Raw genomic sequence first — 115343 nt, forward strand, 5'->3', positions numbered from 1 at the left:
ATTGTCTGTTTCCGGGTTTGTCATGTCCTTAAATTCACTTATTTAGAAACATTATACTTCTAATAAAACCGCTTTACTGTAGAACCTCTTCAGGCCTTACCAAGCTTGTTTTATTTACGGTTGCGTTTAAAGGTTCTGGAAAACAGCACACCCAGAAAGGCTCCGTAGAGGGTGCTGTTCAATGGTTTCGAGCTGATGAGGCAAGTACCATCGCATCCGTAGAAATAATAAAACAAATAGCCTAGTGTACCTCCTGCCACAGCGGCAGTTGCCAGTTTGGAAACTGCCCTGAGATTGTCCTTTGTTAATCGCATTGGCCTTTCTTATAAAGTCAGTACTGCAGTGCGCAGCATGATTATCAAAGTTACAAGTTTGGGCAGACTTAAACTGTGACGTAAGTCACAAAGGTACATTCCCCAGTTAAAGTGCTTATCTATCAAAGTGTTAATAAGTGAATAAAAAGGAGGCATGATAGGGTGCGGCAGGTACTGATGAAAAACATACTATTCCTCTTAACCCTGCGTCCTGCCTGCACGCCTTTGAGAAGTGATACTTTAGTAAATACCAAGGGTAGGGTAAAACCACTTACCTCAGGGCAAAGATCGGTTCACATAAAGTATACTTTGGATCAGAGCAAACTAACTCTTCACACCTAATTTCTTCAGAATATCCTCCAGCAAACACCACTGCGTTAGGGAAGACTGCAGCAGGTTGGCCCCCACAAAGGCGGTAAACCACAACCAGTTAATGTTCACGTAAATAGCCAGAACTAGGCTTACAAGTATAAATGTTCCGGCAAAGGCGCGTATCATTCTGTTTCTCATGTTTCTATAGTTTATTGGTTAGATATGTCTTTCGATGTCCACTACCACCACCCTTATCGGGTTGTTGGTTTCTAACTTGTTGTTAAACTCCTTCACCAGCTCAAAAAAGCTGTCTATTTTCTCGGGTTCGGTGAACGAGAAAAACATTAGGGATTCGTTACCACCTTTCTCACCCGGAAACCAGCTGAGGGTGGCGATAACGGAACTGGCATTCTTAAAGCCATCGATTTCTGTTCTGCTGAAAACTTCAATATTGGCTTTTTTAAATAGGGTCAGGATTTCCTTCTGGAACTCCGAAACCGATGTGACGATGAGTAATTTCATGTTTTTGGAAGTATGCCCGGAAGACTTTCACCTTCCGGGCATTTGTTAGTTATGGTTTTTCTTTTCGATCATGTAATACACCAGTGGCACTACCAGCAGGGTGAGTACCGTAGAGGCGATGGTACCGCCCATCAGGGAGATGGCAAGGCCCTGGAAGATAGGGTCAAACAGGATCACGAAAGCTCCGATCACCACCGTTCCGGCGGTTAGTAGGATAGGAGTGGTCCGAACGGCACCGGCCTCAATCACGGCCTGTTTCAGTGGTATGCCTTCCTCCAGGCGCAGGTCCACAAAATCTATCAGCAGCACCGAGTTGCGCACCATGATACCGGCCAGCGCGATCATACCTATAAAGGATGTGGCGGTGAAGAAGGCCCCCATGATCCAGTGCCCCAGGATGATGCCCACCATGGAAAGCGGAATGGCCACCATCATCACAATAGGCGTTTTATAGTTCTGAAACCAGCCCACGATCAGGATGTAGATGATGAAGATGACCCCGGCAAAGGCAATACCCAGATCCCGGAACACGTCCAGTGTGATTTGCCATTCGCCGTCCCACTTCACGGTAAAGTCGTCTTCGTAGGCAGGCTGCTGGCTGTAGAGCTCGTTTATACTATAGCCGCGCGGAAGGTCTATTGCTTTCAGCTTTTCCTCCATACCCAGGATGGCGTACACCGGGCTCTCCAGTTCTTCGGCCATGTCGGCCATCACGTATACCACCCGCTTCTGGTTTTTCCGGAAAATGCTCTTGTCCCTTGTTTCCTCCTTCACCTGCACCAGGTCGCCTATACTTACCATGTGGCCGGTCTGGGAAGCGATCTTTAATTGGGAAATGTCGCTGAGAGATGACTTATCCTGCTCGTTCATGGCCAGCACAATGCCCGCACGCTGCGTAGCATCTTCGTTGTACAGGTAGCTGATAGCCCGTTCGCCCATGGCCGAGTTCATACTATACACGATCTGCTGGGGGGCGATGCCATAGCGCATGGCTTTCTCCTTGTCAATCTCAAATTTGTACTCTGTCTGGTCTGCCTCCACCATCCAGTCTACATCTACTACATCGCTGGTGCTGTTGAGGATTTTCTGCAGGCTGTCTGCTATGGCGATCTGCGTCTGGTAATCGGGGCCGTATACTTCCGCCACTATAGTTGAAAGCACGGGCGGGCCTGGCGGCACCTCTACAATTTTGACGTTTGCGTTATACTTGCCTGCGATGTTCTGTATTTCAGGGCGCAGCAGTTTGGCAATGGCATGGCTGGCCTCGCTTCGTTCGGCTTTGTCCTTTAAATTTACCTGGATATCGGCTGTGTTGCTGGAGCCGCGCAGGTCATAGTGCCGCACCAGTCCGTTAAAGGTGATGGGGGCGGAAGTGCCCACATAGCTTTGGTAGCTTACCACCTCAGGCCGCTGAGACAGGTACTGGCCGATTTCCCTTGATACCACGGCGGTGCGCTCCAGCGTCGTTCCTTCCGGCATGTCGATCACCACCTGAAACTCGTTCTTGTTATCAAAAGGAAGCATTTTTACCGCTACAGATTTGGTGAAGAACAAACCCAGAGACGCGATTAAAAGCAGGGTGGTAGTGCCCAGAAAAGCCCAGCGAATTTTGGCATTCTCAATCAGCGGTGTCTCAAACTTGTTGTATAGTTTGTAGATCAGCGAGTCTTCTACCCGAACTTCTTTCTCCTCAGCCTTTTTCCCGTTTTTCTTTTCTTTCTCCTGCAGGAAGATCATCCCCAGGTATGGTGTAATGGTTAAAGCCACAAACAGCGACAGGATCATGGCGATAGAGGCACCGATTGGCATGGGACTCATGTAAGGACCCATCAGGCCGCTTACAAAAGCCATGGGCAACACAGAGGCGATCACCGTGAAGGTAGCAAGTATGGTAGGGTTGCCCACTTCATTGATGGCATACAAGGCTGCTTGCTTAAAAGGCAGGCGCTTCATCTTAAAGTGCCGGTGCATGTTCTCGGCGATGATGATGGAATCGTCTACCACGATACCTGTTACAAAAACAAGGGCAAACAGCGTGATGCGGTTAAGCGTGTAGTCTAGCAGGTAGTAGCTGAGCAGCGTAAGGGCAAATGTGATGGGCACTGACAGGAACACCACCAGGCCGCCGCGCCAGCCCATCGCCAGCATCACCACAAAAGTTACAGCCACAATAGCGCCTATCAGGTGCAGCAGCAGTTCCGATACTTTGTGCGATGCCGTCTCGCCATAGTTACGGGTAACCTCAACGTGTACACCATCCGGTATCAGGCTCATTTTCAGGTGTTCTACTTTAGTCAGGATCACATCGGCCAGTTTCATGGCATCTGCACCCTTTATTTTGGCTACCGAGATGGTTACCGCCGGGTACTCAGAAGTATAACCGTTTGGTGATTCGGTGCCTTTGCCGTAGCCAAAGGTTACATACTCTTTCGGGATCTCGGGGCCATCCTGCACCTGCGCAATTTGCCTTAAGTATACTGGCTGTCCGTGCTGCGTTCCAACGATAAGGTTCTCCACATCATCAGCAGACTCCAAAAAGCTGCCTGTGTTCACCACAAACTCCACGTCGTTTCGGTTAAAGTTTCCGGACGAAAGCTGCTGGTTGCTTGCCTGTATCTTCTGGGTTACGCCCAGGAAATCAACACCGCTGGCAGCCATTTTGTCTTTGTCCAGCACAACGCGCAGCTGGCGGCTTCGGCCCCCGATCTTTTTGGTGATGGACACGTCCGGTACTTTTTCTATCTCGTGGGTAAGCTCATTGGCTATCTGCCGTAACTGGTAATCGTCGTAGCGTTCGCTCCACAGCGTTAGGCCAAGCACCGGCACATCGTCAATAGCGCGTGTTTTTACCAAAGGCATGGTTACACCTTCCGGCATCTGGTCCATGTGTTTCATCAGCTCGTTGTAAAGCTTAACATAAGAGCGCTCAATGTCTTCGCCCACCAGAAACTGCACCGTTACCATACCCTGCTCCTTCATGGAGGTAGCATATACATACTCCACACCCGGAATATTGGAAACCATCTTCTCCAGCGGTTTTATAACGCGCGATTCCAATTCAGTGGGGCTTGCACCGGGGTACCCGACAAAGATATCGGCCATCGGTACATCTATCTGCGGCTCTTCCTCTCTCGGGATCAGAAACGAACTATACACCCCGATCACCATGAACACGATCATGAGGAGTACCGTCAGTTTTGAATCCAGGAAGCCCTTGGCAATTTTGCCAGCTAATCCTTCTTTCATCTCAAGTATATTTTGAAGCCTTTGAAAAGGGGGTTATTTAATGGTGATGTGGGCGCCGTTGTATAGTTTGCCATCTGCCCGGGCTATGTACTTTTCATTTGCACCCAGGCCCGAAAGCACCTCCACCTCATTTCCGAAGCTTCGGCCCACGCGCACCCATCTGAGTATGGCCGTGTTTTGCTCGCTGGGCGTATAAATGCCCGTTAAATCGCCCAGCGCTACAATAGCATCAGCCGGAACCAACACGTTGTTAGGAACATTACTGTTGCTGGTCGGGAACTGCACACTGGCATACATCCCCGAAAGTACCCTGGCGTCCGTGTCATCAAGCGCTATTTTCACCAAGTATTGTCCACCCGAATGGATAGCAGAGGTGCTTATTTCGGTAACCTTGCCACTAAGGGTTTTGTCTATAGATTTTACCAGAACCTTTACAGCAGCACCTGTTTGTATAGCTGAGATTTCAGACTCTGGAACGCTGGCGGTTACCTGGTATTTGCCGGGGGCTTCTATGGAAAGGAGCGGCGCGCCGGGGTTGGCCATATCTCCTACCTCCACAAATTTGCCTGTTACCACCCCGTCAAAAGGGGCCGTTATGTTGGCATAAGCAAACTGTGCGTTGATCTCGTTTTTCATCTGCCTGGCCCCATCCAGCCTGGCTTTGGCCATTTCATAGTTAGCCGTCATATCGTCCAGTTCCTTCTGTGTGGCGCTGTTGTCGGCGAACAAAGCCTTAAACCGTTGATAGTCTTTGGCTGCATTTTCGTATGCCACAGTGGCCTCGGTTATGCCGGCATTTACCTGGGCGCGTTTGGCCTGCAGGTCTGTGTTATTAATTGAAATGAGCAGCTGCCCCTTCCTGACTTCATCTCCGATCTTAACTTTGATCCGGTTGATGTAACCCATGTTACGGGTGCTGAGCGTGGCGCTGTTTACAGCCTCCACTTTGCCGCTTGCTGTAACAAAAGTATGGTTGGTGCCGGAAGGCGATACCACCGAAACTTCCACAGCAGATTGGGCATCTGGTTTAGAAACGTGTTCTGAGCCACCGCAGCTTGATAGGAAGGTAACAGCCCCAAGTATACTCAGTATGTATAGTTTTGATTTCATGTTGATTTTATTCTATGGTTAAAAATTTCAGGTATACTTGTGCGAAGTTGTATTCAAATACTGCCTGGTAGTATTCCATTTGCTTCTGAGAAAGCTGGGTCTCCGATAGCAGCAGCTCAGTCGTTTTTTCCAGTCCCTGTTCAAACCGCTTGCTCCTGATTCTGAGTGATTCCTTCGCCTGTTCCTGGGCTAATCTGGTCAGGTTCAGCTTATTCTCAGAATCTTTGAGGGCGCGGAGGGCTCTACTGATCTCCAGTTCGTTCTGCGAAACATACTGCTCATACTCCAGCTTTGCCTTTTCGTATGCAGCCTTGCTTTTCTGTACCTGGCCGAAGCGCTTTGCCCCATCAAACACATTCCAACTGAGTTGCATGCCCACCAGGTAGCCGTTGGCATCCCCTGTAAAAAGGGCATTATCGTACAGCTCGTAGCTTCCAAAGGCGTTCAGGCGGGGCAGAAACGTCATTTTATCCGCCTGAAGCATGTCCTCGTGTGCTTCTGTGGCCAACTCCATGGCACGTATGTCTGCCCTTTGAGCTGGCACCTCCGCTGAAAACTGCTGCGGATGAGACGACAGCTGTAAAGAATCGGTAGGTCTTAGAACCACATTATCCGGCTCATCCATCAAAAAGGCGATGTAATCCGACACGTTGCTGATATTGCTTCGGGCATACTGTAGCTGGTTGTTGATCTCAGACACGCGTATTTCTACAGCCAGTACATCCGACCGTTGCAGGTAGCCCTGCTTGAAGCTGTTCTCAGCCATTTTTTTATTCGCAAGGGCCGTTTCCCGGGCTTTTTCCAGCACATCAACTGCCTTGTAGGCCAGCTGCAACTCCATGTAGGCTTTTTCTACCTCCAGCAGCATGTAGTCAATGGTTCGCGCTGCCTGTAGCTCGGTTGCTTTTACTTTGGTTTTTGCTGCCCTGCGCTGGTAAACGCCATCCAGGTTCAGCAAAGGCTGCTCCACCGCCACTTTGGTGGCGAAATTGGTGACCCGCTCAGGGTTGTTTAAGGAGTTTGGGTCAAAATCGCGTTGGGAGATGATCTCCTGATTTAATTTTGAGCCAAATGCCATCAAAGGGTTTGTGGTAGTATAGCCTGTGTGGGAAAGGGTGATGTTTGGCAGAAAAACAGAGTTGGTCTGCCTGTAGTCGGCAAGGGATTCCAAGAACTCTTGTTGCGAGATCTTGATCCCACGGTTGTGTTCCACTACTTTCTCCAGCACCTCTTCCTTGGCGACAGGTTTAATTTCCTGTGCCTGTACCAGCTTGCCCGGCAATAAAAGCAGTACAACGAAATAGAGTATCTTCTTTCTCATCTTAGTCAGTTGTTTGCGCTTTAGAAGTTTTTGAAAAACCAGTATTTCTCGGACCACCATTTAGACCAGTGGCTTAAGTGCTCCGGCGTTTTCATTTTTACTTCGGGGGTGGGGGAGGTGTAGAAGTTGCCTTCTGTGGCGCTGGCCTTACCTTTGCCATACTCAATAAAGAACTGGCCTTCGCCGTTAAAGCTTTTGTCTGGGTCCTTTCCGGCTATCTTTCTTCCGATGTTGTGGGCTACCACGGCGCCTTGCTGCTTCGCGAAAAAGCCTATTTTAGGTAACGACACGCCTATTTCCAGCGGAACGTCTGTAATGTCTCCAATGGCGTACACATCCGGGAAAGCTGTCTCCATGGTGTTCCTGTCAACATTTACCCAACCTGACTCACCAGCTAATGCGCTGTTCTGTATGGCAACCGGACTCTGTTGTTTTGGAGTATAAGCCAGCAAGTCAAATTCATACTTTTCCCCGTTGCTGAACACAAGTGTGTTTTCTGAAACGGAGATGAACTGGTGATTCGGGTAGTACTTGATCCCTTTTTGCTCCAGCAGTCCCTTCAGCTCATCAGACAGCTCTTTACCTGCAAATTCCATGGGCCCACCTTCCGGCGTGAACAGACTGATCTCAGTTTTGCTGCTCAGGCCACTCCTGGCAATAAAGTCATCTATCAGCATGGCTGCCTCATAAGGAGCTGCCGGGCTCTTGAAGGGGAGAGAGGAAATCAAAATAGCAATTTTACCGCCATCAAACTTCTCCAGGTTTTCGTTGAATTTGGTAGCCCCTTTAACTGTGAAAAAGTTGTGGCCATATGCGGCTAGCGGCTGCTCGTAAACTTGTTCAACCCCCAGCGAGACCACCATATAGTCGCCTTTGTATACCTCGCCATTAACGGTAACCGATATGTTCTCAGGGTCTATCTTTTCAATTTCTCCCTTAATGACCTTTAGCCCCGGTGCATCTAATTTCCTGATGTTTTCATAGATCTGGTTAGGTTTTCTGCTGCCCACCATAAGCCATGGCAAAGAAGGGGAGTAAAGGCTCTTTTCCTCTTTTTCGAATACAATGATTTCCAAAAGGTTGATGCCTTCCTCATTGCCGCTGTTCTTGCTGAGTTCTCTGGCTGTTACTACACCGCCTGTTCCGGCACCCAAGACTAATATCCTTTTCATGATCTAATTGATTTATAGTGTTACACATTCCCGCACAAGCCCCCTGCAAATTCATTGTTATACTTAAGAGACGCCCTTCACCAGGTGGGGAGGCTTGGCCAGTTTTTATGATGACAAAGGAAGAGGGTAAGGGAGCGGATGTTTGTAACTATAGTCACACTCAAAAATGACATTCGTCATGTTTGAAGCATTTGGGAGGGTGGTAGAGCTTCCCCTTCCGCTGTAGCTCGGGCGCTGGAGAGGTATAACATGATTCTGCTCAAACGCTACCGCAGGAAAATGGCCTTTAAGCGCTATATGCCAAAGACATTCTTCGGGTGAGGGTTCAGATGGATGTTTGCAAGATTGACACCGGCATTTATCAGTACATGGCTATTGCTGACTTCAGCCGCTCCTCGGGCCTGCTTCTGAGCGAGCTAGGCCGGGTGCTGCTCTCCCCAGGCAAGGCCCCGGCGTGCACTGAGAGGCTGTCCAATCTTTCGAGGAGCAAGGAGTGGCCTTCGGAGATAATTGCCGACCACCTCACGGATGGGGCCCAAAAGTTTGTGGAGGGGCGACAAGGCCTCCTCGCGGCTCTCGCTGCTGCTCTGGGCAGGTGGAGCAGGCCTTCCGCTTCAACAAGGCCGAGATGGGCATGGAGTCCTGCAGGCTCTGGTTCTGAGGCAACAGGGTGAGGCTGCTGCAGGTAGTGCCCCTGGTCTACGCCTTCCTGCTCTCCCTACTGTGGGAAGCGGTCTCCATACTGCTTAGACAGGGGTGCCATAAAACAGGAAAGCGGTGCAGGAACACGCCCACACCGCTTTACCGCATCCGGTTGGCCCTGGCCAACTGCTGGAATTTACTCTTTTTAGCCCAGAGTCAAACTCTGGCATGACTCATGTTTTTGTTTAATATCGGATTGTGTTGTTTTAAGGACTTATTTGCCGATGCAGAATTTGCAAATAGGTTAGTAATGAATTTGTTATGTGTTTAAAGTAACAAGAGGGTAACAAAAGTTCTTTCAATCTAAAGCTTGACATCCTAAATACATCTAATCATTGTGAGTAATTTAATTCATTATTAATGGTCTAAAAAGACAAAACAGGCGCTGAGGCAAGTCGATAGGGAGTTTTTCAAGTGTTTTATTAATCTTGGGTTCCTATAAGGTTTTTAAACTATTATTCTATAGTCATTGAAGCTAATTATGATCAGGTTGGTCCTTCAGCAGAAATATGGTTATATTGGTAAAAAGACCAGTTCTGTATACTAATAATTAGTACGATGACTAATAAATTAAAAATGGTTAAAGGGTTGTGGCTGTTTGGCCTTCATGAAACCTTTTGCCCCAACGGTTAAAACACCAATGCGTGAGCTATTTACCAACTTCAAGTAACGTTTTAGTTAAATCTAAAATTTATATCTATTGTGACTGCAAAGCTTGACAAAATCATTTACAACATTTTGAATGGATTTGAAGACCTTAACTTAACTAAGATTTTAATTAATACTTAATTTCTTTACCTTTACCCTTATACGCCGTTCACATCTCGCGCCTAACTGCGGGCACACATATATCTGCAGTGTTTTTTAACATTTTAGGTGTTCTAATAATGTAAGAAGCAGGTTGGTGATGAGAGAATGGCGTATTTTTTTTAACTCTTCCTATAGATGCTTTCCAAAATCAACGAATGCTGGATTTGCTTATTCAGTAGCCAATTCGTTTCCCAGTCCTTAGGGTAAATAATTGTCTCTTTAAATCTTACAGTTACCACAGCTGACCTCATATCATCAAAATCAACATTTTTATATACAAAAGATACTTTTCTTTTAATTACTTCAAAATGCTCATTAGGGGCTTGTTTTTTGTCGTCAGTTGATTCTGTGGTTTCAATATAATGAGGTATGTGCTTAAGAAAGGTAGGTACATGAGGCAGCAGTGTCAGACTATCTTTTATATGAGTTTTGTTCTTACTAGCCCTTGTTAGATGCTTTAGAACATAGTTTGATATTTCAACATTAACAAAATCAGTTTTATGAACCCCTTTTATTTTTTTTAATTTTTTCTTAGCATGTTTCCTGGCGTCCGATACAAGTGATACCTTTTTTAAATTAATGATTGGCATTTTTTTTCTCTGTTTGTAAGCGAGAAATGACAATCGGTCAATTTCGAATATAGCTTCTGGCCTTAACTTATGATTTTTTGATAGTCTTAAATATGTACTAGGTGTGTCAGCCTTGATAAACTTCCAGTAAACCTCGGGCTTATTCAGAGGATTTACCCACACCAATAAGGCAGGCAAGTTCATGTTCTGCCATTTCTTTATATGTGTATCCTTGATATTTTGCATTACCCATTCAGACCTAGTTTTATGCCACCTAGCATAACTCTTACCAGTCTTAACCTGGAATGCTAGTTTCCTTGTGGTTTGGGTGCCAAAAGGTGTTGGATAGCTTAAATCTAAATCCATAGCTGCAGTTCCTTCGCCTCTTAAAGTTAACTTCTGAACTTCGCCATTAAAGATTATTGATAACAAGTTTCCTACTAGTGCTTCACCTAAAGCTCCTTTGTCATATTTGATAAAGTGCATAATGGGTTTCTTATTTTTTCTATTGGGTATACATCTATTACGTTATTGCTATATATGAACTTATAGCTAACCTTACCAATAATTATTTCTAAATTTAGAATAAGCTCGTACAGAGAGTAGAGTTTAATTTGAAATAAACCTATAAAAAACATATGTGCGGCAGATACTCCGTTATTCCCAAATCCATCAAGTTAACTCTAAGGTGGCAAAGCTCTTTGAAAATCACCTGAAGGAAGCACACTATAACGCGGCTCCTAGATCAGGCTGGCTTGCTTATGATTGAGTAGCATTAGAGGTGCTGGTTCATTAAAGAATGCAGCTGTAATACATTAAATAATATATTTTAATATTTATATCTATATTTAGCAAATTAGGGCTTCAAACGCTAAGTATTCTTTAATTACAATAGCCTACACATTAGTATATATTGTCGCCGCAAAAGCCTGAAATCAATACAGTAAATAAGCTTTATACAAGAATATGCAACTTGAGTCCACTACAATAAAACTCTATGCTGCTACAGCAAAGACAGATATTTCGGTTTTACCTTCAATCGCTCAGGCGGAAGAGTACTTAAAGGAATCCTACGAGGGCCGCTACTTATTTGAACTTCTGCAAAATGCTGTTGATGCAAGTAGAGTTGCTGGCGAAAAAGGAGGAAAGGTTAAAATTGAGTTGCTAGACAGAGTATTGAGAGTTTACAACACAGGGAAAGCTTTTGATGAGAATGGGGTGACTAGCGTGTGCCGGATTGGGCAAAGCGAGAAGCAAGGGCAAGACTATATTGGTCATAAGGGTATTGGATTCAAAGCAGTTAGGGAAGTAACAAACAACCCAGTAATAAGAACAGAATTTGGTTCGGTTGTTTTTAATAAATCACATACTCTAAGGGATGAAAATTTTGCTTATTTAGAAGAGGAAAACATTCCATTGTTTTTCTTTCCACATTATAGTCCAGAGAAGATTGAAGCTAGTCCTGAAGGTTATGTTACACTTATAGAACTGCCATTAAAGGAAGAAGTGGATACCACGAAGCCCGACGAAGATTTCGAAGAGATAGACGAGGAACAAATAGTGCTTCTCGGAAACTTAGCAAATTTAACATATTCATCAGAGGAGTGCGAAGCGTTTTATTTTATCAAAAAGCGTAAGGGAGGGATAATTGAGGTGCATAGCCATGATGGGAGTACCTACTTTACGGACTTGTCTCCGAGTCGTAAAGTAAAAATCCCTCAAAGTGTGCTTGAAAAACTGGACAAGCGGGAACGGAAGACATTTGAGAACGACCCTACTGTAGAAATTAAGTTAATTCTAAAGCTGGGTGAAAAGAAGCAATTTAAACCGGTAGAAAATGCTAACTTTTATCTATTCTATCCTCTTGAGAAAGAGTCTGGATTTACTTTTCTCATCCACAGCTATTTCACAGTTACACCCGACAGAAAAGGCTTCAGAGATACTGCTCTCAATGATTTTCTGTTAGGGGAAATAGCAAAATACATATCTGTGGGCCTTGTAGAAAAACTAAAGAGAGACTTTTCCCAAGATGTGCTTAAGATATTATGCTACCATAGGGTAGCAGACAAGAAATTAGAGTCCTTTTATAACATAATTAAGGAAAACTTACGCAAGAGCCAATTTTTATACGACAGAATAACGGGTTTATTTTATCAGCCTAAAGAGGTTATTATAGCTGATGAATGTGATGAGGAACTTTTCCCAGATGGCACATTTATAAATAGGCGGCTTATTTTCGTAGACAACAAGGAGGTTCGTAATTGGCTAAAAGACGAGCTCAATATCGAATATCTTAGCCTAGACTTCATAAAGGAGCATATTGAACAGGAATGCAAGCTGCGAAAAGGCGACATTGAATTCTTTAAAAACCTCTATCGGTACATCTCTGAGCAAAATTTAAATCTTACAGGGAAGAAGATTATCCTTGCTGACGGGCATCATCTGTACACTAGTAATGATGAAGTATTTTATGAAGGGAACAAAAAGGATTTAGTTCTTTCGTCTTCTATTAAAAGAAAGATACGCTTCCTCCATCGCTCCATTATAATCGATAACTCTAAAGTTGCTAGGGAGCGAATAGGGCTAATACAGTACAGCCAACGGGAGTTGTTGAGCAAACTTTGTAGTCTTTTCAGTGACAGGAGTATTGCTAACAGAGACATCGTAGAGGCTATTTTCCAGTTAAGGATAGAGCGAAGTGATATAGATGAACATAGGGATGAGATCTTGCTTCCTTATTACGATAATGAGGGTATTCTAAAATGGGCTAATCCGCTTTATTCCCCTATCTACATTGAGTCACAGAAGCTAAACGTACTCTACCCCAGTGGAAAGTATGTTGCAATTGACTTATTTGCCAGTAGTCACGACGAGCAAACCGCATGGGCTGAATTCTTTCTGAAACTAGGCGCATGGGACAGGCCAGCTATTTACATAATGAACAAAGTGTATTCTTTGTCCAGACAGGATGAACGAAATGAGGCATTTGTCTCTCTGACAGGTCGATACACACGCCCATTTCAAATCCAGTTTGATTATACCTTAGACTTCCCTGAAGTTTTAAACAGAGATTTTTCGGAATATATTCAGAGGAACTGGAAGCATTATGTTGACTTCTTTTCTAATCAGTTCCATCCTCGGACTAAATGCAGATCAAAGCAATCAACAGACTGGCGCAGGTTAAATGTGTCGGAGAGGTTTCAAAACTCTTCATTCCTAAAAATTTTAAAAGAGAACGCTTGGATTTTAATACCTAACGCAGATCAACCGCTTCCTCCGTCAGATGTGATAGGTATTGAAACGTCAGACTATCGCAAAAACAGTGCTAGTGTACTGCGGCAGTATTTTAACTTATTGCCTAGGAGTTTCCATGAGCAGAAGGATTTCTTTTCTAGTTTAGGAATTCTACACCTGAATGACTTAATACTTTCCAATTATTCAAAAATACTGCAGCACTTATCAAAAAAGTATGTGGAGCCTGTGAATGACAAAGACTTTGAGAGTGCTTGCCACAGGGTTTTTAACCTTTTGTTTGAGGTATATGCCTACCATAGTGACAAGAAAGACGATAGACTTAATGTATTTAAGGATATTGCTTTTTTAGCGTTCGAAGTGACAACGAACCGCTATGTATGGAAACAAGCGAAGGATATCATCTATATAGACAACAAATTCTTGTTTGGACGACTGCCTGCTTCGATAAAAGCCAGTATTTCACCTGTTTTTACGCTCAGAGACAAGAATACATTTGGACAGATAGCTAGCAAAATTGGGGTTGTGCTGTCGAAGTCATTATCAAAATCAACTGTACGTACTGCGCCTCTTAGGGAGTCGGTTATCAAGAACGAGTTCAGGTTTATACCGGAGCTACTCGCTTTTGTAGAGGATATAATTGAAAGGCCATTAACTGAGGATGAGGTCAAGAAGGTTGCTGAAGCAAAGGTCTGTGAACAAAAGGAAGTAATAGTAAAATACCAGTTAAATCTTCCCAGCACTGTTGAGGGTTTTGAGTCTACTGAGATGTATTCTGTAGAGGCTGAAAACAAAGACTATGCTTTACTATATGCCGGACAGGCTATTTATAACCTTAGGGAATTAGCCGGCATGCTTGCAGAACTGATAGAGGCTGTTATAGATAAAGAGGTAAAAAGATTGGGACAGCAAATACATGTTTTCCTCGAAAAAAACTCTAAAGACGAACTCTCATCTTATCTTGAGGATAATGATATTACAAGAGAGAGAATAGCAAGCATAAGTCAGATTACATACGACCATGTACTTGATCCCAAGGCTGCGTTTTGGATTTCAGTTGCTTCTGCCTTAAGTGTTCATAAACAGCATGTGGATCAAGAGTTTGATTTAGAAAGTTTTTTAAAGCAATTTGATAGTACAAAGTATGAAAACCTGTCAGAGATAGCAGCAGGAATAAGCTACGATGATCTCTTAGATCCTCATAATATTCCTTATATGAAAAGCCTCCTGCAGCTACTACAAATAACGCTGCATGAATACAATCAAAGTGCGATCCAACAGATATCCTTTAAAAGGTACTATGTAGATAAATTAAATACACTGAAGACCAGTTGTTTAAACGGGTTCAAAAAAGTGCTTTGGAATTATATGCAAGGTAAATCCGGTAACGAAAAGGAACAGTATGTTGATTTAGTAAATGCCTACAAAGGAATGACTTTTCTAATAGAACAGGACTTTTTAGAAAGTGAAACGAAGTTTTTTCTCCAGGCAACGGAAGAAAGTTTCCCTTACTTACAAGGTTTAGAGTCAATAATCACTCCAACAGATGGCTCTGAGTTAATTGAGGAAAAGTATTACTTGCATAAGGAGGGGTTAAAAAATAAGCTAAAGGACAAGGAGCTAGGGGATTTTAACCTTGATACATTTTTACGAAACAGTAGTAAAAACAGAAGCTTGCTGTACTTTAATGAAATTGATGAGCTGCTAAAAAGAATATATAAGGAATCCATGGCCTCGACCTTTACAGCAAGCACTTCTCATGTATCAGAGAAAGATAATGCTTTGGAAGGAGATGATTTTGACATAGAGGAATACATAGTAAACTTGGCCCAAACTCAAGGTAAAAAGGAGTCAAGTAAGAACACAAGTGGGGGGCATAACGGTAAAAATTTTGACGGTGCATATAAAAATCCAAAGTTAGAAGAAGCAGGCTATCAAGGGGAACTACTAGTTTATAAGAAGCTTAAGGCAAAGGGGCTGTCTGTGAGTTGGGTTTCAAGAAATGCATACCGTGCTAAAGTTAACCCTGAAGGCTCTGACCACTACGGTTATGATTTGGAGTATATAAATCCTGCTACAGGAAGAACTAAATATGTCGAGGTCAAAGCTTCTAGCTACGCAAACAAAACCTTCACGATTACAAGATCAGAGTTACAAAGGGCCTTAGAGAAAGGTGAAGACTATTCAATTGTTTACGTGGAGAATGTATTTGATAAAAGTAAGAGAAGGTATTACGATTTGGGAAACATATTTAGACTAAATCCCGGAGAGGATTTTATGAACAACTCAAGGTTCAGGACAGTTAATGAAACTTTTAACATTACTCTTTTTTAGGTTTTAAAAAATTGTTGGCATACAGCTGTAGTGGATGATTAATTCGAAAATGCAGAAATGGATTTTACAAAATGCGAAACTTGATTATGCTAAATATTAAGGGAATATAGGTTTTATTATAGAAACAGAAGTGAAAAAAGCTGTAAAAAGTATAAACAGAAGGTAGCGTACTGAATATCTAGAGCTTTACTAGCTAAAGCAGGAGCATCATCAGAGTGAACAAAGCCGTTTTAAACAAAGGGGAGTGTAATTTAAACTATGTCATTTCTACATTTCTATTTACTGGTCCTGTTGGTGTACTGGTGTGAATTCTTACAGAAACAGGACCAAACATTTGAAGTGTATCTCACCTGGAGTCCAGCTGTCTCCATCCCCGATTCTGAGTGAGAGCTGCTGGCCATTTAGCTCTCCAATTAGAGGCTTCATGACACAACTTTTGTTAATATTCTGGTGAGACAGGTAAATCAACTTCAGCAGGTCCATCTCCGAGTCCAGTTCAGCTTTTAGTAAGTACTTTAGCTAATGACAGAAGGCAAGCCTGTCGCTCAAAGATCCTTCAAGGAACTACGGCTCAGCCTTTTCAATATTGACTGTTAAGGTCACATTGCGACTCCATTGACACAAATTTAATTTAAAGCCTAATTTGCAAATATGCCTATGATAAATGGTTCGGACTCAGATTCGATCCATTATTTTTACTGTATTCTACTGTTAGTAACCATAATAATTTGAACTCTTTTTCAATATGAGAGTCTCTTTATCAACGCCGTCTAGAAGTTCGTCTTGTCGCTTTACCGTCGGGTCGTACCAGTCTGCCTTCTCATTTGCCCAATCAACCCAATGGTTCACTTCTTCCGTTAAAGTATCCGAAGAAATGGCTTGTTGCTTTACACCACTAATGTAATCCCGCAGCATTTGGGCATCGCGCCACTGCTTTGCTAGCTGCAACAGCTTTTTAAAGCGTATGAGTTCTTTTTCCTGACGTTGCTCTAATTCATACTGAATACGCTGCCGAATTCTGCGTTCTTCAGCTGCCTTTTCGCTTGCAATTCTCTGCTCTTTCCTTTCTTTCGCCTTCAGTTCCAGACTTGCTAAGATGAGAGATAGCCTTTGCTCAACAGGAAGCTTCCCGTCTTTCCACTCCTTTGCGCTATAGCCATTTCCCATCTTAAATATCAAAATTCCACTAGGAGTATCTTCTGCACTGCTTCCATACTTACTCGGCACCATTTTTCTATTAAGCTTTTCCCGTACAAGAACTTCAATTTTCTCTTCTCGGATCACCACGTAGGTTGTATGACTTTGTACTTGCACGAAATGGCCTCTGGCACGCAACGCCTTAATGAACGTATTCATAAAGCGTAATGCTCTGGGAAGCACATTTATGGAAACGTTTATGTCCAAGAAGCCGGATGAATTTGAAACAATGTTCTCGTAGTTATACTTCCTGTTGTTGCTTTCGATGTTCTCTCTTGCTGCTGTAATTAGCGTATCAGGATTAGTGAGCTTAGCAGGTACATGAATCAATGATTTTAATTCATTTTCTATTTCAAGTTGTAACAATACGATGGGAGAGTCCGCCACTTGGTTAGTTCCTCTTCCGGTTGAGTATTTAGCTAAGTCTACTTCTGATTCCCCATTATATTCGCTGGGTAACGGGATAACCGTTACTTTTTTACCTGTCCTAACCTTTTGCCAATGACCAGACCTTGGGGTAGGTATTGCTAAGCTTTGGCAAACCTTCCTTAATTCAATATCCGACAGCTGGTATCTTTTTGCCAGATGTACCATAGGCTCAGTCCATACTAACTTATATAGATCTTGTCTTGTTAACAGAACTTTATCCATAGAATGAATATCAAAAAACCTTTCAATTTTAGTTAGGTTATTTTAAATAGTAAGGACTAGAATGCCTATAATTTTTTAAACTGTTGATATTATGCGTTAACTTCTAAAACTTAAAGTTTGCATAATCATCTTTAAAGTAATAACCTTAAATGATTTATAGTATCAAAAACAGTTATAAAGTTTAACTTAATATACTAGGGTAAATAAGTCTTGGTAATAAATATAACTCAATTGTTTCTTTTCAATAAATCCAATCGGATTTAAAACCAATATTATTTGCCATTTGCATAAGTGGTCGTATCGACTCACCTAATTTTATTTCAAACATTTCCTTGGTAATTGTAGTCAAGCCTGAGAAGTCTTGTCCAAACAGGATTAAGTAATCTTCTAATAGGCTGTCTTTCTTAGGAATATTGTTCTCTAAGAGAAAGGAGAAAGCACTGTATTGCCGGGAACTCAAAGCAGGAAAATAGTTTGAGATTGACGGTAGGGAGTTTCCCTTAGAGGAGTTCACATGTTTCGGTATTGGCAGTAAATTCCACAATAAGTCATGGGTAACATAACTCCATGGAACAAAATGATCGATAGAAAATTTAGAAGGCGCTACTATCGCAGATGAGTAAGGGCAAGTATAAGTTGGGTTTTGGTGCAAATACAATTTCCAGAATGAAGTTGCCTGGCTAAGATTTCTGCTTTGAGGGCGGAATAGCTTTTCAGATAGTCCAGGTACATGGGGATTATGCTTTTGCAAGAACCGCACAAGTTCAAAGTAGGTGAAACCTCTAAGGGTATGGAGGTGCCGCTGTAAATAAGAAACCCAAAGTGGGTGTAGCTCAACGCTCGCATCCTGATCATGATAGCGATACATCACCCTGCCATGGGTAGTGCTGAACAGGTGATCTGCTATTCCAGGGGTAGCCCGGTCCCCTTGGTGGTCGCTAAGACCTTTTAAGACTTCCGAGATAAAAGGCTTTTGAAAACGGTAGGGAACATACCTTACCAGTGTCTTTACTTGCTTCGTAATTATCGTAAGTTTTTCCCCTGAAACACTTTTCTTTATTTGACGGTAGAGGTTTGAGGCACCGGCTGAAGTATTAAATTGTATTTCCTTTGACAAAGTCTCGGCGATAGGCTTGAAACTATCCAGCTTCCCGAAGGATAGCTTATAGAAATCAAGCGGATACCATACCAAGGATAACATCCGCAAGGCTAAATCATCCACCTTCATGACAGCTTGGTCTGGATTCTCCTCCAACGAATCCAGGATAGCTAAAAACCAATAATATTTGTACGAGTTGGTGACGTGCCGGTATACGCCAGCCAATCGCTCAACCGGTAAAAAATTCTCTGAGGGTAATACTTGCATGGTCGTATGGCACGAAAGATACTTAAAGGCGTTCACCAAGTAAGTTACTAATAGCTAAGCTACTTGTACATAATACTTGTCCTTAACTAAAATAAGGCGCCAAAATATAAATATTTCTGCTAATTATTATGATATAGATATGGCTAAATTTATATATACCGCTTTAAACAGGTACTAATCTTAATTGTTATTTACAACATTTGTTAGATACTATATTACAGAATGAAAGATCTGACAGATGAGGAAAAAGAGCTTCTTTCAAAGCTCGGGCAACGAATAAAGGAACTTCGCATCAAGAAAGGCTACACAAACTACGAACACTTTGCTTACGAGCATGGGATATCCAGAACACAGTACGGTAGTTACGAAACAGGAGAAAATTTGAAGTTTCTAACCCTAGTAAAGGTGCTGAAAGGATTGGATGTGTCACTTTCCGAGTTTTTTTCAGAAAACTTTTAACCTATTTTTTGCTATGAACAAACATCCATTAGTGTATGAGCTGCAAAAGCTGAAAGATTCCTCTAAAGAAGCCGTAGCGCATAGTGATCTCTCTACCGATGATGCCTTTAAGCGGTATTTACACATTGAGCGGTATGTTGAAACAGTATTAAGGGATATTGTACAGAAGGCGTCTCAGGTTCCGCACCCAGTGTTGCTTTTGATATGCGGTAATGTGGGGGACGGCAAATCCCACTTGCTCTCCTGCTTAAACAATGATGTGGAGCTAAGAACGTGTTATCAGTCTTTTAGTGTTCACAATGATGCCACTGAAAGCTTTAGTCCTGACGAGAATTGCATTCAGACCCTAACCCATATCTTGGAGCCTTTCGCAGATGATAACATTGACAAAGGGCACTGCTGTAAACAAATCCTAGCTATCAACTTAGGCACGCTGAGTAATTTTCTGGAGGAGCGTAAGGACCGTTTTTCAAAGTTAAAGCACTTTGTAGAAAACCAAGGGATCCTGGAACTAGCTCAGATAAAGGAAGATACCTACCGCGAGGGTAGCATCTTTCAATACATTAACTTCACTAACTACCATTTTTTTGAATTAACAGAGGAGGGCATCAAGCCAACGATCTTCCAAAAATTGCTGGACCGTTTAGCGCTTCAGGAAGACTCCAATCCGGTATTCGCGGCTTACCAAAGATTACTTGCTTATGAGTGGAGCGACAGGTGCCCGGTGAGGTACAACTATGAGTTTTTATTTGATCCGAATCATCGTGCGGTGCTGGCGGATTTACTTGTTAAAGCGATCATCAAAGAAAAGCAGATTATTTCCTTTCGGCATCTGCTGAACTTTGTGCACGACATGCTTGTCCCGCACCAGTTCTCTTATGAGGATTTAGAGCAATACGGAAATAAGATTAAAAGCTTTAAATTTAAGACGAGGGTGCGATATTATACGCCTTATTACCTTTTCGAGCACCCCACGCTGTCCAAGCTATTTGCAACTCTCACAAAGCTCGATCCCTGCGCAGACAGGGATGAACGATTAGATGAGCTTGCCATACAGCTCTTCACCAGTACCAGTCCCATTGAAGTCTTTAAACAGCATGTGCAGCATATTACTTTCTATTTGCGCAAGATAGTAGAGGCGTTGAACAGTGACCAAGACGCGTTGTTTAAGCTTTTTATTCGTTTGGCTTTTTTCCAGTCCCGTGGAGAGCTGTTTACAGATCCCTATTTCCAAGCCTTCACCAAGGCGCTCTATGCCTTCAACAGAAAAGATGCCCTAGGTTTGCGAAGTACCAATGAAATTGTAAAGGCAGCGGTTGAGAAATGGAACGGTAGCACCCATGGCAAAAACAATGTGATGCTTCCAAGTGCATCCAAAAGGTACAAATACAGGGTATTCAAAAACATTAGCCTGCAGTCTGTTTTGCCTACTCCAGATCAAAAAGCGAATATAGCCGTACTGCACCAGTTTTTCCCTCAGCTTCGATTTGAGTTTAGATCTCCAGTAGGACAGGACACACAACAAATAGATGTTGACTATGCACTCTATGTGCTTTTGTGTAAGATTAACCAAGGGTACAGGCCCAATAAATTAGATAGGAATAACTACATAATCTTCGTTCGATTTGTAGACCTGTTGATCAATACCGGCAACAGTGGCAGTACTGAATCAATGCTGTATGTGGACGAAATAAATCTGGGTGGGCCTCTAGATTATAGCTTTTCCCAAAATGAGTATGGAGAGTATGTCTTTGAAAAACTTTAACTGAGCGATGGAAACTTACATTAATGTGGAGGAGGATTTAAAAGGATATTTTGTCCTGGACCAAGACGGTACTATCAAGGAGTTCAAGCATAGGCCACCCACGAAGATTTTATTGTTTCCATATAATACGAAGATGGAGCCAAACTTAGGCAAGGTTCTGAAGCAGGACCTGAAGAACTTCGACGGGTATGTGGGCAAATGCTATAGGATGGTCTTGCAAAAAGACTTTTCAAATGAATTGAAAAGCGCCAAAAATTATGGTGAGCATCTAAAGCAGACTGTTCTAGAGAACATAGTCGCACAGACAAAGACAGAACCGTTGCTTGAAGATAAATTGCGGGCAATCGTTGACTCCCTTTACTTTGATGAATTAAACTTAGTAAAGTACGGTCCTCAGGCGCAGCGTTATCTCAATTGGGCTACTCCTAATAATACTCTTGATAAAACAGCAGCATTCATAAAGGATGTGTTCATTGACGAGGAGTTAGAGAAGCTGTTTGCAGCGCACGACATTCACGAGGAGCATATGCTCAACCAATTGGTTAATAGTTCTTTGCCAGCTTTAAAAGACTATGATTACACGTTGTCGAGCTACCATGTGTTGGATCAGGATGTAGTACGTCTTTTCAAAAGGGATATGCTATACCTTGCATCCAATAAGAAGTCTTTCCTGAATGATGTTGAGAAGCTTTTTAAGTTTTATTACTTTTTCTATGTATCCAGGGCGGTCTTCAGACTTAATGATTTCTTCTCACCAAAGGATCACCCGTTGTATTTTACGCTGGAGGAAGAGACTTTCTCAGAATCCAGAAGAGCTTATGATGCCGGTTGGAGGCAACTTGAATCCAGAATAGGCAATTTGTTTTCCCATGCAATCGGCTTGGATCTGCTTAACCATTTAAATCTTCCAGGCAGTAACAAGACCTATGATTACATGGCGCTGAAACAACACTACGAAGGTCTTGACGACAGCGCCAAGGAAATCCTGATCCTTGCCGTTAAAGGTATCTCTGAAGTTTACCAACGCTATGTTCCCGATGTTGAAGGTGATTGGCAGGACTTCGATGATCAATTCGTTAGCTCCTTGAATAAAAGGAAAATCACCGATGCTTTTGAAGTAGCAGTCTACAAGCTTTGGTTTATGATTGAGTACCAATTTGAGCATTCAGGAAGAAGGAAACCAAAGGGGAACTATGCGAACTGGTTTGTTTTCTTTTGCCGTGAAAATTTCCTTAAGAACAGGGGAAGAAACGGATTCTCGCTCAGCCTTAATCACAGCATGCTTTTGTTTCTTACCAAGCTGTGCATAGGCAATCACCATAAAATCCGCTTAAAAGACCTCTGGCTTGAATACAAAGCTAGAGGAATCTCCTTTGATGATGCTAGCCAGCAGGCCATTATTTCGCTGTTTGAAAAGATAAATTTATTAGAGAAGAAAAGTGATAGTGGAGACGCACAGTATGTTAAAGCAATTCTATAATTACCTGGCAGATAGTTTATTTCATTTCTTTGAGGCATCAGCCTTGCTGAAAGCTGGTGACCGCTATTCCCTTCACCTGGAAAAAGAGGAAAATGTATGCGCCTTTTATGAAAGCCTGATCAGTTACAGGCCAGAAGCCACATCAGATTTTCACTACAGGCATACGGTGGAAGCGAAAGAGTTTGTATCCCATAAGGTAAATATCAATGGTATTGATCTTATACTGGCTACCAGTGAACAAGCTACGGAGCATTACTTGACGACCTTGCGTAATCAGGTGGCCGGGCAATTAGGGGCTTTTCAGGAAACAGCTATTGTTATACTGTACAGTGGTAAACTGGACAGTTTACTGGGGGGGAGCGGGGACTTGTCTAAAGCGGGGATGCCGCTTAACTTCTCTGATTTCTCTGACAATCTGATGAAGCGCATAGCTGACTCCTCTTTCAGCGCAGTAAAGAAAGTTATTCTGCAAGAAGCCGTCTCTAGGAAGCTAAAAGAGCTTCATACGGATAGCGCCACTATTTTTGATCTGGCAAATGTGGTTGGGTTGTACCAAAAAGGCACTATCGAACAAGGGGACTATGCTGCGCTGGGGCTCTTTCCGCATGAGGAGTTAGAGTCATTTACTGATACCGACACGGTTCGTAAAGCGCTGGAAGAAAACCAAAAGTGGTTTTCCAACATTGAGTATGTTGTAAGGCATGGAGAAATCAGCAGGGACCTTGACAGGAAGTTAACGCCAAAGGGCATCAAAAGCCTAGAGGAAAGGCTTGTGGATGATCGTTGGAAGGAATTCGACTTTTCATCAATAAGCAAATGGGCTAAAGTAAAAGACAAAACCAAACCTGCGCTTTACCTGGATACAAACCCAGTGGCACATTCGGAGGGGGTGTTTGTCTGGGACAGGCCCCAGGCGGAAACTATAGCCAAAAGGAGGGAACGCAACATTCTTGTGTTCAATCCACTTGCTGAATATCCTATTACGGTCACGCTCGGGTTTGACGATACCTTAAAGGGCAAGTTGAAAACGGAAGGTACTGCTCGAGCGAAGGGAGAAGTTAGCGTGGAAGGTAAGAACATAAAAGTGAAGCTAGTTGCACCGGCAGTTAACAGTGACTTTCTGTACTTTGAGTTCCACGATGAAAAAGCCAAGACGAATAAATATAAGTTCAAAGTTTGGTCTTTACCTTTCTCACCCGCATTGTTTGAAGGGGTTGAGGCCTGCTACACGATTGGTAAGCAGGGGCATCTCATCCTAAGTACAGATGGAGAATTGACCCTAAACCGTTCCAGCAAGCTGAAGGAGTATGCGACCGTATTAGCTACCGGTGATCAGTTTGAGTTAAAAGAAGACCAGAAATTGACGCTGCGTGTGGACCCGGAGGCAGAGGAGGAGATCATACCTTTCACGACAAGTTTCCAAGGAATTCAGATGCAGATGTGTGTCAAGCAAGCTGTTGAGTTACCAAAGAGTATCAAGGGGTGGGAGGTATGGCAGGATAAACGTATTTATTCGGAGAGCTATAGACATGTCTATAACAGCGACTTAAGCACATTAAAGCTTTACTTCCGAAACCAGGAATTCACAGTCCGGGATGAATTCAGAAAGACGCTTCTGCTTGAAATAAAGCTTTTTGAAAGTGATGGACTTTGCTGGCATGAATACGAGAATGGGGAGTTAGAGGGGAGAGACCTACGCCTTTCACAAGCTATGAAGCAGGCTTTTACCGACTTTGTGCAATTCTATAGAGACCGGGATCAGTTACCAAGCCTGACCTATATGGGCGAGGCACTGAATGATAAAGCACAACGCTATGTAGAGGTTTTCCTGGACGAAGTAAACATGATCAAGGAAGATAGTGTGCTGGACGAAAATGAGGAGGCTGACTTGTTTTTGCTTGGTACTGTTATAGAAAGTTTTGGGCGTCGTGTTGTCAAAATTTCGCCTGTACATCCACTAGTGGTTGCTTACCAGCTAGAACTAAACAGTCAGGTGGGCGGATTAAAACTGTATGAGGCAGTACTCAAAAAACTAACGCCTCTTAACCTGTTGCCGCTGATCCATTGGGAAAATCCACGGAAGCTAAACGATCCTGTCCTGTACGCCAGCAAAGAGAACAGCCACTCTCCCGAATGGATTTACTTTAGCAATGATCTGCACTTCAAACAGTTCGCTGGCAGGGAATTTATAAGGAGCTTGGTAATGACAAAGTTGAAGGACTTCTCAAGTAATTTTAATTACCTCTTTTTCTACGACAGGAGAACTCCCTTGAAAATAAATGTTGTCAATATGGGAGACTGCCTGCAGGTGTTGCAGGGAATATTTGACTACTACAAGAAGCTTGTATATGATGGAGCCAGTCCGCATGAGCTGCGACCAATAGATTTATTTATTTACGGTTCAGACAGGTATGTAACTGCTTTTGAGAAAATGGCGCACCTGTCTGAGAAGGAAGATATTGAGGAGGCTTTTGACATTAGTGTTAATTCAGCCAACCATGACCTAGATGATTTAATCAATGCCCTCCGAGACAAGATTCACTTTTACACACGTGACCTCAAAAAAGAGTGTGAGTATGCACATCTCACCTTTTACCAGTTCGATAGTGCAGATGTAACGAAGGCTTATTCCATGATGGACAATGTGCCCTCTGGTTTGTCACTGGATGGACTGATTTCGGATGTACCGTCATATTACGATAACCAAGCGTACATTACAGGTTTTGGGACAAAGTACCATGGCAGGGATAACTTGCTTTTAGAGACAACGAAGGCCTACAATGCCTTGGCTAGGGTTTCCTTCACAAAAAACCCCTTTGAGAAAAACAAAAGCCTAAGCACAAACATTGACACGAACATTAAGCACAAGCTTGACGAGCTGTACATGCATTCTCAATGGGTTACTTTTGTAGACCCACATTTTGACCTTTCATTTTTCAAAGACAAGAATGACCTGATAATTATTCACTACAGTGACCAATACAGCAATGCGAGCGGCTTTGATGCTATAACAGTCACCCGCAAAACCGAGCAATACCAATTTATGCTCCAAGAGGTCTTAAGGCAGAAAAACGTCTCCTATGCGGATTACAATATTCGTCGGTTGATTGACCTCTACAATGCCATCAACGGGGAGTGGCTTTTAAGACTGATTGGCAGTAAAGATGAGAACCTGCGGAGAGAGAAATTAAGTATACTTTCGGCTGTTAAGAGCTTCTTAGCCTACTATGATCATCCCGATATCATTTGGGTACCCGTTTCACTTGAAGAGATTTTAAGGATTTCGGGCGGAGCAGGATTAAAGCAGAAAGAAGGATTGTTTTCTGGGAAGAACCTTGGGGCAACTGAATACCATTGTGATGATCTGTTGATGATTGGCTTGTTTGAAGTGAATGGAACCCTGCATGTCCAGTTCTATCCAGTAGAGGTAAAGATCGGTAAAAACAACCCGGATGTACTCAAGAAGGCTAGATTACAAGCGTTAAAAACAAAGCAGCTTATCTATGAACATTTAACAGATGAGGAAAATCCTTTCCTAGCGAAATTGTACAGGAGCTTTTTTGCCAAAATTGCAGTGATGAATGCCAGTAAAATGCAGCTTTACGGGGTATGGCCTAACAAAAGGTGGGATAAGATCACCGAATTATATCGGAGCCGCTTGCTGAATGACGATTTTGTAGTCTCTAATTTACTCTCCGGGGAGATACGGGAGTATGCCGTTTTTGCCTTCACACAGGATGCGCTTTCAAGAGAGTATACTTTGGACGAAGACAACCGGGGTATATCCGTTACTTTCTTGGAAGAAGATGGCTATAACTATCTTGTCAAAAGTATTGACGAATTGAAAGTGTGGTTGTTCCATACAAAGAACAGCATTGAAACCCAAAGATTACTGGCCTCTTTAACGCCTTTAGATTCTGATCCTGTTGTTGGTTACGTGGAGGAAGTGAATGGAGCAGATACGGACATCGAAGGATATGCTGAGGAAAGCTCATTAATTGAGGAGGAAGAACAGGATATAGGTTTGCTTGGTGAAATGGAAAGGCCCATGCGCATTGTTTTCGGAGAAGAAATCAATGACAGAGAACAGGTCTACTGGTATCCTACGACCACAAGTAAGGTCATGCACACTAACACGGGGATTATCGGGACAATGGGTACGGGTAAGACACAGTTTACCAAGTCGTTGATCACGCAACTGCACTTGGAAGGGAAGCACAACGTTGGAGGAACCTCCGTTGGGATTCTTATTTTTGACTACAAGGGCGACTACATCAAGCATGATTTTGTACAGGCGACGAATGCGAAGGTTTATAACCTGTACCACTTGCCGTATAATCCCCTAGCAATAGATATAAGCTCAAATGCCATGCCGCTCTTGCCCTTGCATATTGCCGCCACGTTACAGGAAACCATTGCGACAGCTTTCAATCTCGGTATTAGGCAAAAAGCTACTTTAAGGGACGTGATCCTGCAGGCCTATGAAGAAAAAGGAATACACAAAGTAAATCAAGCTACATGGGCGAACACAGCGCCAACCATTGCCGATATCTGTGAAATCTATCTTTCGGATGAGACAAACTCAAAAGATAGTCTTCATGCAGCTTTGACACAGCTGTTTGAGTATGAGATTTTTCAACCCGACGGCACCAAGACCAGTTCGCTGTACGATTTACTTGATGGCGTTACTGTCATTAACCTATCAGGGTACAGTGAGGCCATCCAAAATCTCGTAGTGGCCATTACCTTAGATGCCTTTTACTCCCAGATGCAAAAGCATGGGCATAGCCGTATAGCAGGCGACTATAGGCAGCTGACTAAGATGATTTTAGTGGATGAGGCGGATAATTTCCTTAGCAAGAATTTCATTTCCTTGCGGAAGTTATTAAAAGAAGGCAGGGAGTTTGGCGTGGGTACTATTCTGTCTACGCAGTTTGTCGATCATTTCTCAACAAGTGATAATGACTATTCTCAGTATATACTTACCTGGATTGTTCACAGGGTGAATGAGGTGAAAGGAAGAGAAGTAGAAGCTTTATTCTCGGTATCAGATAAGGATCAGAAGGAGAATCTAATTCAACGCATCAAAAAGCTTGAAAAGCACCATAGCCTGGTAAACCTGGCAGGTTCGCCCCCTATTATCATGGAGGATAGGGCCTTCTGGAAATTATTGGCAGAAATAGTGACATAAGTCTGAGAAGAGGCTCTGCCATTTGTGAAAGAGCGGTAGGTGAGCACATGTAAATATGCTGTCAGCTACCGCTCTTTTGCTTAAATTAGTGGCTGATTATTGGTTCAGATAGAGATGGAAAGTATCACCGAAGATATTATATACTTGGATTATGCAGCCACAACACCCACAGACCCTAGGGTTGTGGAGGCAATGCTTCCTTTTTTCACTCAAAAGTTTGGTAACGCGGCAAGCCGTACCCATGCCTATGGATGGGAAGCGGAGGAAGCGGTAAAAGTGGCCCGTACGCAAGTAGCTGATTTGATTGGGGCAAAGCCAGAAGAAATCATCTTTACCTCTGGCGCCACAGAGGCTATCAATTTAGCCTTGAAGGGTGTTTATGAAAATTACCAGGCTAAGGGTAACCATATCATCACAGTTGCCACTGAGCATAAAGCGGTGCTGGATACCTGTTATTATTTAGAGTCGCAGGGGGCAGATGTCACCTACTTACCCGTCGACCAAAATGGTTTGATAAGCTTGGAAGATTTACAAAAAGCTTTTACAGAAAGGACAATTCTGGTTTCTGTAATGTATGCAAATAATGAAACCGGAGTAATTCAGCCAATTGCTGAGATAGCTGATATGGCCCGAAAACATAATGCGCTGTTCATGACAGATGCTACCCAGGCTGTTGGTAAGATACCCGTAGATGTTTTGAAGGATGAGATAGATATTTTAGCCTGTTCAGCGCATAAGCTTTACGGACCCAATGGGGTAGGGGCACTTTTTGTGAAAAGTCGATTTCCTAGAATAAAGCTGATCCCCCATATGCATGGGGGAGGTCATGAAAGAGGTTTTCGTTCAGGAACGCTCAATACTCCTGCAATCGTAGGTTTTGGCAAAGCCTGTGAGTTAGCTAAACTTGAACTGAAGAACGAGTCCGAGAGACTTTTAGCTTTACGGATGGAGATCGAGGAGGGGCTAAAAACTATAGAAAAGTGTCGTATACATGCACAGCAAGCTAACCGACTCCCTACTATCACTAATGTCTATTTTGAGGGTATTGATGCGGAAGCTTTGATTATTCAGCTAAGGGATAAACTAGCTGTAGCAAGTGGCTCTGCTTGTACCTCTGCTGAAGTGACGCCATCTCATGTACTGATGGAAATGTATAGTGATGAGGATATAGCTTATAGCTCTGTTAGGCTAAGTTTTGGGCATAACACTACACACGAGAATATAAAATCAATTGTGACCTCATTTGAAGAAGCTCTGTCAAATATTACCTATAACTTTTAAGGCTAAATGGAGGGACCCACTAATCAAACAGATATATACCTTTTTAGAGCGGTAATTATAATATTATGATTTTCTAATATTTGTGAATTGTTTAATCAAATTCAAGTTTTAACATGATTAATAATTCACAAAGTCCTAGTGCCCATCTGATGAGGGTTGAACCTGTACATGCATCAGTTGGTAGTTTCTTTGGGCATAAACCAATGTACAGAGTTCCGAAATACCAAAGGGGATACGCATGGGATGATACGGAAATAGATGATTTTTTACAGGACTTAGAATTGTGTTTTAAAAAAAGGAAGGCTGGTAATCCCATCAACCATTTTTTTGGTGGTATAGTTAGTGTTATAAATAGTGTTCCTGGCGTTGTTAATCAAAGTGAGTTCGAGTTAGTAGATGGCCAACAGCGTATGGCTACTTTTGTTCTACTTATGGCCTCCGTTATTAATGTATATAAAGAACTCCTTCTAGAAGCTATAAGTATCAATGATGAAAAGAATAAAAAGATAATTAATAATAGAATAGCAGAATTATCTTTAAGATATATAGAGTTTGAGCAAGAGACAAATAGAGATATTAATACTGTTGAGGTATTTATATTATCAAAAGCTGATCAACAATTTTTTAGAGATATTATTAGGCTTGCAAACCCAACCCAGTCCCGAGACTCTCACAGAAAAATAGAGTCTGCTTATAATAAAATAACAGATAGGATTAGGGTTTTGACAGGTACTAATGATTTGGTTTCAAAAATAGATAATCTAGAGGTTTTTAATGATATTATTGATGGAGACTTTTCTCTAATTCATATCAAGACTTTCAATAAAAAAGAAGCTTATACCTTATTTAGAGTACTTAATGACAGAGGAAAGAGCCTGACAGATGGTGATTTATTAAGAGCTAGGATTTTAGAGCTGTTGGAGCCACATTCTAGTCAACAAGCTTCTGTTGAATCTTTATGGGATGAAATACTCTCTGACTCTCCAAGAGTAACAGAAGAATACTTAAGGTGGATTTATGCTTCATATGCTGGTGTTAGAGCTGGAGCTAATACTCTTTTTGATGATTTTCTTTCTCAATTTTATCCCCAAAATAGTAATGCAGCGATAAGTACTATTAATGCAAATGAAATATTAACAACAACAAGAAATGTTCATAAAGATATTCTGAATTGCAGAAAAATTACAAACGGTATATGGCCTTATCAACTTACTAGTCCTATTACTTTATGGGATGCTAACAGACTCACCTTATTGATAAAGGACCTAAGATTGACACTTGCCATGCCACTTTTATTAGCGGCCTGTAATTTAGATCAAAGACAATTTTCTACTATTGTTCAGATGTTTGAACGGTTTATGTTCCGATTTAAAGTTATTGGTAATCAGCATGTCACACCAGTGGTTAACATCATACATAATCAGTCGACTCAAATAAGAACAAATCTTGCAACGTATAGCACAAATACTTTAGAATCAGCTTTAAATGCTCTACAGATGGACAAAGTTCCTGATACTTTGTTTAGGAGCTTGCTTGAAAATCTAAATTACAAGGAAGGTGGAAGTAATCAACCTATTAAGTATTTCTTAATTACAGTAGAGCATTATCTGCGATGGTATGAAGCTGGAGCTGCCGGAAATCCTGTATGTATGGATAAGACAAGGATTTATGATTTTTCTAGCACTACTATAGAACACGTTTATCCAAGAAATGCACCTCTCACAAATCGTGATGCAATGTTAGAGCCTTTGAAAAATTCATTAGGTAATCTTACAATCATGGGGCCAAGTGATAATGTGCTAGGCTCCAACGATAATTTCATTATCAAAAAGCCAATCTTTGAAGACTCTTCTGTAAAGATGAATCAAATAATTGGTCGGAATATTCATTGGTCTGAAACAGAGGTAGTTACTAGGGCTAATCAGTTAAAAGATGTGGCTTGTGCGGTTTTCAATATTTAATTAAAATTTAAAAATCTATATAGAAACAGCCTGAACGTCTAATTCAGGCTGTTTCTATATAGATTTTTAAACTGTGGCTATATTAAAGTAAGCTTAACTGCTCTTCCACACCATTTTCAATTGCTTTCATCAGAAAGTCAATTCCGTCACTATTACTATAATGGATGATTTCCTGAAGACCATGGTCAAGGTGTAACTTTATGTACTTGGGTACATCCTTATCTGTTTTATGAAGCTGGTAGTGCTGACAAACCATTGCCATATAGACTTCAAGGTGGTTACCAAAAAGAATCTTAGCAGGATATGTTTTCCCTTTGGCGTCTTGTAAATCCTTTAATTCAAGCTTTACATCTTGTGCTAGAGAGTAAGATATTGCAAGTCGGGCGATGATATTTTCTGCTCCTAAAGCAAACTTATTCGTTAATTCAGTTACTACCGCTCTATTTGCCTCCGAGGTTGTTATGGAGTTAAACATGAACTTCCTCCTTCCTGTCTAGCTCTGCAGCTGTTGTGAACAATTCATTATTGCTTACTTGCATGAACGTTGAGGCGTCTTCATCTAAATTTTTTATCAGGTAACAGCCTTTCACATTAGTCCTAAACAGCTCAAACTCCTCCTGTGTCATCTCCTTGTTTAAAAGAGGCAACACAACAACTTGTTTTGATACCTTAGGATAAAAATCAGTAATGATGTTCTTCGCATGTGCTGCATCAAGCTTTTGCATTGGGCTATCGATGAAGATCGGGAATTCAATGTGCGATTCCTCCACCAGTGCCTGCAGTATGGCTGTCGCATACAATTGCTTTTCACCCATAGAAAGGTCTTCCTTATGTATGAGTTCGTTTCTTTCATTGTACAGGTTGATATCAATTAAATCACCTTCTACATCTACAGAAACCCGTTGCACAAAATCTTTCTTGTGCATTAAGTTGTTAAGGCCCTTGCGTATCCTTGCCTCTAGGGTGGCTTTCTTCTCCTTCTGTATTCTAAGAATAAAATCTTCCAGCTTGTTAATTAGCCTTTCCGCAGTTATATCTTTATCCTTTAGGTCTTCTTTGACAGATAATCTTTTTCTTAACTCCTGAAGTACCTTTCTCCTGTTATTTAATTCATTAGAGAAAGAACCTATCTCACGTTGTAAGCTTAAAATTTTCTCTTTGATTACAGCGATTTCCTTGTCTACCGTAGCCTTCTCTTGCCGGTGCTTTTGTATTAAAATGTCACCTTCTTTAGACTCAGCTCTTATAAGTTGCTTGTTAATCTCATTTAGTTCGTAGCGGGTCCGTTTAATATCACGGCTAAGGAGTTTGAACTGTTCTTTATAAGTAGTTCTAAGATTATCAGCAATGGCGCGAAAGCCTCTGAAAAGGGTGTCATCAAAATCGTGTAGAATTTGCACCTTTGGACTTGATGAAGAATTCGGTTGATCATCTGTTAGATGCTCATCGAGCAGGCGGTTCACCTGGCTTTCAATTTCTGCTTTGGTTAAATGACCAGGCAATGCTGCAAGCGTAGCTTTGATGTTACGCACAGCCTCTTTTAACTCAGTTAGGGAGAGACCTTTTTGGTTGTTATACTGTTGTTCCTGGTTTAGCTGCTTTTCTGTTTCAAAGAACAATCTCCCAGCTATAGCAAAAGGAGCAAAGTCCAGCATGCTGGTGAAGCGCTCCTTATAATCTTTGGCTAACTCAGCGAGCCTGCTTTTCTCCTTTTTCAGGGAGCCTAATTTTTCTAAAGAAATATTGCTCCCTTCACGTATTAATTTCTCCTGTAGCTCTGCAGACCGCTTCGTTTTTTCTTCAAGATCTTCGTTATATTCAAGGGTGAGTTGTTCTCTTTGGATTATTTCATGCTCCAGCTTTGCTACCCAAAGCTCATCTGCCTTTAGCTTTTCCAGCTCTTCGGGACTAGCAGACTCCCTGCGATATTTAAGTCTTAAGTCAGCAAGGTTATTTTTTAAGTCTACATACTTTTTTATACCTAAAACCTCTGAATAAGCTTTACCGAGCTGCCTTTTCTGCTCCAGCGTTTGTACTTCCGCAATGGTGGTGATTTTTTCAGCATCAAAGAAAAAGAACTTAGCTATTTCTTTAGGCAATAGGAAGTCCTGGATGAAAATGTCGTTTCCTACATCCTCAACTAACTCATTGCGAAAGCCGTCAATTTTTATTTCAAGCTGGTCTTGCTTGGCGCCTAGTGAATAGGAGCGTTTTATTTCAACTTCCTGTGCTGTTATGCCAGGAATCTGCAGCCTGGAAACAGTAAGTGTTACAGCGTATTCGGTAATATTCTTGTTTCTTGCAGCTCTATTCAAACAGGCATCGAGGTAACCGGAATATCCTCCTGCTTCCTGTATTTTCTTCTTGAAGATATCATCTACATCCTGCATGTGCCGCCCATATAGACACCAAACAAGAGAAGTCAGAAACGTGGTCTTGCCATATCCATTGTAGCCGGCTAGTATATAGATGTTGCGCTGTGCGTCTTCTTCGAAGGAAATCTTGTTCTCTCCCTTGTAGATTCTAAAGTTGCTAAGAACTATATCTTTTATGAACATATTAATAGTCTTCTAGCTTCGTAAATGTTGGCCTTACGTGTTCCTGAAGTATGTTTTCCAGATCGTTTTGCAAACCGTGCTTTCTCAATAGAAGCACCTTATTCTTTTGGGCATTCAGTAGCTGGTTGATTAGGTTAAAGTCTTCAGGCTTATCTTGGCATACGTCCTTTAACAGTTTTTTCTCTTGCGAAACACTCGTGCCTTTTTGTTCAAAATCAATAACTTTCCCATAAACCTCGTTGTATAGATCCGAAACACTGTACTCATAGATATGGTCTCGATTCCATACGACTTGAATGGCTGCTAATTCCTGCAGCGTTATTAGTTGATTTTGAGGGTCTTCTTCCTGGGCAATTTTCTGAGCCTCTAAAATCATTTTCAATATATGATACCTCCATTTCGGCCAGTAGGGACCAAGGCCTTCGGCTTTGTTTCGCCTAATGGGCATACGGTACTTATCTGGGTCATAATCGGGAGCATCCCTGTCAATTGTCCCATAGAGAAAGTCACGGATTTCAACCAGAGGCTGCATCCAATCTTCACCATTATCGATCAAGGCCTCCATAGATCTGTCTCTTTTTACAACCGTACAAACCCAGCAACCAAAGCGGCTATTGCCACATGAGGGGGTTTTAACGTCCATTATCAGCGGACAGTCTCCACCGCTTCCATTTCTGTACAATGTAATGAGATCTCGATTCTTTCTGCCAGTCCATGGGCTGTTTGTACTCTGTAAATAGGTCCATACTTCATCTGTTGTCATGTCCTTGATAGGAGCATAGGCCATTGCGTTAGGCAATGGGTGCTTTCGCAGTCTTTGGCCTTTTATTTCGTGACGTTTGATGGAAGCAGCTCGATTGGAACTCTCATCTGATCTGGTTCCGAGTAGAATGATAACTTCTCCATGCTCAGAAATTTTTTCCTTGATATAATGTGTAGTAGGGGATATCTTGAGACGCTCCGTACACCACCTGAACATATTGTTTGGTGCCGGGTAGCCTCTACCCACAAGATTTACCCAAAAGCTATCGTCGAGCCGAGGGGTTGTGTGATCTACTATAATTGGCAGCCCTTGCTCAACGGCCTTTTCTCTTAATACTTCTAACTGCTTGTTTACAAAGGTTAAAACTTGGGGGTTTTCAACTAATGTATTATTACAAATAATATATACTGTCCTTGTTTTTCTCTCTACTTCTGTAAGTTCCAGCATTGCTTCCCATACAAGCATAAGTAGTGTTGTAGAATCTTTCCCCCCACTAAATGCTACAATCCACGGTCTGCCTTCATCTTCCTCAAGGTATTGCTCCTTAATTTCAGCTACGAGTTCTCTTTTATTAAATGCCATATTCTCTAAATCTACATACGAAAGTAATAAATTTGAATCAGCTTTCCTTTGACAATATTGATAAACAATAATAAAGAAATATTACTTAGCCTACCTGTTACTAGAGGCATGGAAAAAGCCAAATAAGGGATAAGGTGAGTTTAGTGCTTTGAGTGGTTCTAGCTAGTCAATAGTACATCTATTTAGGAAAAACCAGAAATAATTAAAGGTGCGGCAGGGCTAGTGTAGAGCTTTGCCGCACCTTTTTTAATTATATTAAATAGTTATTGCATGTATAGATTTTAGGTTATAGTAAAATTCTCTTCTTACAGAGAGAAAATTGGATGACTAAACTTGCAAATGCCTGAGATAATATAGAACTTACTTAATATTATCTTACCCTTGTAAAAATGATTCAATTTAAAGAAAACCTGCCTATAGGCTCTGTAATCGAAGCCAGAGTGACAAAAAAGCTAGAAGACATAAAGTTATTAATCCTCACTTTTCAAGGTGCTATCAATGGGCGTCTTCATATAAGCCAAATTTCCAATAACAGAGAAAAGTCTACTCAGCTATTCAATATGATCAAGCCAGGTGATTACCTGGATGTATGCATTATTGATTATGATGAAGAGAAGAAGTGTGTTCACTACAGCTTAAAGGTTTTCGAGAACCAAAGAAAGAACATTGACAACTATAAAGAGGCAAAGGCGGAGATACATCAAATTTATCAGAGAGAAATTAGCCTTGATAAAGCAGTTATAGCCCGAACACGTGGTACATTAGATTATTTACGCGGAGACTTAAATCAAAGTGCAGAAACTGCAGCATTTGAGTTGATCCAAAATGCAGATGATTATCCAAATCCTGAATTTAATAACCAAGTACATCTGATCTTTGAAGTTAAGGATGACTTCTTACTCGTAAAGCACAATGGACTACCATTCACTAAGAGTAATGTACACGCTATTACTAACCTTCTGACGGGTGATGCTGATAAGCGGGAAAGTATGGAGAAAACCGGCTACAAAGGAATTGGCTTTAAGTCTGTTTTCAAGTATTCTAATTGGGTTTACGTACGCTCAGGGAATTACTCTTTTTCATTTGACAAAAACAAAATTGGTGAAAAGCTACAATGGGAAATAATACCAAATTGGGTAGATGACCAGCAAGCATTCGAGTTAGTAAAAGATGTTGAGTTTTTTAATAAACCTGTCGGTTTCGCTATAAGAGCCAATAACAAAGAAGCAGTAGAAAAAATAAAGGGGTTTTTAGTAAACGTCTTTAATGATAGCAAAACAATGCTATTCTTAAAGCACATCAATCAACTTAAGTATAGGGAGGGAGATAATTTACAGATTGTTAAAAGAAAGCAGATTAGTGAAAGCCCTAAAATCATAGTATTAGATAATAGCACTTCACATACGAGCTGGATGATGTTCGAGAAGGAATATACAATCTCGGATGAAAAGGTTATAAATGATTTAGCTGATCCTAACAACTCTAGCATACCACCTAAATTTAGGCACTTCCGACAGCCTAAAATAAAATTTGCCTTACCAATAGATAACAAAGGTAATATCGCTTCGCATGGGAGTAGTTATGATATTTTTGCCTACTTACCTTGCCGAGATGAAAACTTTGGCTTCCCGTTTCTTCTTAATTCTGATTTTATACCAGATTTATCCCGAAACAGGATCAATAAAAACTTAGAGCTAAACAAAGATATTCTTAAGAGGGCTGGTAGCTACTGGGCAGAAATAGTTGCTGACTTAGCTAAAGATGTGACTAAATTAAGCAAATTACACCTGCTCTTTCCAAAGCTTGATACTGAAAATGAATTGCAGGCGATTTTTGTAGAGGAATTTATTTCTAATATTCAAACACTACCACTAATACCAGATAAAAATCTAGTGTTGCGAAAACTGGATGAGCTGGTATTTGAAATCATCGGTATTAGTGGAATAGTAGACGAAGTAACACTAGCCAGCTTGATCCCTGATGACAAGTTTCTGGTGCACACAAGTATAAATACTCATAGACTCCTGCCCAAATTAAAACAATACGAGATTGAAACTGAAATTGTAGATGAAGAAAGACTGAAGGAGGCATTAGGATCAAATACACTAGATACATTCCTTAAGATACCAATCAATAATTATAAATTCTTAAAATTTATAGTTGATAAGGGGCTGCTTGAGAAGTACAAGGAGCACAAAATCGTTTTGAATAATGAGGGTAATCTAGTAAAAGTAACTCAGGTATACTATACTCTAGGAGAGTCTAAATGGTACTTAGAATTTCTGAACCTACAGTACTTATCAGAAGCAGTTAAGGCTATTATCGATAACTCTATTGCTATTGATAAACAAAAGCTTGAAAATGTATTTGAACAGTTCAATCCGTCAGATTTTATAAAAAATCATAAAGAATGGATCGATGAAAATGCGAAAATCAAACTTAAAGATCCAACCAATAACAAATCTTGGTTCAGGTTCATTTTCTCTTATAGGGGGCAATTAACGGATAATATAAAAGCTGAGCTTCGGGCATATCCAGTTCTTGATCACCAAGAAAGGATGATTAATAGCTTAGCTGAAGATATATACTTTTATGATGAGCAGCTTGAATACATTCTTAATACAGTTCTGCCAGGTAATGCTGCTAGAATCATATCTAACTCATACTGTCTATCTACATCAGAAAATGAGGACTGGGAAGCTTTTTGGAGGAACAGCTTTGGTATTAAGAAATACACTTTTGTAGATTTTCTTAAGGCGAGTGTGCTGGATGATATTGCAGCTCTCAATAAGCAAATCATTAGTAATCAAAATACCGCCTTGCATTTCTGGTGGGCTATCTATGCCAAGAGTTCTGAACTACTGGAGCAGAAAGAAATCCTTAATGCATTGGGAGGCATTTATGTAAAAACCAAAGAAGGTAAATTAACTCGCGTCAATGAGCTTTACCTGACAGAGGAGTATGATTCATCAAGTAATCTCGAAGAGGTTGTAGACCTGCTTAAAATTGGTGGTATAGAATTCATATCTTCCGAATACCTATCAGAGAAAACAACAGCAAGTAAGTGGAAGAGTCTGCTTTCTCAGATAGGTGCTAAATCTGAGTTGAAAGAACTAATCATCACAGATGTACTGCCAAGGATTAATTCTTTTTCAGATGAAGATCTTAACATTATCATTCCATTCTTATTTAACAACATTGATGTAATTGAGGAGCAAAGGAAATGGAATGAACTCCTAAAATTAAGACTAAAAACAATAAGCGGTGATTACCGAAGTGCTAATGAGGTAATAATTTCATCTCACTACACTGGCAATCATAATTGGGATTCGCTCTTGCCTTCCATCTTTATCCCCAATTTAATTTCTTCTGAGTACTCTGATACGAATCTCTTACAGTGGAAGAACTTTTTTGTAAAACTTGGAACAAAGCAAATAGAAGATGATAAAGAAGTTATAGCGTTAAAAATCAAACACTTTAATGAAACACAAGATTCTTTTAATTCTCAAGAAAATGCAAAAGTAAAGCACCTTAAGCTGTTTTCTGAGTTAGTAGAATTGTATAAGCTTGAGAAATTGGAAAAAGTGCATTTGCAGGAGTTGATAGGTATTAATCTTCTTAGTAAAACTAACGTATTCAAATCTCCGTTTTCACTCCATTTTTCATCTGCTTATAATCCTCAAGTTGATCTTGAAAACCTAGTAAGTAAGCCAGAAACTTTAAATGTTCTGGCTGAAGATTATATTAGTTTCAATCTAAAAGATGTTTTTCCTCTACTGAAGAAAATAGGAGTCTCAGAAGGATTCGAACCTAAAGTTTATCCTACTTTATCTAGAGCTACCTTAAAGTCCCACTCCATTTATAGTGATTATTTAAATCAGATAGAGAAGGAACAACCCTACATTCCTCAGAATGCAATTGAGTATGGTAAACAACATTACATCTCAGAGTTTTACACTTTTAGAAATCTTCAGTTTATCGATGACTTAAATGTTTCTAAAGCTTTTTGGCAATATGTATTAGAAGGGAAAGTGAAAATTCCTTTTGGAAAAACATCAACATATAAAACAGCATTCAACCAATTTACTGTAAAGAATTTCGCACAGTTTTTTATATCAAGAAATGCTGTTGTGCCAACTCTTGCTGGAGGGCTACAACTCGCAAAAAATCTTACATCATACAACTTTAAAGATCTGGTATCAAACGAGCAATTGTGTTTATTTGATTTTAGAGCATTGGAAATTGATGATAATTTCAATTTGGAGCAGTGGCTTGGGATTAAACAGAAAGTGGATGTCGAAGACCTTTTGAATTACATTAAGTCAAATAAACCCAGTAAGGAAAAGTTTAAGGGGTTGATAAATTCATTGCTTAATGACTACAAGTTAGATGATCAAGCTTCTACTTTGAAGATCAAAAATTACTGCAAGGAGGGCTTTTTACTAAATACTGAAGGAGCTTGGAAACCAGTCAAGCAACTTTTTGTATTGGATGACTCAATCAAAGCTAGTATCAAAAGAAATGAATGGATCATTGATTCACTATTTAAAGAAAAGGAATTAAGAGATAAATACTTTACAACATTTGGAGTACGCAGCTTAACTCTTAATGAATTCAAGCCCGATGTATTAAATCAGCGAGTTGATAATTCTTTTGATCAGATAGTTCTTCAGCGGCTAGCTTTTCTAGCTTTTGCTATAAATAATGAAGAGTGGAAGTCACTTGATAATAAGTATACAGAGGCATTTAAGATTTGGAAATTTTATAAATGTGACAAAATCACACTTCAGTTTAGTGAGGGGGTAGTTGATATTTTTAAAGACGATGAACGTGTATTACTCCAAAAAGAGTCACATACAGTTTCTTTTGTAGGTAATTGGCGTGACCAGAGAAACTATAAACTCATTGAGTACTTGCTTGAAAGTTTAAATATTCCGAAGAGCAAGCTTCAGGTAGTTCAGAATATTCTGCTTGATGATATTGAGCAGGTGATAGAACATTTTGAATCAGGCCAGTTCGGATTACCAGAGGAAATTAAGCGGAGATTTATAAGTGAGCATTTTGAAAATTCAAGTGCACCTATCCTTTCAGAAAGCACAAAATATACCCAAACTGAAGGTTCACCTAACAGCTCAATGGCGCAAGAGGTTAGAGAAGAAACATCTACGAATACAGTTTATGTAGACGACGAATACAAAGCTCTCTTTGAATCAATTATAAAGGGAAGAGTTGATTTAGATGTGCTTCAACAGCAGGGAGCTAATCGGGAAGCTGTAATAAAAGGAGTAGTTTACTTAGAATCAAAAGGCTATTCGTTTGAGCATACGGATATTCTTACTGGTGGGGGAACAATTGATAATGTTGAGTATGAAGGCAAGAAGTATACTCTTATTATCAGATCGGGCAAAAAAGGAATGCTCTATTTAAACCAGGAAAGTTGGTTTAAACTAAAACTTGATAATTATAAACTTATAGTTTTGGTTGGCAACGGTGTTGCTTCTAGCGATTTCTTATTATTCAACACTCAGGAGGAACTGCTTCAATCAAAATATAATGAGTTCACTCTTATAAGAAAGCCAAATACACAAGTTCCAGAAGTAGTTGATAATATGCTACGAGACCTTAAAAATAAGGATAAATCACACCTGCTCTTTGTAACAAGTGCATCAATGTATAATGCTATGATGGATAAAGTCTTCTCCAGTGGAGACAATTTCCCTGGTAATCCTAACAATGCAATAGGTGACAATTCTATTTTAGACTTCGATTAAATGGCAGTTATTCCAAGACCAATACACGCTGAGTTTCTTAAGAGAGAAATTGAAGAGCTAAAGGATGAAATCAGGCAATATTTCCTGTCTGGTATAAATGATCTTTATAAAGCTGATAAGCTTCACGTAGGTCTTTTTCAAGGGGTAAGTGAGAAAAATGGTAGTATTATCATTAAATTTAAAAAGGGTAAGGCTCCCAGAATTAAACAACCTTACTTTGCTTTTACCTTACCCACAGAAATTTCTAACCCCAAAACGTGGAATAATAGGGCATATGTTGAAGTCAGAGAAAAGGCACAAATAGGGTCTGACGTTCTTCCAATTTACTTCTTCAAAAATGACTCGCCAGATTATACCCTTGTTGGTCTTGCCGATGCTGATATATCGTTTGTAAACACATTAGCTAAGGATACAATCATAATTCTAGGTGCAAAGGAGCCACCTCTTCAATATTTGTACAATCTACAGCAAATTGTTGAAGAGACTAATTTACCAGCTAGAGTGTCCTCAGTGCTTGATATGGACTTTACAAAGCATAGCTGGAGTCCACGGGTAATGAGGGAGCAAGATAATATTCTTGGCTTCATTCTAGATCACTTATCAGTTGAGGATGAGCTAATTCTTCAAGGACCACCTGGAACTGGGAAAACCTATTTGATGGCTCAGTTCTGTGCTAGTTTACTTTCAACTGGTTCATCGGTGTTGGTAACTTCCTTGACAAATAGGGCTTTAGTTGAATTAGCTGAAAAACCAGCACTTGAGGCATTGAGGACTGAGAGTAAGATTGCCAAAACAAACTTATCAAGTGATGAAAAGAGAAAATTGAAAGGTGTTATGTCAGCTGAAGAGATAATGCCTGTTAAAGGTCATCTTACTTTAGCTACTTACTATAAGATGAGTGGCAAGGCTGTTGATGTAGATAATGAATCCATTTTTGATTATGTGATAGTTGAAGAGGCTAGTCAGTCTTTCTTAGCCACTATAGCGGCCGCAAAACTCTTAGGAAGAAAAGTATTGTTAGTTGGCGATCCTCAACAGCTCCCACCTATTGTTAAGCAGAAAGGTCTGGATAAACTTCACCCGAATATTGTTTCTGTAGTCAAAGGGTTAGAAGCCTATGCTTATAATTCAACTGCAAAAGCTATTAGAAAAGTGGAGTCATACAGACTTCCACAACGAGCTGTAGATTATACTGGCACTTTCTATGAAGGAACCTTAGAATCAGTATCAAGCAGCTCGTTACCTATTAGTTTAAAAAGCTCATACCAGCAACTTTTCAATCCAGATGGAGGGCCATCTGTTCACTTTATGAATATTGCTCCAGGCGGAAATACTCCCTATGAAGCTATTAATTTGATACAGCAGATTATATTGGAGTTGCATGAAAATGAGCCTCAGCTAGAGATTGCAGTATTGAGTCCTTTTGTGACTACAGCAAAAAAACTACAGGAAAGCATTTACAATAAAATTGAGGATTCTAGTAAGATAACTATAGAAACGATAGACCGAATACAAGGGCTGACTTCAGATGTAACGCTTTATCTTATACCCTACAATAACTTTGACTTCTGTTTTAATTTAAATCGTTTTAACGTAGCTACGTCTAGGGCTAGGCTATGTACACTTATTGTTACTGACTTGAATTTCAAGAGAATGAATCCTGCTTCGGGATTAGTGGGGGAGTATTGGAATAGATTGGTTACTGGTTAATTTATTTAAAGATTAGTATTCTGAAAATAGTTAGTATAGATTAGTTTGTCACTTTAATACTTTCACTTATACCTAAAAGTGAAACTAAATTTACTGAGGGTTGATAGTCAGTTACTTATAACTAATGCTTCATAAAATGCTTTTCTATAGCTACACTTTTATCATCTTCAGATTAAAAGTGAAACCTTCTCCATGCCTCTGCCTCCGTTTTACCGCTTCACGGATTCAGGTTATTTTAGCAAGAACCAACAAGAAAGAATCATGAGCTTGAAAGGAAGCATGACCACCTGTAGCGGCCTGGAATGGAACGATATGCTGGGGCTGTTGCATCATCTGAAGCGGGACCAGAAACTGAAGGAGTATCTAGTAATCGCCACAGGCTGTTACCTTGGCCTAAGGGCAAAGGATTTGCTCTCGCTCAAATGGGAGGATCTGCTTGACAAGGAGAGTCTGACCATCACGGAGAGTAAGACCCAAAAGAAGCGCCATCTCACCATCAACCAAAACCTGACAGAGATCTTACTCTACGTAAAGAGTAGGCTTGAGGAAATAGGTCGCTTCAACAGGGAGGATTACCTATTTAGAAACAGGAGAGGAGGGAGGTACACGATCCAGCACTTGAATGGCCTGCTGAAAGATACTTTCAGCCATTACCGCGTGAAAGTGCAGAACAGCAGCTCACACACGTTGCGCAAGACGTTCGGGAAACGCGTGTGGGAGATGGATGGCAAGTCGGAGCGAAGCCTTATCTACCTGTCCGAAATCTTCTCCCACTCCAGTATCGCTATAACCAAGCGCTACATCGGCATCGTGCAGCAAGACATCCAGAACATTTACCTGAATCTTTAACATAAGTTATGGATAAGAGGCTTGACAGAATCAGGTGGACTCCTGCTGATATGGGCATAAAGCCGGTGCAAAGTGGTAAAGTCAATCTCTTTGAACTAGGGGATAATGTGCTGAAAGAGTTCTTAAGAATCAACTCGAATGAGCTCGATTTACTTTTAAAGCAAGTGACAGAGGCTGACATTGCGCTCTTATCCAAGGCTAATTTCTCGTTTAATGAGCTTCGGCAGGTGATAGCTTTGCGTAACACCTACCTAGCGATGCGCCCTATAGGATAGGAGTCAGCTTTTGATGGTCATGAATTTATTTACCTCTATGGCGCACCAAACGTAAAGAGCTTCCTTTTTTAGCACCCACACAAGAACATTGGTTAAAAATGGGAGTATTGAGCTGATTCAACAGCTTAGTACGGGGTATGCGCACGGGCCCGCAGGCATTGTATCTTTTTTACTTTGATATACTACAAAGCAGCCCTTTTAAGAGTCTTCACAGGGCTGTGCGTACACTTCAACCTGACTGCACCACCAGCACAATAGCTGTGCAGAAAAATGCAAAAAGAGGCAAAAAATGACCTTAAAATGATTTAAAATGAAGCCGAAAGGCATCAGCGGAACCCATAACGCAGCTCTAATTACAACCTAAACTGCATTTGGCTACAGCAGGCAATCGTTTTAGTGTAAAATTAAAAAAGATAGTATCTGCACTTATGAGTTTATTTTCGAACGACTCACTCCGTCTTAGTTGAGACTGACATGATAAGCTTCCCTTCTTCTAGTTTTACTGTTACCGTATCCCCGCTTTTGAACCCCGCCTCCTGGAGCCATCTTCCGCCGAATCTAATTTGGGGGTAGACCACTCTTCCATAAGCGCGTGTGAAATATTTGGGCGTAATTTTAAGCTTCTTGGCAACTGTTACAGATGCCTTCTTTGTTTTCTCCAACATAATATTTTGTTTTGTAAAAATATAACAAAAACAAGATATTAGAAACTTAATTCCACAAAAATAAAGAATTTGTGATTGTGCCTGATGTGAGTGTTGTCTCCTGCTCAAGTGCTCGCAAGAGGTGATGAATCCATCATAATCCAGGTTTGTGAATCTACAAAAAGCAGAAAACCAAGTTGAAGGTTAGTTCCTTCTTCTTGGCTTTCACGGCATGGCAGTCAATTAAAACAGCTTGGTGCTTTTAGGTGGTTCTTCTTTTTTGGGGATACCCGCTTCATATGCTTTCTTAGCTTCCCAATAAGAGGGGAAAGACTTGTAGATAGCTCCTGAATAACCCTTTACTTGGGCCTCACAATCAAACCAGTTATCGTATATACCTGGAGTGCGGCCTATCCAGACCACATAATAAAAGTTCTTCTTTTTACTCATGGCTGATAAGCTTTGTAACTTTTTGTAGCCGATTAAATCTGTTATCACCTTGACTAACAAATAAGTTGATTCTAAAAAGATGATAGACAGAAAGATTATCTAAATCACTACTTTTCTTAATAGCATTATTAACATCAAGAAGGCAATTGTTTAATTTGCCCATTTTAAGATAAATATTAGCTCTAAAAAATAGTATATGACTATTACTTAACCCTAAGGTCATTGCTCTATTTATATCTTTCAATGCTTTCTCTAGATCACATCCTGCCATATGAATTGCAGCTCTTACACAATAGGCCCATGAATAATCATTATTTATCTTTAGCGCTTTATTTACTTCAACTAATGCTCTCTTTCGTATATTGTACCAGTCCCAACCCCACAAATCAATTACTCTGTCCGTTAATAGGTTAAAGGAGTAAAGAGCATCATATGCTGGCGTACCATAGCGTGGTTCTTGTAATTTTTGTTTCCAAAATGAACCTAGAAAAATAGTGTTGTGCCCATCATCTAAATAGCCATCAAAAATAAATTCTGGATGCAAGACCGCGTCTACTTTAGGTTCTATAGAAGAACCTAGGTTTAAGCACCAACTAAAAATTTTAATGGGATTGTGTTGAAAATAGTCCATATCATTTTTATCAAATGACATGTAATCATTTAGTGTTTGAATGATAGAAAAATACTCTTTGTTTTTTCTTCTAATTCTTTTTATTGCACGTTTAGCTTTATCAAGTTTGAGCAGTTTTATGTCTATTATGCACTCAGTTATATGAGCTAATACATTATCTAGACCTAATGCAAGTGCTTTCATAATATATGCCTCTGCATCATACTCTCTCCTCTCAATTAGCAGAGCAATAGCCTTAACCATCAATGCAAAGGGGTAATTATGAATTTCATTGCCTAACTTATCTAATTCATGGTGCACTTTAGGCAAGGCTAGACTATTAAACTCATACTTATATTCTCTATTTAAATATTCTGTTTCTAAACACTTGAATAAAGAGCTGATACCCATAATATATAAATCGTCGCTTCTTTCATATGAACCAACATAAGCTTTGCAACCTTCAAAAGCTTCATACATGAGCTTTATTCTTTCGCATTCAGATAAATGGTATAGCTTAGAACTAAAGCGTGGATGTTTCATATTGATGTTTTTAATAATTCAGAGGTTTCTTTTACCTTAAGATCTAATTCATTTACTGCAGTTGAAATCTCAGTGTAACTATCAGTTTGGGATAGAGCTTTCAGTTGGTCTTTTAAACGCTTCTTAACGCTTGAATTAGGAATGTATCCTAATTGTACACCCTGTGTTATTAGAGATTCAACCGTAGCTTCACCACCCAACTCTTTTATTCCACGTGACATTAACATTGCTTTAAAACCTTGTAAAGTTGATACTGAAGGCTGGGTAGGCTTAACTATTCGGTATTTATGGATACTATAGTAGTTTTCAGACCAAGCATCTACCAATTTATGGTAAATCTTTCTGCATAAAAGTTTATGTACTTTCACCTCATCGAGCTTAAGTTGCTTCTCTAGATTGCGTTTAAATCGGACTTCAATTCTTAACAAATTATTGTATTTTGGATTTTCAGATATTCTAGTACTTTTACTAGCTTTCATCTGAGCATCTTTATCATAGATCAATAATTCTTTTTGGGTGCCTTTATAAAACAATCCATTAGGCTGTTCTAACCTAGCAAGTTTTCCGCAGATACCTAAATGCTTGAAGTAGTATGAAGGGTTGTGATTCATCTCCATATTTTCAGCAATATCAATTCTAGTAGCGGTAAACTGAGAAATATCCAGATGCATTTCATCAGCCAACTTCTCGAAAGCGAGTTGAGTCTGAACTGGAGTAAGGGTTTTAACATTTGTGTCTAAGAAATACCTTGATAGGCTACCTTGAATACTTATGCTTGTAGGTGAAACTTTAACTTTTAGTGTACTTAAGTTTCCATATAAAATAACAGTATTATCAATTTGCACCCATTTAGGCTCATCTAAGAATTGTTCTAAATAAGTTTGAAGGTTAATAGAAGTAAAAGAACTTAGGTCTCTTAACCATAAGTGACATGTATCAATCATTAAAAAATACTTATAGAATTACATTTACAGTAATGAAGTTTAGCTTTATATAGCATACTAACTATGTGTTATTTTTCCTTTCTCAGTTTAGAATTCGAAGTATATGCTGAAGCAGCTTTATCTAGTTGTTTCACTGTTTTGTCGGGATGACTAAAAAGCCATCTTTCAAGTTCATCTCGTCTGAAGAATAACCTCTTGCCACTTAGGTGATGTGGAATCTGCTTTCGAGATGTTTTGTGATATAAAGCATATTTTGAAATGCCTAAGAAGTAACATGCTTCTGTTGCATTAAAATTTTGTTTCTCCTGAATAGACTGTGCATTTAATGCTATTTCGAGCCAGTTTAGTTTTTCAGGTGCTTTCTCTTCTAGTAATGGTATTCTAAATCCCATGGCTTTTAAGTTGTTGATCTATTGAAATCTTTAAGGATGTGTGCTTCTCTTTTTTATACTACCTTCTAATAAAGCACACTTAATATCACTTTCTTTTATTATTCTTTGCTTCGTTCCTACTTACATAAACTTCTGCCGCATCTTCAATGTCATCGGCTGTTTTCACTTGGTGTTTCTGAATCCACCTGTCCAGCTCTGATCTGATAAACCTTAATGAGCGTCCATGTTTGGCATAGGGGATTTGGTTGCGGGAGGTCATGTGGTACAAGGCCCACTTCGTGATACCCAAATAGGCACAAGCCTCACTGGCGTTCAGAACCTTTTTTTCTTGCACAGATAGAGAGCCTATAATAATCTCTAAAACTGCGAGCTTTTCTAAGATTTCGTTCTTCTTCATGTATTTGTTTGTTGATGCAGCAAAGGTATGGGCGACTAAAAAGTGTCTAAATGACGGCAGCGTAAACAACGCTGAATACGCTGATTTTTTTTGTGAAGCCCCTTGATTATGGATGTAAGTAGTTGATAATCATTTTTATATGCCAATAAGCATAGGCCGTAAACTTAGCGCCTCGATCTTAATCTGGTTAGGCTATGAACTATGAACAAAGAATCATGATTTTCAACGTTACTCAGTTGGTGATTTTTTGATCAATAAAAAAGGAGCCCAAGAGGGGCTCCATATCTTACCTTATTTGATCTCTTAAGGGAGTTGTTAAGGGGTAATAAAATATTGTGGCTTCTTAAGACTCCTATATTACAGTTACCTTAACTTCCTATAGAGCATTAGCCTATAAAACCACCGCTTTTGGCTTGAGCTTAAGCGTTTTGAACAGCTTCTATCATAGACTCTATAGAATCTCTATCTACAGGCGGCTCTACATATCTTTTATTAGTGATTGGGTCTCTCTTATCAATCCTTGATTTTACTAAGTACGCAAGTGGTTTTCCTTTAAAATTTACAAAAACCTTCTCTATACGAGCTGCATAGGCGTCTCTAGAAGCTTTGGCTTCTCCAAAAAGGACATCTTTTTTGACAACTAAACCCACTTCTCCGAGCCTATGCAGAAGGTAAAGCAGAGAGGCCTTGGAAGTATGCCCCCCATTTGGGGTTTCTTTTATATACCTAATGTTTAGAGGAGAGCTAAGCATTGAGCCATTGAAGGCCTTCTTAAAATCTTCAAGAAGCGTTTCTTCTCCAATGTACCCATTATCGATTAGTTCCTGATGGAAACGCGAGACTTGTTTGTCAAAGTGAGATAAGTCTAGCCAGGTAAATGAAGCAATGCCTCTCTCATTTACTGTGGAGTTTGTGAATCTAGATATATTTTCTTCAAAGATTTTAAGACCCGGGGTTATATACGCATCCTCAGAAAAGGTACTGTCTTCCAGAAATGCTTCTATTACGTCAACCACCTCTTCAGATGAGCATCCACCTAGTACTTCGTGTAGATAAGTCATCATGACATAAAGCTCTGAGCTAGGCTGTGCGTTTCTAAACGTAAGGAGTTTTGCAGCGTTATCACTGATTATTTGATTAAACCTTATATCGCGTTCAAGTAACTGCATCTTTTCCTTAGGCACGCTTTGTGATAAACGTAGGCCCTCCATTTCTAAATCCATTTGTTTAGCAGCGCAAAAAGATCCTCTGGAATGAAGTGTTGTTAAATCACTCAAACTGCTTTTCTTAAGTTGATTCCACTCATCATAATAAAACAAGGGGTTACTAATATTGGGATAATCTAAACAGCCACCGGAAAAACTAAACTGAGTGCTAGGATTCTCCTCGATCCAAAAAATAAAATATGGCAGCTTGGCCCATCTATCTTTAAGATGGGCGGCAAAAGTATATAATATAAGTCCGAATTCTGGGTGAAAAGCCGCAAAATGATCACGGTATAAGTAAGGTTCAATAAGGAGCATGCTTTCTTTTAGTTTTGCATCTAGTTTCATAATATCAGAGGAATTTGGTTAACAGCTTGCACTTTCGTTGCGTCTACGACCTTTGCATAGATTTGAGTTGTCTTTATATTCTTATGACCGAGTAACTTCGACACAGTGTATATGTCAGTGCCGTTGTTGAGCAGGAGAGTGGCATGGGTATGGCGGGCGCAGTGGAAAGTGATGTGCTTCACTACACCGGCTGCCAGCACCCATTGAGCGAGCCCGACATTAATATAGGCGCTATACTTCAACCCTCTAAAGATTTTGTCTTCCGGATCGCCCGCATTGCCTAGTAACTGCATGGCTTGGTCTGAGATAGGCAGATACTCTACCTGCTTGGTCTTTTGCTGTCTGAAGTGCAGTCGCTGATCTTGGATATCCTTCCACTTAAGTTTTTGGATGTCTGACCATCGCAGGCCAGTGAGGACACTGAAGAGGAATGCCTTTTTGAGAATGGGGTACCGGCAAGGTGTCTTGACCAGTTTCTGTACTTCCTCGGCCGTGAGATACTCGCGCTGTGTCTCCTCTGGCTTGGGTGAAGTCACGTTGAAAGCCGGGTCTGAGGAGATGAGCTTGTCCCGGAATGCTTGGTGCACGGCTGCCTTGACCTTGTTGAAGTACGTGTGGGCGCTGTTGGCGCTTACTTTCTTCTCGATATAAGTCCTGAATTCCACAAGCCACTTCTCATTTACCCTTTCAACCGGCAGCGGTTTGCCTTTCACGTACTTCTCCAAGTGGCGGAGCACGCTCAGCCACGTGTCATAGTTGATGCCCGTCTTTTTCCTTGCTGCTGTCAGCTCCTCAAAATACGTGACAAAGTCCGTCTGCTTCCTGTGCTGGGGGACATGCCCGTACTCACCCGTCTGTAGCTCCACCAGCCGTTTAGCGGCAATACTCTCCGCTAGCAGGAGCGTTTCCTTGTTTCGCTGGCGGTCACTTACCGTCTTCGGCTCAACCAGGTAAAGCTTCAGGAATTCATAATTCCGTTCTTGCCTGTAGTACACATCCAGGTACAGGCTCCTCGTGCCGTCATTCATCTTCTTTTTCCGCAGTGCTACCTTCATATTCTATCCTAGAATTTGAAATAAAAGTAACCAAACGGGCAGACACGGTAAAATAATTATCTGTGAATCAGGTATTTAACTGCCTGTGGTTGCCTTGGTTTGCCTGTAGAAGTAAGCAGGATTAAGTGTGTTCGGGTAACAAAACCTTTTGATTTAATGTCGTATTTCCAAGTATAATTGAGAGGTTTTGTTACTCGGAAGGATACTCAGGGCTTGCCTGAAAAGCACTCTCAGATAGCGCTGGCAGTATTTTTGATGGATGGGAGAGGGGCTTGTGGGATATTTTTGTTACCCAGTTGTTACTCAGACTTCGGGTAACAACTGGGTAACAAAAAGTTGGGAATCATAGGCCAATAACGGCAATTTATGGCAATAGTGCTATATTGTAAGTGATTGATTTACTTGCTTTTGTGTGCCTAGGGTTGCCTTGGCTTGCCAATCCTATTTACCGATGCAAAACTTCGTAAAGATGTTATCCAATAAATCATCCGTTGTGATCTCTCCTGTGATTTCTCCAAGGCTATACAGAGCCCTGCGAATATCAGCCGCTACCAAGTCGCCGCTCATTCCCAGGCCAATTCCATTAAGCACGTCATCTAGGGCCTCGTAGGTCTTGTTCAGGCTATTAACGTGGCGAAGGTTGGTTACGATGGTCTGGCTCTGCGTGTTGAGCTTGCCAAGGTTTACCTTAGTTACAAGCGCCTGCTTCAGGTCATCCAGGTTGGCACCCTCGGCGGCGGAGATCTGCACCAGGTTTTCTATACTTGCAAAGGCTGCCAATTTCTCTGGAGATGCCTGGTCTATTTTGTTGGCTACGGCTACTATAGGCAGCTTCTTTGGGTTTAGCCTGTCCAGTTCGGCCTGTACTTCTTCGGCGGTTACTTCCGTGATGTCGAACAGGTAGATGATCAGTGAGGACTGGCTGAGTTTCTGCATGGTGCGCTCCACGCCAATGGCCTCTACCTTGTCCGTGGTTTCGCGCAGGCCTGCTGTATCGATGAAGCGGAAGGTAATGCCCTCGATGTTGATCTCATCTTCAATAAAGTCGCGGGTAGTGCCCGGTACATCCGAAACAATGGCTTTCTCCTCGTTCAGCAGCTTGTTGAGCAAAGTAGACTTGCCTGCATTAGGCTTGCCCACGATTACGGTAGGAACACCATTCTTGATCACGTTGCCGAGCTCGAAAGACTTCAGTAGTTCACGAATTATACTTTGGATGTTAAGTATGAGCGAGCGCAGTTGGTCGCGGTCGGCAAACTCTACGTCTTCCTCGCCAAAATCTAGTTCCAACTCAATCATAGAGGCAAAATGTACCAGCTCGGCCCGCAGGCGCTTGATTTCCTGGGAGAAACCACCCCGCATCTGCTTCATGGCCACCTCGTGGGAGAGGGCAGAGTCAGAGGAAATCAGGTCGGCCACAGCCTCTGCCTGGGCCAGGTCGAATTGACCGTTCAGGAAGGCACGCTTGGTGAACTCACCGGCGTTTGCAAGGCGAGCCCCTTTTTTCAGGAGCAGCTTTACAATCTGCTGCACAATAAAGTCGGAACCGTGGCAAGAGATTTCCACCACATTCTCCTTGGTATAGGAGTGAGGGGCAACAAATAAAGACGCCAGCACCTCGTCCAGCACCTTGCCTTCATCCCGGATAGTGCCGAAGTGAATCGTATGGCTGGCCTGCTTCGTCAGGTCTTTGCCCTTGAAAACAGAGTTTGTTATAGCGATAGCCTCCGGCCCGGATAAGCGTATCACGGCGATGGCGCCTGTACCCGGTGCGGTAGCTACGGCTACAATAGTATCGGTATTGTTATGGCTGATCAAATCAAGTATAAATTATGCTTTGTGCAAATTTACGGATTAATTGTCGGAATGTGGATTATCAGGATCAGAGGGAGCCCAGAATCGCACGGTATTCAGCATTACAACGTCTTCTCGTACTCCTGGAAGTTCATCGACTTATGGTGATTTTCCCCGAAGTACCGTAAGATTCTGGCAAAGTTCTCAGCATCAAGGTAGCCCGGCACCGGGGCTAGTACGTTCATGTCCTCGTCCAGGTATACGGTGGTGGGGTAACTCATCTGCCCCTGCAGCAGTGCCACGGCCAGCTCATGCGCCCTATACTCCGGCTTATAGTTAAATGTCCGGCCTTTAAGTATAATCGGTTTTTCTCCCTCGGCATCCAGCTTAACAGCATAAAAGTGCTCGTTTACCAGTTCGGCCACCTGCGGATCGGTAAAGGTTGATTTGTCCATCTTCTTGCACCAGCCACACCAGTCAGTGTACACATCCACCACAATCTTCCGGGGCGCAGTCTTCATACGTTCGGCTGCTTGCTCTATGGTGAGCCACTGAATCTTTTCTGGTTTCTTGGTAGCGGGGGCTGGTACAGCATCCGCTTCAGGTATTGCCGCCGCACTGGCTGTAGCTTCTGTAGTTGTGTTGGCAGTGAAAGTAGGGGGTGAGCTGTTTTTACAACCTGTAACAAGGGCCAGGGCAAGCATAGGAAGAATCATTAGTTTCTTTAGCATACTTTGTTGGGTATGGTAGTATAAACTTTAAACTGTTGCCTTAACAGGAGCGGCATAGTATAAATTCCGGCTTAGTGCTGCGTGGGCTTTAGTTGCTTTCTTTTGAGCAAAATCCCTCTGGAAGGGGAGAACAAGAAAGCCAGCATAAACTCTATACCGGTTACTGTGGCAATAGCTCCGGCAATAGATCCGTCTATCCAAACAGCCAGGTAATAACCAGCTGCCGAAGCAAGTATGCCAGCCATAACCGAAAGTAGGAGCATCTTCTTGAAATTATCTGTCAGCAGGTAAGCGGTGGCAGGCGGGGCAACCAGCAACGCCACCACAAGTATGGCTCCCACAGACTCGAAAGAGGCAACAGTGGTAAGCGATACCGCGGTCATGAGGGAATAGTACCAAACGGATGTAGAAATGCCGATGGCCGCAGCATAGGCCGGATCGAAGGTGGTCAGGAAAAGCTCTTTGTAGCCCAGCACGATAAAAAGTATGATCAAAACGGTAACGATTCCTATGGTCCAGAGAGTGCGGGGGCCGAGACTTAAACCACCCTCCGTAATCCAGAGGTCGAGCGGCACGTAGGCTATTTCCCCGTAAAGAACACAATCCTGGTCCAGGTCTACCTGGCCTGCGAATACGGATATAAGTATGATGCCGATGGCAAAGAGCCAGGTGAAGGTAACGCCAATGGAAGCATCGGCCTGTACGCGGGCGTAACGGTGGAAGAACTCGATCAGAAAAGTGGTGAAGACCCCAAGTAAGCCCGCCCCGATCAGCATCGGAACTGATTCCCGCGACCCGGTAAACAGGAAAGCGATGACAATGCCGGGCAACACGGCATGTGAGATGGCATCGCCAACCATGGCCATGCGGCGCAGGATCAAGTAACAGCCCAGCAGGCTACAGCAGGTAGCAACCAACGATCCGGTAAGTATGATCCAAAAAGCGTTCACAGGCTTTGATTGTTAAAATGGTTAATCTTTTAGTTGTGGATAGCTGCCGAGTACTTGGTGAGTGAGATTTATACTCAAAACGCGCTAACTATCCTCAAGGAATCCTGGCGCTGTGCGGGTCCAGCACCGGGAAGCCCAGTTCCTCCATCAGCTTTTGCTCTAGTTCCGGGGTAATGATATGCTCAATTGTTTCGGCACCCTCATGCACGTGGTCGGAAGCCAGGTGGAGGTACTGCGTCAGGTATAACTCCCAGAGACGGTGCAATCTGACCACACGTTCACCCCGGCGCTGGCCCTGGCCCGTGAGGAGCCAACCTGCCGTTGTTTTCTCAACATATCCTTGACTACTGAGTCTTCTTAAACCAGTATTGGCTTGCTTCCGTGGAATGGCCCTTTTTTGAAGGATCTCTTGTAGTGGGTGAGGCGTATGCAGTTCTTGTTTCTGCTCTCCCAGCTGGTACAGAAGCTTTAGCAGGTTCTCCTCAAGTATAAGTATCTTGTTGCGGCGCTTACGCAACAGGCGGGAAACCCAACCTTTGTTGGGTGCAAAAGCGAAAGAAACTATGGCGATCATCGACACAATCAGCACGATCCAGGGGCCTGTAGGCATAGCGGGAGCCGTGTAGGAAACAAAGGCCCCGGCCACACCCGAAAAAGCGCCGATGATGGCCGCCAGCACCAGCATCAGTCCAAGTCTATCTGTCCAGAAGCGTGCAGCCGCAGCAGGCGTGATCAGCATGGCGGCCATCAGTACCACCCCCACCGCCTGAATGCCTACCACTACGGCAAACACTGTTAAGGTAGTGAGTAACAGCTCCAGCGCCCGCACCGGAAAGCCAATGGTTGCCGCATAGGCCTGGTCGAAGCAAAGCAAGGTAAGCTCTTTGTAAAACAAGAGGGTGGTAATGAGCAGCAGCACAGCCACCACGCCAAAGGCAATCAGGTCTTCGCCCACCAGCGAGGCTGCTTTACCGAATAAAAACTTGTCCAGGCCGCTCTGTGCGGCATTTCCGGAGTGCTGTATGGCGGTAAGTAGAAGTATACCTATGCCGAAAAACACAGACAGCACAAGGCCAATGGCAGTATCCTCTTTAATGCGGGAGCGGGAGGTGATAAAATCGATCGTAACAAGGGAGATCCAGCCGGTAATAAAGGCACCCAGCAGCAGCACAAACGGGTTTTTTGTGCCCGAAAGTATAAAAGCAAGGCACACACCCGGCAGGACGGCATGTGCCACGGCATCGCCCACCAAGGCTCTTTTACGCAGCAACGTAAAGCAGCCTACCACGGCAGAGCTACTTGCCAGCAGGACAGATCCCAGTGTAACATACCTTATGTTGGCATCTGTAAAAGAGAAGAACTCGAAAAACTCCTGCATGCTCGTGATTATCGGTTGTTAATCTTTGTCTGATAAGTGAAGTTCTTACTTTTAACTCTCTATCTGACTAACTCCTAAACTCGCTAACTTATTTAGCTCTCTCTGGACGGAAACTCCTGTTTCTTGAGCAATTCGCCTACTTTGGTAAGCACCGTTAGTTTGCCCCCGTATGTTTGCTCTAGAAGATCCTGCGTTAGCACCTGCTCTGTAGGGCCGGACGCAACCAGGCGCATATTGAGCAGTACCACCCAATCGAAATACTCGGTGGCCGACTGCAGGTCATGGTGCACCACGATGACGGTTTTGCCTTGCTCGCGCATGATGCGCAGTAGTTCTATAATGGCTGACTCTGTGGCGATATCCACCCCGGCAAAGGGTTCATCCATAAAATAAATATCAGCGTTCTGCGCCAGGGCCCTGGCTAGGAACACCCGCTGCTGCTGCCCCCCCGATAGCTGCGATATCTGGCGGTTTGCAAAACTTTGCATCCCAACTTTCTGCAGGGCATCCATGGCTGCGTCTTTGTCTGCTTTGCGTGGCCTTCTGAACAGGCCAAGCTTCCCATAGCTGCCCATCAGCACTACATCAAAAACCGAAGCAGGAAAATCCCAGTCTACCGACTCGCGTTGCGGCACATAGCTGATGCGGGTGCGCACCTCGTCTATAGGCTTGTCAAAGATCCGAACGTAGCCACTGCCCACCGGCAGCAAGTCCATCATGGCTTTGATCAATGTAGACTTGCCGGCGCCGTTCGGCCCGATCACCCCCACAAGCGCACCGGCTGGTAAAGTCAGGTCGATGCCCCACAGCACGGGTTTGCGGTCATAACTTACCGTAAGGTCGTGCACTTCTACTACCGGGTTCTCTACTTGCAGTATCATGAGTTTACCTAGTTATTTTAAAGAGGATACAATGGTGTTCACGTTGTGCTTTACCATACCTGTGTAAGTGCCTTCGGCAGTGCCGTCCTCGCCCAGTGCATCGGAGTACAGCGTGCCGCCCACTTTTACATCATGGCCTTTATCACGGCTACCGATCACCACAGCCTCAATGGCTTTAGGCGAAACGGAAGACTCCACAAAAACGGCTTTTATCCTGTTGTCTGAGATATAGTTTACCAGGGCAGATACATCCTGTAGCCCGAATTCCGATACAGTGGAAATGCCCTGCAGCCCGCGTACTTTTATACTATAGGCATCCCCAAAGTATCCAAAGGCATCATGTGCCGTGATCAGGATGCGTTGTTGCTCCGGTATGGTTTTGATCTGTTGCGCAACCCACTGGTGCAGCTCGTTGAGCTCCTGCAGGTAGGCCTGTGTGTTTTGCTGGTATACCTGGGCATTGGCAGGGTCTTTCTGCTGTAGCTCCTGGCTCAGGTGCTTCACCACCTCCTGCCACAGCTGCACATCAAACCAAACGTGTGGGTCATGGCTGTCCTGGAACTGTGGTGAGCTGCGTAGTTTCTCCTGCGGTATGCCTGCTGTGCCCGCTACCACGGTTTTCTGGCGGCCCAGCTTTTCCATTACCTCGCCCATTTTGCCCTCTAAGTGCAAGCCATTGTAAACGATTACATCTGCACCCATCAGTTTATCCAGGTCGCCCTGCGTGGCCTTGTACAGGTGCGGGTCCACGCCGCTGCCCATAATAGCCTCCACATCGGCTGCATCGCCTATAATGTTTGCGACAGCATCTTTCAGTATGCTGGTGGTGGTCACGACTTTCATTCGTTCCCCAGGCGCTATGGTGCCTTTGTTCTCTGTTTGGGTGCAGGAGCCGGTAAGCAGGGTGAGGCAGAGTGCAAGCAGGAGGTAAGTGATTCTCATAGTTTGTGTTGGCTCATTTTAAGCGGATAAGAAAATATTTTTGGATACCTCGCTGGAGATGAGCAGTTTTTTGTTGTCCTCCAGGTTTATCTCCAGAGAGTTGTCGTACGGGATCTTGTCAATAATTTTGATCTTTGAGCCCAGGGCGATACCCATTTTGTCGAGGTACTGCAGGAAAAGTGGTTGCGAATCGTTTACGCCTACCACTACGCCGGCATCGTTTACCTCCATATCAGAGAGAAGGCGTTGTTTGATCTGCTTCATCTCGCCTGTCTCGGAAGGTATAGGGTCCCCGTGCGGATCAAATTTCGGGAAGCCCAGGAACTCGTCGAGGCGGTTGGTGAGCAGGGTAGAGGAGATGTGCTCCATTTCGTCTGCCACCTCGTGTACCTCATCCCAGTTAAACTTGAGTTTCTCTACCAGGAATGTTTCCCACAACCTGTGCTTGCGGATGATCTGCAGGGCTACACGCTCCCCTTGTTCGGTTAGCGAAACGCCTTTATACTTCACGTAGTTGACGATATCCTTGGCGCTCAGCTTCCGGAGCATGTCTGTAACAGAGGCGGCCTTGGTTTCCAATACCTCCGCAATGGCGTTGGTGTTCACCTCCTGCGTGCCGTTGGCCGACAGCTTATAGATGGCCTTGATGTAGTTCTCCTCGGTGTAACTATGGGACATAGTAGTAATGGGTGAATGAGCGATGGTGTGAATTCTGAACGAGTGAATGTACAATCCTAGGAATGCACTCATCCACTCACTCAGAATTCATACTTTATACTTACCAACGGATAAGTGCAGAAGCCCACGTAAAGCCGCTACCAAAGGCAGCCAGGCAAACCAGGTCGCCTTCTTTAATGCGTCCCTCCTCGTAAGCCTCACTCAGTGCGATTGGCACAGAGGCGGCAGTGGTGTTGCCATACTTCTGGATGTTACTCATCACCTTCTCAGCCGGCAAGCCCATTTTCTGCTGAATGTAGGAGGTAATGCGTAGGTTAGCCTGGTGCGGTACCAGCAGGTCGATGTCCTCAGGCTTGTAGCCGTTTTTGTTCAGAGCCTCTTCAATTACCTCCGGGAAACGGGTTACCGCGTGCTTAAATACCATGTTTCCGTTCATGTAGGGGTAGATGCTGCCGTCGTCAATCATCTCGTGTGTCAGGCGCTCTTTCTTGTTGCTGTTCGGGGCGGTTACCGCCAACTCCTCGGCAAACTCGCCATCAGCGTGCAGGTGCGTGGATAAGATGCCACGGTCTTCGCTCTCGGAAGGGACAAGCACCACAGCGCCCGCGCCATCACCGAAGATCACGGACACACCGCGCCCGCGCGTAGAGAAGTCGAGGCCGGTGGAGTGGATCTCAGAACCAACCACAAGCACGTTGTTATACATACCTGTTTTGATAAACTGGTCAGCTACCGATAGCGCGTAGATGAAGCCAGAGCACTGGTTCCGTACATCCAGTGCCGGGATTTCCTTCAGGCCTAGTTCGCGCTGCAACAAAACACCTGACCCAGGGAAGAGGTAATCAGGGCTCAAGGTGGCAAACACGATCATGTCTATGTCTTTAGGCTCCAATCCAGCCATCTGTATAGCTTTACGGGATGCGGCAGCACCCATATTGGCTGTTGTATCCACGCCCTCCTGGAAATAACGACGCTCCACAATGCCTGTCCGTTCACGGATCCACTCGTCTGAGGTATCCATTATCTTTTCCAGATCCTTGTTCGTTACTACGTTTTCGGGTACGTAGTGGCCAACGCCTGCAATTTTCGAATTACGCATACTATAGTTTCGTTTAGTTACAAATATACTCTTTTACAGTGAATTTAGATTCACCTAAAAATAAAATTCTATAATTTGCTGAAGCGTGTTAAGGCTTCTTTAACTATTGCAATCAGCTTTATCTCCTCGCTTTTCCAGAAAATGTCAGGGGAGATTCCAGAGGTATAAAAAAGCTCTTGACGTATACGCTTGAGTACTTCCTGTGGGCATACACCGTTAAAATCTATGGAAATACCCGCCTGGTTTACCTCGGTTATACTTTGCCACAGCGGGTTTTGCTGCACCAGCACAGGCAGTGCATACGCCATGTATTCGTAAAGTTTGGTAGGGATGCAGCGCTCCGTACTGGGGTGTGGTTTATAGGGAAGTAGTCCTACATTGCTCTCTTTTATACTTTGCAGGATCTGCTGGTGCGGCACCAACCTATCGCCGCCAATAAGCCGGATAAAACTTTTACCTTTTATACACTGTTGCAATTGCCGCAAGGTATGGCTGCGGGAGCTGTAACCGACAATGGTGAGGGTCGTGGAGGGCTCCAGGCAGTGCAAGGCCTCGGCTAAACTCACTGCTTCAAAAATACCGTAAACTTCGGCAATGGTGCCAGAGTACAGTAGCCGCAGAGGCTGCTTATCAAGCCGAACAGGTGTGGCAGGCAGGGTATAGCCTGTTGCCGGTTTATACTTATTAGCAACTACCGAATACTTTCCTGCAGCCAAGAAAGGCAGCTCTTGTGCATAACTATGCTCGGCTAACAAAAAATGCGCTATGTCTGGGGCGGCCTTCTGCTCGGCTTTGCCTACACGGTAAGCAAGCAGTTGCCGGAGCAGGGGAGGGTAATTTCGCTGCGAGGTCAGGTTCAAAGTATAGTTCTCCTGCACGTCATACATCAGCTGGGCACCATACTTTCGGCAATAGGCCTGGCTGGCCAGAAGTAACTCGTGCGTACAGGCGATAATGAGGTCTGGCTTTAGTTGGAAGAGCAACTTTTCATACTTCTGTTGCGCCTTTAAACGTGCAATGCTTAATCGCTTGAAGTCGAATATTGGGTGAAAGTGTACGTTGGCAGGCGCTTTTTGGGGTACGTGCGCCCTGAAACCTGCGATGTTGATTTGAGTATCAGAAATACAGCTCAATGACAAGCCGATTTTTTCAAACATCCGGGTGTCGTTAATTGGCTTTAGCAGCGAAGCAATCAAGATTCTCTTTTCAGACATCCATCAAAAATACTTACTTTTACGCAATATTGAGTAATAAGCAATTTGAATATGGAGCTAAGACAAATAATAGAGCAGGCCTGGGATAACCGTGAGCTGCTGAAAGACTCTGCCACTGTGGAAGCCATCCGTTCTGTGATAGATGACCTGGACAGAGGTATACTTCGTGTGGCTGAGCCGAAGGGAGAAGAATGGACTGTAAACGAGTGGGTGAAAAAGGCGGTGCTGCTATACTTCCCGATCCAGCACATGAAGACGATAGAAGTTGGCCCGTTTGAGTTTCACGACAAGATCTCGCTGAAGCGAAACTATGAGCAGCTTGGCGTACGCGTGGTGCCGCATGCGGTGGCCCGTTATGGTTCTTTCCTGGCGAGAGGTGTGGTGATGATGCCGTCTTATGTAAACATTGGTGCCTACGTGGATTCCGGAACTATGGTGGATACTTGGGCTACGGTGGGTAGCTGCGCACAGGTAGGCAAAAACGTGCACCTGAGCGGTGGCGTGGGCCTTGGCGGGGTGCTGGAGCCGGTGCAGGCTGCTCCGGTTATCATAGAGGACGGTGCCTTTATCGGGTCCAGGAGCATATTGGTAGAAGGTTGCCGCATCGGTAAAGAGGCGGTGATCGGTGCCGGCGTTACCATAACAGGTAGCTCCAAGATATTCGACGTAACCGGTTCTGAGGAGAAGATTTACAAAGGGTATGTGCCGCCTCGCTCCGTGGTAATTCCGGGCTCTTACACGAAGAAGTTCCCGGCAGGGGAGTTTCAGGTACCATGCGCCCTCATCATTGGCCAGCGCAAGGAAAGTACTGACCTGAAGACATCCCTGAACGACGTGCTCCGCGACCACGCGGTGGCGGTGTAGTTCTGTTGTATGTGATGAAAAAGTCCCTGCGGATATGTTCGGCAGGGACTTTTTTAGTTTTTGAAATGGAGGAGGTTGTAAAAGATACTACTGTTTTCTCTTTCTCCTTATACTTGTTACCTTATCGATGCACTACTTCCTAAACCTCTCCGCCACTATTAACTCTTTCGTACCGTGCGTCCAGGAGTAGAAGCCCTGGCCAGACTTAACACCTTTGTGGCCAGCCTGCACCATGTTCACCAGGAGTGGGCATGGTGCGTATTTCGGGTTACCAAAGCCATCGTGCAGCACGTTAAGAATAGAGAGGCATACATCTAGACCAATGAAGTCGGCTAGTTGCAGCGGACCCATAGGGTGTGCCATACCTAACTTCATGATCGTGTCAATCTCTTCAACGCCGGCCACACCTTCGTACAAGCTATAGATGGCTTCATTGATCATCGGCATCAGAATACGGTTTGCCACAAAGCCAGGGTAGTCGTTACACTCCGTAGGAACTTTGCCTAACTGTAAAGACATATCCATGATCTGTTGCGTAACTTCATCAGACGTAGAGTAACCGCGAATGATTTCTACGAGCTTCATTACCGGCACCGGGTTCATGAAGTGCATACCAATCACTTTTTCCGGGCGACCCGTAACAGAGGCGATCTTGGTAATAGAGATAGAAGAGGTGTTGGAGGCAAGTATGGCCTCCGGTTTAGTAAAACTGTCGAGGTCACGGAAGATCTTTAGTTTAAGATCCACGTTCTCGGTGGCAGCCTCAACCACTAGATCCGCATCTTTTACACCATCCTGCATACTTGTGTAGGTGGTGATATTGTTCAGAGTCTGCTGCTTTTGTGCTTCTGTCAGGTTACCCTTGGCTACAATGCGGTCCAGGTTCTTAGAGATGGTGCCCATCGCTTTCTGAAGCGCCTCTTCCGAGATATCTACCAGTGATACAGGGAATCCGTTCTGTGCGAAGACATGAGCAATGCCATTGCCCATTGTGCCAGAACCTATTACTGCTACTTTCTTCATAGGTATATAGTATGTGTATGTCAGTATTATTATCTATACAAAGCTAATAAGTTATGCTGATACTTCTGTTCGGGAGAAGGTAATCTTTAAATACTTATAATTTATATATCTTAAGTAGCCTTGGTTTGTTCTGTATTGTAGTAAGAATTTTATACTTTGATCGTTGATCGCTTCTTAAGTATAATACTTTTTAAAGCTGTAATAGCCTGGGTTCTTGTAGGTTTTGGAAAGGGGTAGGAGGAAGTATATAGAATAAATTACCTATTGTAATAGAAAATTATTGCATAATATAAATCCTTTGCTATGAAGCACCGTAAAAGCTAAAAATTAAAAACACAAAACGCATGGTGGCGTGATACCCTTACCTGCCATGTATGGACAAAGACAAATATAAAACTATGGGAAATTTACTTTACATCATCGCCGTAGTGCTGGTGATCTTTTGGCTGATCGGCTTCCTGGGATTCCCGGATGCTGTTGGCGGAATAATTCATGTGCTGTTGGTGCTAGCCGTTGTTGCGGTGCTGTTGCGCCTAATCAGGAGTGCTTAACCCTCAGCGTGTATTTACGTTAAAAGAAAAAAATCAACTCAAACACTATAAATAGACAAAACTATGGGAAATTTATTGTATATAATAGCTGTGGTACTCGTGATCATCTGGCTGATCGGTTTCCTAGGATTCCCTGATGCAGTTGGTGGTCTGATTCACATTCTGCTAGTGATCGCAATTATTGTAGTGCTGCTTCGCCTCATACGGGGTTGATAAAAGCCTTACTTTAAAATAAAATGGGCTGCCATTAGATTGGCAGCCCATTTTTTATGCTCACTCGTACACTATCTTCTTGTAAAAGGAACGTTAAACCCTACCCGTATCACCGGGTTACTATAGGGGTTTATAGGGTCATCGTTCCCATTATACAGCAGCAGCATATCAAAATACCCGTTATTGGAGAAACGCTGGCGGTAGCCAATTCCAATCATAGGTATGGTTAAGGCTGTGCGGTCAATATGCCGTCTTCCGGTCACGTCATAGTAAGGTACTGCTACACTTAACACCTCTGCCTCAGCATGAGCTAGTACTGCACCATCTCCAATATTGAACATCTCAAGTTGCGCAAGCCCGCGACCCCCATAGTGGTGCAGGTTAAAGCCCTCGCCGCTCTCGTAGTGGTACACACCGCCCACACCCGCATACAGCTTCGGTGTAAGGGCATAGCTTATGGTTGGCAATAACGAGATGCTGGTGTAAGTGCCAAATTGCAGGCCAAAGCTTCCGCCAAAGTATAACCTGTCGATAAAACGCAGCTGCTCCTCGGGTTGCGCTTCCCTTTCCTGCTGTTGCACTACCTCCGGTTCCGGCTCCGGCTGTTCTCTTACCCGTGGCTGCGGTCGTGGCCTTGGCTGCTCCACAGGGGCAGGAGGCCCGGTAGGCAGTTCCGGTTTGCGGTAGGTGGTGTCAGGCACCTGTGCAGCGGCCCCTGTGCTTGCAAACAGTACAAACAAAAGCGGCAACAAAAGAGGAGTAAGGTGGCGCGAAGGCGTCAGCATAGTTCTGCAGGTATAGTTTTTAACTTGTCCTTTATACTACGGCCGTGGCATACATTTTTTTGCGCAGTTCCTTTATCGCTTCATCCGACAGGTACTCCTCATAGGTCATGCGCTTATCAATAATGCCATTCGGCGTAAGCTCTATTATACGGTTAGCAATGGTATCCACAAACTGTAAGTCGTGCGACGAGAACAGGATAGTGCCGTCAAAATCGCGCAGCGAGTTGTTCAGAGCCTGGATCGACTCCAGGTCCAGGTGGTTTGTCGGCTCATCGAACACCAGCACGTTGCCAGACTGAAGCATCATTCTGGAGAACATGCAGCGTACTTTCTCGCCACCCGACAGTACGTTAGCCTTCTTGAGAGACTCCTCTCCGGAGAACAACATACGGCCCAGGAAGCCGCGGATAAAGCTCTCGTCTTTCTCCGTAGAATACTGGCGTAACCAGTCCACCAGGTTCAGGTCAGTATCGAAGAACTCCTGGTTATCTTTCGGGAAGAAAGAAGATGTAATGGTCGTGCCCCACTTAAACTCTCCACTGTCAGGCTTCTCTTCATCAAAAAGAATCTTAAAGAAAGTAGAAGCGGCGATATCGTTACGGCCGATAACGGCAATCTTATCACCTTTGTCAACCATAAAGCTGATGTCCGTAAAGATCGGCTGCCCTTCTACATACTTACTCAGGTTCTCTACGTTCAGGATCTGGTTACCTGCCTCGCGCTCTGGTTTAAAAGCGATGTACGGGTATTTACGTGATGAAGGTTGGATATCCTCAACGGTAAGCTTCTCCAACAACTTGGCACGGGAGGTAGCCTGCTTGGATTTGGAGGCGTTGGCGCTGAATCGGCGGATGAATTCCTCCAGTTCCTTACGTTTGTCCTCTGTCTTCTTGTTTGCGTCGGAGCGTTGTTTCAGGGCTAATTGGCTAGACTCATACCAGAAGCTGTAGTTACCGGCATACATCTTAATCTTGCCAAAATCGATGTCGGCTACGTGCGTACACACGGCATCCAGGAAGTGGCGGTCGTGCGACACCACGATTACAGTGTTCTGGAAGTTGTCCAGGAAGTTCTCCAGCCACATGATTGACTCTGCGTCCAGGTGGTTGGTAGGCTCGTCCAGCAGCAGGATATCCGGGTTACCAAACAGGGCTTGAGCCAAAAGCACGCGTACTTTCTCACTACCGCTCAGGTCCTTCATCAGGGAGTGGTGCAGGTCTTCGGTGATGCCAAGTCCGCTCAGTAGCTCGGCCGCCTCGTACTCGGCGTTCCAGCCCTCCAGGTCGGCAAACTCACCCTCCAACTCAGCGGCACGGAGGCCGTCCTCCTCGTTAAAATCAGGCTTGGCGTAAATGGCATCTTTCTCCTCCATTATGCTCCACAGGCGCTTGTGGCCCATGATCACAGTCTGCAGGGCAGGGTACTCGTCGTACTCAAAATGGTTCTGCTTCAGTACCGCCAGGCGGGCGTTGGCAGGGATTTCAACAGTGCCGGTGTTTGGATCGATATCACCAGCTAATATTTTCAGGAAAGTTGATTTACCGGCACCGTTAGCCCCAATCAGGCCATAGCAGTTACCAGGAACAAACTTGATGGTTACATCTTCAAATAATGTGCGCTTGCCATAAGACAGGCTGACATTGTTCGTACTAATCATAAAGGCTTAAGTATAAGTATGATGTTAGATTTGGCTGCAAAGCTACGAAATAAAAACGTGGTTTTAGGTGCTCCTTACGGTTAGGCATGCCACAAAGTATAAGTATCGCCTGAAGCGCATGTGTTTAAAAACCAACTGCTTTTGCTGTTGTTGGCTAAAAAAACATGGCTAAACCACAACGCCACCCTGCAATCTATAGTATATAATTTCAATAATATTAAGGAGCCCACTGCAAGCTACTGCAATTATGGTGCCGCAGGGAGGTCTATAAATAACCAAATGAACAGCTAATCTGTTCATTTTTAGAAGGATTGATTAGAAACATTAAAATTATACACCATGGCTTCTGCTAAAGTCTCTTTTCAGAACATTGCTATTAAGTATGGTTTACTGGTAGGTGTGGCACACATAGTATATTTTCTGGTGATGCGCGTACTAGGCCTAACCGACATTGTTGAGCTCTCTTACCTGAGCGGTATATTCCTTATCATCGGAATTGTAATTGCCATCTCTAAGTTCAAACGGCTGAACAATGGCCTCATTAAGTACTTTGATGGGCTGGGGATAGGCTTGATCACCGCCTTTACATCATCGCTTATAATTGCGTTGTTCCTGGTGCTGTACGTAACGGTGCTGGATAAGACGTATCTTGAGGCGCTGAGCGCAAGCTCTCTTTTCCCGGAGGGGCTTTCTGTGCTCTCTATGTTCTGGATAGCTGTAGCTCATGGCACATGGCCGGGGTTCATCATCGGCTTTATTGCCATGCAGTGGTTCAAGAGCCCGGAACATACCATGCCTAACCAAGTATAAAGCTGCGTACTGCTAAGAACGATTACCGAAACACCCTTAACTAAATACTACTATGGAAAAGATTGGCCTCAAATATGGCCTGCTTACAGCTGCGGCACTGATTATATATTTTTTTCTGATGAAGCTGCTGGGGCTGGTGCACGTCATTGAGCTGCGTTTCCTGAACGGCCTGATTATGGCCGTGGGCGTAGTTCTCGCCATTCGGGCATATAGACTGGTAATGGATGGCCAGATTTCATACTTCAAAGGGCTTGGCACCGGAATTATAACTGCTGTGGTGGGCACCGTTATTTTTGCCGCTTTTATGGTGGTGTATGTAAAAACAGGTGGGGAGTCGCTGATTGAAATGCTGTCGGCGGAGCGATATTTTGGCGAGAGGGTAGAGGCGACGCCGGGCGTGGTCATCTTCTCGGTGCTGTTCCTGGAGGGCATCATTTCCGGTGTGATGATCTCCTTTATAGCCATGCAGTGGTTTAAGCAACGCCAACACAAGGTGCCCGGGGCTCCTTAATAGCATAGTATATATAATATATAGGATTTACTTAGCACAAACAGAAGGGCCGGTCATGAATTCATGACCGGCCCTTCTGTTTGTGCTGTATGTTCTTTACTTAACTATACTGTCTGGCCGTTGAATAATCTGTATCACAACTTCATGCAGGTCACCTTCTTTGTCCTCCAGCTTAAAGATAACCATCGGGTTGTCAGCATCATGGATAGATTTTGTATCTATTACCCGCTCACCTTCGTCCAATTTTGTTTCTAGTTGATCCGTCAGGTCTTTCACGGCTCTTGCGAAAGTTACCTCTAGTTTACTCGGGTTGTAAAACCTTGTCCTCATATCGTTTTTATTAAATCGAAACCTTATTAATTAAGGTGTTTCGCGGTTATACTTGCAAAAAATCCTATTAAAGAATTCATATATAAGGTATACCTGAAACAAGGGCTATGGTTACGAAAGTGACGGGTTATTTAGTGAATACTTGTAGGCTATAGCTTTAATAAATAATATTTTGTGCGACAATGTAAAAAAGTTAAAAAAAATACATAAAAAATATAATATTCAGATATTTTTCCTAACTTGCGCAAGCATTGTACGTTTAAGACAGCTAAAGGATCATTTAACTACTAACACGTATTATACTTTCAAAATGAAAAAATCTTTACTAATACTTGTACTGGTGTTGATAGGAGCAACTAGCTATGCCCAGCGTTTACACCCAACTGACGACGCGCTGGATATGGTTGTGTTATCGATGGAGGTAGACGGGCCGACCATGGCAAGTATGGAAATGAAAGAGGAACTGAGCCTGACGGAGCAGCAGTTCAACAAGGTAACTCAGCTAAACAACAGCCGTTACCAGCAGCTGCAGCAGGCAGAGGCAAGTTTCTCCACCGACCCGCAATCGCGCTCTAAGGAGCTAAGAAATATTCAGCTGAAAAACGACAGGAATCTGATTGGCGTACTGACACAGAAGCAGCTGCGCGAGTACCAGAAACTGGAAGGAAGGCTGGATTCGCAGCTGATTACCGAGAACGAAGAATAAGATAGTATTGAAAACCATAAAAACAGCAAAGCCCGGGTTTTACTCGGGCTTTGCTGTTTCTGTTACTGGCTTATAGTAGGTTATTTCAGATACTTTGCCGAGGGAGTTTATGCGCACCTGCACGCGGTTTGCCTCCGACATTCGTGTGCGCCGGTCCTGACACTGGGCACCGGGCTCTATGTAATAGAAGTAGATGCGCTGGCTGCGCTCCATCAGTTCCTCGCTATCGGGCTTGCCCAGTACGTTGCGCACCACATACTCTTTCTTGCCATACATCTCTTTCCGGATCAACTCAAAGTCATCCACCAGTTCGGCTCGCTGGTTGTCGCACCCAAAGCGGTCGTTTTTCCAGGTGGTGCTGTCAAAGTCTTTCAGGCTATCTGGTGTGGTGCAGGCTGCCAGCAGCAGGAGGCCTATACTTTGCGCTATAATAGATCGTTTTGCCATAGTCTTAATTTACTGCCATAAAGTTGCAGCAAGATCTTTTGCCACACAAGGCAAAGCCAAAATAATCGGTAAATTGTATTTATACTATATATTGTTAGATAGTAGTGGTAATTTGCGGCCTTAGCAGCTATAGCTATTGCATTTTATATAAAAACGTCTTAGTTTAAGTCTATAGATGCTATATAGAATTTACAGCCATGGAACAATTTGCACGGTTTTCCATGTTGCTTTAGCCGAACTCATATAACAGAAAGCTTAATCTAAACTTATGGTAAGAGTGTTTTTAACTGCAATCACCCTCGGTCTTCTTTCCTTTACTTCTGCTGCCCCTGATCATGCAGTTGCCACACCGGCTGCTACTTTGGCGGATACAAAAGAGGTAATCGCAAATAACGCTGGTGGTGCTGCGGCTGCAAAAGAGGCGGCTTTTGACAATCATGTGCAGGAGCTTTACAATGCGGCAGGTTTAAAACAGAAAGGCCTGTCTTACGAGGTCTTTGAGAAGGCTGTGGTAGGGTTTCAGAACTTCAAGCGCCTGCAGGTGGTGGCCCCGAAGAAATCCATAATTTCAGTAGTCGATTTTACAAAGCCCAGCTCACAGAAGCGCCTCTGGATTATAGACCTGAACGCCAAAAAAGTACTTTTTAATACACTGGTGGCACATGGCCGCAATACCGGCCAGGATAAAGCCACCCAGTTCTCCAACACTTCCGGTTCTTATATGAGCAGTCTCGGCTTTTACCTGACCGACGCCACTTACTTTGGTAAGCATGGCCTCTCACTGCGCCTGCAGGGGATGGATGAGGGGTATAACTCCAATGCCATGGAAAGAGCCATTGTGGTACACGGAGCCGATTACGTTAGCGAGAATTTTGTAAAGCAGTATGGCCGTCTGGGCCGCAGCCTGGGGTGCCCATCCGTACCGAAGGAGATCTCCAAAGATGTGATTGAGACGATCAAAGACAAATCAGTGCTGTACATCCACGGCAACGACAGCAAGTATACTTCCCGCTTCTTGGATGACAGCAAGGCAGTGGAATACTATGCCGCCAAGGCCGCCACTGATGTGATGAGCATCTAAGTCGGTCTCTCTGAAAATATAAAAGCCACCTGCTATACTTTTAGCAGGTGGCTTTTTTTTGTACGTATCCGTTAGATGGTTATGCTTCGTCTTTCGTGGTTTTAACCAGATTTATTCCTGCGAAGAAGAAAATCAGGCCAACCACAAACGGAACGGCGGAAGTATACTTGCCTACCACGCCGCCATCACCCCCCATCAGGAAGGCGTAGGCACCCCATATGATACCCACAATACCCAATACTGTGAGAATGGTGCCGAATGTTCGTTTCTGGTTCATGGTTCTGTTTATTTGTTTCACTTAAGTGCAGCCTAATGCTGCAAGCATGTCTTATTACGAGAACCGCGGCATAAAGTATACAATACTGCTATATATCTGCCTGCTGTTGCCCCGCACCTGCCCCCAAAGAATTCGAAGTATGACTTCTTCTAAAGAACACAACCAGCGCCCACGGCTACACGTTTTCTTTGTACCATTTGCATGTTTGGCAGTGGTTGTTAACGGATACTATAATCATGAGAGGAGCAATAAAATTTATAATCGCACTGCTGGTGGCTGCTGTGTCGTTAGTTACCTATTGGTGCAGTTCAGAGCAGAATGAGTTCACCGGCGAGGAACAGCGCGTGGACATGACCGTGGAGCAGGAGATAGCGCTGGGCCTGCAGGCGGCCCCGCAGATGGCGGAGCAGTACGGCGGCCTGCACCCCGACCAGCAGGCAGCCCAAGAGGTGAAAGCCATCGGGCAACGGCTGGTGCAGAGCACACGGGTAAAGGAAACACCTTATGAGTTTGATTTTCATTTGCTTGCCGATGAACAGACGGTAAATGCCTTTGCTTTGCCTGGTGGCCAGATATTTATCACGGCTGGTTTGCTGAGGCGCCTGGAGTCTGAGGGGCAGCTTGCCGGGGTGCTAGGCCATGAGATTGGGCATGTGGTGGCGCGGCACTCGGCGCAGCAGCTGGCCAAGGCAAAGCTAACACAAGGTCTTACCGGCGCAGCCGCCATCGCTACGTATGATCCGGACAACCCTGCCAGCCGATCCGGAGCTGCAGTGGCCGCCATGATCGGGCAACTGGTAAACATGAGCTATGGCCGTGAAGATGAACTGGAGTCGGATGTGCTGGCGGTGGAGCTTACCGGAAATGCAGGGTATGATCCCCGTTCCATGGTGCGGGTGATGCAGATACTGGAGGAGGCGAGCGGTGGGGCAGGTGGTGGACCTGAGTTCATGCAGACGCACCCTAACCCAGGCAATCGTGTGGCAAAGATCGAGGCCGCCATACAGGAGCAGTATCCGAATGGTCTGCCTGAGGGCTTAACCGAATAATCAGCAAGCAAACACGTTTACCGTACCACCCAACGAGTTGTTCTGCGTATGGAGAACAACAGAAAAGACACAAAACAGAATGGAGCTACATAAGCACAGAAACCTACTCTTCGTGCTGAACCCGATTGCCGGCGATATCGAGAAAGAAGATCTGAAAGAAGACATCGCGGCAATTTGCCAGGAACACGAAATAAAGTATGAAATTTACACCACCACCGGAGAAAACGATAAGGAGGAACTGAAGAAAAAGCTGGACGGCAACACCTTTGAAGGCGTATACGCGGTTGGAGGCGATGGCACCGTAAGTATGGTAGGCGACCTGCTGATTGGCACCGGCACGCCCCTGGGTATTATACCCTTGGGTTCCGGCAACGGTCTTGCAAAAGACCTGGACATACCACAGGATACCGAGGAGGCGCTGGAGCTCATCCATAAACATGTTGTCCGTAACATCGATACCATCACGCTAAACGGCATGCCCTCCATCCACCTCAGCGACCTTGGTTTTAATGCGCTGGTGGTACAGCGTTTTTGCGAGGGAGACACACGGGGACCGGGCGCTTACGCCTGGATTGCGCTGCAGGAGTACCTGAGCTATGAGCCGAAACACTACAGGATAGAGACAGACTCGGATAGCTTTGAAGGAAAAGCCTTTATGGTGACGGTTGCCAATGCCAATGCCTGGGGCTCTAATGCCAGCATTAATCCGGATGGAATCCTGAACGACGGTATGTTTGAGATCTGCCTGATAGAGCCTTTCCCAAAGGCTGCCAGCATCGGTATACTTTATAAGCTTTACACAGATAGTATAGACACCAGCGTGTACACGCGCATCCTGAAGTGCAGGCGCGCCACTATCTATAACCTGGACCACGAGGTGATGCATATTGACGGAGAACCGGTTGATACGACGGAGAAAATAGAGGTGGAAATGCACGCCAAAAGCCTGAAGGTTATACTTCCAAAAGGGGGTTAGATCCTTTTCCGGAACATCAGAAGGCCATTTTCCTGAGACTCAGAAACGGTGCGGCACTCTATCCATACTTGCCCGTTGCTGTAGCAGTTTAGCACAAAGAAGCCCAGGTCCTCCAGCGCAAATGTTGCTTTGCCTCCTTTCTTCACAAAGGCTGTCTTACTACCCGATCCGCTCACGATGTAGTGGTTGCCCTGCACCTCAAAATACTGCAGGTTATGGTCGTGGCCGCCCACATAAATCAGGTTGTCGTACCGATGGAAGATACGGACCAGGCGTTTGCGCATCTTTTTATACTTGCCATGCGACATATCCTCATAAGCCCCGAACATCTTGCGGTAAAACGGGTACAGCGACCCAAACACCGGCAGCGGAATAAGAAAGCGCTTGTGGAGGGCTGTGAGCGGAAAAATGTGCTGCTTAATGGTAAACTTGCCACCGTGCATGGCGTTGCTGTAGAGCGGGTGGTGCGCGGTAATAAGTATGCGTTGGTGGCTGTTGCGCTTCAGTAGTTTGTTCAGGCGCACAAAAAACTCTTCGATGTCAGAATAAGGGCAACCATACTTGCTGCCCATAGGTTTAAAGCCACGCTGCACAAACCACTGCGTGTTTATGACCACCAGCAGCAGGTTATCCGCCAGCTGCAGACAGCTTGGGCCAGGGCAGCCTTTGGGGGGCAGGTAACTGTCAGGCTGCTGCAGGTGCTCCTCCACGTACTGCTCTTGCCGCAGCTGCTGCTCATAGCCACCCTCGCGTCCCTTTAGCCAATCGTGGTTGCCGCCCAGAAATATTCCCCGCCCCGGGTAATTTTTTATACTTTCGATAAGGGTGTTGAGCCTAGCCTCGGCCAGGTCGCGGTGACGGTTACCTGCTTCCGGCAAACCGATGGGGTACAGGTTATCACCCAGAAAAACCATGGTACCTTTTTCACCGACCTGGTGCTGCCACTGCTGAGCCAGTTGCAGCACCAGGTCGGTGCCGTCGGTGGCAATGGCGCCCACATCACCGAGCAGCGCCACAGAGTGCAGAAGATCAGTATCGGGGGGCGGTGCGTGGCGCTGCCAACCCACATCCGATAGCTTGTAAAAAGGCTTGCGCCTATACTTGCGTTCCTGCCAGTAGCTAAAGGCGAAGAATGCGAGCACGAGTACCGGAACAATGATGAGGAAGTATACCAGCATATAGTATAAACAGCGCGGGGCTTAAAAGTTCGGAGGGGTGAGGTGTTTAAAGTGCCCGTTTAGGCGAATGCGCTCCTTCAGCTTCTCTGTTTCCAGCAGCAAGGGCAGTAACTGCTGCAGGTGAAGCAGTATAACCTCCTGCCGTTCTGTCTCGCTCAGGAGCTGTAGCAGGGCGTATTCCTGCTCGGTGTTCAGGCCCAGTTGGTGCGCAATGTCATAGCTTTTAAAGTCCTCCGGTAGCTCCATGTATAAATTCCCAAGCCCGAGTGTTTCATAGAGCTTTTCCAGCAGCTCCCTTATTTTCATCTTCGTGATGATGTCCTCCTCATACTTGTTCTCCACCATCTCCACCTCGCCGCCTGCATAAAGCCTGTCCGGAGCCATTTTATCAAACTGCTGTATCTTGAATATTTGTAGCCCCCTGGTGCGGATGTCCATCTCCCCATTATCATACTTCTTCTCGATGCTCAGTATCTCCACCTCGGTGCCGAACAGCCCTACGCCGTTCCGTATAAAGGTGGGTATGCCAAAGGTCTTTCCGGACTCCACACAGTCGAGCACCAGTTGCTTGTAACGCGGCTCAAGAATATGCAGGTTCAGTTTCTCCTCCGGGAATACCACAATGTTCAGCGGGAACAGCGGCAGGTATTTAGTTTCAGGCATAGTGTCTTGTTTGCTTATACTTTCAGGGGATTTCCGCAAAGTATAAGTATACCTCGCATCCCTGATTTACCCTACGCTTGCGGCAGGGCTTACGTTCGGGGCTGGCTTTGCCGTGTTAGGAAAATACTCCAAACTCCTTACCTTTGCGGCCGAATGACAGTGCATCAGAATGGCTAAAAAAAGACTGGGGTTAAGGCAAATAAAGCTGCTTTTCGTGAAGCTGGTACTCAGCCTTTTCCTGATAAGTGTGGCGTGGGTGCTGGTATACCGATGGGTAGCGCCACCGGCTACGCTGCACATGCTTAAGCGCAGAGCCGAGGCAGGTGCCACCGGCAAAGAAAACCCGGGCATCAAGTATAAATTCGTATCGTTGGAGGAGATGTCGGACCAGCTGCCTTTGGCCGTTGTGGCCTCAGAGGACCAGAAGTTTCTGCAACACAGCGGGTTCGATTTTGACGCCATATCAGACGCCTTTCAGCGGAACCAGAAGGGAGGGAATATGAGAGGCGGCAGCACCATTAGCCAGCAGGTAGCCAAGAACGTTTTTCTATGGCACGGGCGCAGTTACCTTCGTAAGGCGGTAGAGGCGTATTTCACCGTGCTGATAGAGGTGCTGTGGGGAAAGCAGCGCATCCTGGAAGTATACCTGAACATTGCCGAGATGGGCGATGGCGTTTTCGGGGTGGAGGCCGCATCCCGGCAGTACTTTAAAAAACCAGCAAGTGAAGTGGGGCGGTGGCAAGCCTCGTTGCTGGCGGCAGTACTGCCAAACCCGATCAGGTATTCCGCTAACCGCCCATCAGGTTACATTCTTGGCCGGAGGGTGCGCATAGCCAGGGCAATGGGCCGCTTAGGGGGCGCCACGTACATTAAAGAGATTTTACCGGAGAAAGATGAGAAATAGACTTTACATCCTGCTGGCGCTTTGCCTCTTAAGTATGAGTGCCTGTGTGAGCAGCCAAAAACAACCTGCTGTTACCGATGCGAGGGCCGAAGTACGACAGGTACTGGAGGAGCAGGCGCAATGCTGGAGCACAGGCGACTTGGAGTGTTATATGCAGGGCTACTGGAAGTCAGACTCTCTTTTGTTTATCGGTTCGCGCGGGCTTACCTACGGCTGGCAGCAAACCCTGGATAACTATAAAAAAAGCTACCCCGATGTATCAGCCATGGGCAAGCTTAATTTCGACTTGAAAGAGTTTCGTATGCTCTCCCCGGAAACGATGCTGGTGGTTGGCAAATGGCACCTGCTGCGCGATGCCGACAAAGGGGACCTGCAAGGCCATTTCTCCGTCATCTTCAGGAAATTTCCGGAAGGGTGGAAGATCATTGCCGATCACTCTAGCTAGAAGCGGAAGCATTGTCTGAATGTCGAACTTGCAGTGGACTAAAGCGGGAACGGCATTTCAAGTATGTCGCGGCTTTCAGCTCGTACCTAGGCTCAATTCAACTACTGCTATAGAAGTTCGTTTAACTACTCCGCAGGGTAAGTAATCCTGGTAACCTCTACCAGCTCCTCGTTTCGTCCTAATTTCAAGCTGACCGTCTGCCCAACCCTTGCGCCACCCACAGCGCGGGCTATGGGAGCTACGAAAGCAATCTTTCCTGCTGCCACATCTGCCTCATCCACCCCTACAATTGTAAAAGTACGTTTCATGCCAGGCTTCGGGCCTTTAATAGTTTGTAGGGTAACTTTGGCTCCAAACCGTACCTCATTTGCAGGTTGGCTGGCAGGATCTATGACACGGGCACTTGCCAGGCGCTCATGCAGCGCGCTGAGCCTGCCGTTCAAGATGCTGAGCTGGCGTGTGCGGTTAGCCTCATCCTCACGGTTGGCCTCCACCTTTGTTCTTTCTGCCTCCAGCTCCGCCAATTCAGTACGCAGCTGTGCTAGGCCTTGCGGTGTTACATAGTTCGTAACGCCCGGCGGCAGCGCGGCGCGTGGTGGAATAATGGGTGGCTCGCCCGCATCATCTTCTTTTACAAATGCTCTGCTCATACTATCTTTATACAAGTATGCTTGTGTAGGTTTTTACTTTGAACAGAATGTTGAATCGAGGTACATCGGGTCAGCCCTTCTGCATCAGGTGGCTTAAGTCTCCGGCACGGAACCAGCGGTAACCGTACGCATCCAGCGTTATGTGATGCTTGCCTTTTTTATCTGCAACACTTTCCTCGTTCTGCATCAGGTCCACCAGGCTATGTACTTGCTTTTGCTTCAGGTCCAGCACCACCTCATGGGCTTTCTCATCAAAGTTGTGGAAGATCAGCAGCGAGCTTCCTTTCCAGTGATAGTGCATGGCAAGTACATGCGCCTTGTCCGTCTCTATAATTTGCCAGTCGCCCCACCCGATTTCTGTACATTCCTGGCGCAGCCGGATCAGGGTGGTCATCCAGTTCAGAAGAGAGTCCGGGATACGGCGCTGGGTGTCTACGTTTACGTGGTGATAGGAGTAAGGACCCTTGTCGATGACGGAGTGAATAAGTTTATCTGCCTCCGAGAAGCCGGCTTGTTTATCTGCGGACCATTGCATGGGCGTGCGCACCGCATTGCGTTCCTTCAGGCTCAGGTCATCACCCATGCCTATCTCGTCGCCGTACCGGATGACCGGTGCCCCGGGCAGCGAGAACATCAGGCTATACGCCAGCTCCGTCTGCTGCCGGTTGCCCAACATAGTTGATAACCTCCGGCGGATACCCCGGTTGTAGAGTTGCATGTTCTCTTCAGGGCCAAAGCGGGCAAAAACCTTCTGCCGCTGTTCTTCCGTCAGGCGTCCCAGGTCCAACTCATCGTGGTTACGCAGGAAGTGCGCCCACTGGGAGGTAGGAGAGGAGGAGATGCGTGTCGCTTCCAGGGCTTCTTTCAATGGTTCAATCTCGCTTGTGGCCAGCGCATAGAACATGTATTGGTTCACATAGAAGTTGAACATCAGGTGAATGCCATCCCCATCCTCGCCAAAATATTCCTTGCTCTCTTTTGGTAGCACATTCGCCTCCCCCAGAAGTATGGCATCGCCCCTGCGCCACTGCAGGAAGCGGCGTATCTGCATCAGGTACTCAAACTTTAAGGAAGGCTTAGCCGGCCCCGGCGCGGGAGTTTCAAGTATAAACGGCACGGCATCAACCCTAAAACCGGCCACGCCTAACTCTAGCCAAAAGCCAATTATACGGTTTATTTCTTCGCGTACCTCCGGGTTATCCATGTTCAGGTCAGGTTGAAACTCATAGAAGCGGTGGAAGTAGTAGGCCTTGGCTTTCTTGTCATAGGTCCAGGTGGCCTCCTGCACCCCCGGGAAAACCATGCCTTTGTTCCAGTCCGATGGTTTTTTATCAGACCATACATACCAGTCGTGGTGCTTGGCGTCTTTACCCTGGCGTGCATCCTGAAACCAGGGGTGCTCATCAGAAGTATGGTTCACCACCAGATCAATGATAACCTTAATGCCGCGCTTGTTGGCCTGGTGCATAAACTCCACAAAATTGCCGCTGCTACCATGCCGCTGGTCTACCCCGTAATAGTCCTTCACGTCGTAACCGTTATCCTTGTTGGGTGTAGGCTGAAAGGGAGCGAGCCAGACTGTGTCTATGCCCATGGCATGCAGGTAATCAAGACGGCGGGCCAGGCCCTGAAAATCTCCGACTCCATCCCCGTTAAGGTCCATAAAGGTTTCGAGGTCCAGGCTGTAGATAATGGCATTCTTGTACCAAAGCTCTTCTGTCATAGTTGCGGGAGTTTTTAATGAAGTATAGGCTATGTATGATTTATGTCTTGTACGGGAACAAGTATGGATACAGTTGGCAAAGAGCTGAGTTTATACTTAGTAGGGCACAATAGGGGCAGCAGCATACAGGCTTAAAAACAAAACAGGCGCAGGTAAATCTCCGCGCCTGTTGCTGGTCCAGCTGATATTATACTTAGTTGGTATCGCCTTCCTCGTCAAGCTCTGCCTCTTTCTCTACCTCTTTCACCTCCTCTACAAGTATAAACCCTTTCTCTGCAGCGTGTGCTGCCGCAGCGGCCGTGTCTTTTACAAGCACCATTTCCACCTCTCCGTTGGCCTTTAGTTCATCGGCAATCTTGGTTACGGCCTGTGTGCGCTTCTCAATGTTCACGTCGCGTATGTAGATGGCCATTATACGTCCCGGGTGGTTCTTCACAACCTCATGGTAAATAGGCGCATCTTGCTGGCCGCTATCGCCTATAAGTATAAAGTTGAGGTGCGGATAGGTGATCAGGATATTCTCGATCTCCTTATACTTGTGGCTCATGTGGTCACTATGGCCCAGCTTGCTTTCATCTATCCCAAAATCGCGGAGCAGGAGGGGGCCCTGCGGTATCTCGTTCAGCTCCAGGAAGTGGTATAGCAGGTCGTAGTTGTTCCAGGGGCTGCTGCTTACGTAGAAAAACGGGTTATTGCGTTTGCCGTTGCGCCCCAGTTGCAGCGATTTATAAAACTGCGAAACCCCGTGAAAAGGGATGCGGCTATGGGCATTGTTCAAAAGCACATTCCGGCCTGTCTGCAGCAGGCTTGTGGCCCCCGTACGCACAATGGTGTCGTCAATATCGGAGATGATGCCGTACTCCGCATCTGGTGGCGGCACCAGTACATAGGCTGTTTCTTTAATACCGGTTTCAAAGTTGTGTACTGGTGCCTCTATAAGTTCCAATTCTATCGGGTGCCAGATGTCCTCCAGATGAAGTGGTTCTTCAGGGTGCAGGTTCAGCACAAAATAGCCTTCAATATCTGTGGTGATATCGTAGTGTTTGTTCTGCAGGCAGAGCTGCACGCGCGCGTTGGGTATCTCATCGCTCTCGAAGCGGCGGTACATGTTCAGGAGGTTCTCCCAGGTGGTATCGTTCTCCTCGGAGTGCTGTATTCCTTTGTCTACCAGCACACGGCCTTTTACATAGAGGCGTTCGGGGGTGCCGTAGCTGCGGTAAGTCACTATTTGCAGGGGGCGGTTTAGCCGTAGTTTATTCTTTAGCTCGAACGTGAGCAGGTCCAGTTTTTCTTCCCCTTTCAGTATGGTTTTGGTGATGCTCTTCTTAATATTTTTCATAGTTCTGCGCTTCTAAAAAGAAATGCCTGCCGGGTAGGGGCAGGCACTTTTTACGTTTTATAACCCAAGGGCGGTTTTCAATTGCTGAAAATCAGTGTCAGGGGCTGATGCGGTGCTGCAGTCCCGCTCCTGTGCCAGCTCCTGTATGTGCTGTATGCGGTTTTCGGGGCTAGGGTGGGTGCTGAGGAACTCTGGTGGCGTGCCTTGCTGCTCCTGCTGTTCCATTTTCACGAAGAAGCCGGCTGCCCCATCACAGGCGTAGTGGTTTGTGCCTCCCAGGTAAGCCACCGAGGATTCGTCGGCCTCCGTTTCGGCATCACGGCTGAACTTTAGCCCGGCCAGCGAGCCCGTAAGCTGCGCTGCAATCTGCTTCAGCACACTGGGGTTGTTACCGAGCGCCACCGAAAGCAGCAAGGCTATGCCGTAGTCGCGCTGCAGCTGCTTTACGCTATGGCGCAGGTCGGCATGGGCAATCTCGTGGGCCAGCACGCCGGCAAAATGGTCCTCATCGTCCAGGAACTTGATCAGGCCGGTAAAAACATAGATCTGGCCACCGGGAGAGGCAAAGGCATTCAGGGTCTCATCATCCTTAATGATCTTGACCGTCCACGGGAATTCCTGCTGATACTTCACTTCGCCGGAGGTAAGCACCCTGTTCACGATGCGGTCCAGGTTCTGGTAAGCTTTCTGGGTGTTTGTGTTAGTGCTGTTGCGCTCCAGCAACTTGCCCTGTGCGCGGTAAGTAGAGTCTACTTCGTGGGCAACCTGCTGCCCCAGGTTTATGTCATCCTGAATAGAGAAGATAACGCCATCATTGTTGTCGCAGCTGCTAAACGCAAGCATACCTGTTAGCGCCATTAGCCACAAAGGGGTGTAAATTAGTTTTTTCATGTTAAAGTTTAAGCTCATAAAGATGCAACGCAACGCAGCTGCATATTTGTACAGCCTTTAGCAAATATATGGCCAAACGCTATATTTGCCGGCGTTGCAACCTGCTTTACGTTTATTTGCGCGGCTATGGTTGCAGGGTTTATGGCCAAAAAGAGTGCAAAAAGGAAATAAAAAAACCCTCGGTAAAACCAAGGGCTCTCTTAGTGTAGTATGTGGTTTATTTTACGGATGAGCTGGCAATCGGGTTGCCGTCCGTATCAAGCTCCACAACCTCATAATTCAGCGCCTCCAGCTTCGGAAGCACCGTCTTTTTATCGCCTACTACCACGATGTGCATGTTGTCAACCGGCAGGTTTTTGGCTGCGAGCGCATCAATCTCCTGTTTCGTGATGTTGTTCAGGATCTCGGTCTGCTTCTTCACATAGTCCTTGCTTAGGTCGTATTCCAGAATACGTCCCAGGAAACCGGCTTTCTGGAATGGCGTCTCGTACTGGCGCGCATCGGCCTGGCCTATAGAGCTCTTCATGAACTGAAGTTCATCCTCTTTGATACCATTTTTGTGGAAGTCGGTCAGCTCTTTCATGAACTCTGTCACCGACTCGGCTGTGGCATCGGCACGAACCCCGGCAGAGGCTGTGAACGGGCCAGCATAATGGCCGCCGCTGAAGTAGGAGCGGGCACCGTAGGTATAGCCTTTGTCTTCGCGCAGGTTCAGGTTGATGCGGCTGTTGAAGGCACCGCCCAGGTTATAGTTCATCAGGCCGGCTTTGTAGTAATCGCCGGTGGCATCAAATGGCATGGCCATGTAACCGATCCTGATCTCAGACTGTGCAGCATCCGGTTTATCTACCAGGTAAATGCGGGTCTTTTCGATGGATGGTGTTTTCACGTCGGCTGGCAGCTGCACGTTCTTCTTCTTCCATTTCTTCAGGAATTTCAGCTTGCCCATCAACTCTTTCTCGGAAATATCGCCTACCACAACCAGCTGCGACACAGAAGGAGAGTAGTTGTCGTTGTAGAACTTCTTCACATCCTCCAGCGTGATGTTCTCTACGGTTTCGGCTGTACCAGAAACAGGTATGGCCATTACGCTGCCTTCGCCATAAAGCAGTTTGCTATACACGTTATTAGCGATAGCGGTTGGTTGCGTGGCCTGGTTCGCGATACCTTCCAGTTGCTGCTTCTTCAGGCGGTCAAAATCCTCTTGCGTAAACTTCGGTCTGAACAAGCGTTCTTCCAGCAGGGCAAGCGTCTTGTCCAGGTTCTTTTTCAGCGACTGTACTGTGATGTACGTATCGTTTGAGCCGGAGCCGATGCGGATGGAGCTACCCAGTTTGTCGAGTTCGTTGCTGAACTGCTCTGAAGTATAGTTTTGGGTGTCCTCGTTCAGCATGTCTGCAGTAAGGCTGGAAATACCTGCCTTGCTTGGGTCGTTAGCCGACAGCCTGTGGCCCCCTTTGATGGTAAGCTGCATGGTAACCGTCGGAATCTCGTTGGTGTTCGTGCCGATCATCTTCAGGCCGTTCTTGAACTTGCTGGTATAGTAGTTCGGTACTGCCACTACCGGGTTCTCGCCTGCGCCCGGGCGCTTGGTACGGTCAAAGGTATCCACAGCCTTGGTATACTTCAGGCCGCTGTACTCATCTGCACCTGCCGTGTAGCCATCTTTAGAGATAGTGTAGTCATCAGCTTTGGCCAGCAACTCGGCTTTTCCTTTTGGCACCACGCTCAGCATTACCGCGGGCTTGCCCTTGATGTACTGGTTATACACGCGCTGCACATCTTCTTTCGTAACCGACTGCAGGCGCTTTATTTCTTCCTGCAGATAGTTTGCGTTGTTTCGGAAGGTCTCATAGTATGCCAGCTGCGATACTTTGCCGCTCACGCTGGCCATGCGGTTGATCAGGCTGGATTCTGCCTGTGCTTTGAAGCGCTGCAGGTCCTCATCGTTGATGCCGCGTGTCTCAAACTCTGCTATGGATTTACGGGCTAGCTCCTCGGTTTGCGCCAGTGGCGTGTTAGGGTAAGCGAGCACAGTAATGCTGAACTCACCGGCCAGCTCAGAAGTGGAGTTGTACACTGAGGCCTGCATGGCTTTCTGCTCCTTCACAAAGTTTTTGTAGAAGATAGACGTTTTACCCTGCCCCAGGATCTCGGCCAATACGTCCAGCGCCGGCTCGTCTTTGTGCCCGGACTCAGGAGTTGGGAAGGTCATGCGCAGCATCGGGAAACGGATGTTGTCCTCGTAGCTAACATAGCGGTCTTTCTCCAGCTTGGCCATTTGCGGTTTCATGTCCTGCACGGCAGGTCCGGCAGGTATCGAGCCGAAGTATTTCTCTACCAGCTTCACTACCTCTTCCGGCTTCACGTCGCCGCCCACGGTAAGGGTAGCGTTATTAGGGCCGTACCAGCGCAGGAAGAAGTTCTTCAGGTCGTTTACGTTTACGCGGTTCAGGTCCTCAATATACCCGATGGTGGTCCAGGAATAGGGGTGTCCGTAGGGGTACAGGTTCTTGGATGTCATCTCATACACCAGGCCATACGGGCGGTTGTCGTAGTTCTGGCCGCGCTCGTTCTTTACAGTTTCGCGCTGCACCTCAAATTTCGGCTGCGTTACGGCATCCAATAAAAAGCCCATGCGGTCGGCCTCCAGCCACAGTGCCGTTGCCAGCTGGTTACTAGGCACGGTTTCGAAGTAGTTGGTGCGATCGCGGTTAGTGGTTCCGTTCAGCGTACCTCCCGATTCAGAAACGATCTTGAAGTGCTCCTCATCGGCCACGTTATCGGAGCCCTGGAACATCATGTGCTCAAAAAAGTGCGCGAAGCCGGACTTGCCAACCTCCTCACGCGCCGAGCCTACATGGTAGGTTACATCCACGTGTACTACCGGGTCTGAGTGATCCTCGTGTACGATTAAAGTAAGTCCGTTAGGGAGTTTATACTTGGTGTAGGGGATCACCAGCTCGTCGCCTTGCCTGGTAACCTTTTCGACTAGTTTGGTCTGAGCCTCGGCAACGCTTACTACGCTTGCAGTGAGCAGGATACTCAGCACGGTTTTATTCATCATGTGCTATAATGTTTGGGTGAATGTTTTATCAAACAATATAGCAAACAGAAGGTGTAGTTGAAAATAATATAGACGAATGGCTATTTTGTCTCGCTTAACACTTGTTTGGCAAACATAACAGAAACGGTGAGTGTGAGCAGTGAGATAACGAGCATGGCCGTGGTCAGCAGGAAAGCCATACCTGCTGTTTCGGTAGCGTCCGGCCCCAGTGGTTGCTGCACCATACCCAGCAGCCGGATAAAGTAGGTGCCCGCACGCCAGCCCAGCAACAGGGTAAGCAAACCAGCCTCTATGGTTCCGAGCGTAAAGCCCCAGCGCTTGCCACGGTTCAGGAAGTGCCCTGCCGTAAGCCCCATTAAACCACCAACGGCCCCGGTAATCAAGGCAGTGTTGGCCTGCTCTCCGGCCAGATCCACGGCCACTACGCCGCAGCCCAGTAAAAAGAACCCGAAAAAGGCGTAGAGGTAAGAGATGTTCTTGTGCATGTTGCGGTGCTGGGGTTTGTGTAGGTTGTAAATATAAGGATGAAAGCTGAAAGTAGGAAAGGGAGGAGTTATTGCTTATACTTCTCAGGCTATACTTGCTAGCTGGTTGATGATCTTTTTATACTTCGGCTATACCTCTTCTGGCGCAAGTCTTCAGACTTGTGTCTTTTTATGATGTTGCGTTTGTAACGCAACTGTAGCCATACTTTATACTTTAGCTATACTTCATACTTGTCGATTTATACATTAGTGGCTGCTGCTTCCTATAACTTGAGCTAAGCTACCCGCTGTTCCGGACATCCCTGTCCGGAACCTCTCTGCCGCGGATTTCCTAATCCGCATACTTATCCATAGCCGCTGCTTTCTGCAACTTGAAGCAAGCTATCCTTACTAGCTGCTGCTGATTCTCAGTCTTACGAACCTACTGTTTCACCTCAGGCCTTGGCTCCCTCAGGCCCGGGAGGGCTCGTCTTCCCGCATCGCGCTGTGTTCCCTCCTGCGCCAGGGCGCTGCCACTAACGTGGCACCGGATCTCACAAGGCGCTCAACGGAAAGACTGGGAACAGTTCTTAATAGCCACTGCTCACGAAGCTTGAACCAAGTCCCCCTTTGAAGGGGGCAGGGGGATGACAATCGTCTGCCGAAATCTCCCTCTCCTGTTTTGGGGGTAGGGGCCCTCGAGAAAAGGAGAGGGCTGGGGAGAGGTGAAATTCCCCTGTCGAAAGGGGCTAGGGGTGGGTTTACAACTGTAGGGACAGTTTGTAACCTGTCCGCGCAACGGCAGCTGCCATGCAACGGAGCTTATACTTTAGCCAAAGCAGCTGCAGAACTATCCGCCTTATCCAAGCAACAGGCAAGTAAAATACTGTACAACTTTTGCTACAAAGTATAGTATGAAGTGCTGAGGCAGGATGTTGAGGAAGCCTCTGAAAATGACGAAGAAAGAAATACACGAATTATACGCTGACCCCAGCAAATCCGCGGCCTGGGCTGGGCTGCGTTATACCTCTGATGATAAACCCGGTTATACCCGCAAAAAAGCCGGCAAGGGGTTTTATTTTCAGAATTATAAAGGAGAGAAGGTAACAGATGAAAAGGTACTGGCAAGGCTGCAGGCATTGGTTATACCACCGGCCTGGACTGAAGTATGGATCTGCAAATCGCCTAAAGGGCATTTGCAGGTAACAGGCCGTGATGCGAAGGGGCGCAAACAGTATATCTACCACCCGCAGTGGCAGCAGGCCCGTAACCTGACTAAGTTTGGCCGCATCATCGATTTTGGCCATGCGCTGCCTAAGCTGCGGGAGCGGATTCAGGAGGATATTGCCTCGCGCAAACTGGACCGCCGCAAAGTTACCGCCGTGGTGCTCACCATCCTTGACAATGCCCTGATCCGGATCGGAAACCGGCACTATGCCAAGTCTAACGATTCTTACGGCCTCACCACGCTGCGCGACAAGCACGTGAAGATCAACGGCAGCAGTATTAAGTTCTCGTTTGTGGGGAAAAAAGGCGTGGCGCAGGAAATCGATATGAAAGACCGCCGACTGGCCCGCCTTGTTAAAAAATGCAAAGACATACCGGGGTATGATCTGTTCCAGTATTTTGATGAGAACGGGGAGAGGCAAACGCTGGAGTCGGGAGATGTGAACGAGTACCTGCGGGAGGCCACAGCCCAGGACTTTTCTGCAAAAGATTTCCGGACCTGGGGAGGTACTGTGCGCATGGTGCAATGCCTGGAAACGGTGCTCGACGAAGAGCCCGAACTCGACAAAGAGAAGGCCATTAAGGAAGCGGTAAAAGATGTAGCCAAAGGGTTAGGCAACACGCCCAGCGTTTGCAGCAAATACTACATCCATCCGGAGGTGGTAAACCTTTTTCGGGAAGACAGGCTGGTAAACTACCTGAAGCGCCACGACGCCTCCAAACCTAAAACGAAATACCTGTCAGGTACAGAGGAACTGGTGCTGAAGATGCTGGAGCGCGTGGCGAAGGAAAAAAAGAAAAAGGCGGCGGCTTAAATGATTTCTGTAGCTGGCTCGAATATGCTTGATCTTTCAGAAGACCAGGTTCATTACATAACTCAAGTTGTGATTAACCCACCCCTGAGAGCTGCGCTCGCTAGCTCAAAACTCGCGTTTTGGCTAATCCAGAGGAGGTGGATTTCGCAAAAGAGTTCCTAATTCCCCTCCTCGGAGGGGTTAGGGGTGGGTTTACACCTGCACTGCATATTTAATCGCAACTTAGGTTACATACTATCAATAGAGCCTTCCTTTTAATCTCATTCTGTTAAGAAACTTGGCAGAGGCGATGTTAAACCTTTGCCACTGGCCCACAAGATTCTTACAGGATGACATGAAAGGAGGGAGGTTAAGGTTTTCAGGCTGGCTTAGTTTAGATCTACCTCTGTTCCATTCTGGCTCTGTAAAGGAGAGATTTTCAATAGTTGATTTCGTAAAAAGTGGTGTCGTGCTCTACCAGTGGTATGCTTACGGTATTACTTTCTGTAGCGCTATCTGTTGTCACATCCCATTTTAGAAGCACGAATGTGGTGCGTTTGAAGTAAAAGCCCCGTAAAAGCTCTGCAGTTGTAGTCGCTGCATTGTAGTTTATAATTTCTGAATTATACATCATCCCAGAGACTGGTGAGGCCGACGCATTCAGCGGGTACGAAAGTGTTACTTTCAAATCCTTGCCAGGAGTGCTTACGGAATTGTTGATGTTTAATTTAAAATAAGAACCACGGGCAATGTTGATGTCCAACACATTACGTTCGTTTGGTTTGATCACCTTGCCTATCACATCTTTCACCTCCAAGTAACCTGCTTTTTCAGGAGTAACCCAATACACCGTTTGCCCCTCACGAGGGGTTTTTACAAATTTATACTCGCCTTGGTTGTTGGTGCTCCCGTCAATTACTTCAGGTGTTGTGAGGCTCATCTCTTTCGACAAGCCATTCCAAATGAATAGGTCAACGTCAGTTCCGGCAACGGATTGATTTGTGTCCAGGTCTATTACTTTACCTGTAAACTCGGTGGTGCTTTCTTCTTTTTCGCAGCTTGTCAGCAGTGCCAGTAGCAGCAAGGTGCCGGTAAGTTTGTTCAGTTTTTTGCAGAGGTGCAGCATAGGGTTAGCTGTTTATATATAGCAGACACAATATCCTGATAAGCTACGACTTTGCAAACAAACCTGTCACTAAACATATATTTGCTACTTCGGCATATTATCCAGCGATTGCCAGAGGTATTTGCTGGCGATGGTACGGTAAGGGCGCCACGGTTGCGCGATTTCCTGCATTCTCAGCTTCAGTTTCTTGCCGGATTCTTCTATGTCGTAATGGCGTTTCATGGCGTTCTGTATGCCCAGGTCATCTACCGGAAAAACGTCCGGGCGCTCCAGGGCGAACATCAGCAGCATCTCCACGGTCCAGCGGCCAACGCCTTTGATCTGGGTCAGGTGCTGGATCAGGGGTTCGTCTTCCATGGCGTCGATGGTAGCGTGCTGCAGGTTGCCTTCTGCTGCAAAGGCTGCCACGTTGCGCACATACCCGATCTTCTGAAAAGACAGCCCGGCGCTGCGCAACAACTCATCCGGCGCCTCCAGCACCAGTTCCGGGTGCGGGTACTCCTCAGGGAATAGCTCCTGAAACCTCCTGAAGATAACCGCCGCTACTTTGGTGCTCAGCTGTTGTGATACGATGGAGCTAAGCAGTTTAAAGTATACATCCTCGGAGCGGGAGGAGGGTAAGGGCTGACCTTTTTCGATGATTCCGCAGATGATCGGATCAGCGGCGAAAGCGGCCATTATTTCGGGAGTGGGGTAGGAGGAGTTCATAGTTTAAGGTTAAGATAAAGGAATATTATGGTTGTAGGGAGAGGTCGCGACCTCTCCGCGCGATGGACTTTAAGACGCAGCAAGTATAAATTATGGCTGTTGCACCCTGTTTGCAATTATAAGTATACGATTAACCCACCCTAACCCCTCCGAGGAGGGGAATATTCAGCAGCAGATTATCATCCCCCTGCCCCCTTCGAAGTGGGACTTTAAACTTCCCTCCTTTGAAGTAAAGCAGCTATGTTCTCTTTTTTGTCATCCTGTAAGGATCTTGTGGGCAAGCTGCATAAGCTTAACATCGCCTCAACCAGGATTCTTAACAGAATGACAAAGGCTTTATCCGCTCGCTGGCGTGGGTTTGTAACCCGTGTCCTATCTATGCAGTCAGGTTTGTAACCCGACTGGGCCTGAGGCCCACACAACAGCATTCACGCGCGAGGACGCATCGCTATAAGTATGCATGAATCAGAACGAACCGGCCCTGCAATCTAATAAGTACTACACCCGTACCTGTTCCTCGCTCAGCGTATGCAGTACCTGCAGCAGGTGCTGGTGCATTTCCTCTGAAATATCGAGGTGGGTGACGAAGCGGATCATCTGCGGGCCGAAGCTGGAGGCAAGTATGTGCTGCTTTGCCAGCGCCTGCACAAAGGCAGCGTCGGTTATACTTTCGTTTAGCTTAAAGATGACAATGTTGGTTTCTACGGGCAGTACGCTTTCCACGTAATTGGCCTGCAGCAGCGCCTGCTCCAGTTCCTTTGCTCTGCGGTGGTCTTCGTGCAGGCGCTTTACGTGGTTATCCAGGGCGTAGATGCCGGCCGCGGCCAGGTAGCCGGCCTGTCGCATGCCGCCGCCCATCACTTTTCTAACTCTTTTAGCTCTCTTGATAAAATCTTTGGAGCCAAGCAGCACCGAACCCACCGGGGCACCCAGCCCTTTGGAGAGGCATACCGAGATGCTGTCAAAGTATAAACCGTAATCTTTGGAGGCATCGCCGGAGGCAGCCAGCGCGTTGAACACGCGGGCACCATCCAGGTGCAGGGCCAGGTTATGGCGCCTGCATACTTCCGAAATGGCCGCGATCTCCTTTATAGTATAAAACGAGCCGCCGCCTTTGTTGCAGCTGTTCTCCAGGGCCACCAGGCGGGTTTCCGGGAAGTGCACGTTATCCAGCGGACGGATGTTGGCCTCTACCTGCTGCGGCGTCATTTTGCCGCGCTCGCCGTGCACCAGCGCCGTGGAGGCGGCCGAGTTAAAGGCAATGCCCCCGCCTTCGTACTGGTGGATGTGGGCCGTAACGTCGCAGATCACTTCGGTGAGCGGCTGCGTGTGCACCTTGATTGCGATCTGGTTGGTCATGGTGCCGGAAGGGCAGAAGAGGCCGGCCTCCATACCAAACAGGGCGGCTGACTTTTGCTCCAGCGCATTTACAGTGGGGTCCTCGCCGTACACATCATCACCCACAGGGGCGGCAAACATGGCCTGCAGCATTTCTGGGGTTGGTTTGGTTACGGTGTCGGAGCGGAGGTCTATCGTATGTGTCATGAATTTGCTTTAGGAAAAAACTTTTCTTTGTAAAAATAATAACTTACTTTTGCCCTTCAAATTAAAATCATTGCAACGATGGGAGTTACTAGACTAAAAAGAAAAGATCGCAGAAATAAGGCAAGAGCTAACAACAAAGTAGCTAGAATTAAGCAACTGTTGCTGACACCGGTTATCAAGAATGTTGACATGGACGAGCTGAGAGCTCAGTTCGGTGAGGCTCCAAAAAACAAGCCTGCTGAGCAGAAAGAAGAAGCTGCTGCTGAGTAATCCTTATTTTTCGAGAAAGTAAGTCCATCTGCTGCCGCTGCTGTTGTAAGCGAATGGCGGCGGCTTACTAACCAAGACTTCAAGTGTGTTTGCAAAAGCAGGCACACTTTTTTTATGCCCGTTTGCCCAGCTCCACCACCTGCAAATCCTGCACCTTGCCCTCGCTTATACTAAACTTCACCATCGTCCGAACCTTATGGAAGCCGTGCCTGCCCGCCGCGCCCGGGTTAATGTGCAGCAGGTTGTTGAGGCTTTTATCGGTCATTATTTTAAGGATGTGCGAGTGGCCCGTAATGTAGAGCTGCGGCGGGTTGAGTTTTATACTTTGGCGCACGTCGGGGTGGTACTTGCCGGGGTAGCCGCCAATGTGCGTCATCATCACATCCAGCCCTTCCGCCTCAAAACGGTTTACCTTAGGGTGCAGCTGCCGGATAGCGGCATCGTCTATATTGCCGTACACGCCCCGCAACGGCGCCAGCTCCTGCAGCCTGTCCGATACTTCCATACTTCCAAAGTCCCCCGCATGCCATATCTCGTGGCGGTCTGAGAGGTGGCGCATGATCTGGTCGTCGAGGTAGGAGTGGGTGTCGGAGAGGAGGCCGATCTTGAGCATGGCATTTATACTTTTGATATGCTGTGAAGTTAGTGAAAAATTGTGTTTACGTGTTGCCGGTGCTTCTGTTAAGCGGGCCCTGTGGCACTTTTTATACTGGGTAAGCAAGTGTGCTGTGACCTGTGTGGCGGCAGATGGCTGTAAAACAACTGTGTAGCAGCCCCGTAGGTAAATACAGGACTAATGTAACATGACTATGAAAACAAATACGCACAAAATATACCGTAAGCTTTTTACCGGTGTTCTGCTACTGCTTTTCCCGCTGATGGTAGGCTGTTCTACGTTCTCGGGAGGTGGCAGTGTATCCAGTGACCCGGCAGTGGCCGAGCAGCAACGGGAGGTAGAGCGTTTAGAGCGGGAAGTGAAGGAGGCGGAGCGCCTTGCCGAGGAAGCAGCGCAACGTGAGAAAGCCGCCAAGAACAGGCTGAAAGCCGCCGAGCATGAGCTTAAGGCGCTGGAGGAACAGGCGAAGAGAAGGAGCGAGTATTAGTAGCCTTCTGCTTAATACAAGTATAAAAAATGCCCCGGATAGGTTTTTAGCCTGTTTGGGGCATTTTTTGTTCCTGATGCCTGGATGCCGGGTCCAACCACCCCTGCCTCTCCTTGTTTAAGGAGGGGAGCCTGTAACTGCTTTGGCTGAAGTATAAGTTGGAATAGTGCGGTGAGGTCGCGGCCTGACCCTGCAGGTGTAAGAACCCACCCCTAACCCCTCCAAGGAGGGGAATTCCCCATAGATTGTAATTTGTTTATCTGACTTTAGCATGCTTTTCTTAATTTGTGCTTTTGTTTTAGGGGTATAGTGTGGGAAACCTTAGAGCTTTATACATTATCTGCTAATTCTACTTTGCCACGGAACAATTCCCCTCCTTGGAGGGGTTAGGGGTGGGTCAATCGTTCCCACTCGCCACGCATACATGAAGCAAAGGATCATCCCGTACAAACCCTACTTAAAAGAACTTGCAAAGAGACTGCGTCAGAACAGCACCTTCTCCGAAGTGCTGCTCTGGAACGAACTGAAGAACAAGCAGCTACACGACTTAGACTTTGACAGGCAAAAGCCGCTGGGTAGTTATATTGTTGATTTCTATTGTAAGGAATTAATGTTAGTCATCGAAATAGATGGAGATAGCCATGACTATAGTCTGGAAGAGGATGCAACCCGCCAACGCGAACTTGAAGCGTTAGGCGTATGCTTTCTGCGGTTCGATGATGCAGAGGTTAAATTTGACATAGCCAATGTTCTCCGGGAGATAGAGGCGTGGGTAATGCAGCATCGTCAGGTGTAATAACCCACCCCTGCCCCTCCGAGGAGGGGAATAATTAGGCTCTGTAGCAACAGTAAAAGCTTTGTTTCTAACACCTTTTTTAATCAGATAAATTTAGATTTGGTATGACAGAGGAGGTAAGTTAGAATTCCCCTCCTCGGAGGGGTTAGTGGTGGGTTCCTACACTCTCATAAACCTAAACCCCCCACCCCCCAATTCATCTCCCCAACTCACAAATATTTATCTCTTTTTCCCTATCTTGCTGTAGAAAACAAATGCTACCCACACATGCTGCAGCACCACACCCTGCGCCCGAAACAGGCACTGAACAAGGCTTACCTGAAACTCAAGACATCCCGGGAGGATATAGAACGGTTTAAGCGGGCGCTTACGGCCTTGCTGGATAGTATAAACCTGCAGGAAACGGAGGAGCATGCCAAAAACCACCTGCGCGATTTTCTGCGGTTGACGTTTTATGATAAGTACGGCGTGAACACCAAAGGCAAGACCGACCTGGTGATCCATACCGGCAACACAACCAAGAGCAACGCCGGCGTGCTGCTGGAGGTGAAGCGGCCCACCAACAAGGCCGACATGCCCACCACCGACAACCTGAACTACAAGGCCACCCACGAGCTGCTGCTCTACTACCTGCGCGAGCGCCTGGAGCATAACAACCACGACATGCGCCACCTCATCGTGACCAGCGTGCACGAGTGGTTCGTGTTTGATGCCCTGGAGTTTGACCGCCTGTTTTTCCGGAACACGCAGCTGAAGAAGGACTTTGCCGACTGGAGCGCCGGGCGAAAGGCCAGCGGCAGCACCGACTTTTTCTACAAGGAGATTGCCGCGCCCTACCTGGCCAAGCTGCAGGAAAGTATAAACTATACTTACTTCAACCTGAAAGACTACGAGAAGCCGCTGCGCAACAAAAACCCCAAGGACGATGTGAAGCTGGTGGCGCTATACAAGCTGCTCTCGCCGGCGCATTTGCTCAAAGAGCCCTTCGCCAACGACGCCAACTCCCTGGACCGCGACTTTTACCTGGAGCTGCTGCACATTATAGGCCTGGAGGAAGTGAAGGAGGGAGGCCGCAAGCTGATACGCCGCAAGGAGAAACCCAACCCCGGCTCGCTGCTGGAGGCGGCGTACCAGAAACTGCGCTCCGAAGACCTGATCTCAGGACTCGACAACCCCTACAGCTACGGCAGCACCCGCGAGGAGCAGCTGTTTAACGTGGCGCTTGAGCTGTGCATCACCTGGATGAACCGTATCCTGTTCCTGAAGCTGCTGGAGGCGCAGCTGGTAAGCTACCACCACGGCGACAAGAAGTATAACTTTATGGGCACGGCCAACCTCAAAGAGTTCGACGACCTGAACGAGCTGTTTTTCGACGTGCTGGCCGAGCGCCCCGAGAACCGCAGCGCCAGCGTAAAGCACAGGTATAGCCACATCCCGTACCTCAACTCCTCGCTGTTCGAGACCACGGCGCTGGAGAAACGCACGTTGCGCATCTCTAACCTGAAAGACCGCAGCCTGCTGCCGCTTTACCCGCAAACCGTGTTCAGGCGCACCTTGGGCAAGGATTTTACCGGCAAGCACCCCGAGCTGCACACGCTGGAGTACCTGCTGCGCTTCCTGGGTAGCTACGACTTCGGGGCCGAGGGCAAGGAGGAGATACAGGAGGAGAACAAAACGCTGATAACGGCCTCGGTGCTGGGGCTTATTTTTGAGAAGATAAACGGCTACCGCGACGGCTCCTTCTACACGCCCGGTTTCATAACCATGTACATGAGCCGCGAGGCCATCCGCCGAGCGGTGGTGCAGCGTTTTTCCGAGAAGTATAACTGGAACATCGATGCCAATGGAGCCGATGCCGGTTTCGAATCCCTGCAGATTCACATTTCCAGGGCAAACGGCATGGCGCAGCTGCAAGAGTATAACCAGCTGATAAACAACCTGCGCATCTGCGACCCGGCCGTGGGGTCGGGGCACTACCTGGTGAGCGCCCTGAACGAGCTGATTGTGCTGAAGCATGAGCTGCGGCTGCTGCTGAGCCGCCAGGGCAAGCCGCTGCACTACGGAAGTATAGAAGTGCAGAACGATGAGCTGATCGTGACGGACCAGCACGGCGAGCCTTTCAGCTACAGCGTAACCGAGCACCCCGACGGCCAACGAAGTATAAACCCGCAGGTGCAGGAGCTGCAGGAGGCGCTCTTCCACGAGAAGCAGACCATTATAGAGAACTGCCTTTTCGGGGTGGATATTAACCCAAACTCCGTGAAGATCTGCCGCCTGCGCCTTTGGATAGAGCTACTCAAAAATGCCTATTATACCGGCCCCGGAAGTATAAACGGCGAATTGAGCAGCCCGGTGTGCTACGCCAATACCAGCGGTCTGCGCGAGGGCTTTAATGATGAAGAATCCTGGAAATCAGTTAATAATCCTGATTCAGACAAGTATACCCAACTGCAGACGCTGCCCAACATCGACATTAACATAAAGCAGGGCAACTCGCTGCTGAGCCGCTACCCGCTCTCCGCCGACCTGCACGAGGCCTTTGGCAAAAAGGGACACAGTTTGCAGGCCTACCGCGAGGCCGTGTACAAGTATAAGCACACCAACTCCAAGGCTGATAAAAAGCAGCTCCTGGCTTTTCTGGAGGAGATAAAGCAGGGCTTTAAGACCACGCTGGCCAACAACGACCCGCTGCGTCGCGACATGGCCAAACTGCGCGGACAGATTGCCGTGATGCAGGACCCGGACCTGTTCGGGGCCAAAAAAGTAGACAAGAAAGACCTGCAGCAAAAGCAGAAAACCCTGCAGAAACTGGAGGACGAGCGCGACGCCATCGAGACGAACAAAGTATACGAGGGAGCTTTTGAGTGGCGCTTCGAGTTTCCGGAGGTGCTGGACGAGGAAGGCAAGTATAAAGGCTTCGATGTGGTGATCGGGAACCCGCCATACATACGGCAGGAGGAGCTGGGCAACTTTAAAGTATACTTGCAGAAGCAGTTTCAAACATATGCAGGCACCGCCGACCTGTATGTATATTTTGTGGAGCGCGGCATAGAACTGCTTCGCGAGGGCGGACAGTTCAGCTACATTTTGCCGAACAAATGGATGCGTGCCGGCTACGGACAGGCGCTGCGAGCCTGGCTGCAAAACCATACCCTGGTGCAGCTGCTAGACTTCGGCGACTTGCCAGTATTTGAAGAAGCTACCACTTACCCGCTCATACTTGCCGTGGCAAAGTATAAACCCGAGGCTGGCTATACTTTTGAGGCCGCACCTATAAACACCCTGAAGTATGAGCAGGGGCTGGAGGCATACGTGCAGCAGCACAAGTATGAAGTACAAGCCGACCTGCTACCCGACTCCGGCTGGACGCTCTCCGACAGCACCGCACAGCAACTGCTGGAGAAGCTGAAAAACACCGGCACGCCGCTTGGAGAGTATGTGGAGGGTAAAATATACTACGGAATTAAAACGGGTTATAACGAGGCTTTTGTAATTGATGAAGCCACCAAAGACCAACTTATACTTGAAGACCCACGAAGTGCAGAAATCATTAAGCCGTTTCTGGCTGGCCGTGATGTGAAGCGGTATCAACCACCGAAGTCGGAAAAGCATCTTATACTTTTCCCTTCCGGATTTACGAAAGAACGTGCCGGTAATGTAAATGAGCAACAAGCGTGGCAGTGGCTGCAGGATAATTATACTTCTGTAGCAGCATTTATGGCTCCCTTTGCTGAAAAGGCTAGAAAGCGTTTTGATAAAGGTAATTACTGGTGGGAGCTAAGAGCTTGTGCTTATTATGATGAGTTTGAGAAACCGAAGATTCTTTTCCAAGAGATTGCTACTTTCAATGCTTTCACTTGGGATGTGACCGGTGCTTATTCTAACAACAAGACTTTTATTGTCCCTAATGTAGATTTATACTTGCTAGGACTCCTTAACTCAAAAGTAGTTTGGTATTTCTTAAATCAAGTAACTTCTAAACTACAGGGTGGAGCTTTAGCAATGCAAACACCTTATACTTTTCAGATTCCTATTGTATCTGATGACGAAGAAACGAAAGCAAGTATAACGCAGCTGGTGGAGCAGATACTAAGTATAAAACAAGCCGATGCCGCAGCCGATACGTCGGGGCTGGAGGCCGAGGTGGATGTGCTGGTGTACCGCCTCTACCACCTCACCTACGAGGAAGTGCTGCTGGTGGAGCCGGGCTTTGCCATGTCGCGCGAGGCGTATACGTTAACCCCAGACCTCGCAGCAACGGGAGGCAGTGCAGGTGCCTGAGCATGTACCTTAAAGTATAAAATGCCGTGCAGCAACAGTAGTTAGCAAAATAGATTTAACCTGAAACGTAAGGCAGCAGCTTTAACCTAAAAGTATGGAAACCGAATTTAAATCAACTATTACATGCCCCCATTGCGGACACCGGAAGGAGGAGGAAATGCCAACAGACGCATGCCAGTACTTCTATGAATGCGAAAGCTGCAAAGCCATACTTAAGCCCCTGCAGGGCGACTGCTGCGTGTACTGTAGCTATGGCAATGTAAAATGTCCGCCCATACAGCAGCAAAAAGGATGCTGCGGCGGGCAAAGCACCGGGCATCAAGTATAGTTTTCACCCACATTTCACCCCATGAAACTGACAACCAGTATTGATAAACTAGGCACGGCAGGCCTGTTTCTCACAGCCATACTTTCGCCCTGCTGTTTCCCGCTTTTTGCTTTTGCAGCTTCTGCGTTTGGCTTTGGCGGTGCCGAGCTTTTCGGCCCCTACACCATGTGGGTCTTCCAGGGTATGGTGCTGCTGGTGCTGGTGGGGCTATACCTGTCGTACCGGAAACACCGTTGCCTGTACCCGCTGCTGCTTGCCGTGCCGGGTGCACTGTTTATTTTCTACGGTTACCATTACAACGAAAGCGGCTACTGGTTATACTTCCTTTATGCGGGTATGCTGGCCCTGTTAGCGGCTTCAGCCTGGAACTACAGGCGCAGCAAACTGCACAGCACCTGCTGCACCATCCCGGCAAGTATAAAAACCAAACTTAAGCTATGCTAAACATAAACAAACTGCCCCTGCCGGAGGAGGCAAAACAAGAGATCCGGCATCATCACGACAAGCTGCTGGCCGTAACCGGCGTGAAGGTAGATATACTGGAAGTAGGCCCCGAGATCATAAAAGTGCGGGTAGTGCAGCGGGAGCTGAAGAACGGCTATCTGCTAAACCAGCGGCAGTTGGTAGGCAGGGCAGCAAATGTGGTAGCGCCACTGATGGACGGACCGCACAGGATACACTTTTACCCTTTAACCTATAAACCCGATTTCTCCATTGTTACCGCAGGCTGGCTACAAGAGAAACTGGCCGCGTTCAAACTCTCCCGCAACGACCTCGCCAAGCAAACCAACCTGGACAAGACAGCGATAGGCAGGATGTTGAAAGGCTACGAGCAGCCCACACCGCCGCAGCAGGCCGCGCTGTACTATTACTTCCTGCTGCACGAGGTAAACCACCACATCCGCGAGTTCCTGGACTCCGACGACAACGCCCCGGCAGAAGACCTGTACGAGGTGGTAAGCGGGGAAGAAGTATAAAACAACATGCCGCCGCCGGAGCGGGCGAGGGTAAGCCTCAACTACAAGCTACCAAGCTCCTGGCAGGACGACAATAAGAGGAGAAGGAAACGACACTGCCTACCAAAGCCCAGGCTGTTTCCTTAAGTGCTCCTTACTGGACGGCAAAAACTGACCATGCGGTAAAACCAAGGTTTTATGGCGTGGCCAGAAGAATGCTCCTAAACCACCCCGCCTCTTATACCCTGATTATCAACTGAGTATAATCTTTATTTTGTTGATTTCGTACAAATAAATATATAAAAAGTATCTAAAATGTATTTTATCGTGACATCTGTATGGAGGCACTTACCTACACCAAAGCCCTTGAGAAAGAATTTGTCACGATCAGTTACAGCCAGGAGAGGCATTTTATCTGGAACGAGTGGAGAGGGGAGATACCAAGCCATGAGCTACGGGAGGCCATCCTGTTTTCCTGCCATTTTATACTTGATAATGGCGTAGAGTTTATACTTGCAGATTACACCCTGATGATCGCCCCCAGTTTAGACGATCAGATCTGGATCGCCAACCACTCCGCCGAACTGCTCCGGCACAGCAAATTAAAACGTGTAGCCAACGTACTCGCCTCCGATATTTTCCAGCAAGTAGCCATCGAAACCATTTACGACATTGCTTCCGAGGTGCCCCTGCCTTGCGAGTCGAGGCACTTTGTATCCCTGGAAGATGCCCTGCAGTGGCTTTTCGAGGCCTAAGCTTTTCTGCCGCTACTGCTGCCTTGCCTACTTCAACACCGTACACGTTGAGATCGGTTTTTACCGAAGGTTAAATGGCTTTCTACCCCCGGGTTAAGCCTATGAAGCTTGCCAAAAAAATCCTTTCCGGATAACAAAAAATAGAATGAAGGTAATAGCCCTAGCTCCTCTGAGGGGAGTTGTAACATGTAGGGGCCCTCGCCAAAGCAGGGGGCAGGCAAGCGTTACCCGGTTGGTTCCCCTCCCTGGTGGGCTAGGGGTGGGTAAACGTGTCGCCTCCCTTCTATAGTTAGTTTTGAGCATGCACCTGCCTTACGCTGTGCAAGTGGCAAAGCAAAAGCGCCTGTTTACAGAAACAGGCGCTTTTGTTTTTACTCAAGTATAAACAGCCGCTCGGGCTGCGCTTTGTTTAATCGTTATCCTCGTCTTCTACTTCAGCTTCCACGGTTTTGGTGCGTTGGGTGGTGTCGTACTCCACCACGGTTTCGGTAACTTCATACTCGGTGGCCACGGAGTCGCGGTCTACCACCACGGTATTGTCTTCCTCGTTTTCCAGGCTGGTTGTTTTCTCGGTGTTCTCGCAGGCTGCCAGGCTCAGGGAGCCAACCAGGGCAGCGCTTGCTAAAATTATCTTTTTCATAGTTGTATGCTTCTGTTATATAAAATTAAGTACAATTTCAGTTTCGTCAATTGTACTATACGCTTCTTAATACGGATAAAGTATACGAAAAGGTATCTTTCCACAGGTTCAGGCTGCACTTCTTTTTAATTTTTTTTAATACAATTTTCCCTGATCGGCCCTGTGTAACGTATTGTAAATAAGAAGCTTATTGCGTCCACATTTAATCATTGCCATGCTACTGAGTACACTGGAATTCACCACCATCCTAGACACCAAGTACCTCACCATTCGCCACTGTCCGGAAGAAAAGCTCCTCTGGAACGAGTGGCGCGGCGTTATACCCAGCCAGCAGCTACGGCAGGCAATAATCTACGACTGTAATTTTATACTTGAAAATGACGTAGAGCTGCTGCTGGCTGATTACCTTAACCTAAGCGCCCCCGTAGTGGAAGACCAGGTTTGGGTAGCACGGCACTCCGCACCGCTACTCCGGAAAAGCAGGCTCCGGAAAGTAGCCAACCTGCTGGCGCAAAACATCTTTCAGCAGTTAGCCGTCGAAAACTTCTACGAAAAGGAGGCCGTACTGCCCCGCAATTGCGTGCGAAGAGAGTTTGTATCTAATAACGACGCCCTGGTTTGGCTGCTATCAAGTTATAGCGGCTGAAGCCTGCACGGATTCTCCTCTTTTTCTTGCCCCCATAAATAGCCTGGCAACCAGCAGCAGCGCCTCTGCCAGTACCAGTCCGCCCAAATACCACTCGGCTTTCGTTATGCTTTTCCCCAGCGTCAGCACGGCCATGGCCACAAAGGGTAAGCTCAGCAGCAGCACATCCAGCTTGTGCTGCACGTCGCTGCGTGTAAGTGTCAGGGCAAAGGCCGCAAAGGCCAGTAAGGCAAACATGTTTGTAAGCAACAGGTTAACAGGGGCCGCTGCCAGCGTAAGCAGGCTAAAGCCCAGCCCCAGCCAGCTATACACATTCTGCCCGATCCGGTCTAAAGTGGTAGGTGTAACCTGGAAAGCCGTATTGGACTGCAGCAAAAACCGGAATTTGGGGTAGGCCATGGCTAGCAGCCATAGGTTTAGCAGCAGCAGAAAGGTATTAACGACCGGTGTGCCTACCCACTGCTGCGAAACGGTTACGGCAAGTATGGCCACGTTCATCGGCACCAGCATAATGGCACCCAGCAAACTGAACCGCTGCGAGAGCAGCAGGGCACCGCATACTACCTGGCTCACGGCCACCACCTGCGCAAACAGGCCAAGCCCGTATGCTGCCAGCCGCTCCTCCAGCCAGGGCGGCCCGATTATCTGGCCAAAGTTGCCGTGCGTAAGCTTGCATACGCCAGCGGATAGAAAGATGTACCCCAGGAACACCCGGATCAGGAGCGAGAGCAGGTCTTTGTTTTTCAGCATAGTTTTATAGTGTTAGGAGCGTGGCAGTTGGTTTTAACTACGGCAAAAGAATCATTTCCGCCCACACATTAAAAACTATTAGACCAAAGCCGGAAAGACCACTGCTAACATAGGGTACAGGGGTGATGAAGTATAAAAGGCAAAAGGTTTCCTGCCATTATGAAGGTAGAAATTTCCTGCTCCAAGCTGGATGCAGTTTATACTTATGGCAGATGCAAGTGAGGGCACCTGCAGGGTTTCTTATCCTCGCAAGTTGATTACTTGCAGTAGTGATAGCTCCAAGCTTGAAGCAGTTTAACAAAACATGGAACTAACCTTAACCGAAGTAACCTAAGTTGCGATTTACTAATGCAGTGCAGTTGTAAACTCACCCATAACCCTCAATGCCGTCAACTTAAGAAATATTTCGGGTTGTCTCCAGTATGGCAGTCGCCCTAGCTGTGTCTTCTGACCGGCAAGTTGTTGGTGAGAACACGCAACAACGGCAAACTTAAATGCTTAAGTTGTCGGCATTGGGGCGCGACCTTTCCCTACAGGTATAAACCCACCCCCTAGAGCTACGCTCGCTAGCTCAAAACTCTCGTTTTGGCTAGTCCAGAGGAGGGGAATTATACCTCTCCCCAGCCCTCTCCTTTTCTCGAGGGCCCCTACCCCAAAACAGGAGAGGGAGTTTTCGGCAGACGATTGTCATCCCCTGCCCCCTTCAAAGGGGGACTTGGTTCAAGCTTCGTGAGCAGTGGCTATCGAACTGTTCCCAGTCTTTCCGTTGAGCGCCTTTGGAGTTTTTCGGTCCCGAAGGGATTGCAAAGCGACAGCGAGCAAAGAAAAGGTCCCAGCGCGATGCGGGAAGACGAGCCCTCCCGGGCTGGAGGGAGCCAAAGCCAGAGGTGCAACTTTAGGTTCGTAAGACTGAGGATCAGCAGCAACTAGCAAGGATAGCTTGGCGCCAGTTAAAGGAAACAGTGGCTATGAAAGTATAAGTATAAGTATAAGTATAAGTATAAGTATAAGTATAAGTATAAGTATAAGTATAAGTATAAGTATAAGTATAAGTATAAGTATACGGATGTCCGCAGCATACCCGGGAGGTAAAGCCAAAGTTAAAACCCACCACTACTGAAACTGCCCCAACAGCTTCCGCAGCAGCACGATCTGGCCCAGGTGGTAGGCGTTGTGCTCGGCCACGAGCAAGGCCTCGCGCAGCAGGGTTTGCCCCTGGCCGTGTGCAAAAGGCTCAAAAAGGTCTTTCTCCGGATCTTGCACCAGTTGTATCATTTCTTGCAGGTCGTTGGCCATGGCTTGTAAGGTTTGCTGCAGGGCTGCCTCGTCCGGCGGTGCTGTTTTGGTGGAGGGCCAGTAATCGTCCGGCCAGGTAGGCTCCTTGTAGTCCGGGTTGCGGCAAAAGTCCAGGATATCGTGTTGGGCGAAGCGAAGGTGGTCCAGTAACTGCCAGATAGTATAAGGCATGCCGGTTACCTGCTGGCCCGCTTCCGCTGCCGTTAGCCCCTCCAGCAGTTCCTCGCGCGACCTGAACGCCTGGCCGCCTTGCATCAGTTTTACCAGCTGCTCCCGCAATTGTTTTTCGTGTTTCATAGGGGCTAGTTTTTAAAGTATAACATACTTGGCGGAGGTATGCCGGGTTGCCCTGGCAAGGGGAGCTTCTGAAAAAGCAGGTGCGTTAAGTTCTACTATATGAAGCCAAAAAGTTGTCCTTCTGCTAAGAAACCTGGTGGAGAACAGGGCCTTCCCCCGGCAGGTTAATCCTATGCTACCAGGATACTGACAGGATGACAAAAAGAGGAGAATGATTCGACCCTGATCTGATAAGGGGTAAGGAGTCTGGCCTTGTAGCGTGTGTGCAGAAAACAGGCCCCATAATTCAGGGAAAGTGCTATATTTAGCGGCGCATAACATCACTCAATACATGAAAACAGCTTTACTACCCCTGCTAGCCGCCCTGTTGCTTACTGCTGCCTGCCAGCAAAAGAACGAGCCGGTGCCCACCCCGGACCCTGGCACAACCTTTATCTGTTTCCCCACCAGTGTTACCTCCGCAAACGACGAAGGCCTGAACGAGGTTTTTACCTACAGTCCGCAAGGCGACCTGCAGCAGCGCGAGTATTTTACCCGTACCGATACGGTGCATCATTTTGAGCTCTACCTAAACGATATCAGGGATTATGTGGGGATAGTCGAGTTCCGCGACCATTCGCCGAATAGCCCGAAGCTAAGCTACCACAGCATCAGCTACATGCATTACGACAATCTACCGGTTTATAAGAACCATTACCCGGCAGAGCCAGTCAACTCCATGGTTATGCTTGGGTCGGAGGTGTATACTTATAATGCGCAGTATGAGCTGGATGAGCAGCAGATCCATAAAAACTATCGCCTTGCAAAAAAGTATAAGTTCACGAATGCCAACAACATAATGCGTCATGTGGAGGTGTACGATGGCCCAACTGGCGAAAAACTTCGGGACATGGACCTGGAGTATGATGATAAAGTGTTTCCGCATGCCCAGAACGTGCCTTACAAGAAGATACTGGTAGGCCTGGGGTTTCCGCACTTCCATAACCTGAAGGAGGTGATGGTGCACGATGCTGCCGGTGAGCTGCTGGAGGAGGAGTCGTACCGCAACACTTTTACCTATAACGAGCAAGGGTACCCGTTAACCATTACCCAAACTTACCTGAACGGCTACAGCAACACATTTACCTATACATACAACTGCATAGACATAAGCAAGTAAAAGCGAGGCCGGTAAGTAACAACGTTTGCACTTAAATTACCCTGAGCCAGGGGAGGGCTACGCTAGCCAGCCTAGGTTTGCGCCAGGTAGTTTTTGTTGGTCTCATCGGGCTTGAGCGGGCACAGCGTGAGGAGCTTCTGCGGGTTACTGTTTTTAAGGTGGCCCAGCATAAACTTAAACACATGGTATACTTCCCTCGCTTTTTTTGGCTCTTCCAGGTTCATCCTGTAATCCAGGGTATCCATGAAACACTCGTAATCGTTGTAGAGGACGTACTCATACACATTTAAGAAAAATTTCCTGGCAGTTTTCCTTTTAAGGCTCACTCCCAACGTCTCCTGAATAGCTCTTGTCCTTTCCATGCCTTTTAAAATGTGTTATAGTGTGCAAGATGCAGATAAACAGGGCTTTAATAAATGATGTTGATCAACTTTTATAAAATTTTATACTTTAGCGAGTATCAACCCAGGAAAATTGAAGTGTAACTATATTTTCTGACTTACGCCACACTGAGCCGAAGCCTGTGCACGAGCAGCACTGCAAATGCAAACAGCACCACCGCCACCACCTGGTGCAGCACCCCCAAACTTACCGGCACAGCCAGCAGCAGGGTAGCGATGCCCAGTGCTACCTGTATCAAACAGGTGAGCAGCAAGCTCCGGGCAAGGGTACGCACCGTGTAAGGAAGCTCGGCGGGTCTGGTGCGATACCAGAGTAACGTTACGGCAAGCAGTACCAGTATCGCTATCCAACGGTGCGCAAACTGCATCACCACACCGTTTTCGATGGTAGTTTGCCAGGTCAGGTAACCCTGCAGGTGAGCAGGGAAAAACTCGCCATCCATGAGGGGGTAGGAGTTGTAGGAGAAACCAGCCTTTAGCCCCGCTACAAACGCCCCGAGAATAATCTGCAGCAGCACGGCGACCAGTACAAGTATGGCCAGCCTTTTCAGTTTTGTACCCTTATGGCTTTTCAGCTTCAGAACTTTGCCCGAGGTAAGGTCAGCCACCGTCCAGAGTATGACACCGATCAGCGCCAGGGCCAGGCTCAGGTGCGCCGCCAGCCGGAAGTGGCTCACGTGCGGATTATCTACCAGGCCGCTTTTTACCATCAGCCAACCAATTACGCCCTGCGCAAGTATAAACAGCAGCCTTCGAAACAGGCCACTGGTAAGTTGTTTGGTGATGAGGAAGTATAGAAACGGAAGTATAAACACCAGCCCGACCAGGCGGCCCAGCAAGCGGTGCAGGTACTCCCACCAAAAGATCTTCTGAAAGCCCTCCAGCGTTAAGTGGGTGTTCAGCTTCTGATACTCCGGAAACTGCTTGTACTGCTCAAAGGCCGTTATCCATGCCTCCTGGTTTAGCGGGGGCAGTGTTCCCGAAATCAGGTTCCACTCCACTATCGAAAGCCCGGAACCCGTAAGCCTGGTAATGCCGCCGACAATAACCATCGCCAGGATCAGCAGTGCCCCGCTCAGGAGCCAGTACACAATAGCCTTGTTGTAAGTTGATGTTTGCATAACCCGGCAAAGATCTGCTAAAAATACTTTTTAAAGATTGACCTTCGTCATTGTCAGAAATAGCGTTCAGCTAAAACCGGTGCTATAAGTATAAGCTCATTACTCACGGGCACTATATTTTAGGATAGGTGGCGGCAGGTATACTTTCTATTAAATCCGGCCGTAAAATGCGGGATTTCGTTAGAAGTTTTATCTTTACAGTAGAACAAAACTTAAGCTGATGAGACCATATATACTTGCCGAAACAAACTGGAAAGCCTTAAAAGACCAGCAGGTGGATCTGGCAGTGCTGCCATGGGGAGCTACAGAGGCGCACAACTACCACCTGCCCTACGCCACGGATGTGATAGAGGCTGATGCCATTGCCGCCGCCTCCGCCAAAATAGCCTGGGACAATGGCACCAAAGTAATGGTGCTGCCTACCATACCATTTGGGGTAAACACCGGCCAGGCCGACATTAAGCTGGATATTAACCTGAACCCGAGCACGCAGCTAGCCATACTGGATGATATAGTGGCTGTACTTAGCCGGCAGGGAATTAAAAAGCTGCTTGTGCTCAACAGCCATGGCGGCAACGATTTTAAGCCCATGCTGCGGGAACTGGGGCTTCGCTACCCCGATATGTTCCTGGTTAGCTGTTTCTGGATACAAGCGGCAGACCGCAAGCAGTTTTTTGAGGCCCCCGGCGACCACGCCGATGAGATGGAAACGAGCCTGCTGCTGTACCTCCGTCCGGACCTGGTGCTGCCACTGGAAGAAGCAGGGGAGGGCAAAGAGCGGAAGTCAAAGATAAAAGGCATACGCGAGGGCTGGGCCTGGTCAGAAAGGCAGTGGTCTATGGTAACCGAGGATACAGGCGTGGGTAACCCTAAGGCAGCCACCGAAGAAAAGGGGAAAGCTTTTCTGGAGGCCGCCGCCCATAACATTGCCAACCTGTATACCGAGATCGCCCAGGTAACTATACATGACCGCTACGGCGGCTAGACAGGGGAGGTGTAAAAGCAAAAAGCCTTACACGGATGTGTAAGGCTTTTTGCTTGAATGACTTTTATGTTAAAACTAAGCGCGCTTAACGTTAACCGCGTTTAGTCCTTTTCTGCCTTCCTGTAGGTCAAAAGTAACTTCGTCATTTTCTCTGATTTCGTCGATTAAACCAGTTACGTGTACAAAGTACTCCTGATTTGTGTTCTCGTCCTTAATGAAGCCGAATCCTTTTTCTCCATTAAAGAATTTTACTGTTCCTCTGTTCATAATTTTTTTGTGATTGTAAAACTAAGACGTTTTCGACCATAAAAGTGTTCAAAATTTTTTAGAAAAAGTTAATTATTTTCTGAAAACTTCGTTTCAGGGGACCAAAAGCCCCCTTTTCTGCAAAATTTTTTTCAGAAATAGGCCGAGGCAGTGCGTAGCGTGGTAAAAAGCCTAAAACTGAGCCTTGGTAAATAAGCCACTTCTGAATTTTGGGTAGTTAAAAAGAGTAGCAAGCTGTATCTTCGTATACTTATTAGTTGATGCGTATGAAATTCAGATTTTTTACACCGTTGCTGGCTCTCCTGCTGCTCGTTGGCTGCTCCGAAGACGACGAACCGACCGTTGCGCCTACGCCTGCACCTCAGAACCTGTGCTACCTGCAGGAGCAGACAAACAACAGTACGGGCGCCAGCACCCGCTATACTTACAATGAGTTCAACCAAATTATCCGTACAGAGCATTATGAGCAGGAGAACCTGGCGGAGGTGCGCACCTATACGTATACTGCCGCAGGTAAACTAGCCGAGGAGCGCCTGCTTGCACCAGACGGGGAGGAGGAGATTTCCTTCACGGTTTATAGTTACAACCCGCAGGGGCGTGTATCAAAGTATGAGGTAAAACAGCGGGTGCCGGGCCTGCAGACGGTACATCGGCTGTCCTCTTTCAAAGCGGTTTACGATACGCGCGGCCGCCTGACCTCTGCCACCGATTACCTATACTTAAACAACACAGAGGTATCAAACGGATCTGTTACCCAAACATACCCGCAGTCCAAGCCGGTTGTCGCCACCGTTAAAAGCGCGGACGGTCAGACATACACGGCCACCTACGCCCAGGATAGTGCCCGGTATGCTCCGCTTTTTGCTGTTCCGGTATTTTTGCAGCGCCGTCCGGGTGTTGCCTACCCACACTTGAGTAACATTACGGTGTTTAACGCCACCACTGGCTCCGGAGAGGAACAGGCCCAGGTTAACGATGTGGCCTACACGGCAGAGTATACTTACAACGACCAGGGCTACCCTATAACTGCCACCTATACTTATACCGGTGGCCGTACCGAGAGTATAAGTTATGAGTACAATTGCACAGAGTAGCACCGGTTTATAGGTTAAGCAAACAAAAAGGCAGCCCTGAAGAGGGGCTGCCTTTTTATATTTATACTTGCCGCTAAACTATAGTAGCTTGTACAGCCTGTCTTTTAGTCCGGAGGAAGCCTCTACCAGTGGCAGCCTAACCTGCGCCGAACACACGCCGAAACGCTCCAGCACTGCCTTCACGCCAACCGGGTTGCTTTCCTCGTACATCAGCGGGTTGAGGTCTACAAAGCTCAGTAGCGCGGCAGAAGCCTCTTTATAGTCGCCTTTCAGCGCCTGTCGCACCATGTTGCTGAACTTGCCCGGGAACGCATTGGCTAGTACAGAGATCACCCCGTCGGCTCCAAAGCTGGTCATGGGTACGGTAAGCAGGTCGTCGCCGCTGATAAGCATGAAGCCAGCAGGCTTGTGCTTGGCAATGTACATGCACTGCTCCAGGTTGCCGGAGGCTTCTTTTATCCCGATGATCTTGTCGTGGCCGGCCAGTTTTACCGTGGTTTCGCCGGAGATGTTACTGCCGGTACGGCCTGGCACATTGTAAAGTATAACCGGCACCGGCGAGGCGTTTGCCACCTGCACATAGTGTTGGTAAATGCCCTGCTGCGACGGCTTGTTATAGTAGGGGCTAACAGAAAGTATGGCCGTAATACCCTCCAGGTTTGTGTCGGAGATGGTATTCATAACCTCCTGCGTGTTATTGCCGCCAAGGCCGTACACCAGCGGCACCCGCCCATTTACATGCTCCTTTATCTCCTGCAGAATCTTCGCCTTCTCCGCTGCGGTGGTGGTCACCGACTCGGCCGTTGTGCCGTTCACTACCAGGTAATCTACGCCGCCATCCAGCACAAAGTCCAGTAACTTGCGCAGCGCATCGTAATCAACAGCCTGCTCCTTCGTAAAAGGCGTAACCAAGGCCACACCCGTTCCTCTTAATCTTTCCTGAATCATCCTTTAACTTATGAAATACGAAGTTCTAATTATGTTACCGATTCTGCAAATATCGTGTCAGGTATCTATTATAAGTACGGTGTCAAAAGTATAAGTTGCCCAGAAAAAAGGCGCAATCCCTTGCGCCTTAACTTAAAATGCTTCATACTTCCGCTTAATTTGGGTGGGAGGCACAAAACTGTACTTCAGACACTCGCAAGTTCTTCGCCCATAGCGAAATCTTTCCTGCCTCTCTACTTTTTACCTTCCTACTGTATATTATTCTCCTCCACCCACTTCAGGAAAGCTTCTTTGTAAACCTCACCTATTGGGATTTCCTTATTGCCGATGCGGATGCGGCTTTTCTCGATGCTGTCGATCTTTTGCAGCGACACGATAAAAGAGCGGTGCACGCGCAGGAATTTAGAGTCGGGCAGCTTCTCCATCATCTTGTTCATTGAGAGGAGCGTGATGATCTTCTGATCCTTGGTCTGGATGATGATGTAGTCCTTCAGACCCTCTATCCAAAGGATGTCCTTAAAATCAACCCGAATGGTTTTGTAATCGGCCTTCACGAATATGAAGTCATGCTCTGCTGTGGCTGGCTGTGCGGCCGGAGCAGCCTCGCTGGCTTTGGAGCCGGAACGCTGCAGCCTTTCCTGCGCCTTGGTCACGGCCTTCAGAAAGCGATCGAAGGGGATGGGCTTGAGCAGGTAATCGACGGCATCCTGATTAAAACCCTCCAGGGCATAATCGGGGTAGGCGGTGGTGAAGATGATGAGCGGCTGGTGCTTGAGTATGTTCAGGAACTGTATACCCGTCAGTTCGGGCATCTCAATATCCAGGAACATCAGGTCTACCTGCTCCTCCTGCAGCACCTGCATAGCCTCGGTGGCGCTGGAGCAGGTTTTTACCAGTTTCAGGAAAGGCAGTTTGCTTACGTAGCTCTCGATGATGTCGAGGGCCAGCGGTTCATCGTCAACGGCAAGGCAGCGGATTGTCATAGTTTTATTTGGTTTTAGGCTTGAAGTATAATTTGAGGGTGGCGTAAAATGTACCTCCCTTTTCCTCAAAAGTCAGTTCGTGGCGTTTGTTGTACAGCAGGTTGAGACGGCGTTTCAGGTTTTCAAGGCCAATGCCCCCAAACTCCCGCTTCTTGTGCTGGCTGGTGTTGTTGATGGTACTGAAGAGCAGGAAATCCTCCTTCACCACCAGGTTAAGTATAATTCCCACCTCGTTCTTGCTCACCAGGCCATGTTTAAAGGCATTCTCCACCAGCGTCATCAGTAGCATGGGCGCTATCTGCTTTCCCTCCAGGCTCCCCTGTATGTTAAATTTTATACTTGTCTGCTCGCGCAGGCGTAGCTTCTGCAAATCTATAAAATTCTTGATGTGGTCCACCTCTTTCTCCAGGCTCACCAGGGCATCGTTGCTTTCGTACAGCATGTAGCGCATCAGCAGCGAGAGTTTCATGATGGCATCCGGCGTTTCGGGGTGCTGCTTGTAAGCCAGTGAGTAAATGTTGTTGAGCGTGTTAAAGAGGAAATGCGGGTTTACCTGCGATTTGAGGAAGGCCAGTTCCGCGGTTAGCTTCTGCGTCTCCAGCTCCTTGTTTCGCCGCTCGTTGCGAATGTAGTTGCCGGTCACCTTCAGGGCAGAGGAGATAAAGACCAGCACCAGCCCCCCCATGATGTACTGAATAATGCGTTCGCTGCTGTAAAGCTGTGTCATCTCGCGGTTAAACTCCCGGAACAGGTAAAAATCGAGCGGCGCCCGAAGTACGGCAATGGCTACCAGTGTGGTGAGAACGGCGGCAATGTACAGGAAGATGCGGTTACGCGCCAGGTACCTGGAGATAAGCACATACCAGTTAAAGTAGAAGATGAAGATGTTGATCAGCAGGCCCACCAGCACATCCAGTACCTTGGTGAAGGAGAGCGCGCTGTTACCGTACAGAAAATAAAACACCCAGGCCCCGAATAGCAACCAGGCCGTCACGTGTATGGCAACGGTATACCTTTTCTTCACGGTTACCTGGGGCAGAACTATGCTGACTTTTGACAAGGCTATCAATCTGGCTTTAGCTGTTAACTGGCAGCATGCAAGTATAAACTAACTTATACCTGCATGTAGCTTCTTCATTGTATAAAGATAAACAAAGTATGGCATTTAAGTACTGCCGCCATACTTCTATATACTAACCTGCCTGTAATGGCTATCAAAAGTATGATTTACAGGACAAAACAGCTCTGGTGCATGGTTTTATACTTGGTCTAGGATTTTTGGAGGTTGGTATATTCTATTTTTTTGATGCCGAAATAAATTCCTCTTTTGTAGCCATACGCTACTAACATCAAAACTATGAAACCATTTATCATTGAGACCCACGGCCTTAACTACAGCTTCGGGAAGCGGCAGGTGCTGCAAAACCTGGAGCTGCGCGTGCCGCAGGGAGCTATCTTCGGCTTTCTGGGACCTAACGGTGCCGGAAAATCCACCACCATTCGTATTCTGCTGGGGCTGCTGCCGGTGCCCAAAGGCCAGGTGCTGGTGCATGGGCAGGACCTGAAGGAGAACCGCATCGACATCCTCCGCCGCACGGGTTCTTTGATCGAGATGCCTACGCTGTACCGCCACCTTTCCGGCCACGACAACCTGGAGATGCACCGACGCATGGTGCAGGCACCTAAAGCCCGCATTGCCGAAGTACTGCAAATTGTAGGGCTTACGCAGGATGCCCACCGCAAAACAAAGGAGTACTCGCTGGGCATGAGCCAGCGACTCGGCATTGCACTGGCCTTGATGGCCGACCCAGAACTGCTTATTCTGGATGAGCCCACTAACGGGCTGGACCCTAGTGGAATAAGAGAGGTGCGTGAGTTGCTCGTTAGGCTGAACCGTGACTTCGGGAAAACGATCTTCCTCTCCAGCCACCTGCTTTCCGAGATAGAGAAATGCGCTACTGAACTGGCTATAATCGACAAGGGGGGCATGCTTTACCAGGGCAGCCTGCAGCATTTATATGAAGGTACTTTCCAGAGCAATGTGCTGCAACTGGAGACCAGCAATAATGCCATCGCCCACAAACTGCTTGAAGACCACCAGTACCAGCTGCTACCGCAGGAAGACGATGTGCTGGCGGTGCAGGTGCAGGACAAGCAGCAGGTAGCCAGGATAAACCGCTTTCTGGTGGTGAACGGGCTGGAGGTATTTCGCCTTAGCACCCATACCTACAACCTGGAGGAGCTTTTCCTGAATATCACCAAAGGAGATGTAGCGGCCACTGCCATACAAGAACCCGTACTTTTCGAAAGACTATGAACGCGCTAATCTACTACCGCAGCAGTGTCAGCTCAGAATCGTTAAAGCTGAAAAACACCTTCTCGCTCTGGCTCTCCATTCTTGCGCCCTGCGCCCTCATTGGCATGCACGTGCTGGTGTTCTGGTCCAAAGGGCAGCATTTTATCACTGAAGGCGTTAATCCCTGGCATCGGTTTGCCATGCAGAATTTCAGCCTTTATACCATTTTGCTTATGCCCATTTTTATCGCGCTGCTGACAAGCCTGACCAACGGCATTGAGCATAAATCTAACGGCTGGAAGCACCTTAATAGCCTGCCGCTACCTAAAAGCACGATCTACACAGCCAAGGCTACTACTGTGGTGGGGCTGGTGCTGCTGAGCAACGTGGTATTTGTGCTGGCTTACCTGGCAGCTGGTTTGTTCCTGCAGCTGGTGCGCCCCGATCTGGGTTTCGAAAATATAGTGGGCTTACAAGTAGTGTTTGTGGCCGTGCTGAAGATGTTTCTGGCCACCTTCGTGATTATTGCCGTGCAGTTCTGGCTGAGCATCCGCTGGAGCAGTTTTGCCTTAAGTATGGGAGTGGGAATAGTGGCTATCATCACAGTGATTGTGGCCACCCAGTGGGAGTATATTCATTTATACCCCTTTGCCTATCCGCTTATGTCAATCAAAAACTTCCCTTCAGAAGCAGAGGTGTATAACCTGTTTAGCCAGGAGGTACTGTTAAGTTTAGGCGTTGGTTTGCTGGTGTTTATACTTGGCTACTTCGATGTTTCCAGGAAGCGGATTTCTTAAAGTATGAGTGTTTGTTGTTTGTTTTATATAAGTGCAGCACCGGTATCCGGTGCTGCACTTTTTTATAGTATAAAAAGTAAGAAGAGGCTTAGAGGAGAAGGGCTTTCATGCTGACTTGCTACTATGCTCAGAAGGTAACTGTATTTACAGAGCAAGAATAAACAGCCTAAAAACTTTACTTAATCTTACCTAGAAACTCTTCTTCTGATAGAATTTTGATTCCCAGTTTCTCCGCTTTTTCCAGCTTGGATGGTCCCATTTTATCGCCGGCTACCAGGTAGGAGAGCTTTTTGGAGATAGAGGACACCACTTTACCACCATGGCTGATAATCAACTGCTGCAGTTCTTCGCGGCTCACGCTTTCAAAAACGCCTGAAATCACAAACGTCTGTCCTTCCAGTTTGTCGCTCTGAATCTCGGGTGTTGTTTTTTCAGACTTGAATTTCAGGCCTGCTGCTCTCAGCCGCTCCAGCAGCTGTATATGGTCCTGGTCCTGAAAGTAAGCGATAACAGATTGGGCTATGCGGTCACCGATCTCGTTGATGGCAATTAGCTCCTCGTACGTTGCCCCACGAAGCGCCTCCAGGTCAGGTAGTTCCTCTGCCAGCTTTTTCGCCACAGTGCTGCCTACAAAGCGAATACCCAGCGCGAACAATACACGGTCATACGGGGTAGCTTTTGATTTCTCCAGGCTCGCCAGAATGTTGTTGGCGGATTTCTCGCCCATACGCTCCAACGGCACCAGTTGCTCAAAGGTAATATCATAAAGATCGGCGGCATTGCGTACATACCCTGCGCGATACAGCTGTTCCAATGTTTTAGGGCCCAGCTCATCCACGTTCATGGCTTTGCGGGCTATAAAGTGTTCCAGTTTTGCCAGTATCTGGGGTTCGCAGCCTTTTTCATTCGGGCAGTAAAACTGGGCTTCGCCCTCGGTGCGCACCAGCTCGGTGCCGCAGGCAGGGCAGTGGGTCGGGTAAAGTATAGGCTGGCTGTCGGCCGGGCGTTGCTCAAAATCAACCCCCGTAATTTTAGGAATGATCTCGCCGCCTTTCTCTACAAAAATGGTATCACCCAGGCGCAGGTCCAGGCGCTGTATCTCGTTGGCGTTGTGCACCGAGGCGCGCTTTACTACCGTTCCGGCCAAGGACACCGGCTCTAGCAGGGCAACAGGCGTTACGGCTCCTGTTCGGCCCACCTGGTACTGTATTCCCAAGAGTTTAGTGGCAGCATTTTCGGCGGCATACTTGTAGGCAATGGCCCAGCGCGGACTCTTGGCCGTAAAGCCAAGCTCCTCCTGCAGTGCATAACTGTTAACCTTCACCACCACGCCGTCAGTTGCAATAGGGAGTTCATGGCGGCGTTTCTCCCACTCATTTATGTATGCCAGCACATCCTCTATGTTGCCGCACTTGCGCCAGGTATCAGATACCTTAAAACCCCATTTCTGTATCGCCTGCAGGCTCTCCGAATGTGTATCGAAAGGGGTGTTATCAGCCAGGAAGCCATAAGAAAAGCACCCAAGTTTGCGGCTGGCCACCACAGATGAGTCCTGCTGTTTAAGCGTGCCTGAGGTGGCGTTTCTAGGGTTTGCCAAAAGCTGCTCGCCAGACTCCTCACGTTCTGCATTCAGTTGTTCGAATACCTGGAGCGGCATGAATACCTCACCGCGTACCTCAAACAGATCAGGGTAACTTTTTCCGTGCGCCTGCAGAGGTATATCGCGTATCGTTCGCACGTTAGCTGTGATATTATCGCCCCGGGTTCCGTCGCCCCGGGTTGAGCCTTGGGCTAATTTCCCGTTTTCATAAGTCAGGCTTATGGCCACACCGTCAAACTTTTGCTCGCAAACATACTCTACATCGTCGCCAACGGCTTTGCGTACACGTTTATCAAATTCGCGCAGCTCCTCTTCGGAGTAGGTGTTGCTGAGCGAGAGCATTGGCCAGCGGTGGTAAACTGTATCAAAAGATTTGGTGATAGTGCCGCCTACGCGTTGGGTAGGGGAGTGCGGCTGTTTATACTCCGGGTACAGGTTCTCCAGCTCCTCCAGTCGCTTCAGCATCTGGTCAAACTCAAAATCTGATACCTCCGAAACGCTGTTTTGGTAATATTGGTAATTCAGGTGATTTATCTTCTGCGTCAGCTCCTGCATCTCCAGGGCCGGGTCTTGTGTCGTTGCCATTTCTTGTGCTTTTATGCTTCCTGTAAAAATAGGAAAAATGTCTGAATCAGGATTTACAGGATAAGTATGGATGCGCAGATTTTCCCTGCAGATGCTTTTCATTTCTGGCGCGAGTCTCCAGACTCGTGTCCTACCCATAATGTGAAGTCTCCGACTTCACTGAGGCCGGAGGCATCAGGTTGGGCTCTGCAGCCGATTTCATTCCTCTGTCCTCTTATTGGAAGTTTAGAGTTTAGGAACGATGATCCCACCCCTAGAGCTACGCTCGCTAGCTCAAAACTCCCGTTTTGGCTAGTCCAGAGGAGGGGAATTTCCGACCACCCCTGCCCTCAGAGCTATGCTCGCTGCCTTCAAACTCACGTTCTCGTTAGTCAAAGCAGGTGAGTTTACCTCACCCCAACCCTCTCCTAAGAACAGGAGAGGAAGTTTTCAAAGACGATTAACATCCCCCTACCCCCTTCAAAGGGGGACTTGGTTTAACGCAACTACCTCAGTCCAATTGTCATCACGACCTTCAGGGAGAGATCTGGCTGAACCAGTAACGTGGGCATTCTCCAGATTTCTCGCGCTGCTCGAAATGACAGGGAAGGAGTGGCTATCGAGAACTGATCCCAGTCTTTCCGTTGAGCGCCTTTTGAGATTCCGGTGCCGCAAAGCGGCATTGCGACCTAAGGGTAGCAAAAGAAGGGAACACCGCGCGATGCGGGAAAACGAGGCCTCCGGCCTTGATGGCATCATAGCCGGAGATGAAACGATAGATAAGTAAGACTGCGGATAAACGGAGACTAGAAACGATAGCTTGTGCCAAACTGAAGAAAGCAGCGGCCCAAAGTATAAAGGCACAAGCAGAAACCTGCGCCAGGAAAGTATAAAACAAAACATCAACGACAAGCCTATAAGCCGGGTTCTGTCGCTACGCCCGAAGGCGTGCGTCTTATCATTTATCTAGGCCTGCACTCGCGCACAGGCTCCATCGACCTACCCACTGACATCGGACGAGCAGCCCTTAGCCCCGCCGAAGCGAGGCGCTGTCAGCCTATTTGGTCTTTCAACTCCTAAGGTTTACCCAGCCGGACTGGTCACCCAGCCGCTGGTGCGCTCTTACCGCACCTTTTCACCCTTACCTCAATTGCTTGAGGCGGTAATTTTCTGTGGCACTGGCTGTATCCCGCTTGCGCAGGACCCTTCCCGTTAGGAAGTAGGATGCTCTGTGTTGCCCGGACTTTCCTCTCCCCAAAAGGGCAGCGATAAGACGACTTGCCGTTGATATTTTGCTTTGCACAAAGATAACACAATTACCGAACCGGAGGTTCGGATAGAGTTAAAGAGTTGGGGAGATAGAGAGTTTAGATGTTAAGAACAGATTTCTGGAGTCTCTAACTCCTAAACACCCAAACTCTCTAACTTATTTCAGTCTCACCAACGTGGCGCCGTAACCGAATTTTTCTTTGCGGGCGTCTTCGAAGAATTTGATGCCGGGGGTGCGGCTCAGTATTTTCTGTAGTTCCTTGCGAAGCACGCCGTTACCGGCCCCGTGTATGAACACGATCTCGTGCATGTTGGTGGCCATGGCCCTGTCCAGCGCATCCTGGAAGCGCTCCAATTGTGTTTTAATGATGGCGCTGTTGCTCATGCCGCTGTGGTCGTCCACCAGTTTCTCAATGTGCAGGTCCACTTCGTGCTCGGGCGCAGTAAGTTTGTAGGTTTCGTGGTTTTGCGCCGCTTCTTCGAGCTGCTCTTTTATCTTATCAGGATTAACGGAAACAGGCTTCTGATCGAGCTGGAACAGGTAGGCCTCTTTGTTGAGCACAGGCGCAGTGCGCTTACTCTTGTAAAAAGAACTGGCCTTAAACTGCACCCGCTTTACAACCGGTTCGAAGATGGTAGGGCTGCCATTGCGATGCTGAATGAACTGGATCAGCAGGTTTGGCCATTTTTCGAACTCCTTCAGGTGGTAATGTGTTATCACGCGGGTTGCTTTTGGAGCCAGCTTGTCGTTCTGCAGCCCGCGGTAATTCTTCTCGCGCTCCTCACCGCTGGTAAACAGCACATCGTAATCCGAGTTATTTACCATGGTTACCGCCAACAACTCCTCCGACTGGTGCACCAGCGCCAGGTACACCCCTTGTGCCGCCAAAACCGGCGCGGCAGGCTCTTTACGTTTGCTTGGCTGTATGGTGGTTTCGTCCTGGCGCATATACTTTTGCTCCTCAGCGGCGATCACCACCACCTCGCGGCGGGCAACAGGTATGGTAAAGTCGTTATCGATGGCTACTTCTACCAGATTATTATCCAAAAGGCGCGTAATAATGCCTTCCTCACGGCCGGACATCAGGCGCACACGGTCTCCTACGTTCATGGTTTCTTTGTTCGTTATGGGTTGTTGATCAATCGTTCTTTATAAAGTATGAACGATCGAACAGGATACACAAAGATACGAATCTTTGGGCAGGGGAGGCGGACTTAGAAGTACAACGGGTGCAGTTTAAAACCGTTTTTCCGGTTATACTCCAATGCAGGGGCAGGCACTTTGATGATGCTGAGCACGTATAGGGCGGTGTTCCATACTTTGTTGCGGCCTTTGAAGTGCATCAGGTTGAGGTCGGGGCTGAGGTAGAACTGGCGGTGCGCATCCAGCCCCGCGGCGGCGTTAGCCTCCGGATCGTTGTAGACCATTTCCTGCGCACCGTAGCCTACGGCAATATTCAGCCACTTCGGGTACTTGCTTTCTTCGTTCAGAAAGGCACCTACATTCACCGAAAGCCAGTAGGTTTGGCCGTTGTAATCTTTCAGTGCCTGCTCTCCCAGGTTACTGCCGAGCACATTGGGGCGCATATCGGCGTAGCGGGTAGTATGAAAAGAATATTTAGGCATGATGCGCACTTCCTGCCAGGCCAGCTCCTGCGCCACCACACCGGCAGAGCCAACTGTATTGGCCACTACATCACCCACAGAGGCGCCATAATCAGCTTGATACCCATCAAAAATTTCGATCGGAGTTTGCAGAAGTATACCTGTAAGTCCGCCGTAAAATATGGCTTTTTTCTCCGGCATGCCTGCCCAGCGCAGCATGTCGATACCTGCCCGGCTTTGGTGAAAGGCACCCCAGAAATGCCCCGCTTTATCCACCTGTTTCCATTGCTTGTTGTCGTCAAACCAATGAAAATCAGTGCGCTCTTCTTCGGAGTACCAAGCTTTGTTAAGGGA

The 115343-nt window shown here is 46.3% G+C and carries 98 protein-coding genes and 1 other RNA gene (1 of these 99 running past the window's edge); 37 read left to right on the top strand and 62 right to left on the bottom strand.

Going from position 1 to position 115343, the window contains the following annotated elements; translation table 11 throughout:
• Window positions 1–110: 110 nt before the first annotated feature.
• The 8 genes from OO017_RS15885 to OO017_RS15920 all read right to left on the bottom strand — a co-directional run bounded on the left by OO017_RS15885 (window position 111) and on the right by OO017_RS15920 (window position 10564).
• Window positions 111–314 (bottom strand): DUF6132 family protein, encoded by a 204-nt coding sequence (locus tag OO017_RS15885; protein WP_266053648.1) that lies wholly within the window; start codon window positions 312–314, stop codon window positions 111–113.
• A 324-nt stretch (window positions 315–638) separates the two neighbouring features.
• Complete coding sequence (locus tag OO017_RS15890) at window positions 639–824, bottom strand: YgaP family membrane protein (RefSeq protein WP_266053649.1); 186 nt, start codon at window positions 822–824, stop codon at window positions 639–641.
• A gap of 18 nt (window positions 825–842) precedes the next feature.
• On the bottom strand, window positions 843–1148 hold the full coding sequence (locus OO017_RS15895) for a hypothetical protein (protein ID WP_266053650.1): 306 nt from the start codon (window positions 1146–1148) through the stop codon (window positions 843–845).
• Between the two features lie 45 nt (window positions 1149–1193).
• Window positions 1194–4394, bottom strand: a complete 3201-nt coding sequence (locus tag OO017_RS15900) for an efflux RND transporter permease subunit (protein ID WP_266053651.1) — start codon at window positions 4392–4394, stop codon at window positions 1194–1196.
• A 33-nt stretch (window positions 4395–4427) separates the two neighbouring features.
• Window positions 4428–5504, bottom strand: a complete 1077-nt coding sequence (locus tag OO017_RS15905; RefSeq protein WP_266053652.1) for an efflux RND transporter periplasmic adaptor subunit — start codon at window positions 5502–5504, stop codon at window positions 4428–4430.
• Between the two features lie 7 nt (window positions 5505–5511).
• Window positions 5512–6825, bottom strand: coding sequence for a TolC family protein (locus OO017_RS15910; protein ID WP_266053653.1), 1314 nt, complete (start codon window positions 6823–6825; stop codon window positions 5512–5514).
• Window positions 6826–6845: 20 nt separating this feature from the next.
• Window positions 6846–7997, bottom strand: coding sequence for an NAD(P)/FAD-dependent oxidoreductase (locus OO017_RS15915; RefSeq protein ID WP_266053655.1), 1152 nt, complete (start codon window positions 7995–7997; stop codon window positions 6846–6848).
• 1631 nt (window positions 7998–9628) lie between these two features.
• The gene (locus OO017_RS15920; protein ID WP_266053656.1) at window positions 9629–10564 is read right to left on the bottom strand and encodes a DUF4365 domain-containing protein; all 936 of its coding nucleotides are present in this window, start codon (window positions 10562–10564) and stop codon (window positions 9629–9631) included.
• Between the two features lie 480 nt (window positions 10565–11044).
• Here OO017_RS15920 and OO017_RS15925 point away from each other — a divergent pair, with 480 nt between their 5' ends.
• Window positions 11045–15664 (top strand): protein NO VEIN domain-containing protein, encoded by a 4620-nt coding sequence (locus OO017_RS15925; protein WP_266053658.1) that lies wholly within the window; start codon window positions 11045–11047, stop codon window positions 15662–15664.
• A 711-nt stretch (window positions 15665–16375) separates the two neighbouring features.
• On the opposite strand, the gene OO017_RS15930 is transcribed toward OO017_RS15925, so the two are convergent.
• The gene (locus OO017_RS15930; RefSeq protein ID WP_266053660.1) at window positions 16376–17512 is read right to left on the bottom strand and encodes a hypothetical protein; all 1137 of its coding nucleotides are present in this window, start codon (window positions 17510–17512) and stop codon (window positions 16376–16378) included.
• A 241-nt stretch (window positions 17513–17753) separates the two neighbouring features.
• Window positions 17754–18878, bottom strand: a complete 1125-nt coding sequence (locus tag OO017_RS15935; RefSeq protein ID WP_266053662.1) for an HNH endonuclease domain-containing protein — start codon at window positions 18876–18878, stop codon at window positions 17754–17756.
• A 222-nt stretch (window positions 18879–19100) separates the two neighbouring features.
• On the opposite strand from OO017_RS15935, the gene OO017_RS15940 reads away from it, so the two are divergent.
• From OO017_RS15940 to OO017_RS15965, 6 genes are all read left to right on the top strand, one after another.
• Complete coding sequence (locus OO017_RS15940) at window positions 19101–19337, top strand: helix-turn-helix domain-containing protein (protein WP_266053664.1); 237 nt, start codon at window positions 19101–19103, stop codon at window positions 19335–19337.
• A gap of 13 nt (window positions 19338–19350) precedes the next feature.
• Window positions 19351–21102 (top strand): DNA phosphorothioation-dependent restriction protein DptF, encoded by a 1752-nt coding sequence (gene dptF, locus OO017_RS15945; RefSeq protein WP_266053666.1) that lies wholly within the window; start codon window positions 19351–19353, stop codon window positions 21100–21102.
• 7 nt (window positions 21103–21109) lie between these two features.
• Window positions 21110–22582, top strand: coding sequence for a DNA phosphorothioation-dependent restriction protein DptG (gene dptG / locus OO017_RS15950; protein WP_266053667.1), 1473 nt, complete (start codon window positions 21110–21112; stop codon window positions 22580–22582).
• Window positions 22563–27773, top strand: a complete 5211-nt coding sequence (gene dptH / locus OO017_RS15955; RefSeq protein WP_266053668.1) for a DNA phosphorothioation-dependent restriction protein DptH — start codon at window positions 22563–22565, stop codon at window positions 27771–27773. Before dptG ends, dptH begins: the two co-directional genes overlap by 20 nt.
• Window positions 27774–27887: 114 nt before the next feature.
• Window positions 27888–29054, top strand: coding sequence for a cysteine desulfurase family protein (locus tag OO017_RS15960; protein WP_266053669.1), 1167 nt, complete (start codon window positions 27888–27890; stop codon window positions 29052–29054).
• A 113-nt stretch (window positions 29055–29167) separates the two neighbouring features.
• Window positions 29168–31015, top strand: coding sequence for a DUF262 domain-containing protein (locus OO017_RS15965; protein WP_266053671.1), 1848 nt, complete (start codon window positions 29168–29170; stop codon window positions 31013–31015).
• An 82-nt stretch (window positions 31016–31097) separates the two neighbouring features.
• Here the strand turns inward: OO017_RS15965 and OO017_RS15970 are convergent, their stop codons facing one another.
• Genes OO017_RS15970 through dndC form a run of 3 tightly spaced genes read right to left on the bottom strand, consistent with a single transcriptional unit; the run spans window position 31098 to window position 34918 of the window.
• On the bottom strand, window positions 31098–31490 hold the full coding sequence (locus tag OO017_RS15970; RefSeq protein ID WP_266053673.1) for a DndE family protein: 393 nt from the start codon (window positions 31488–31490) through the stop codon (window positions 31098–31100).
• Window positions 31483–33573 (bottom strand): AAA family ATPase, encoded by a 2091-nt coding sequence (locus tag OO017_RS15975; protein ID WP_266053674.1) that lies wholly within the window; start codon window positions 33571–33573, stop codon window positions 31483–31485. The genes OO017_RS15970 and OO017_RS15975 overlap by 8 nt, the downstream gene beginning before the upstream one ends.
• A gap of 1 nt (window position 33574) precedes the next feature.
• Window positions 33575–34918 carry a DNA phosphorothioation system sulfurtransferase DndC gene (gene dndC, locus OO017_RS15980; protein WP_266053676.1) on the bottom strand — a complete coding sequence of 448 codons (1344 nt, stop codon included), beginning with the start codon at window positions 34916–34918 and terminating at the stop codon, window positions 33575–33577.
• Between the two features lie 389 nt (window positions 34919–35307).
• Here dndC and OO017_RS15985 point away from each other — a divergent pair, with 389 nt between their 5' ends.
• From OO017_RS15985 to OO017_RS16000, 4 genes are all read left to right on the top strand, one after another.
• Window positions 35308–40689: a sacsin N-terminal ATP-binding-like domain-containing protein gene (locus tag OO017_RS15985; protein ID WP_266053677.1), complete on the top strand. Its 5382-nt coding sequence runs from the start codon at window positions 35308–35310 to the stop codon at window positions 40687–40689.
• Entirely contained in the window at window positions 40690–42399 is a 1710-nt protein-coding gene (locus OO017_RS15990; RefSeq protein ID WP_266053678.1) for an AAA domain-containing protein, read from the top strand.
• A 261-nt stretch (window positions 42400–42660) separates the two neighbouring features.
• On the top strand, window positions 42661–43248 hold the full coding sequence (locus OO017_RS15995) for a tyrosine-type recombinase/integrase (RefSeq protein ID WP_266053680.1): 588 nt from the start codon (window positions 42661–42663) through the stop codon (window positions 43246–43248).
• 8 nt (window positions 43249–43256) lie between these two features.
• The gene (locus OO017_RS16000) at window positions 43257–43523 is read left to right on the top strand and encodes a hypothetical protein (RefSeq protein WP_266053681.1); all 267 of its coding nucleotides are present in this window, start codon (window positions 43257–43259) and stop codon (window positions 43521–43523) included.
• 449 nt (window positions 43524–43972) lie between these two features.
• Here OO017_RS16000 and OO017_RS16005 read toward each other — a convergent pair whose 3' ends face one another.
• The 17 genes from OO017_RS16005 to OO017_RS16085 all read right to left on the bottom strand — a co-directional run bounded on the left by OO017_RS16005 (window position 43973) and on the right by OO017_RS16085 (window position 59778).
• Window positions 43973–44188, bottom strand: a complete 216-nt coding sequence (locus OO017_RS16005) for a SymE family type I addiction module toxin (RefSeq protein WP_266053682.1) — start codon at window positions 44186–44188, stop codon at window positions 43973–43975.
• 222 nt (window positions 44189–44410) lie between these two features.
• Window positions 44411–44617: an RNase H1/viroplasmin domain-containing protein gene (locus tag OO017_RS16010; protein WP_266053683.1), complete on the bottom strand. Its 207-nt coding sequence runs from the start codon at window positions 44615–44617 to the stop codon at window positions 44411–44413.
• A complete protein-coding gene (locus tag OO017_RS16015) occupies window positions 44610–45770 on the bottom strand; it encodes a tetratricopeptide repeat protein (RefSeq protein WP_266053685.1) in 1161 nt (386 codons plus the stop codon). Before OO017_RS16015 ends, OO017_RS16010 begins: the two co-directional genes overlap by 8 nt.
• Entirely contained in the window at window positions 45767–46714 is a 948-nt protein-coding gene (locus OO017_RS16020; RefSeq protein WP_266053686.1) for a phage/plasmid replication domain-containing protein, read from the bottom strand. The genes OO017_RS16015 and OO017_RS16020 overlap by 4 nt, the downstream gene beginning before the upstream one ends.
• A gap of 68 nt (window positions 46715–46782) precedes the next feature.
• Entirely contained in the window at window positions 46783–47106 is a 324-nt protein-coding gene (locus OO017_RS16025; RefSeq protein WP_266053687.1) for a helix-turn-helix transcriptional regulator, read from the bottom strand.
• Window positions 47107–47191: 85 nt separating this feature from the next.
• Entirely contained in the window at window positions 47192–47503 is a 312-nt protein-coding gene (locus tag OO017_RS16030) for a helix-turn-helix domain-containing protein (RefSeq protein ID WP_266053688.1), read from the bottom strand.
• A 419-nt stretch (window positions 47504–47922) separates the two neighbouring features.
• Window positions 47923–49056, bottom strand: a complete 1134-nt coding sequence (locus OO017_RS16035; RefSeq protein WP_266053689.1) for a hypothetical protein — start codon at window positions 49054–49056, stop codon at window positions 47923–47925.
• Complete coding sequence (locus OO017_RS16040) at window positions 49053–50111, bottom strand: site-specific integrase (RefSeq protein ID WP_266053690.1); 1059 nt, start codon at window positions 50109–50111, stop codon at window positions 49053–49055. Before OO017_RS16040 ends, OO017_RS16035 begins: the two co-directional genes overlap by 4 nt.
• Before the next feature lie 441 nt (window positions 50112–50552).
• Complete coding sequence (mnmE, locus tag OO017_RS16045) at window positions 50553–51929, bottom strand: tRNA uridine-5-carboxymethylaminomethyl(34) synthesis GTPase MnmE (protein WP_266053691.1); 1377 nt, start codon at window positions 51927–51929, stop codon at window positions 50553–50555.
• A 98-nt stretch (window positions 51930–52027) separates the two neighbouring features.
• Window positions 52028–52636: a thioredoxin family protein gene (locus tag OO017_RS16050; protein ID WP_266053692.1), complete on the bottom strand. Its 609-nt coding sequence runs from the start codon at window positions 52634–52636 to the stop codon at window positions 52028–52030.
• Window positions 52637–52707: 71 nt separating this feature from the next.
• A complete protein-coding gene (locus OO017_RS16055; protein ID WP_266053693.1) occupies window positions 52708–53586 on the bottom strand; it encodes a metal ABC transporter permease in 879 nt (292 codons plus the stop codon).
• 94 nt (window positions 53587–53680) lie between these two features.
• Window positions 53681–54964 carry a metal ABC transporter permease gene (locus OO017_RS16060; RefSeq protein ID WP_266053695.1) on the bottom strand — a complete coding sequence of 428 codons (1284 nt, stop codon included), beginning with the start codon at window positions 54962–54964 and terminating at the stop codon, window positions 53681–53683.
• A gap of 92 nt (window positions 54965–55056) precedes the next feature.
• Complete coding sequence (locus OO017_RS16065; RefSeq protein WP_266053696.1) at window positions 55057–55845, bottom strand: metal ABC transporter ATP-binding protein; 789 nt, start codon at window positions 55843–55845, stop codon at window positions 55057–55059.
• A gap of 12 nt (window positions 55846–55857) precedes the next feature.
• Window positions 55858–56787: a metal ABC transporter solute-binding protein, Zn/Mn family gene (locus tag OO017_RS16070; protein ID WP_266053698.1), complete on the bottom strand. Its 930-nt coding sequence runs from the start codon at window positions 56785–56787 to the stop codon at window positions 55858–55860.
• Between the two features lie 18 nt (window positions 56788–56805).
• Window positions 56806–57465 (bottom strand): metal-dependent transcriptional regulator, encoded by a 660-nt coding sequence (locus OO017_RS16075; RefSeq protein WP_266053700.1) that lies wholly within the window; start codon window positions 57463–57465, stop codon window positions 56806–56808.
• Between the two features lie 100 nt (window positions 57466–57565).
• Complete coding sequence (locus OO017_RS16080; protein WP_266053701.1) at window positions 57566–58564, bottom strand: 3-oxoacyl-ACP synthase III family protein; 999 nt, start codon at window positions 58562–58564, stop codon at window positions 57566–57568.
• Window positions 58565–58632: 68 nt separating this feature from the next.
• Entirely contained in the window at window positions 58633–59778 is a 1146-nt protein-coding gene (locus tag OO017_RS16085) for a glycosyltransferase family protein (RefSeq protein ID WP_266053702.1), read from the bottom strand.
• A 51-nt stretch (window positions 59779–59829) separates the two neighbouring features.
• Between OO017_RS16085 and OO017_RS16090 the strand changes: the two genes are divergently transcribed.
• The gene (locus OO017_RS16090; RefSeq protein ID WP_266053703.1) at window positions 59830–60642 is read left to right on the top strand and encodes a 2,3,4,5-tetrahydropyridine-2,6-dicarboxylate N-succinyltransferase; all 813 of its coding nucleotides are present in this window, start codon (window positions 59830–59832) and stop codon (window positions 60640–60642) included.
• A 132-nt stretch (window positions 60643–60774) separates the two neighbouring features.
• Here the strand turns inward: OO017_RS16090 and OO017_RS16095 are convergent, their stop codons facing one another.
• Window positions 60775–61665 (bottom strand): 3-hydroxyacyl-CoA dehydrogenase family protein, encoded by an 891-nt coding sequence (locus OO017_RS16095; RefSeq protein WP_266053704.1) that lies wholly within the window; start codon window positions 61663–61665, stop codon window positions 60775–60777.
• Window positions 61666–62063: 398 nt separating this feature from the next.
• Here OO017_RS16095 and OO017_RS16100 point away from each other — a divergent pair, with 398 nt between their 5' ends.
• Together OO017_RS16100 and OO017_RS16105 are read left to right on the top strand one after the other, a co-directional pair.
• A complete protein-coding gene (locus OO017_RS16100; protein WP_266053706.1) occupies window positions 62064–62216 on the top strand; it encodes a lmo0937 family membrane protein in 153 nt (50 codons plus the stop codon).
• A 63-nt stretch (window positions 62217–62279) separates the two neighbouring features.
• Window positions 62280–62429, top strand: coding sequence for a lmo0937 family membrane protein (locus OO017_RS16105; RefSeq protein WP_115566706.1), 150 nt, complete (start codon window positions 62280–62282; stop codon window positions 62427–62429).
• Between the two features lie 71 nt (window positions 62430–62500).
• On the opposite strand, the gene OO017_RS16110 is transcribed toward OO017_RS16105, so the two are convergent.
• Both OO017_RS16110 and OO017_RS16115 read right to left on the bottom strand, forming a co-directional pair.
• Window positions 62501–63214 carry a hypothetical protein gene (locus OO017_RS16110; RefSeq protein ID WP_266053709.1) on the bottom strand — a complete coding sequence of 238 codons (714 nt, stop codon included), beginning with the start codon at window positions 63212–63214 and terminating at the stop codon, window positions 62501–62503.
• A gap of 31 nt (window positions 63215–63245) precedes the next feature.
• Window positions 63246–64871, bottom strand: coding sequence for an ABC-F family ATP-binding cassette domain-containing protein (locus tag OO017_RS16115; protein ID WP_266053710.1), 1626 nt, complete (start codon window positions 64869–64871; stop codon window positions 63246–63248).
• 339 nt (window positions 64872–65210) lie between these two features.
• On the opposite strand from OO017_RS16115, the gene OO017_RS16120 reads away from it, so the two are divergent.
• Both OO017_RS16120 and OO017_RS16125 read left to right on the top strand, forming a co-directional pair.
• Window positions 65211–65681, top strand: a complete 471-nt coding sequence (locus OO017_RS16120; RefSeq protein ID WP_266053712.1) for a DUF4199 family protein — start codon at window positions 65211–65213, stop codon at window positions 65679–65681.
• A gap of 52 nt (window positions 65682–65733) precedes the next feature.
• Complete coding sequence (locus OO017_RS16125; protein ID WP_266053714.1) at window positions 65734–66192, top strand: DUF4199 domain-containing protein; 459 nt, start codon at window positions 65734–65736, stop codon at window positions 66190–66192.
• A gap of 96 nt (window positions 66193–66288) precedes the next feature.
• On the opposite strand, the gene OO017_RS16130 is transcribed toward OO017_RS16125, so the two are convergent.
• Window positions 66289–66522, bottom strand: a complete 234-nt coding sequence (locus OO017_RS16130; protein ID WP_266053715.1) for a hypothetical protein — start codon at window positions 66520–66522, stop codon at window positions 66289–66291.
• A gap of 310 nt (window positions 66523–66832) precedes the next feature.
• Here OO017_RS16130 and OO017_RS16135 point away from each other — a divergent pair, with 310 nt between their 5' ends.
• On the top strand, window positions 66833–67228 hold the full coding sequence (locus tag OO017_RS16135) for a hypothetical protein (protein WP_266053716.1): 396 nt from the start codon (window positions 66833–66835) through the stop codon (window positions 67226–67228).
• 39 nt (window positions 67229–67267) lie between these two features.
• On the opposite strand, the gene OO017_RS16140 is transcribed toward OO017_RS16135, so the two are convergent.
• Complete coding sequence (locus tag OO017_RS16140) at window positions 67268–67675, bottom strand: hypothetical protein (protein ID WP_266053718.1); 408 nt, start codon at window positions 67673–67675, stop codon at window positions 67268–67270.
• A gap of 268 nt (window positions 67676–67943) precedes the next feature.
• Between OO017_RS16140 and OO017_RS16145 the strand changes: the two genes are divergently transcribed.
• Window positions 67944–68756, top strand: coding sequence for a murein L,D-transpeptidase catalytic domain family protein (locus OO017_RS16145; protein WP_266053719.1), 813 nt, complete (start codon window positions 67944–67946; stop codon window positions 68754–68756).
• Window positions 68757–68835: 79 nt separating this feature from the next.
• Here OO017_RS16145 and OO017_RS16150 read toward each other — a convergent pair whose 3' ends face one another.
• Window positions 68836–69033 carry a hypothetical protein gene (locus OO017_RS16150; RefSeq protein WP_266053720.1) on the bottom strand — a complete coding sequence of 66 codons (198 nt, stop codon included), beginning with the start codon at window positions 69031–69033 and terminating at the stop codon, window positions 68836–68838.
• A 236-nt stretch (window positions 69034–69269) separates the two neighbouring features.
• On the opposite strand from OO017_RS16150, the gene OO017_RS16155 reads away from it, so the two are divergent.
• Window positions 69270–70082 (top strand): M48 family metalloprotease, encoded by an 813-nt coding sequence (locus OO017_RS16155; protein WP_266053721.1) that lies wholly within the window; start codon window positions 69270–69272, stop codon window positions 70080–70082.
• 79 nt (window positions 70083–70161) lie between these two features.
• Window positions 70162–71058 carry a diacylglycerol/lipid kinase family protein gene (locus tag OO017_RS16160; RefSeq protein WP_266053722.1) on the top strand — a complete coding sequence of 299 codons (897 nt, stop codon included), beginning with the start codon at window positions 70162–70164 and terminating at the stop codon, window positions 71056–71058.
• Here the strand turns inward: OO017_RS16160 and OO017_RS16165 are convergent.
• Entirely contained in the window at window positions 71055–72236 is a 1182-nt protein-coding gene (locus OO017_RS16165) for a metallophosphoesterase (protein WP_266053724.1), read from the bottom strand. The two genes, OO017_RS16160 and OO017_RS16165, sit on opposite strands and share 4 nt — an antisense overlap.
• A gap of 21 nt (window positions 72237–72257) precedes the next feature.
• Window positions 72258–72899, bottom strand: coding sequence for an LON peptidase substrate-binding domain-containing protein (locus OO017_RS16170; protein WP_266053725.1), 642 nt, complete (start codon window positions 72897–72899; stop codon window positions 72258–72260).
• Between the two features lie 169 nt (window positions 72900–73068).
• Here OO017_RS16170 and mtgA point away from each other — a divergent pair, with 169 nt between their 5' ends.
• Window positions 73069–73803 carry a monofunctional biosynthetic peptidoglycan transglycosylase gene (gene mtgA, locus OO017_RS16175; RefSeq protein WP_266053726.1) on the top strand — a complete coding sequence of 245 codons (735 nt, stop codon included), beginning with the start codon at window positions 73069–73071 and terminating at the stop codon, window positions 73801–73803.
• Window positions 73793–74248: a YybH family protein gene (locus tag OO017_RS16180; protein ID WP_266053728.1), complete on the top strand. Its 456-nt coding sequence runs from the start codon at window positions 73793–73795 to the stop codon at window positions 74246–74248. Before mtgA ends, OO017_RS16180 begins: the two co-directional genes overlap by 11 nt.
• A 125-nt stretch (window positions 74249–74373) precedes the next feature.
• On the opposite strand, the gene OO017_RS16185 is transcribed toward OO017_RS16180, so the two are convergent.
• The 6 genes from OO017_RS16185 to OO017_RS16210 form a co-directional block, all read right to left on the bottom strand.
• Window positions 74374–74898, bottom strand: coding sequence for a GreA/GreB family elongation factor (locus OO017_RS16185; protein ID WP_266053729.1), 525 nt, complete (start codon window positions 74896–74898; stop codon window positions 74374–74376).
• Window positions 74899–74968: 70 nt separating this feature from the next.
• Window positions 74969–76621, bottom strand: a complete 1653-nt coding sequence (locus OO017_RS16190) for an alpha-amylase family protein (protein WP_266053730.1) — start codon at window positions 76619–76621, stop codon at window positions 74969–74971.
• A gap of 193 nt (window positions 76622–76814) precedes the next feature.
• Window positions 76815–77960, bottom strand: a complete 1146-nt coding sequence (locus OO017_RS16195; RefSeq protein ID WP_266053732.1) for an App1 family protein phosphatidate phosphatase — start codon at window positions 77958–77960, stop codon at window positions 76815–76817.
• Between the two features lie 57 nt (window positions 77961–78017).
• Window positions 78018–78851: a M48 family metalloprotease gene (locus OO017_RS16200; RefSeq protein ID WP_266053733.1), complete on the bottom strand. Its 834-nt coding sequence runs from the start codon at window positions 78849–78851 to the stop codon at window positions 78018–78020.
• Window positions 78852–79068: 217 nt separating this feature from the next.
• Window positions 79069–81918, bottom strand: a complete 2850-nt coding sequence (locus tag OO017_RS16205; protein WP_266053734.1) for a M16 family metallopeptidase — start codon at window positions 81916–81918, stop codon at window positions 79069–79071.
• A gap of 80 nt (window positions 81919–81998) precedes the next feature.
• The gene (locus OO017_RS16210) at window positions 81999–82403 is read right to left on the bottom strand and encodes a hypothetical protein (protein ID WP_266053736.1); all 405 of its coding nucleotides are present in this window, start codon (window positions 82401–82403) and stop codon (window positions 81999–82001) included.
• Between the two features lie 932 nt (window positions 82404–83335).
• Here OO017_RS16210 and OO017_RS16215 point away from each other — a divergent pair.
• The gene (locus OO017_RS16215) at window positions 83336–84424 is read left to right on the top strand and encodes a DNA topoisomerase IB (RefSeq protein WP_266053737.1); all 1089 of its coding nucleotides are present in this window, start codon (window positions 83336–83338) and stop codon (window positions 84422–84424) included.
• A 418-nt stretch (window positions 84425–84842) separates the two neighbouring features.
• Here the strand turns inward: OO017_RS16215 and OO017_RS16220 are convergent, their stop codons facing one another.
• The 3 genes from OO017_RS16220 to OO017_RS16230 all read right to left on the bottom strand — a co-directional run bounded on the left by OO017_RS16220 (window position 84843) and on the right by OO017_RS16230 (window position 87782).
• On the bottom strand, window positions 84843–85529 hold the full coding sequence (locus tag OO017_RS16220) for a hypothetical protein (protein ID WP_266053738.1): 687 nt from the start codon (window positions 85527–85529) through the stop codon (window positions 84843–84845).
• An 84-nt stretch (window positions 85530–85613) separates the two neighbouring features.
• Window positions 85614–86237 (bottom strand): DNA-3-methyladenine glycosylase family protein, encoded by a 624-nt coding sequence (locus OO017_RS16225; protein WP_266053739.1) that lies wholly within the window; start codon window positions 86235–86237, stop codon window positions 85614–85616.
• Window positions 86238–86735: 498 nt separating this feature from the next.
• Window positions 86736–87782, bottom strand: coding sequence for a threonine aldolase family protein (locus tag OO017_RS16230; protein WP_266053741.1), 1047 nt, complete (start codon window positions 87780–87782; stop codon window positions 86736–86738).
• A gap of 78 nt (window positions 87783–87860) precedes the next feature.
• On the opposite strand from OO017_RS16230, the gene OO017_RS16235 reads away from it, so the two are divergent.
• On the top strand, window positions 87861–88052 hold the full coding sequence (locus OO017_RS16235; protein ID WP_266053742.1) for a hypothetical protein: 192 nt from the start codon (window positions 87861–87863) through the stop codon (window positions 88050–88052).
• Window positions 88053–88164: 112 nt separating this feature from the next.
• On the opposite strand, the gene OO017_RS16240 is transcribed toward OO017_RS16235, so the two are convergent.
• Window positions 88165–88665, bottom strand: a complete 501-nt coding sequence (locus OO017_RS16240; RefSeq protein WP_266053743.1) for a metallophosphoesterase family protein — start codon at window positions 88663–88665, stop codon at window positions 88165–88167.
• 196 nt (window positions 88666–88861) lie between these two features.
• Here OO017_RS16240 and OO017_RS16245 point away from each other — a divergent pair, with 196 nt between their 5' ends.
• From OO017_RS16245 to OO017_RS16275, 7 genes are all read left to right on the top strand, one after another.
• Entirely contained in the window at window positions 88862–89155 is a 294-nt protein-coding gene (locus tag OO017_RS16245) for a hypothetical protein (protein ID WP_266053744.1), read from the top strand.
• Window positions 89156–89579: 424 nt separating this feature from the next.
• The gene (locus OO017_RS16250; RefSeq protein ID WP_266053745.1) at window positions 89580–89951 is read left to right on the top strand and encodes an endonuclease domain-containing protein; all 372 of its coding nucleotides are present in this window, start codon (window positions 89580–89582) and stop codon (window positions 89949–89951) included.
• A 267-nt stretch (window positions 89952–90218) separates the two neighbouring features.
• Window positions 90219–94232, top strand: a complete 4014-nt coding sequence (locus tag OO017_RS16255; RefSeq protein ID WP_266053746.1) for a DUF7149 domain-containing protein — start codon at window positions 90219–90221, stop codon at window positions 94230–94232.
• A gap of 94 nt (window positions 94233–94326) precedes the next feature.
• On the top strand, window positions 94327–94560 hold the full coding sequence (locus tag OO017_RS16260; protein ID WP_266053747.1) for a GDCCVxC domain-containing (seleno)protein: 234 nt from the start codon (window positions 94327–94329) through the stop codon (window positions 94558–94560).
• A gap of 21 nt (window positions 94561–94581) precedes the next feature.
• Complete coding sequence (locus OO017_RS16265) at window positions 94582–95004, top strand: MerC domain-containing protein (protein ID WP_266053749.1); 423 nt, start codon at window positions 94582–94584, stop codon at window positions 95002–95004.
• Entirely contained in the window at window positions 94998–95537 is a 540-nt protein-coding gene (locus OO017_RS16270; RefSeq protein WP_266053751.1) for a hypothetical protein, read from the top strand. The genes OO017_RS16265 and OO017_RS16270 overlap by 7 nt, the downstream gene beginning before the upstream one ends.
• A gap of 317 nt (window positions 95538–95854) precedes the next feature.
• Window positions 95855–96271, top strand: a complete 417-nt coding sequence (locus OO017_RS16275; protein WP_266053752.1) for a hypothetical protein — start codon at window positions 95855–95857, stop codon at window positions 96269–96271.
• 409 nt (window positions 96272–96680) lie between these two features.
• On the opposite strand, the gene OO017_RS16280 is transcribed toward OO017_RS16275, so the two are convergent.
• Window positions 96681–96911, bottom strand: a complete 231-nt coding sequence (locus tag OO017_RS16280) for a hypothetical protein (protein WP_266053754.1) — start codon at window positions 96909–96911, stop codon at window positions 96681–96683.
• A 214-nt stretch (window positions 96912–97125) separates the two neighbouring features.
• Here OO017_RS16280 and OO017_RS16285 point away from each other — a divergent pair, with 214 nt between their 5' ends.
• Window positions 97126–97557, top strand: coding sequence for a hypothetical protein (locus OO017_RS16285; RefSeq protein WP_266053756.1), 432 nt, complete (start codon window positions 97126–97128; stop codon window positions 97555–97557).
• On the opposite strand, the gene OO017_RS16290 is transcribed toward OO017_RS16285, so the two are convergent.
• From OO017_RS16290 to OO017_RS16300, 3 genes are all read right to left on the bottom strand, one after another.
• Complete coding sequence (locus tag OO017_RS16290; protein ID WP_266053757.1) at window positions 97540–98307, bottom strand: DoxX family membrane protein; 768 nt, start codon at window positions 98305–98307, stop codon at window positions 97540–97542. The genes OO017_RS16285 and OO017_RS16290 overlap by 18 nt on opposite strands.
• Before the next feature lie 966 nt (window positions 98308–99273).
• A complete protein-coding gene (locus tag OO017_RS16295; RefSeq protein ID WP_266053759.1) occupies window positions 99274–99405 on the bottom strand; it encodes a hypothetical protein in 132 nt (43 codons plus the stop codon).
• 15 nt (window positions 99406–99420) lie between these two features.
• Window positions 99421–99900, bottom strand: coding sequence for a DinB family protein (locus tag OO017_RS16300; RefSeq protein ID WP_266053760.1), 480 nt, complete (start codon window positions 99898–99900; stop codon window positions 99421–99423).
• Between the two features lie 331 nt (window positions 99901–100231).
• Between OO017_RS16300 and OO017_RS16305 the strand changes: the two genes are divergently transcribed.
• The gene (locus OO017_RS16305; protein WP_266053761.1) at window positions 100232–101059 is read left to right on the top strand and encodes a hypothetical protein; all 828 of its coding nucleotides are present in this window, start codon (window positions 100232–100234) and stop codon (window positions 101057–101059) included.
• A gap of 71 nt (window positions 101060–101130) precedes the next feature.
• On the opposite strand, the gene OO017_RS16310 is transcribed toward OO017_RS16305, so the two are convergent.
• Window positions 101131–101421 (bottom strand): hypothetical protein, encoded by a 291-nt coding sequence (locus tag OO017_RS16310; protein ID WP_266053762.1) that lies wholly within the window; start codon window positions 101419–101421, stop codon window positions 101131–101133.
• Between the two features lie 137 nt (window positions 101422–101558).
• Window positions 101559–102581, bottom strand: coding sequence for a COX15/CtaA family protein (locus OO017_RS16315; protein WP_266053763.1), 1023 nt, complete (start codon window positions 102579–102581; stop codon window positions 101559–101561).
• A gap of 220 nt (window positions 102582–102801) precedes the next feature.
• On the opposite strand from OO017_RS16315, the gene OO017_RS16320 reads away from it, so the two are divergent.
• Window positions 102802–103566, top strand: coding sequence for a creatininase family protein (locus tag OO017_RS16320; protein ID WP_266053764.1), 765 nt, complete (start codon window positions 102802–102804; stop codon window positions 103564–103566).
• A 75-nt stretch (window positions 103567–103641) separates the two neighbouring features.
• Here the strand turns inward: OO017_RS16320 and OO017_RS16325 are convergent, their stop codons facing one another.
• Complete coding sequence (locus OO017_RS16325; RefSeq protein WP_266053765.1) at window positions 103642–103833, bottom strand: cold-shock protein; 192 nt, start codon at window positions 103831–103833, stop codon at window positions 103642–103644.
• A gap of 266 nt (window positions 103834–104099) precedes the next feature.
• Here OO017_RS16325 and OO017_RS16330 point away from each other — a divergent pair, with 266 nt between their 5' ends.
• Window positions 104100–104927 carry a hypothetical protein gene (locus OO017_RS16330; RefSeq protein ID WP_266053766.1) on the top strand — a complete coding sequence of 276 codons (828 nt, stop codon included), beginning with the start codon at window positions 104100–104102 and terminating at the stop codon, window positions 104925–104927.
• Between the two features lie 78 nt (window positions 104928–105005).
• Here the strand turns inward: OO017_RS16330 and dapA are convergent, their stop codons facing one another.
• The 3 genes from dapA to OO017_RS16345 all read right to left on the bottom strand — a co-directional run bounded on the left by dapA (window position 105006) and on the right by OO017_RS16345 (window position 107882).
• Window positions 105006–105875 carry a 4-hydroxy-tetrahydrodipicolinate synthase gene (gene dapA, locus OO017_RS16335; protein ID WP_266053767.1) on the bottom strand — a complete coding sequence of 290 codons (870 nt, stop codon included), beginning with the start codon at window positions 105873–105875 and terminating at the stop codon, window positions 105006–105008.
• A 248-nt stretch (window positions 105876–106123) separates the two neighbouring features.
• Window positions 106124–106858: a LytR/AlgR family response regulator transcription factor gene (locus tag OO017_RS16340; RefSeq protein ID WP_266053768.1), complete on the bottom strand. Its 735-nt coding sequence runs from the start codon at window positions 106856–106858 to the stop codon at window positions 106124–106126.
• Between the two features lie 4 nt (window positions 106859–106862).
• Window positions 106863–107882, bottom strand: coding sequence for a sensor histidine kinase (locus OO017_RS16345; protein ID WP_266053769.1), 1020 nt, complete (start codon window positions 107880–107882; stop codon window positions 106863–106865).
• A 333-nt stretch (window positions 107883–108215) separates the two neighbouring features.
• Here OO017_RS16345 and OO017_RS16350 point away from each other — a divergent pair, with 333 nt between their 5' ends.
• Both OO017_RS16350 and OO017_RS16355 read left to right on the top strand, forming a co-directional pair.
• Window positions 108216–109175, top strand: coding sequence for an ABC transporter ATP-binding protein (locus OO017_RS16350; RefSeq protein ID WP_266053770.1), 960 nt, complete (start codon window positions 108216–108218; stop codon window positions 109173–109175).
• The gene (locus OO017_RS16355) at window positions 109172–109951 is read left to right on the top strand and encodes an ABC transporter permease (RefSeq protein ID WP_266053771.1); all 780 of its coding nucleotides are present in this window, start codon (window positions 109172–109174) and stop codon (window positions 109949–109951) included. Before OO017_RS16350 ends, OO017_RS16355 begins: the two co-directional genes overlap by 4 nt.
• A gap of 175 nt (window positions 109952–110126) precedes the next feature.
• Here the strand turns inward: OO017_RS16355 and ligA are convergent, their stop codons facing one another.
• The 4 genes from ligA to OO017_RS16375 form a co-directional block, all read right to left on the bottom strand.
• Window positions 110127–112136 (bottom strand): NAD-dependent DNA ligase LigA, encoded by a 2010-nt coding sequence (gene ligA / locus OO017_RS16360; protein WP_266053772.1) that lies wholly within the window; start codon window positions 112134–112136, stop codon window positions 110127–110129.
• An 880-nt stretch (window positions 112137–113016) separates the two neighbouring features.
• Window positions 113017–113400: RNase P RNA component class A (rnpB, locus tag OO017_RS16365), an RNA gene on the bottom strand.
• Between the two features lie 141 nt (window positions 113401–113541).
• Window positions 113542–114495, bottom strand: a complete 954-nt coding sequence (locus OO017_RS16370; protein ID WP_266053773.1) for a Smr/MutS family protein — start codon at window positions 114493–114495, stop codon at window positions 113542–113544.
• A 104-nt stretch (window positions 114496–114599) separates the two neighbouring features.
• A protein-coding gene (locus OO017_RS16375; protein ID WP_266053774.1) for a DUF2279 domain-containing protein crosses the window boundary here: on the bottom strand, window positions 114600–115343 show its 3' portion. The gene runs 156 nt beyond the window's last position; 744 of the gene's 900 nt are visible here — the last part of the coding sequence; its start codon lies beyond the right edge, outside the window; it ends in the stop codon at window positions 114600–114602.

The sequence above is a fragment of the Pontibacter anaerobius genome (assembly GCF_026241195.1).
Lineage (GTDB): Bacteria > Bacteroidota > Bacteroidia > Cytophagales > Hymenobacteraceae > Pontibacter > Pontibacter anaerobius.

Coding starts and splice junctions, on each gene's coding strand:
- OO017_RS15885 (WP_266053648.1), bottom strand. CDS start 314: ATGCGATTAACAAAGGACAATCTCAGGGCAGTTTCCAAACTGGCAACT.
- OO017_RS15890 (WP_266053649.1), bottom strand. CDS start 824: ATGAGAAACAGAATGATACGCGCCTTTGCCGGAACATTTATACTTGTA.
- OO017_RS15895 (WP_266053650.1), bottom strand. CDS start 1,148: ATGAAATTACTCATCGTCACATCGGTTTCGGAGTTCCAGAAGGAAATC.
- OO017_RS15900 (WP_266053651.1), bottom strand. CDS start 4,394: ATGAAAGAAGGATTAGCTGGCAAAATTGCCAAGGGCTTCCTGGATTCA.
- OO017_RS15905 (WP_266053652.1), bottom strand. CDS start 5,504: ATGAAATCAAAACTATACATACTGAGTATACTTGGGGCTGTTACCTTC.
- OO017_RS15910 (WP_266053653.1), bottom strand. CDS start 6,825: ATGAGAAAGAAGATACTCTATTTCGTTGTACTGCTTTTATTGCCGGGC.
- OO017_RS15915 (WP_266053655.1), bottom strand. CDS start 7,997: ATGAAAAGGATATTAGTCTTGGGTGCCGGAACAGGCGGTGTAGTAACA.
- OO017_RS15920 (WP_266053656.1), bottom strand. CDS start 10,564: ATGCACTTTATCAAATATGACAAAGGAGCTTTAGGTGAAGCACTAGTA.
- OO017_RS15925 (WP_266053658.1), top strand. CDS start 11,045: ATGCAACTTGAGTCCACTACAATAAAACTCTATGCTGCTACAGCAAAG.
- OO017_RS15930 (WP_266053660.1), bottom strand. CDS start 17,512: ATGGATAAAGTTCTGTTAACAAGACAAGATCTATATAAGTTAGTATGG.
- OO017_RS15935 (WP_266053662.1), bottom strand. CDS start 18,878: ATGCAAGTATTACCCTCAGAGAATTTTTTACCGGTTGAGCGATTGGCT.
- OO017_RS15940 (WP_266053664.1), top strand. CDS start 19,101: ATGAAAGATCTGACAGATGAGGAAAAAGAGCTTCTTTCAAAGCTCGGG.
- dptF (WP_266053666.1), top strand. CDS start 19,351: ATGAACAAACATCCATTAGTGTATGAGCTGCAAAAGCTGAAAGATTCC.
- dptG (WP_266053667.1), top strand. CDS start 21,110: ATGGAAACTTACATTAATGTGGAGGAGGATTTAAAAGGATATTTTGTC.
- dptH (WP_266053668.1), top strand. CDS start 22,563: ATGTTAAAGCAATTCTATAATTACCTGGCAGATAGTTTATTTCATTTC.
- OO017_RS15960 (WP_266053669.1), top strand. CDS start 27,888: ATGGAAAGTATCACCGAAGATATTATATACTTGGATTATGCAGCCACA.
- OO017_RS15965 (WP_266053671.1), top strand. CDS start 29,168: ATGATTAATAATTCACAAAGTCCTAGTGCCCATCTGATGAGGGTTGAA.
- OO017_RS15970 (WP_266053673.1), bottom strand. CDS start 31,490: ATGTTTAACTCCATAACAACCTCGGAGGCAAATAGAGCGGTAGTAACT.
- OO017_RS15975 (WP_266053674.1), bottom strand. CDS start 33,573: ATGTTCATAAAAGATATAGTTCTTAGCAACTTTAGAATCTACAAGGGA.
- dndC (WP_266053676.1), bottom strand. CDS start 34,918: ATGGCATTTAATAAAAGAGAACTCGTAGCTGAAATTAAGGAGCAATAC.
- OO017_RS15985 (WP_266053677.1), top strand. CDS start 35,308: ATGATTCAATTTAAAGAAAACCTGCCTATAGGCTCTGTAATCGAAGCC.
- OO017_RS15990 (WP_266053678.1), top strand. CDS start 40,690: ATGGCAGTTATTCCAAGACCAATACACGCTGAGTTTCTTAAGAGAGAA.
- OO017_RS15995 (WP_266053680.1), top strand. CDS start 42,661: ATGAGCTTGAAAGGAAGCATGACCACCTGTAGCGGCCTGGAATGGAAC.
- OO017_RS16000 (WP_266053681.1), top strand. CDS start 43,257: ATGGATAAGAGGCTTGACAGAATCAGGTGGACTCCTGCTGATATGGGC.
- OO017_RS16005 (WP_266053682.1), bottom strand. CDS start 44,188: ATGTTGGAGAAAACAAAGAAGGCATCTGTAACAGTTGCCAAGAAGCTT.
- OO017_RS16010 (WP_266053683.1), bottom strand. CDS start 44,617: ATGAGTAAAAAGAAGAACTTTTATTATGTGGTCTGGATAGGCCGCACT.
- OO017_RS16015 (WP_266053685.1), bottom strand. CDS start 45,770: ATGAAACATCCACGCTTTAGTTCTAAGCTATACCATTTATCTGAATGC.
- OO017_RS16020 (WP_266053686.1), bottom strand. CDS start 46,714: ATGATTGATACATGTCACTTATGGTTAAGAGACCTAAGTTCTTTTACT.
- OO017_RS16025 (WP_266053687.1), bottom strand. CDS start 47,106: ATGGGATTTAGAATACCATTACTAGAAGAGAAAGCACCTGAAAAACTA.
- OO017_RS16030 (WP_266053688.1), bottom strand. CDS start 47,503: ATGAAGAAGAACGAAATCTTAGAAAAGCTCGCAGTTTTAGAGATTATT.
- OO017_RS16035 (WP_266053689.1), bottom strand. CDS start 49,056: ATGAAACTAGATGCAAAACTAAAAGAAAGCATGCTCCTTATTGAACCT.
- OO017_RS16040 (WP_266053690.1), bottom strand. CDS start 50,111: ATGAAGGTAGCACTGCGGAAAAAGAAGATGAATGACGGCACGAGGAGC.
- OO017_RS16050 (WP_266053692.1), bottom strand. CDS start 52,636: ATGCTAAAGAAACTAATGATTCTTCCTATGCTTGCCCTGGCCCTTGTT.
- OO017_RS16060 (WP_266053695.1), bottom strand. CDS start 54,964: ATGCAGGAGTTTTTCGAGTTCTTCTCTTTTACAGATGCCAACATAAGG.
- OO017_RS16065 (WP_266053696.1), bottom strand. CDS start 55,845: ATGATACTGCAAGTAGAGAACCCGGTAGTAGAAGTGCACGACCTTACG.
- OO017_RS16070 (WP_266053698.1), bottom strand. CDS start 56,787: ATGAGAATCACTTACCTCCTGCTTGCACTCTGCCTCACCCTGCTTACC.
- OO017_RS16075 (WP_266053700.1), bottom strand. CDS start 57,465: ATGTCCCATAGTTACACCGAGGAGAACTACATCAAGGCCATCTATAAG.
- OO017_RS16080 (WP_266053701.1), bottom strand. CDS start 58,564: ATGCGTAATTCGAAAATTGCAGGCGTTGGCCACTACGTACCCGAAAAC.
- OO017_RS16085 (WP_266053702.1), bottom strand. CDS start 59,778: ATGTCTGAAAAGAGAATCTTGATTGCTTCGCTGCTAAAGCCAATTAAC.
- OO017_RS16090 (WP_266053703.1), top strand. CDS start 59,830: ATGGAGCTAAGACAAATAATAGAGCAGGCCTGGGATAACCGTGAGCTG.
- OO017_RS16095 (WP_266053704.1), bottom strand. CDS start 61,665: ATGAAGAAAGTAGCAGTAATAGGTTCTGGCACAATGGGCAATGGCATT.
- OO017_RS16100 (WP_266053706.1), top strand. CDS start 62,064: ATGGGAAATTTACTTTACATCATCGCCGTAGTGCTGGTGATCTTTTGG.
- OO017_RS16105 (WP_115566706.1), top strand. CDS start 62,280: ATGGGAAATTTATTGTATATAATAGCTGTGGTACTCGTGATCATCTGG.
- OO017_RS16110 (WP_266053709.1), bottom strand. CDS start 63,214: ATGCTGACGCCTTCGCGCCACCTTACTCCTCTTTTGTTGCCGCTTTTG.
- OO017_RS16115 (WP_266053710.1), bottom strand. CDS start 64,871: ATGATTAGTACGAACAATGTCAGCCTGTCTTATGGCAAGCGCACATTA.
- OO017_RS16120 (WP_266053712.1), top strand. CDS start 65,211: ATGGCTTCTGCTAAAGTCTCTTTTCAGAACATTGCTATTAAGTATGGT.
- OO017_RS16125 (WP_266053714.1), top strand. CDS start 65,734: ATGGAAAAGATTGGCCTCAAATATGGCCTGCTTACAGCTGCGGCACTG.
- OO017_RS16130 (WP_266053715.1), bottom strand. CDS start 66,522: ATGAGGACAAGGTTTTACAACCCGAGTAAACTAGAGGTAACTTTCGCA.
- OO017_RS16135 (WP_266053716.1), top strand. CDS start 66,833: ATGAAAAAATCTTTACTAATACTTGTACTGGTGTTGATAGGAGCAACT.
- OO017_RS16140 (WP_266053718.1), bottom strand. CDS start 67,675: ATGGCAAAACGATCTATTATAGCGCAAAGTATAGGCCTCCTGCTGCTG.
- OO017_RS16145 (WP_266053719.1), top strand. CDS start 67,944: ATGGTAAGAGTGTTTTTAACTGCAATCACCCTCGGTCTTCTTTCCTTT.
- OO017_RS16150 (WP_266053720.1), bottom strand. CDS start 69,033: ATGAACCAGAAACGAACATTCGGCACCATTCTCACAGTATTGGGTATT.
- OO017_RS16155 (WP_266053721.1), top strand. CDS start 69,270: ATGAGAGGAGCAATAAAATTTATAATCGCACTGCTGGTGGCTGCTGTG.
- OO017_RS16160 (WP_266053722.1), top strand. CDS start 70,162: ATGGAGCTACATAAGCACAGAAACCTACTCTTCGTGCTGAACCCGATT.
- OO017_RS16165 (WP_266053724.1), bottom strand. CDS start 72,236: ATGCTGGTATACTTCCTCATCATTGTTCCGGTACTCGTGCTCGCATTC.
- OO017_RS16170 (WP_266053725.1), bottom strand. CDS start 72,899: ATGCCTGAAACTAAATACCTGCCGCTGTTCCCGCTGAACATTGTGGTA.
- mtgA (WP_266053726.1), top strand. CDS start 73,069: ATGGCTAAAAAAAGACTGGGGTTAAGGCAAATAAAGCTGCTTTTCGTG.
- OO017_RS16180 (WP_266053728.1), top strand. CDS start 73,793: ATGAGAAATAGACTTTACATCCTGCTGGCGCTTTGCCTCTTAAGTATG.
- OO017_RS16185 (WP_266053729.1), bottom strand. CDS start 74,898: ATGAGCAGAGCATTTGTAAAAGAAGATGATGCGGGCGAGCCACCCATT.
- OO017_RS16190 (WP_266053730.1), bottom strand. CDS start 76,621: ATGACAGAAGAGCTTTGGTACAAGAATGCCATTATCTACAGCCTGGAC.
- OO017_RS16195 (WP_266053732.1), bottom strand. CDS start 77,960: ATGAAAAATATTAAGAAGAGCATCACCAAAACCATACTGAAAGGGGAA.
- OO017_RS16200 (WP_266053733.1), bottom strand. CDS start 78,851: ATGAAAAAACTAATTTACACCCCTTTGTGGCTAATGGCGCTAACAGGT.
- OO017_RS16205 (WP_266053734.1), bottom strand. CDS start 81,918: ATGATGAATAAAACCGTGCTGAGTATCCTGCTCACTGCAAGCGTAGTA.
- OO017_RS16210 (WP_266053736.1), bottom strand. CDS start 82,403: ATGCACAAGAACATCTCTTACCTCTACGCCTTTTTCGGGTTCTTTTTA.
- OO017_RS16215 (WP_266053737.1), top strand. CDS start 83,336: ATGACGAAGAAAGAAATACACGAATTATACGCTGACCCCAGCAAATCC.
- OO017_RS16220 (WP_266053738.1), bottom strand. CDS start 85,529: ATGCTGCACCTCTGCAAAAAACTGAACAAACTTACCGGCACCTTGCTG.
- OO017_RS16225 (WP_266053739.1), bottom strand. CDS start 86,237: ATGAACTCCTCCTACCCCACTCCCGAAATAATGGCCGCTTTCGCCGCT.
- OO017_RS16230 (WP_266053741.1), bottom strand. CDS start 87,782: ATGACACATACGATAGACCTCCGCTCCGACACCGTAACCAAACCAACC.
- OO017_RS16235 (WP_266053742.1), top strand. CDS start 87,861: ATGGGAGTTACTAGACTAAAAAGAAAAGATCGCAGAAATAAGGCAAGA.
- OO017_RS16240 (WP_266053743.1), bottom strand. CDS start 88,665: ATGCTCAAGATCGGCCTCCTCTCCGACACCCACTCCTACCTCGACGAC.
- OO017_RS16245 (WP_266053744.1), top strand. CDS start 88,862: ATGAAAACAAATACGCACAAAATATACCGTAAGCTTTTTACCGGTGTT.
- OO017_RS16250 (WP_266053745.1), top strand. CDS start 89,580: ATGAAGCAAAGGATCATCCCGTACAAACCCTACTTAAAAGAACTTGCA.
- OO017_RS16255 (WP_266053746.1), top strand. CDS start 90,219: ATGCTGCAGCACCACACCCTGCGCCCGAAACAGGCACTGAACAAGGCT.
- OO017_RS16260 (WP_266053747.1), top strand. CDS start 94,327: ATGGAAACCGAATTTAAATCAACTATTACATGCCCCCATTGCGGACAC.
- OO017_RS16265 (WP_266053749.1), top strand. CDS start 94,582: ATGAAACTGACAACCAGTATTGATAAACTAGGCACGGCAGGCCTGTTT.
- OO017_RS16270 (WP_266053751.1), top strand. CDS start 94,998: ATGCTAAACATAAACAAACTGCCCCTGCCGGAGGAGGCAAAACAAGAG.
- OO017_RS16275 (WP_266053752.1), top strand. CDS start 95,855: ATGGAGGCACTTACCTACACCAAAGCCCTTGAGAAAGAATTTGTCACG.
- OO017_RS16280 (WP_266053754.1), bottom strand. CDS start 96,911: ATGAAAAAGATAATTTTAGCAAGCGCTGCCCTGGTTGGCTCCCTGAGC.
- OO017_RS16285 (WP_266053756.1), top strand. CDS start 97,126: ATGCTACTGAGTACACTGGAATTCACCACCATCCTAGACACCAAGTAC.
- OO017_RS16290 (WP_266053757.1), bottom strand. CDS start 98,307: ATGCTGAAAAACAAAGACCTGCTCTCGCTCCTGATCCGGGTGTTCCTG.
- OO017_RS16300 (WP_266053760.1), bottom strand. CDS start 99,900: ATGAAACACGAAAAACAATTGCGGGAGCAGCTGGTAAAACTGATGCAA.
- OO017_RS16305 (WP_266053761.1), top strand. CDS start 100,232: ATGAAAACAGCTTTACTACCCCTGCTAGCCGCCCTGTTGCTTACTGCT.
- OO017_RS16310 (WP_266053762.1), bottom strand. CDS start 101,421: ATGGAAAGGACAAGAGCTATTCAGGAGACGTTGGGAGTGAGCCTTAAA.
- OO017_RS16315 (WP_266053763.1), bottom strand. CDS start 102,581: ATGCAAACATCAACTTACAACAAGGCTATTGTGTACTGGCTCCTGAGC.
- OO017_RS16320 (WP_266053764.1), top strand. CDS start 102,802: ATGAGACCATATATACTTGCCGAAACAAACTGGAAAGCCTTAAAAGAC.
- OO017_RS16325 (WP_266053765.1), bottom strand. CDS start 103,833: ATGAACAGAGGAACAGTAAAATTCTTTAATGGAGAAAAAGGATTCGGC.
- OO017_RS16330 (WP_266053766.1), top strand. CDS start 104,100: ATGAAATTCAGATTTTTTACACCGTTGCTGGCTCTCCTGCTGCTCGTT.
- dapA (WP_266053767.1), bottom strand. CDS start 105,875: ATGATTCAGGAAAGATTAAGAGGAACGGGTGTGGCCTTGGTTACGCCT.
- OO017_RS16340 (WP_266053768.1), bottom strand. CDS start 106,858: ATGACAATCCGCTGCCTTGCCGTTGACGATGAACCGCTGGCCCTCGAC.
- OO017_RS16350 (WP_266053770.1), top strand. CDS start 108,216: ATGAAACCATTTATCATTGAGACCCACGGCCTTAACTACAGCTTCGGG.
- OO017_RS16355 (WP_266053771.1), top strand. CDS start 109,172: ATGAACGCGCTAATCTACTACCGCAGCAGTGTCAGCTCAGAATCGTTA.
- ligA (WP_266053772.1), bottom strand. CDS start 112,136: ATGGCAACGACACAAGACCCGGCCCTGGAGATGCAGGAGCTGACGCAG.
- OO017_RS16370 (WP_266053773.1), bottom strand. CDS start 114,495: ATGAACGTAGGAGACCGTGTGCGCCTGATGTCCGGCCGTGAGGAAGGC.